This window comes from Paenarthrobacter sp. R1 (assembly GCF_030264015.1).
In the GTDB taxonomy this organism is placed as follows: Bacteria; Actinomycetota; Actinomycetes; order Actinomycetales; family Micrococcaceae; genus Arthrobacter; species Arthrobacter ureafaciens.
This window is the reverse complement of the sequence record NZ_CP127115.1, coordinates 4,625,329-4,739,946: the sequence shown is the minus strand read 5'-3', so window position 1 is coordinate 4,739,946 and position 114,618 is coordinate 4,625,329. Positions and strand designations below refer to the sequence as shown.

Below are 114,618 nucleotides of genomic sequence, written 5' to 3'. Positions count from 1 at the left end.
GGCCGGCGGCGCGTGACTACGTGCTTTCGGGCTCGGCTCCCATGCGTTCCATCGGAGCCCCTGAATTCCTGGAGGTTCCGAACGCCGTCGCCTGACAAAGGTGCGACAAAGAGCAAAAACAGGTGTGGCCCGATCTTTTCAGATCGGGCCACACCAGTTTTTCGTTATCAGACGGGTAGTGCGTCCGGCTTATCCGCGACGGAATCACCAGTCGTGAGGTCGATCTTGAGTGGATTTTCCGGGGTCGCAAGCGTGGCGGAAGGATCCAGCATCGTGATTCCCGGGTAGAAGCGGACGCTTCCGCGGTTGTCGTCATGCTCCAGGCCGTAGTGCCTGAGCGCCGTCACGAATGCACCATTGTCCATCGGCTGGTGTCCGTTTGTGAGACTCCAACTCACGTACAGGCCGTAAAGGGCTGTAAGGTCCAGGCCGTCATCCGTCGAAGTCTTGACAGTGCTGTGCGTTAGGAAATCGTGTATGGAAGTGTCGTTCATTGCAGAGGCCTCCGGCCATAGCTATAGAATCGCCGGTCTGCAAGGGCGAACTGCTCACTATTCCAGTGCCGGGGTTGCATGTCAAAGACCCTGGTGCCGGCGAGGCGTCAAGGGGAGTCCGTGGGGGATCCTTAATCCTGCACTTTACATAATGTAGATTATCGGCGTTTGAGTGGGACGAGTAGAAGTAGATGAGAGGACTCGTCCTACATTGCTTTTTGGTGTTCATGCAGGTCAGACGAATGCAGTGAGGCCCCGAAGCCGATGGGCATGAACGAGTGGCTTCGCGTGATGGCGCGGGCTAGCGGCGTAATCGCTCATTAGATGAGAGATTTTCGCGTACAGTTTGGTCTGTGAGTATCGAACCTGGGCGGATTCCGGTCTTTCTGACCGATGTGAATGTCGGGTTGCTGCGTGCCGAGGATCGTGTTTTCGAGGCGATGTTGGATGGCTGGCGTGCTCAGATGCTGGCGCGTGGCCTGTCGACGTCGTACATCAAGAGCTCGTGCGGAACGATCCAGCGGTTCCAGGAGCACGCGAATGAGTATCCGTGGACGTGGTCGGCGCATCACTTGGACGAGTTCCTGGCTGACCGGCGAAGCTCCGAGAAGGGCTTGGCGCTATCAACCCTGAGGGCCAATTCCGGGGCCATCAGGGCGTTCTGTTCCTATCTGACGGACGGGCGCTATGGCTGGGCGTCATTCTGCGAACGGGTCTTTTCCGACATCCCGGTACAGGTGGTCTTCGAGTGGAACTCACCCCGGCACACGACCGATGATGCTGTGCCGGCACGCCGCCGGGCGTTCACACGGACCGAACTGCAGTCGTTCTTTGACGCCGCGGACGACCTGGTCGACACCGAGTTCGCCAAGGGTTCAAAGCGCTGGCTGCCGGCGCTGAGGGACTCGACGGCGTTCAAGGTCGCCTATGCCTACGGGCTGCGTCGGCGTGAACTGGTGATGCTTGAGTACGTCGATTTCGGCCCCAACCCGCACGTTGAACAGTTCGGCCGCTTCGGAGCGCTCCAGGTGCGCTGGGCAAAGGGCACCAAGGGTTCAGGGCCCCGCCGCCGGACCGTGCTCACCGTCCCGGAGTTCGATTGGGTGGTGGGACTCCTTGAGTACTGGCTCTCCCCTGACGGCCGCAAAAGATTCCCTACCGCGGACAGGTCCGCCAGCCTGTGGCCATCGGAGCGCTCCGGCTCGACTGTTCACCGCAACTTCGACCGTTCATTCCAGCGGGTAAGGAAAATCGCGGGGCTCCCGGAAGAACTGACCCTTCACACGCTGAGGCACTCGTACGTGACGCATCTGATCGAAGCCGGCTACGACCCTCTGTTTATCCAGCAGCAGGTCGGGCACAGCTACTCCTCCACCACGGCCCTCTATACTTCCGTGTCGGCGGACTTCAAACAGAAGATCATCCAGAAAATGATCGCCCAGCGACTACGCAGCGGCGATGGCGAGGGGAACAGCCATGGCTGAACAGCGACGGATCGGCTACCGCTGGAACCTCCGGCAACTGATGGCCCAACGCAACCTCTGGAAGACCACCGAGCTGCTCCCCCTGCTCAAAGCCCGGGGCATCAACCTCTCCAACGCCCAAGTCCACCGCCTGGTCACCGGAACACCCGAACGCATTCCCGCACAGACCTTCGCAGCACTCTGTGACATCCTCGAATGCACGCCGAACGACCTCTTCGAGCCCTACGTGCAGATGCGCGCCGCTAAGACCGCCAACGCCCCGAAGAGGCCAGAAGACCTGGGCATCACTCCCGGGGCGCCGATTGCCCGCCGGATCCGGGTGCTGCCGCCGGACGAAGATGACTAGGCCCCGGAAAGCCGGCGACCCTGCGAAATGGCCGGAAGCCTGCGCCCGCTGCGCAGAACACCACAAAATCGCGGTCCGTTGGCCCGACGGCGGAATCTGCGGCTACTGCTACCAGCAAGCCAAAAGAACCCGCGGAGTCTGCGCCTGCGGCCACGAAGGGGTCTTGCCCGGTCGCGTCGGCACCCTGTCGGCCTGCCGGAAGTGCTCGGGCGTCCGCCTCAACGTCGACTGCATCGCGTGCGGCAAAGAAGACGAGCTCCACTCAGGCAATCGATGCTGGTCATGCATCCTTGCCATGACCGTCAACCGGATCCTCAGCCCGCCGGACAACCAGCCGCCCTCCCCCGAGCTCCGGGCAGTCGCCACCGCGCTGAAGTCCATGAAACGCGCCAACAGCGGTCTCACCTGGATCCAGCAGCCACACGTCACCGAGTTCCTCCAACAACTCGCCACCGAGCCTGTGATCACCCATGCCCGCCTCGACGAACTACCGGCATCGCGCACCCGCGAATACGTCCGCGGACTACTTGTCGAACACAATGCGCTGCCGCGACGCGATGAACTCAGCGCAAGGTTCAGCGACTGGGCCGAGCAGGCCCTCGACCGGATCACCAGTCCGGCCCACCGCGACATCACCCGCCGATACATTCGCTGGCACCACCTGCGCCGCATGAACCAGATGGACGAGGTCACCCGAGGAACGTTCCTGCAGGCCAAACAGGCAGTCACCGTCGCCATCGAACTGCAGAACTGGCTCAGCGAACAGGGCAACGAACTCGCCGAAGTGAACCAGGCGCACTTGGACCGATGGCAGGCAGAAGGCCCCACAACACGTGGTATCGCTTCACGCTTTCTCGACTGGGCAATCAGGACCAACCTCATCGACCCTTCCCTGAAACTGCAGCCTCACCGCCGCGGCACCAGTCCGCGCCTCGACGCGGCCGCTCAAACCGAGATCGTTGCCAACCTCAGCCACACGACTGACATGAACCCGAGAGACCGCGCGGCAGCCATCCTCATCCTGGTCTTCGGCCAGCAGGTCTCCGACATCGTCCAACTAACCTGGGACAACGTCACAGTGACAGAGGAACTCGTCACCATCACCCTCGGAACCGTCGAAATCGCACTTACACCACCGCTCGATGAGCCCTGGCGAGACCTCACGGCCACGCCAACCCATCACCAGACAGCAGCGCACCCCAACAGCAAGTGGGTATTCCGAGGCGGCTCACCCGGCCAGCACATCCAAGCCTCAACCCTCACTCAACGACTCAGCACGGCCTTCAGTAGTCGGGCAGCCAGGCTCGGAACACTTCACGAACTCACCAAACTCGCCCCCGTTGCCATCATCGCCGAAGCACTTGGCTACTCCGCGGCTACAATCGATCGCCACGCCATCGACTCGTCAGCCAACTATGCGCAATACGTCTCTGCTTTGAAATCAGCCATCTCGAGATAGAAAGCAACCGTGACAGCACCCAGGGTTGGTGAAGATAGTGAGGGCGAACTCAGAGGGACTGTCTGATTAACGGTGGATCTGGTCTGGCCTGACCGAAAGGAAGGGCGATGACCGATGTCATCGAGATGATCGATCCTGTGACGGGAGAGATCATCGATGAGCAGCAGCTCGCGGAGCAGCTGCTGAAGCAGGCGAAGGAACAGGGTGTCGACCTCGTCGGCCCCGACGGGGTGCTGAACGGGCTCACCAAGCGGGTGCTGGAGACAGCGCTCGAGGCGGAGATGACCGAGCATCTTGGCTACGAGAAGCACGGCAACACGATCGCCGAGAACGCTCGCAACGGGATCCGATCGAAGACGGTGCTGACCGAGGTCGGTCCCGTCGAGATCGACGTTCCCAGAGACCGTGAGGGGTCGTTCGAACCGAAGATCGTCAAGAAGCGGCAGCGGCGCCTGACCGGCGTCGATGAGATCGTGCTGTCGTTGACCGCGCGGGGGCTGACGACCGGCGAGGTCGCGGCGCACTTCGACGATGTCTACGGGGCGTCGGTGTCGAAGGACACGATCTCGAGGATCACCGACAAGGTCATCGAGGAGATGACCGAATGGCAGAACCGTCCGCTGGATCGCGTCTACCCGGTGGTGTTCATCGATGCTCTGGTGGTGAAGGTCCGAGACGGCCAGGTGCGGAACAAGCCGTTCTATATCGCCGTGGGCGTTACTGTGAACGGGGAGCGCGACATCCTCGGGATCTGGGCCGGCGATGGCGGGGAGGGGGCGAAGTTCTGGCTCGGCGTGTTGACGGAGATCAAGAACCGTGGCGCCGAGGACGTGTGCATCGTCGTCTGTGACGGGCTGAAGGGTCTGCCGGAATCGATCAACACCGCCTGGCCGCTCGCGACGGTGCAGACCTGCATCATCCATCTGATCCGCAACACGTTCCGGTTCGCGTCCCGCCACTACTGGGAAGAGATGGGCAAGGACCTGCGTCCTGTCTACACGGCGCCGACCGAAGCGGCCGCTCGTGAGCGATTCGTGGAGTTCGACGCGAAATGGGGTCAACAGTATCCGGCGATCAGCAAGCTCTGGCAGAACGCCTGGTCCGAGTTCGTGCCGTTCCTGGACTGGGACGTGGAAATCCGCCGGATCATCTGCAGCACGAACGCGATCGAGTCACTCAACGCCCGGTACCGCAGAGCAGTCCGGGCGCGCGGGCACTTCCCGAACGACGCCGCCGCGCTGAAATGCCTCTACCTCGTGACCCGCTCGCTTGACCCGACCGGGCGCGGCAGGGCACGCTGGGCGACGAGATGGAAGCCGGCGCTGAACGCGTTCGCGATCGCATTCGAAGGCCGAATCAACTAATGAACGCCAAACCAGATCCACCGTTTATCGGACACACCCAACTCAGACTCGCCCGCGTAGGATGGGGCCACTACGCTGAACTCGCGCTGAGAGTCTCCTTACCAAGGTGAACAGCAAGGTGACCAGAGAGGTCGACATGGCGGACGAACGAGGCTTTCGAAAGCTGATTCTTCTCTGTATTGCTGGCTTAGTCGCTGGCCTTGTCGTGACATTTATTCTCCGGGCGATTTTTCCAGAAGCAGAGATTTTATACATGACAGCTGGAGCGGCAGTCACCGCCGTGGTTGCGGTGCCGCCCCTGGCCAGATACTTCCAAAAGCGGATGTGAAGAGCGGAAGCTACACGCACAGCCCAAATTCCACAGACTTCGGTGGCGGCATCGGAAGGATCCGCGTCACCCCGCAACTGAAGGCCGCCTATCAAACACAATCGCGCCGACTGGTCCCACATCAACACGTCTCGCTGCCAGTCAGCAAGGGTGGGTAGAAGGGGTCCGAGGGATAAGGCAAACACCCGGCCTGCATTCCCGGGTTTGCAGGAATCCTCGGGTTGAATGGGAGCAGCGTGGTCCCGCACCGCGAGGCTCGGACTTGCCGGATGCACGGCCACCAACGTCCCACGAACCGGCATTCAACCAGAGGTGAACGTCATTTGAAGTACAGGAAGATTGGCAACAGCGGACTCGAAGTCTCCGCCGTGACCCTCGGCTGCATGAGCTACGGCGATGCTGACCGTGGCAACCATGGGTGGACGTTGCCGGAAGAAGAAAGCCGCAGCTTCATCAAAAACTCCCTTGAGCTCGGCATCACGACCTTCGACACGGCCAACATCTATTCGATTGGCAGCAGTGAAGAAATCCTGGGTCGGGCACTGAAAGATTTCGCCAAACGCGAGGAAGTCGTCGTTGCCACCAAGGTCCATGGAACCATGCGTCCCGGCCCGAACGGCGGCGGACTGTCCCGCGGGCACATCATGGAGCAGATCGATGCCAGCCTGAGACGGCTCGGCACCGATTATGTGGACCTCTACCAAATTCACCGGTTCGATCCGGCCGTGCCAATTGAAGAAACCCTGGAGGCCTTGCACGATGTAGTGAAATCGGGCAAAGCGCGCTATATCGGAGCCTCGTCAATGTGGGCGTGGCAGTTTGCCAAGCTCCAGTACACGGCCAAGCTCAACGGGTGGACGCAGTTCATCTCCATGCAGTCCCAGTACAACTTGTTGACCCGCGAAGACGAACGCGAACTGCACCCGTTCTGTGTGGACCAAGGCGTTGGACTGCTTCCGTGGAGCCCACTGGCACGCGGGAAGCTTGCGCGCCCTTGGGATGTTGGCAGCGAACGCGTCAAGTCGGATCCGCTTGCCCAGGTCCTCTACCAGCAGTTTGAGTCGGAGGATCGCAAGATAGCCGACCAGGTAGGTGCCATCGCCGAAGAACGTGGGGCGAGCCGCTCCCAGGTTGCGTTGGCGTGGCTCCTGCATCGTCCGGGGGTCTCCTCCCCCATCATCGGTGCCACCAAGCCGAACCATCTCGAGGATGCTGTTCGCGGAGTCGATCTTGAACTGAGCGATGACGAAATGCGCAGGCTGGAAGAGAATTACGTGCCTCACGCCGTCGAAGGTTTCTAGCGGCCGGCCCGGGGGCCCGAACATCCTGATTCGGGTCCCCGGCGCAACCCCATGGTGCTGCCGTTGTCAGGCCCCTACGTAAGCTGCGAGGTGTTTGCCCGTCAGCGTATCCTTGCCCGACACCAGCTCAGCCGGCGTGCCGGCGAAAACTATGCGTCCGCCGTCGTGCCCTGCCCCGGGGCCCAAGTCGATGATCCAGTCCGCATGAGCCATGACTGCCTGGTGGTGCTCGATGACGATGACCGACTTGCCGGAATCCACCAACCGGTCCAGCATGCCCAGAAGGTTCTGGACGTCGGCCAGGTGCAGGCCTGTGGTGGGCTCGTCCAGGATGTAGATTTCGCCCTTCTCGGCCATCTGGGTGGCCAGCTTCAGCCGCTGGCGTTCGCCGCCGGAGAGCGTTGTCAGAGGCTGGCCCAGCGTGAGGTAACCGAGCCCGACGTCGGCAAGCCGATCGAGGATCTTATGCGCAGCAGGCGTGCGTGCATCGCCTTCGGAGAAAAACTTCTCCGCCTGCTCGACGGACATTGCAAGCACTTCTGCAATATTGCGGCCGCCCAGAGTGAACTCCAGAACCGATGCCAGGAAGCGTTTGCCTTCGCACTCTTCGCACGTGGATTCCACCGTCGCCATGACGCCGAGGTCGGTGTAGATGACGCCCGCACCGTTGCAGGTGGGGCAGGCGCCTTCCGAGTTGGAACTGAACAAAGCTGGTTTCACGCCATTGGCTTTGGCGAAAGCTTTTCGGATCGGTTCCAGCAGCCCTGTGTAGGTTGCGGGGTTGCTGCGCCGCGAACCGCGGATGGCGCCCTGGTCGATAACTATCACGCCGTCACGCTTGGCCACCGAACCATGGATCAGTGAACTCTTGCCGGAGCCTGCAACGCCCGTGAGGACGCACAGGACGCCCAAAGGAATATCGACGTCGACGTTCTGCAGGTTATTCGTCGATGCCCCCCGGACCTCGAGCTGGCCGGTAGCTGACCGGAGATCCGCCTTAATGGACGCGCGGTCGTCGAGATGACGCCCCGTGATGGTGTCACTCCCCCGCAGGCCGGCCAGATCGCCCTCGAAGCACACCATGCCTCCGCCGGTTCCGGCGCCGGGACCGAGGTCCACCACATGGTCAGCGATCGCAATGGTTTCAGGTTTGTGCTCAACCACCAGGACCGTGTTGCCCTTGTCCCGCAACTGGAGCAACAACTGATTCATTCGCTCAATATCGTGCGGATGCAGCCCAATGGTTGGTTCGTCAAAGACGTACGTGACATCGGTCAATGATGAACCGAGGTGCCTGATCATTTTGGTCCGTTGGGCTTCTCCCCCGGATAATGTGCCGGCTGGCCGGTCAAGGGACAGGTAGCCAAGACCGATCCCGGTGAAAGAATCCATCAGATGCTGCAGCCCTTTCAGCAGGGGCGCCACGGACGGCTCTTCAAGACCGCGGATCCACTGGGCCAGGTCGCTGATCTGCATTTTGCAGACATCGGCAATGCTCTTGCCGTGGATCTTGGACGAACGTGCCTCCGCGCTGAGGCGCGTCCCTTCACATTCGGGGCAGGTAGTGAAGGTAATGGCCCGTTCAACGAAGGCGCGGACATGGGGTTGCAGCGCGTCGACGTCCTTGGACAGCATCGACTTCTGGATCTTGGGGATGAGTCCCTCATATGTGAGGTTGATGCCCTCAACCTTCACTTTGGTGGGCTCGCGGTATAGGAGGTCGTGCAGCTCCTTCTTGGTGAACTTGGCGATCGGCTTGTCCATATTGAAGTAGCCGGTTCCGCTGAAGATGCGCCCGTACCAGCCGTCCATGCTGTAACCGGGGACCGTGAGGGCGCCTTCGCTGAGCGACTTTGTTGCGTCATAGAGTGCCGTCAGGTCGAAGTCGCTGACCGAGCCCATGCCTTCGCAGCGGGAGCACATGCCGCCCAAACGGTTGAAGGTAGCCTTCTCGGTTTTGGTCTTGCCCTCCCCGCGGTCCACAGTGATTGCCCCGCTGGCTTTGACTGTAGGGACATTGAACGAGTACGCATTGGGCGATCCGATGTGCGGCTCGCCCAGGCGGCTGAACAGGATTCGAAGCATGGCATTGGCATCGGTGGCCGTCCCCACCGTGGACCTGGGATTGGATCCCATCCGCTCCTGGTCCACGATGATCGCCGTCGTCAGCCCTTCCAAGACATCCACGTCCGGACGCGACAGGGAAGGCATGAACCCTTGCACGAAGGCGCTGTAGGTCTCGTTGATCATGCGCTGCGATTCGGCCGCAATAGTGCCGAACACGAGCGAACTCTTGCCGGACCCCGAAACTCCCGTGAACACCGTCAGGCGTCGCTTTGGGATCTCCAGGCTGATGTCCTTCAAGTTGTTTTCCCTCGCACCTTGCACCCGGATGAGGTCGTGGCTGTCAGCGACGTGCGGCGTTTGCGGTTCCGTGTCCGTGCCCGCGGCTATGCTCATGGTTTCTCCATCTGTAGGCGGCGCTGCCCAACAGTCCCCCGTCGGCGTCACCTGTCCCCGTGCCGGACGGCCCTGGCGGCTACGTCCGATTCTCGTTCGTTGGCGCCGTAGCGGCAACGATAGTTCCAGAGTAATGGGCCGCGGTGGAGCTGCCCATGAAGGAGCAGGCGGAGATGCGCCATTGTCTTCCCGACGATCCTCGCTAAGAATGAAGCATGCCGGTATACATGAGGTCCCTGGAAACCGCAGTTCCGCCAACTATCCTCGTTCAGTCCCAAGCCCGCGACGTTTTCGCAGCTCAACCGGGCCTCACGCGGCTCGGGTCGCGTTTGGTCTCCACCTGTTTCGACTCAGCTGCCATTGACACCCGGTACACCGCCGTAGCGGAACTGAGCCTTGACGCACATCCGGAGAATCCGAAGTTTTTCGATCCCGCCAGCAACCGTGTCCTCAGCCCCAGCACCAAGGTGCGGAACGAGATCTTTGCGACCGAAGCGGCCAAGCTGTTCATCGAGGCCGGGAAGGCAGCCGTCGCCGGTGCGCCAGGGCTCGGGTTGGAGGACATCACCCACGTCATCACAGTTTCCTGCACCGGGTTCTTCAACCCGGGCCCAGACTACAAGGTGGTCCGTGCCCTGGGACTTCAGCCTTCTGTCCAGCGCTACCACCTGGGATTCATGGGATGCTACGCCGCCTTCCCGGCCCTGCGCGCCGCCAGGCAGTTCTGCCTCTCGGACCCGGAAGCGGTGGTCTTGGTCATCTGCGCCGAACTTTGTTCACTGCATGTCAGGACTTCCAACGATCCGGACACGATCATGGGTTCTGCGATCTTCGGAGACGGAGCGGCGGCAACGATCGTCACGGCACGGGAGCCCGAAGGCCCGGAACCGGTCATCCGGCTGGACCACTTTGAAACCGTCCTCACGCCTGTAGGCGAAGAAGCCATGGCCTGGAACATCGGTGATGAAGGATTCGAAATGGTCCTCGGCACTTACGTTCCGCACATCATCGAGGAGCACATCACCGGAGCTCTCGAACCGCTGCTGGCCAAGGAACCCGGCCTCCCGGAGAAGCCCTACCGGGACATCACGCACTGGGCCATCCATCCCGGCGGCCGCAGCATTTTGGACAAGGTGGAGTCCAAGCTTGAATTGACTCCCGAGCAGCTCGTGCCTGCCCGCGAAACCTGGCGCGAATACGGCAATATGAGCAGCGCAACAGTCCTCTTCGTGCTCAAGCACATGCTCAACCGCCGCGCGGCCGAACGGGAAGAACGCATATGCTCCATGGCATTCGGCCCGGGCCTCACCGTGGAGACGGGGCTCTTTACGCTGGTCTCCCCCGACCTGTGAGCCCTTGGGGGCCGCTGCGGGAAAGGGACCCCCACGCCGTCGAGGACATGGACCGCCCTGACTGCGACCTGCAAAGGCTCAACCGAAGCTATGCCCGGTTTCCGGTGGTGAACTACCTGCTCTCGGGCTGGCGCCGGACTTATTTGGAGCGGCTGCGGCCGATCCTGGAAACACGCGGTTCGGCCACGGTGCTTGATGTGGGCTGCGGTGGTGGAGATGTTGCCCGCAGTCTGGCCCGTTGGGCAGCGAAGGACGGCTTTGAATTGCAGGTGACCGGCATAGACCCGGACGAACGGGCATACGGTTTCGCAGTCCAGGCCCCTGCCGTGAAAGGCGTCAGCTACCGGCGTGCCCATACCTCCGAACTGGTGGCCGAAGGGCTGGCATTCGACGTTGTCCTGTCCAACCACGTGCTTCATCACCTGAATCCGGAGCAACTGGCCGGCATGCTCCGTGATTCCGAAGCGCTGTCCTCCGGCATCGTCCTGCACAATGACCTCAAGCGCAGCAACCTCTCCTATGCACTGTTCGCCGCCGGCTTCTGGCCTCTGGGCCTGGGCTCCTTTATCTGCGGCGACGGGCTGATCTCCATCGCCCGGAGCTACACAGCCCCGGAACTGCGGAACGCAGCGCCGGCCCGGTGGACAGTGGAGGGCAACGGGCCCTGGCACCACTTCCTTGTGTATCGACGGGATGAACCACTGTGACGGCCGGGCCTGATGTGGTGGTGGTTGGCGCCGGCCCCGTCGGGTTGTTCACGGGCTTGCTGCTCCTTCAGCGCGGCCGGTCCGTGCGGATCCTTGAACGACGCGTCGGCAGGAGCAACCGTTCCCGGGCCATAGGGATCCATCCGCCGGCCTTGCGGGCACTGGATCGGGCCGGGATTGCGGACTCCCTGGTTGCCGCGGGGGTCCGGATCGATATAGGCCTGGCGTACAGCAGGGGCAAACGGGTTGCCGAGCTGCCCTTCCGCAGTGATCCCGATTTTCCCTTCATCCTGGCAGTTCCGCAGCCCGTAACGGAGCGGACCCTGGAAGAAGCGGTCGCCGCACTGGACCCGGCCGCCGTCGTGCGTGGGGCAAGGGTCGTGGACGCCACGGACGACGGCGGTGGAGTCACCGTTGTTGCGGAGTCGCCGGAAGGCGCCGTGGAAATGCGGGCACGCCTTGTGGTGGCAGCCGATGGTGCCCACTCGTCCTTCCGTGAGCGGCTGCTGCCGTGCCTTCATTCAAAGGGCTATCCGGACAGCTACCTGATGGGCGATTTCGCGGATGATACGGGACACGGCCCCGCAGCAGTCCTGTACCTGGAGCCCGACGGCATCGTCGAATCCTTTCCCTTGCCCGGCGGCGTCCGCCGATGGGTGGTGCGTCTGGGGTCCCAGGCCATCACTCCGACGGCGGATGGCCTGGCAACGCTGGTGGGGGCCAGGACAGGCGTGTTCCCGGATGAAAGTTCCAACAGCATGCTCAGTGCCTTTGACGTGCGGGCGCGCCTGGCTCCCCGCATGGTGCATGGCCGTATTGTCCTTCTGGGCGACGCGGCGCATGAGATCAGCCCGATCGGAGGCCAGGGGATGAACCTGGGATGGCTGGATGCAGCCGCTGTGGTGCCACTCATGGACGCGTCCATGGCTGGACAGGATGTGGGAGGCAGGCTCCGGCTCGTTGAGAAGGATCGGCGTCGTGCCGCGATAAGGGCCTCGCGCCAAGCCGGACTGAACATGGCCTTGGGAAGGCCGCTGCCGCCGGCCGTCATGACTGCCAGAAATGCAGCTTTTGCCCGCGCCTTGCAGCTGGGACCTGTCACCGAACTTGTGGAGCGCCGCTTCACCATGCGGTAGCGACAGGCCGTGCCGGGCGGGCTTGACCTTCGTCGGCCGCGTTCCGTTACTGCTCGGGCTGCGTGTAGTAGCAGTCGTAGGTGTCCTGGCTGGCGATGCGTCCATCGCGCAGTTCGAACACTGCGGTGCTCCGCGCACGGATCCTTTCGCCGGCATCCCAGTGCGGCAGGTCAAGCAGTAGCGTGGCGGACCAGTTCATTTCCAGCACCACGCGGTTTCCCTCGGTGGTGCTGCGCACAACCTCGAAGTGTTGGTCGGAGACAATTGATTTACTGTCGTCGGCCCCGGACAAAGTCTCTTGCAGCGTTCGTGTGGAACCGTTCTTAGATAAGGCGTGAGGCCACTCCGTCAAGGTGAAGTCCTCGGTGAGAAACGGCTCGATGTCGGCGGAGCCACCGCCTGCTTCGACAGTCCGCACGAAGCCCAGTACTACATCCAAAGGGTTGGTATCGCTGCTCATCGTCACGAGCCTATCCCACGTGCCCGTAAGCTCGACCCATGACCCATCTTTCCGATTCCGGTGCAACAGCCCCTGCCACTGATTTCACTCCTGTCCGGATCAGGGACGCCGTCCGCCGCATTCTGGACGCTGAGGCCATGCCACCAATCGTCCAGGCCGGCCACCCCGTTCTCCGGCAGCTGGCCGCTCCCTTCGATGGCCAGCTCGACGCGGCCGAACTTGGAGCTTTCATTGCCAGGATGCGTGAGGTCATGCACGCTGCACCCGGTGTTGGCCTTGCTGCGCCGCAACTCGGTATTCCCCTGAGGGTGGCTGTCCTGGAGGACCAATACACCATCGACCCGGCGTCGTCCGCTGCCCGGGACAGGGAGCCACTCGAGTTCCTTGCTGTACTGAACCCCCGCTATCGGTCCGTGGGGACGGAGACGGCTTCCTTCTATGAAGGGTGTTTGTCCGTCAGCGGGTACCAAGCCGTCGTCTCCAGGCACAGGCAGATCGAATTCACGTACCTGACACCGGAAGGGCAGCAGAACCGACAACTGCTCTCCGGCTGGCAGGCCAGGATCGCCCAGCATGAAACGGACCATCTGGACGGAACGTTGTACCTTGATCGGGCAGAGTTGCGTTCGCTATCCAGTAACGCCGAGCACTCTGCGCGTTGGGCGCAGCCGGGCATCGATGAAGCCAGGCATACCTTGGGGTTCCTGCCGGACCAGGACAACGGAACCCATGCTCCGTCAGCCCAGCGGTCAGGGTCTTAGCGGTCAGAGGCGGCTTGGCGGTCCGGGTCGCTTGCCGGAGAAGGACGGTTCTTCGGGGTAGGAAGGTACCGCGCCCACCACGCGAGGATGTGGTCAAACCGTTGCCTGCGGTGGTGCGGCGTACCGGACCGCGAGAGCTCGTGGTCCTCGCCGGGGAAGACCAGGAGTTCCGTATCAACCCCCTGGGCCTGAAGTTTGCCGAAATACCGCTGGCCCTGCTCCAGCGGGCAGCGGAGGTCGTTTTCGCTGTGGATGACCATGACGGGAGTTCTCACCTTCCCGACCACCGCCATGGGGCTTTGGGCAATCAACTGTTCTTCTGAGGTGCCCAGGTACTCCTGGCTGAAGTACCAACCGATGTCCGCCGAACCGGTGAAGCTCACTGGGTCCAGAAAACCGCGCTCCACGATCGCGCCCTTGAAGCGGTGGTCGTGCGCGATGGTCCATGCCGTGAGGTAACCGCCGTAGGATCCGCCCATGATGCCCAGGCGTTCGGCATCCAAAGCGGGAAATTCCTTCGTTGCTGCGTCCACGAAGGCCAAGACGTCCTGCATGTCCAAGCTGCCCAGGTGCGCGCGGATGGCCCGTCCGTGCGTCTGGCCGTAGCCTGCGGAGCCTCGTGGGTTGCACATCACAACTGCGTAACCCGCGGCCGCATACACCTGGGCCTCGTCGAAGAATGCGCCTGTGTACTGGGCGAAGGGTCCGCCGTGAATGTTCAGCAATACGGGATGGGGTCCCGGCCCGTCAGGGAGGACCACCCAGCCTTGCACGGGATAACCGTCAGCCGAGGTTGCCTCCACTTCCAGGGGCTCGGACAGTCGGGAGTTGTTGCGCAGTTCCGCCGAGAAGTCTGTCAGGTGACGCAACTCGTCCCGTTCCAGGGATGCCACGTCTCCAGCGGTAGACGCATCCGTGAAGGTGAGGGCGATTTCTCCGTTGGCGGCCATTGTTGCGCCAAGCACTACCCTCGCCCCGTGTACGAGGGGTTCGATGGGGCCGTCGGCCGGTACCCTGAGCAGTTCGACGGATCCGAGCGCCGTGTTCAGGACCAGGACGCTCTCTGCGCCTCCCTGCTCCAGCGGACCGGAAACATCCAGATGTTCACTGTCCGTAAGCGCACGTGCCTCTCCCCCGTCGGTCGGCATGACGTACAGGACTGAGTTGCGGGCTACGAAATCCAGGCCGGTTTCGCCCAGGTCCTGCGCGGTGAAGAAGATCCATTGACCGTTCATAGAAGGCTTGATCGCCGTGACAGTCCGTTTGGTGCCGTCTGCCGGCAACACCGGCTGCGGCTCCCCTCCCGCGGCGTTCAGGCGATAAATGGAGCGGACCAGATCGTCGTCGCGCCCTTCGTGCAATGACGCGACGAAATAGATGGACTCGCCGTACGCCGAAAAGCACGGTGAGTCGTGATCGGCGTCCCCGAAGGTGAGCTGCTTGGAATAGGGAACGCCGGTGAACGTTCCCGGCGCCAACTCACGGGCAGCGCGCCCTGTCGGTTGGACTGCAGGCTCACCCCCAAGTTCCGGCACTTCCACCAGGAACAAGTGCTTCCGATGGTTGGCAAGGTAGCCGATGCCGTTGAGCCTGTATTGCTTGGCGCGGATAAGCCGCGCATCCTCACGTCCGGAGGTGACGCCGTCGACCGTTCCGTAGCGTCCCGCCTCCGGGACCCGGGCGGTGTAAACCACCCTGTGTGAATCCGGCGCCCAGGTGAAACTTTCGACGCCGGAGTGAACGTCGGTGATGCGCTGCGGTTCACCGCCGGCCGACTCCACGACGAAGAGCTGTGGTTTGCCGTCCGGTTCGCGCCGAAGGAACGCCAGGACGAGGCCGTCCGGAGAGAAAGCAGGTGCCGTGTCATGGAATCCCCGCGTAATGCGTCGCGGGTGTTTTGTGGTGTCCAGCGGAACCGTCCACAACTGTCCAACGTAGGCGTCGCCGTCGAAATCGGGCCTGCTGACTGACACCACGGCCCTTGACCCGTCCGGGTGGATCGCAGGGGCGGAGACGGAGTTCACCAAGGGCAGCTGTTCGGGTTTCACGTTGGTGAGCCTAGCCGTCCCCGGTCACGGGCGCGGGCCGGACACTCCGTCCCCGTAGGATTGGACCCATGCTTGAGGATGCCATCGCTGTGCTTCGTTGTCCTGTGTGCGGGGCGGGCTTCCAAACCGGCGTTGGGCAGGTGCGGGGTTTGCTCTGCGCCTCCGGCCACGCTTTCGACGCCGCCAAGCAGGGTTACTTCAACCTCCTGACCGGCAAGGGCACTGTGTTCGAAGCCGATACTGCGGACATGGTTTCGGCCCGGCAACGCTTCCTTGACGGCGGGCACTATGCGCCACTTTCCAACGCCGTGGCCGACCTTGCAGCACAGTTCCTCGATAGCCCCGACGCGCTGGTGCTCGATGCCGGGACCGGTACCGGCCATTACCTGCATGCCGTCCTTCAGAAACGGCCAGTGGACGCCATTGGCTTGGACATCTCCAAATTCGCCCTCAGGCGTGCTGCTCGGGTGAATCCGCAGGTTGCCAACATCGTCTGGGACATTTGGCGGCCGCTTCCCGTGGCTGACGGTTCCGTGGACGTCATCCTCGTGGTCTTTGCTCCACGCAATGCTGTCGAATTCGCCCGCGTCCTCCGCCCGGGAGGACGCCTGGTCATTGTCACCCCGCGGCAGGGGCACCTGGCCGAAGCTGCCGGGCGTACGGGCATGCTTTCCATCCAGCAGGACAAAGAGGAACGGCTCGCCGGCTCGCTCGGCGGTCACTTCAGCCTGGAACATTCCGAGGAGCTGGACATACCGCTCACTTTGGACCCAGGTACGTTGGCAGACCTTGCCTTCATGGGGCCCGCGGGACACCACCGCGACCCCGTGGAACTTGCCGAACAAGCACGCGCAGGCGGACCGGTATCCACCACCGCGAGGTTCAGCATCAGCGTCTTCACATTGGGCGACATGCCGTCCTGACGTGGGCCTCCGCCTCGGGCTAGGATGGAATAACAGCGCGATTGATTCCGTCTCCGGAGTCCGGGACCAAGGGGGAACCGATGTTCGAATGGCTCGGCGAGAACTGGTGGGCACTATGGCTCACCGTCTTCCTCGCTTTCGCAGTGGTGGAGATGCTCACCCTCGACCTCTTCTTCATCATGCTGGGCGGCGGCGCGCTTGCCGGCCTGATCGCCGACTTCGCCGGTGCTGATTTCTGGCTGCAGATCGTAATTTTCAGCGTCGTTTCCCTGCTGATGATCGCCTTCGTCCGCCCCGTTGCGCTGAAGCACCTCCGTAAAGGGCCCGCAGAACAACGGACAAACATTGACCGCCTTATTGGACAGTCCGCCGTCGTCATCGAAGCCGTCAACGGAACCAGCGGTTTGGTCAAGATCGGGGGCGACGTGTGGACTGCCCGCAGCACTTCGGGAACGCTCGATGCCGGCGCCACAGTTCAGGTGACCAAGATCGACGGCGCAACGGCGGTAGTGGCCTCCACTGCCGGAGACAGCCCGCACTGACTACGCACTTTTGCCGACGGGCGGCCGTTGCCTGCCCCTCGTCGCCGCACCAAACCACTCAATTGGGGAATGAAGGAGATGTATGGACGGCCTGGGAGGAACAGCGGCAGCAATTGTGCTGATTGTTCTCGTTATTTTTGTCATCATCGTGTTGGTCCGTTCGGTGAGGATCATCCCGCAAGCGCGCGCCGGCGTCGTTGAAAGGCTCGGCAAGTACCAGCGGACGCTCAACCCGGGACTCACCATCCTGATTCCTTTTGTCGACCGGCTCCTGCCGCTGCTCGACCTCCGCGAACAAGTGGTCTCCTTCCCGCCGCAGCCGGTCATCACCGAAGACAACCTCGTGGTCTCCATCGACACCGTGGTCTATTTCCAGGTGACGGACCCTCGGGCTGCCACGTACGAGATCGCCAACTACATCCAGGCCGTGGAACAGCTCACCACCACAACGCTCCGTAACGTGGTGGGTGGGCTGAACCTTGAGGAAGCCCTGACTTCCCGTGACCAGATCAACGGCCAGCTCCGCGGAGTCCTGGACGAAGCCACGGGCCGCTGGGGCATCCGGGTCTCGCGGGTTGAGCTGAAGGCCATCGATCCGCCCCACTCCATCCAGGATTCGATGGAGAAGCAGATGCGGGCCGAACGTGACCGCCGCGCCGCAATCCTCACTGCGGAAGGCACCAAGCAGTCCCAGATCCTGACGGCCGAGGGTCAACGGCAGGCAGCAATCCTTGCGGCCGAAGGTGACGCCAAAGCGGCCATCCTGCGCGCCGACGGTGAAGCCCAAGCCATCCAGAAGGTCTTTGATGCCATTCACAAGGGAAACCCGGACCAGAAACTCCTGGCCTACCAGTACCTGCAGACCCTCCCGAAGCTGGCAGAGGGTACGTCCAACAAACTGTGGATCATTCCCAGCGAAGTGGGCGAGGCCCTCAAAGGCATCGGAGGCGCACTGGGTGGGGCCAACGGAGACTCCCCCGTCCAGGGGCTCTTTGGCGGTTCGGGTGCGTCCAGCCAGCCGGAAACCGCTGAGCAGCGACGGCCTGCCGAGTAGCAGCTGAAGAAAGGGAGCAGCCGGTCAAGCGCCGGCTGCTCCTTTTTTCTGCGCTGTGTTCGTTTCTGCTCTGTTGTTCGTTTCTGCGCTGGCTTCTTTTCGGCCCTGTGTTCGGGCAGCCCCCCAGCGCGGCGTATAATGAGATATTTGTCCGGCTGTTCAGCGCGGATGGAACATAAAAGCTTGGCCAGGCGTTGCAATATGTGATGCAAGGTGTGCAGAAGTAGTCCGCAGGCGAACGATGTGCCGGCCTGCGGCTAGCGCGGGGTTGACGGCCCTGCGAACAGACAGAGGGAGTAATCATGAGCGATCGCAGCTTGCGGGGCATGCGTCTTGGCGCCCAAAGCATGGAAACCGAATCCGGTGTAGAACCGGCACCGCGCCAGCGGGTCGAGTACCGTTGCGAGGACGGCGAGCAGGTCTTCGTGACTTTCTCCGCCGAGGCCGAGATTCCCCCTGTTTGGGTTTCCAAGACCGGCAAGGAAGCGTTGCTGGTGGACGGCGAACGTCCTGTCGATGCGAACGAGAAAGCCGTGCGTACCCACTGGGACATGTTGCTGGAACGCCGCAGCCTTCCTGAGCTGGAGCAGATTCTTGAGGATCGTTTGAACATCCTCCGCGAACGTCGCGGCGAGCGTCGTTCGGCGTAACCGAAGCCCACAGCAAAAAGTCCGGGTCTGGTTCCTTTCGGAACCGGACCCGGACTTTTTTGGTATCAGAAACTTCCGCCTACTTGGTGACGCCGGCTTTCTTTCCGGTGAGTTTCGCCCAGCGGGCAGCGAGGCCCCACTTGGTGACGTTGATCATGGCTTCCACCACGATGTTTCCGCTCATCTTCGAGGCGCCCAATTCACGCTCCACGAACGTAATGGGGCGCTCCTCAATGCGCAGGCCCAGCTTGGCCACACGCCACGCAAGGTCAACCTGGAAGCCATAGCCGACCGACTCGACTTCATCCAGCTTCAGTGCCTCCAAAGTGGTCCGGCGGAAGGCCCGGTAGCCCCCGGTCACGTCCTTGATCTTCACTCCGAGCATTAGTCGGGCGTAGGTGCTGCCGATCCGCGAAATCGCCTGCCGGTACAGCGGCCAGTTGACGACGCTGCCGCCGGGAACCCATCGTGAACCCATGGCGAGGTCGGCGCCGTCCTTGACAGCATCCAACAGCAACGGCAACTGCTCAGGCTTATGGGAACCGTCGGCATCCATTTCCACCAACACGTCATAACCAGCCGCGAGGCCCCACTTGAAACCGGCGATGTAGGCAGCGCCCAAGCCTTCCTTGCCCTTGCGGTGCAGGACATGGACCTGGCTGTCCTCGGCGGCGATGCCGTCCGCGAGTTGCCCCGTTCCGTCCGGGCTGTTGTCGTCCACCACGAGGACGTCGGATTCCGGAACTGCTGCACGCAGGCGGCCCAGTGTCTTCGGGAGCGATTCCAGCTCGTTGTAGGTGGGGATGATCGTCAGGACACGCAAGAAGAGGCCTTTCCTTGATGGAGCGGTCGGTGTGCCGGACCAGCGTTGGTGCTGGCGTTCTGGCGCAACTCTCCATTATAGGGTGACGGTTCTGAAGCTCCCTGCCTTTGTGGCGCCGCGCACATCACGGCACAGGGAACTGAACCAGGTTACGGGCAATCAGGCACGAAGGGACTCGTGGGCAAAGAGTTCCCGGCCTTCCCGCACCGTCTGGAGACACACAGGGTCGGTGCCAGCATCCAGTGCCGGAAGCAAGGGAGTACGCGCCCTCGGATCGGTGCTCCATGACTGCACACGGGTGTCCGCTACCTGAACCATGAGCTCCTCCACCTCCCATACCGCGAAGCTCGCGGGGGCGCCCGGGACCAGTTGCCCCATGAGCGGATTCCGGTGCTTGGTGGCACGCCAGCCCGCGCGGGTATGCCCCAGGAAGGCTGCCCTGGCCGATATCCGCTGTTCCGGGTTGCTGTGTTCCAGGCAGGCGCGGATGCTTGACCACGGGCGGAGCGGGGTTACCGGGCTGTCGCTGCCGAAGGCAATGGGTACCCCGTTGGCATAGAAGGAGGCGAACGGGTTCATTGCCCGGCTGCGTTCACCCAGCCGCTGTTCGTACAGCCCGCCGTGCTTGCCCCATGCGGCATCGAAGCCAGGCTGAACGCTGACGGTAACGGAGTGCTTGGCGAGGCGTTCAATGGCGGCCGCATCTGCGAGTTCCACGTGTTCCAGGCGGTGGCCGGCTGCCCTGACGCGCTGCTCGCCGACCTCTGACGCGGCTGCATCCAAGGCATCCAGCACGGCGGCCAGTCCGGCATCACCAATGACATGGAATCCGCCTTGGATTCCCAACAATGAGCAAGCGGCAAGGTGTTGGGCGGCCTCTTCCACGGAAAGGTAGAGGTTTCCGCTGTTGCCTTCGGCGTCGGAGTAGTCAGCGCTCAAAGCCGCGGTCCGCGAACCAAGGGAGCCGTCCATGTTCAAGTCCCCGGCGAGGCCAAGCACCTCGGTGCCCAGGCTGTCCAGGATCTGCCGCCCCTCTTCAGCTGAGGTGGCCAGCTCACCCCAGTACGGCAGAACAAGGGGATGTACGCCGGAGGCGTTCCATGACGCTGCGAGCCGTAGGTCTTCCGGGCCGCAGATATGGGGTGCGGCCATCTCTGCCAGCGCGACGTAGCCGTTCTTCGCGGCCTCTGCCAGGGTCTTTTCCTGGTAGGTCCGGCGGGTGCCGTCATCGAATGTCCGCGCGTGGATCCTTGCAGCTGCGTGGGCCGTCCGCAGGACGTGTGCAGTGCCTTGGAAACCGTCGAGTCCGCGCAGTCCTGCCGCCTCTGCGAGGGAAGAGGACACCAACGCCGAGTGCACATCGATCCGGGACAAGTAAACCGACCTGCCACCCGATGCCCTGTCCAGTTCCTCAAGGGTGGGCAGGCTTCGGTCACCCCAGGTTGACTCATCCCAGCCATGTCCCAGAACCGGGCCGGTCCCGGGGGCCGCAGCGACCGCATCCAGGAGTTCCGGCGCTGAGCGCACCGAATCGAGCGCGAGCCCCTCGAGCGCAATTCCCGTCTCGGTCAAGTGCACATGCGAGTCCACGAATCCCGGGGCGAGCAGCGCTCCGTGGAGGTCTATGATCTCCATGTTTGCGTCGGCGATGGACGTCGCGGCCTGCTCTGAACCAACCCAGGCAACCGTGTCTCCATCCACCACCATGGCGGTGGCAAAGGGGTCGGCCGCCGTGTAGATGGAACCGTTGCGGTACAGGGTGACCTTGCGGTCGGGTGTGTTGCCGGCGGGCACGCCAAGCTGGTTCATTCGCTAAGCTCCTTGCTGTTCTGGCATTGCAGGGTGTTCTGGCACTGCAGGGTGTGTTCCGTGATGGCAGGCGTTTCGGGTTGCCTCAGGCAACAGTCGAGTACGCCACTACCCCGCGGCGGACCAGGTCTATGGACTCGCGGCAAATGCGTGCGAGCCGGGGGTCGAGCTGCGGAATCTTTGCCAGCTGGTCCAGCAGGTCCACTACCTGCTTTGCCCACCGGACAAAGTCTCCGGCTGCAAGGTCGGTCCCGCTGAGGACCTCCTGGAGGTGGCGCCCCTTGGCCCACTTGTACATCGGCCACATGAGGCCCAGCTCGGGCTCAGCGGTCAATGGCAGCCGGTTCTGTTCCTCCGTGTCTTCGAGCCTGGACCATTCGCGGATGACGATGTCTACTGCTGTTTCCAGCGAAACGGACGGCATCCGGGGCCGCAGGCCGCGGTCTTCACGCTTGGCCTGGTAGACAAGGGTGCTGGCCAGGGACGCGAGCTCGGCGGCATCGAGGTCGTTGATGGCACCCTGCCGGATCGATTGCGAAATGAGCAGGTCCTTCTCGCCGTAAATCCGGCGGAGACGTTGGCCGTCGGCACTGATGGTGACCCGGCCGTCGTCGTGCGTGTCCAGGTAACCGTAGGTCGACAGGACGTCGCACACGCGGTCGAAAGTCTTGGCGATCGTGTTGGTCCTGCCTTGGATCTGCCGTACCAGTCCGTCGGTTTCCTTCCGGAGTTTCCACCAGCGCTCGGACCATCTGGCATGGTCCTCACGGTCGCTGCATCCGTGGCACGGATGCGCCCTCAGGGCACGCCGGATTTCCGCAATCTTGCGTTCCTGGTCCTGTGCGCGCGAACCCAGGCCAAAGTCTTCGTGCCGGCTGTTGCGCCGCTGCCGCGAAGAGTCGCCGTTGACCGCGTTCCGCATGGAGGCGGCCAGGTCGCGGCGCGACTTGGGAACCTTGGCGTTGAACGACTTGGGGATCCGGATGCGCGTCACGGCAGACACCGGCGCGTCGATGTCATGGACGCCGAGCCGGCGCAATTGATTGTCCGCTGTCAGGACCGACGGACGCGGTTCGCGGGCGTTGGGGTCTACTTCCAGGACGACGGCGTAACCCGCCAGCCTGCCACCGGAGACGCTGATGACGTCCCCCGGAATGAGACGCGTCAGGGAATCGGACACCCTGGAACGTCGCGCGCGCTGGTGGTCGCGGGCCGCGTGCTGCTCGGCATCGCTCAGTTCGCGGCGAAGCTTCGAGTATTCGCTGAAGTCGCCCAGATGGCACTCCATGGCCTTCGCGTAGCCGGCCAGGGACTCTTCCCGCCCGCGGACCTGGCGGGCCAGCCCCACCACCGAGCGATCGGCCTGGAACTGCGCGAAGGACGATTCAAGAATTTCGCGCGCCCGGGCCCGGCCGAACTGGGCGATGAGGTTGATGCTCATGTTGTAGGTGGGCCGGAAGCTGGAGTTCAGCGGATAGGTACGCCGCGACGCGAGACCGGCCACCGCTGCGGGATCGGTGCCAGGTTGCCAAAGGACCACCGCGTGGCCCTCTACGTCGATCCCGCGGCGTCCGGCACGGCCTGTGAGTTGGGTGTACTCCCCCGCCGTGATGTTGACGTGCGCTTCGCCATTGAACTTCTCAAGCTTCTCCAACACAACGCAGCGGGCGGGCATGTTAACCCCCAGCGCCAGGGTCTCCGTCGCGAAGACAGCTTTGACAAGGCCGTCCGCGAAGAGCTTTTCCACCACTTCCTTGAAGGTGGGCAGCATGCCGGCGTGATGTGCGGCGAAACCCCGGATGAGGCCATCCCGCCAACCCCAGAAGCCCAGGACATCGAGGTCGTCGGCGGGGATTTCGTGGCTGGCTTCGTCAACGCGCTGGGCAATGATCTGCTGCTCACGTTCAGTGGTCAGCCAGAGCCCGGAAGCAGCACACTGGGCCACGGCGGCGTCACAGCCGGCCCGCGAAAAAATGAAAGTGATGGCGGGCAGGAGACCCTGGCGGTTCAGGCTGTCAATGACCTGGGGCCTGCTGGCCCGGCGGACAGGGCTGCGCTGTGCGGTCTGCCGGTCCTCACGCTGCCGGTCCTGGCGACGGCGGCTCCTCCCGCCGTGCGAGTAGCGGGCGTTCACATTCATCCGGCTCTCGGAACGGGCCATGGCAAGGAGGTCGGGATTGACCTCGAACTCAGGGCCGGTCACGGCGTGGCGGACGGTGGCTTCCACAGCACGCTTGGCCGACTTCCCGGAGACGGCCCTCGATTCCGACGGCGGGGTTTCCTCCGATTCGCCAAGGTCGGGAACTTCCGTATCCGGAAGGGCCGGAGCGATCTCATCGAAGGTGGTGTCCCCCGCGAAAAGGTCCACAATTTCGCGGCCCACCATCACGTGCTGCCACAACGGCACGGGACGGTGCTCGGACACGATGACGTCGGTATCGCCGCGCACCGTGTCCAGCCAGGCCCCGAACTCTTCGGCATTGGAGACCGTGGCGCTCAAGGAAGCCACCTGGACCTCGCTTGGAAGGTGGATGATTACTTCTTCCCACACGGCTCCGCGGAAACGGTCAGCCAAGTAGTGGACTTCGTCCATGACCACGAAACCCAAGTCGCCCAGGGTTTCGGAATCGGCGTACAGCATGTTCCGCAGGACTTCGGTGGTCATGACCACCACGGGAGCATCACCGTTGATGGTGGTATCGCCCGTGAGCAACCCGACGTTGGGTGCTCCATACTTGGCGCTCAGTTCGGTGAACTTCTGGTTGCTCAGTGCCTTGATGGGCGTGGTGTAGAACGCCTTGAGCCCACGCTGGAGCGCCAAGTAGATGGCAAACTCGCCGACGATCGTTTTACCCGCACCGGTGGGAGCCGCAACCAGGACTCCCCGCCCTTCCTGGAGGGAACGGCACGCCTCGCGCTGGAAGTCATCCAGTTCAAAGTCGAGGGTGCGTGCGAAGGAGCCCAGGTAGGTCTTGGCTTCCGCTGTCCGGTTGGCGGCCGCACGGTAGCGGTCCGATGGCGATGGTGGGCCGGAAATCGAGGACATGCCTCAAGCCTAGTAGCCCGGTGTCTACAGATTCTCCAGATCGGTCGCCGGGGTGGCAATATCTGCCGTGGCTTCCGTCTCAGCAGCTCGCTTAATGGCCCGGCGTTCACGCCGGCGGTCGTTCCACAGGCAGACCGCGATGGCCGCAAAGAAGAGAAGAAGCATGGGAGCTGCGAGGTAGAACATGCTCATGGCGTCGGCTCCGGGAGCGGCCATGGCTGCGAACAGGCACACCAGGAAGATCGTGATTCGCCAGCTTTTGACCAGTTGCTTGCCTTTGACGATTCCCGCAAGGTTCAGGCCGACCAGGACCACCGGGACAAGGAAAGCGATTCCGAAGGCGAGCAGCAGCCGCAGGACGAAGGCCAAATAGATTTCGGCGCTGATGAAGTTCGAGGCACCGGACGGAGTGAAATCCGTGAGGACGCGCACCGCATTCGGCAAAACCAGCCATGCCAGCAACACGCCGCCAATGAACAGCGGAACGGCCGCTGCCACGAAGGACAACGCCAGGTTCCTTTCCTTCTTATGCAAGCCGGGCACGATGAATGCCCATAGTTGATAGATCCAGACCGGGCTCGAAACGAGCACGCCGAGGAACACCGACACCTGGACCATGAGGTCAAAGGAGCTTGCCACGCCGTCGAAGTTGAGGGTGGCCGCGCGGCCCTCTTTCTCGTTGAGGTCCTTGATGGGCTTGATCAGGGCCTCGAGGAGGGGCTGGTAGATGATGAAGCCCACCACTGTGCCCAGAATGACGCCAATGGCTGCCTTGAAGAGCCGGTTCTTAAGCTCCTTCAAATGGTCAAGCAGCGCCATCCTGGCTTCGGGATTGGCTTTGCGCCCCTTCGTCTGTACCACTTCTCTTTAGACGCGGTTGGAGGGCGGAACGTCCGTTTCGCCGTTGTTCTTTGCCTTTGCGTCCGGGTGGTCCACAACCCTGCCTTCGACGGCGTCGGAAGAAGCCTGAGTGTCCTTCGTTTCGGATGCACCGTCCTTCTTCATCTCCCGGACCTCGGACTTGAAAATGCGCATCGACTGTCCGATGCTGCGTGCCATGGAGGGCAGCTTGGGCGCGGCAAAAAGCACCAGGGCCAAGACGATGATGATGATGAGATGCCAGCCTTCAAGCCTCATGTGTGGAGGTCCTTTCCTTTTGGATACATCCTACGTCTATCTGAATTCTATGTCGTGCAAGGACTGGGGTTGCCCACGATCGGCTTTGCGCTGGACGCGCTTGAGGCGGCGAATTTCCCGCCGGGCGGCCTTGGCCGTCACGTAATCATGACGCATCTGTTCCGGGGAGGCAAAAACCGCGGACCCCGGTGCAGGCCGTTCCCCGGTCGCTTCCGCTGCCGACACCAAAGTGTTGCTTTCTGTTGTTTTCGGCAGCGTACCGAAGCGCCTTCCGGCCTCCCCCAATTCGCGGACGGTGGCCATGAACTTCCGGAACAAGCGGTACCCCAACGTCAGATGAAGCAGTAGGGACAGCGCTATCAGAGCAATCCACAAAAGGATCCAAAACCACCAAGGCATCTGAGTATTCTAGCCAGCTTCCCGGGATTGCACCGACGAAGGACCGCTGTACTGCCTCAGGGCCGCCAGAAGCCAGGCCTGGGCCTCGTCCCTGAGCTGCAGGGGATCGATGATCCGTGCCGATCCCCCATGCTGGGCCACGAGCATGGGCAACCAGTCCGTGCTGCCGAACCTGACCTCGGCGAGCAAACCGCCGTCGGGCATTGGTGCCGTGCGTTCGGCGTAGTAGTCATCGGCCAGGCCGGCTCCTTGGCGGGTCAGCTGGAGCACCACCACCGCGTCGTCGTCGCCCGGAGTAAAAAGCCTGGCCGGGACGTCGGTCTCCGGTGTGCTTGCCATTGAAACAGGCCGGCCGTTGGGCTCGAGCGATTCAATCCGATCCAGCCGGAAGTTCCTGATCCCGGACTTGCTATGGCAATACGCCTCGAAATACCACGTGTTGTCCATGGAAAAGAGCCTCAGCGGGTCCACATCGCGTTCGCTGACCTCGTCGCGTTGCGGGGACAGATACCTCAAGCGCAGTTGGCTGCCGTCCCGCAAGGCCTGCGAAATGGCGGCAAATGCCTGGGATTGCTGCGGGGCAACGGACGCCCCGGCCACCGAACCGGCCAGCCTCGCTGCGTCCCCGGCTGCGCCGGCAAGCTTGATGGTCACCGATTCCAAGGCGCTCCCGGCGTCACCGTCCGGCAGTCCCGCCAGCGCAGGGAGGTCGCCCAACATGGCCAGGCCGGTCAGCAGCGCTGCTGCTTCTTCCTCGCTGAAACGGACCGGGCGGCTCAAGTCCAGGTGTTCGGTGATGTAGACATGGTCGTTCTCCCATTGGATGTCCAACAAATCGTCGGGGTACCCCTCGGGAAGTCCCGAACAGATGAGGATCTTCAGGTCGTCGATGAGGGCCTTCCGCGTGATCCCGAAGTGGTCCGCCACCTCCTGGATATGCAGTCCCTGATGGTGGACCAGGAAAGGAACGAGCTGCAGCATCCTGGCCAGTTGGTCCTCGGATGTCCGCTTGCGGGCCCGTGTGGCGGGCGCAGCGTCCGGGAAGGACACCGGAACCGGCGGGGCGGCGTTGAAGGCCGCTGCTGCTTCCAGCCGACGCACGACGGCGGTGCGCAGGTCTGCAGGCTCCCTCACCGCCACGTGGGGGCCGTAGGAGGCGAGTTCCTCGGCGAATTGTTCCGGGTCGCGGAAGGGCACCGACAACAGGTCCCGTCCGATGCCTGCGCCCTCGGTGACGGCCGTGGCGCGGTGGCGCAGGGCGAGGACCCGGCCGGGCTTGACGTCGAGCGTGGCCGTCCGCAGGGGAAGTTCGCGCAGGGAATCCAATTCGGCCCGGGCGTCAAAGCCAGCCGGCGGGTCAAAGGAACGGTTGGTGAGGACGGTGACCGCCGTGGTCATCCTGGAGAGCCGGTAAAACCGCTTGGCTCCGCGGCCCAGGTCGAACCCCACGAGGTACCACTGGCCGAACCGGCTGCCGAGTCCCCACGGTTCGACGTCGCGGGTTTCTTCCCTGTTCGTGCTTCCTGCCAGGTAGCCGAAGCGGATGGGGTGCCTGCCATGCATGGCCGCAACGACGTCGTCGAAGGCCTGTCCCGCGGGCTTGATCCGCGGCTGTACGCCGGCAGGGAGTTCTGCTTCGCTAAAGCCTCCTGCCGCATGGAGCTTCCGCACGGCATCTGCGGCCGCCTTGCCCAGTGCCGCCCTCTCCCAGAGCTGGGCCGCGAGGAGGAGGACCGTTCCCTCCGCAGGTGTCAGGTGCACGTCGGGGAGCCTGTTGGAGTCCTTGCCGATCCGGTACCGGGTAGAGGCGGGATCGTCATTGCCGAATCCGGTGTCCATCAGGGTCTCGATCTCGAAGCCGAACTGCTTGAGGTCCACCTTGTCGCGTTCAAACATGCGGCCGAAGGCTGCGTCATTGTCTGCGGCGCCCCGGTACACCTTCTCCCTCAGGACGGCGCGGCTCAACCCCACCTTGGTATTGAGCAGGGCCAGGAGCAGGTTCAGGAGGCGTTCAGTACGGGATGCGGACACGGTTGCTACGTTACTAAAGTCGCGGCTTAAAACCGCAAGGGCGCGTCACCGCCGGTTGAGCCGGAGGTGACGCGCCCTTGCAGGAAGCAGCGCCTAGCGGACTGCTACGAGGTCAACAACAAAGATGAGGGCCTCGTTGGGCTTGATGGCTCCACCGGCGCCGCGGGAGCCGTAAGCCAGCTCGGAGGGAATCTCCAAACGGCGGCGGCCGCCGACCTTCATGCCGAGCAGGCCCTGGTCCCAGCCCTGGATAACCTGGCCCACGCCAACGCGGAAGTCCAGCGGAGCGCCGCGGCCCCAGGAAGCGTCGAATTCTTCGCCCGTCGACCAAGCAACGCCTACGTAGTGGGTTGACACGGTGTCGCCGGCCTTCGCCTCGGCCCCGGTGCCCTCAATGAGGTCGGTGATGCGCAGCTCGGTGGGTACATCGCCTTCCGGGAACTCAATCTCCGGCTTGGTGCGGTCGTAATCGCGCTGTCCAAATGACATGGTTGCTCCTCTGAATGTGTGGGGTGTCAGGTTCAAGCCTAAGCCAGGTGTCCGGCGAAGTGCCCGGCAGGCTCTTCGGTGGCTGTTACTTGACGCCCAGGATGTCGACGACGAACACGAGGTCGCCCTTGGCCTCGCCTTGGCCTTCGGCGCCGTAAGCAAGATCCTGCGGGATGACAAGGAGGACCCGGGAGCCCACGGTCTTGCCGGCGAGGCCCTGCGTCCAGCCCTTAATGACGCCCGTCAACGGGAAGCTGGTGGGCTTGCCGCGATCATAGCTGGAATCGAACTTGGTGCCGTCCTTCAAGGTGACACCCACGTAGTTGACGGTCAGGGTGTCGCTTTCCTTCACCACGGGGCCATTGCCCTTGATCAGGTCCTGCGAGACGAGTTCCTTGGGAGCGGCGACGCCCGCCACGGAGATTTCCGGAATGCCCTGCTCGTTCTCCTTGACCGTGGGCAGGCCTGCGGGCGGGGTCACGGTTTCGCCTTCAGGCTTCTCAAGGGCCTTGGGGGTCTCCTTGGCACCAAGCAGTTTGAACACGACGATCTGGGTGCCCGCTTGTCCGCTGGCGGAGGCGTTGCCGGGAGCTGCGAAAGCAACGTGCGAGCCGACCTTGGCGCCGACAATAGCGTTGTAGATGGCCTCGTTGCCTGCCTTCAGGTCCTCGCCCAGCTCGATCGGCTGGGGGCCGGAAGGGTAAGTATCCTCAATGGTCTTGCCATCGGTACCGTCGACGGCGATATACGCCAGTTCGGCGGTCTGGCCGGCCTTGATCGTTTCCCCGTCGCCTTCGTCCACAACCTTGACGGTGGGTTCGGAGACAGCCAGGGGCTTGGTGAAATCAAGCCCCGGGGCCTTGTCGTCACCGTTGTCGGTTACCTTCAGGGAGGACAGCTTGGAGATGTCTCCCGTGGACTTGCTCGTGGGCTCTGATTCGGTGGCATCCCCGCCTCCGCACGCGGTCAACAGCAGCAGGACAGGAAGGAGTGTGGCTAGGAGTCGTCGCACAAAAAGACACTTTCGTCGGGACAATGGATATTGGAGCAGCGGACGGATATTCGAGCAACGGACATTGCCGTGCCGCATCCAATCAGGTGCCTCTTGGAAAGAGACCAACATCCAGAGTAACCGCCGAAGCTGGGAGTCAGCTCATAGAGTCAAGGAGGGCGTCGACCCTCTCATCCACGCTGCGGAACGGATCCTTGCAGAGAATGGTCTGGTGCGCCCGGTCATTGAGCTTGAGATGGACCCAGTCCACGGTGTAGTCACGGCCCAGTTCCTGCGCCCGACGGACAAAGTCTCCCCGCAGCTTGGCCCGCGTCGACTGCGGCGGAGCGTCCACGGCATCCTTCACCTCGGTCTCCGTGACCAATCGCCGTGCCGCTCCCCTTGACTGGAGGAGGAAGAACAGGCCCCGCTGCCGCGAGATGTCGTGGTAGGTGAGGTCGAGTTGGGCAATCCTCGGCGAATCCAGGCCAATGTCATGGCGCTTCATATAGCCTTCCATGAGTTTCTTCTTGATGGCCCAGTCAACTTCGGTGTCGATGCTGCTGCTGTTCCCGCTCTCGATCGCGTCGAGCGTCCTGGTCCAAAGATCGATGATCAACGGCACGTGTGGATTGTGGGCCCCGTTGGCTGCAACAAACTCTGTGACTTTGGCCAGGTACTCCCTCTGGATGTCCAGTGCTGAGAGCTGCCTGCCGTTGGCCAGGCGGACCAGCGCCCTGCCGCTGAGGTCATGGGAAATTTCGCGGATGCTCCGGATGGGGTTTTCCATGCGCATGTCGCGCATGATGACGCCCGCCTCAATCATGCGGAGGATCAGGTCCACTGTGCCCACTTTGAGCAGGGCGGAAGTCTCCGACATGTTCGAATCGCCCACGATGACGTGCAGACGGCGGTAGAACTCGGCGTCCGCGTGAGGCTCATCACGGGTATTGATGATGGGGCGGGACCTTGTGGTGGCCGAAGAAACGCCTTCCCAAATGTGGTCCGCCCGCTGCGAGAAGGCGAAGGTGGCCCCGTGCGGGGTCTTAAGCACTTTTCCCGCGCCGGCGATCAGTTGCCGCGTCACCAGGAAGGGAATCAGGATCTCGGCCAACCGGGAGAACTCACCGCGCCGCGGTATGAGGTAGTTCTCGTGGCTGCCGTAGGAGTTTCCTGCCGAGTCCGTGTTGTTCTTGAACAGGTACACGGTTCCGTTGAAACCTTCGGCGGCCAGGCGCGCCTGGGCCTCGTCCACGAGGTCGTCCAGGATGAGTTCCCCGGCGCGGTCATGGGCAATCAACTGAGCAAGATCGTCGCACTCGGCTGTGGCGTATTCGGGATGCGAGCCGACGTCCAGGTACAGCCGTGAACCGTTGGTCAGGAAGACGTTGGAAGACCTGCCCCAGCTGACTACTTTGCGGAAGAGGTACCTTGCTACCTCTTCCGGCGCCAAGGGCCTGGAATCGGGGCTCGAATATGAGATCCCGAACTCAGTTTCGATGCCGAATATCCGCTTGTCCATTTCAGGCCTCCTCAACGAGCAACTGGGCAAGATCCTCGGGGAGCAGGCGACGGAAAGCCCGGCGTGTTCCGCGGCTGCTTTCGGATGCGCGCTCCAGGACGGCGGCTTCGACGGCCGTCGGTGGCAGGGCATCCACGTCCTTGTCCGCGGCGAGGGCACGCAGGGCCAGCCGCAGCGCGCCTGGAAAGTCCAGGCCGGCGTCCCAGGTGTCCTTGACGACGTCCGAAATCTGGTCCGCGACACCGCCCATCACCACAAAGCCGTTTTCGTCGGCAATCGAGCCGTCGAAGGTGAGCCTGTACAAGTGGTCCAGCTCCTGCCGGGGGCCAACCTCTGCTACGGCCAGTTCCACCTCGAAGGGTTTCTGTTCGGCAGTGAAGACGGCGCCGAGGCTCTGGGCGTAGACGCTGGCCAGGCCCCGGGCGGTGACGTCCTCGCGGTCGTAGGAATAGCCGCGCACGTCGGCGTAGCGGACCCCTGCCTGCCGCAGGCTCTCAAATTCGTTGTACTTCCCAACGGCAGCGAACGCTATTTTGTCGTATATCTCGCCGATTTTATGCAGCGAAGGAGAGGGATTCTCAGCCACCAAGGCGATCCCGTCCGCGCAGCTGATGACGATGACCGAGCGGCCGCGGGCGATGCCCTTCCGCGCAAAGTCCGCGCGGTCCTTCATCAGCTGCTCAGGTGAGACATAGAACTGCTGCGTCATCTCAGGCCTCCCGTCCGGCGATAGCGCGTGATTCGACAATGGCCGCCGAAATCGCAGCGAGTTCCCGTTCCGGAATCCTCCTGTGACCGGCGCGGTTAACGGCGTACACCACCGGCCACAGCTGCCTGACGGGGTCCGGTCCCCCGGTTGCGGAGTCGTCGTCGGCGGCGTCGTAGAGGGATTCGACGGCGACAGCCACGGCTTCGTCCTCGCTAAGGTTCGGCCGCCACAGCTTTTTCAGGGCACCCCGGGCAAAAACGGAACCCGAGCCGACCGAGTGGTGCTCGTACTCCTCGTACCGGCCACCCGTCAGGTCGTAGGAGAAGAGCCTGCCGGTGGCGGATCCGTGGTCGAATCCGGCAAAGAGCGGTATGACGGCCATCCCCTGCATCGCCATGGGCAGGTTGCCCCGGATCATGGCCCCCAATCGGTTGGCTTTGCCCACCAGGCTGAGGAGCGTGCCTTCGATCTTCTCGTAATGCTCCAGCTCGACTTGGAACAGCCGGGTGATATCGATCGCGAGGCCTGCGGTGCCGGCTATGCCCAGCACGGAGTACTGGTCTGCGGGAAAGACTTTCTCAATGTGCCGGCTCGCGATGACATTGCCCATGGTGGCCCGCCGGTCGCCGGCCATCAGCACGCCGCCGGCATAGGTCATGGCCACAATGGTGGTGGCGTGCGGTGCAGCCGGAGCTGCGCCGGCGGGAAGTGTTTGGTTGAACGGAAGGAGTTCGGGACGCGAGCGTTGGAGATGCTCTGTGAATGAAGACGTTGCCTGGTTGGCCAGGGGGCCGATTGATGGGTCCTGCATTGCTGCACTCCTTCGACTCGCATTCCGATGCCCGGCGGCCTCGCGCCGGCCGGGCAGTACATCCTGTGGTGGTTCGTTACTGGCCGCCCTTTTGGACGAAAGCCCTCACGAATTCCTCGGCGTTGGATTCCAGGACGCCATCGATTTCGTCGAGGAGATCATCCACGCCTTGCGTAGCTTCCGAGGCCTGGGCCTCAGGAGCGGCGGGAGGTGCCTCCGGGACGTCGACTTCAGTCTCAGTTTCCCGCGCCTGGGGTTGCTGCTGCTCCTGACCTGCCATTTCTTTCTCCCTACTGTCCGTCCGCGGGATGCGGACTTCCTACTGCCATATTGCCACGCGATGGGCTGCTCCGCCCGGCTTCGGCCGGGCTGTTTCCGCAGGTGACTGCTGTTGGTTAGTCTCGGGGCGCCGCAGGTTTCCGGCCAAGCAACTCGGCAAGGAACGGGCCTGCTTCCTGGTGCTTCCGGAACAGTGGTTCCGTGAGCGCCTGCGTACCGCGCAATGGCTCCCTGGTGGGTACGCGCTGCAGTTTTCCCAGTCCCGGGACATCGAAAATAACCGAGTCCCAGCTGGCTCCCACGACGTCCTTGCCGAAGGTGGAAACGCATTTACCGCGGAAGTACGCACGGGTATCCACCGGCGGTTCGCTGACCGCCCTGGTGACATCGGCGTCGTCGACTATCCGCAGCATGCGGTTCCTGGAAAGCAGCCGGTAGTAGAGGCCTTTCTCCGGCCGGATATCTGACCACTGCAGGTCCACGAGGCCAAGCCGGGCGTCATCCCACTCCAGACCGTCGCGGCTGCGGTAGCCCTCCAGGAGCGACTTCTTGGCCACCCATTCCACGGACGTTGCCGTCGCCGGGTCCGTGCCCAGCGCCGTCAGCGTGGACTCCCAGCGCTCCAGCACCTCATGGGTGTGGCCGTCACCGCTGATGGCGTCCGCGACGCCGGTTTCCTGGGCGAGCTTCGCCGCCGCCTCGAAGTACATCCACTGCAGGTCCAGGGCTGTCACGTGACGGCCGTCCATGAGCCGTACGGTGGCGGTGAGGCTCGTGTCGTGGCTGACCGCCTGCAGGGCGTGAACCGGCTCATGGACCTCGATCCTGGGCGCCTGGCCGGCCTCGATGAGGCTTAGCACCATGGAAGTGGTGCCGAACTTAAGGAAGTTCGACAGCTGGCTGAGGTTGGCGTCGCCGATGATGACGTGCAGGCGGCGGTACTTGTCCGCCGTGGCGTGCGGTTCGTCCCGGGTGTTGATAATCGGCCTGCGGATGGTCGTCTCAAGGCCTACCTCAGCCTCGAAGAAGTCCGCCCTTTGGCTGATCTGGTAGCCGGGGGTGGAGCTATCCTGCCCCAGGCCCACGCGGCCCGCCCCGCAGACCACTTGCCGCGAGATGAAGAACGGAGTCAGCCCGCGGATGATGTCGCCGAAAGGAACCGATCGCGGCATGAGGTAGTTCTCGTGCGAGCCGTAGGATACGGCCTTGTTGTCTGTGTTGTTCTTGTAGAGGTTAATCGGCGGCAGGTTGGTATCTGCGGCAACCTTGCGCACCGTGGCCAAGGCAACCAGGTCCCCTGCTGCGTCCCAGGTCACGGCATCGCGCGGGTTGGTGACTTCGGGGCTGGAGTACTCGGGGTGGGCGTGGTCTACGTACAGCCTGGCGCCGTTGCCGAGCACCATGTTCATCAGGAGGGAGCCGGATTCGTCCGCGCCGTCAAGTTCCAGTTCCTGGCGCCCGTACGCCAAGGCGACTGCCTCGGCGTCGAGCACCGGCGGCTGGTCGGTGAGCTGGCTCGGATCCGCGGCCGAACGTTCCAAGGTCCAGCCCCGGGTGTCGTGGAGTGGTTCCTCGTCGGTGTAATCCCAGCGCGTCTCCGCTCCCCCGGCAGCACGCTGCCGCGTGACGGTCGCGTACGCCTGGATGATCCGGGCAGACATCATGGTGGCATTGGCGCCGGGCGCAGACGGAGCATGGATCCCATACTCCGTCTCCGAACCCATGACGCGCATTGCCCCGCCTGCAGGCAGTTTCTCCTGGGGCAGGTTGTCGTCTCGTGAGGTCACAGGTATTGGCCCGTATTCGCCGTAGTTTCAATTGACTTGCCGGGTTCCTGGCCGGCCTTGCCCTGGACGATGGTGCGGATGTACGTGATGCGTTCACCCTTCTTGCCCGAGATCCGGGCCCAGTCGTCCGGATTGGTGGTGTTGGGCATGTCCTCGTGCTCGCGGAACTCATCCACTACCGCCTTGAGCAGGTGGTCGATCCGCAGGCCCTTTTGGTGGTTGGTGAGGAGGTCCTTGATGGCGTACTTCTTGGCGCGGTCAACCACGTTTTGCACGACTGCCCCGGAGTTGAAGTCCTTGAAATACAGCATCTCCGTATCACCGTTGGCATAGGTGACCTCGAGGTATTCGTTCGACTTCTCCGTGGAGTACATCGCCTCCACGGTCCGCTGGATCATCGCATCCACCGTGGCCTGGACATCTCCGCCGTATTCGGCGAGGTCCTGGGCATGGAACGGCAGGTCGGTGGTGATGTACTTGCCGAAGATGTCAGCTGCTGCCTCAGCGTCGGGCCGCTGGATTTTTACCTTCACGTCCAGGCGGCCCGGCCGCAGGATGGCGGGGTCGATCATGTCCTCGCGGTTTGAGGCACCGATCACGATGACGTTGTCGAGCCGTTCCACGCCGTCGATCTCGCTGAGCAGCTGCGGGACGATGGTGGTCTCGACGTCGGAAGAGACACCGGTGCCGCGGGTGCGGAACAGCGAATCCATCTCGTCGAAGAACACCACGACGGGGCTGCCGTCCGAAGCTTTCTCGCGGGCCCGGGCGAAGATCAGGCGGATGTGCCGCTCGGTCTCGCCGACGTACTTGTCCAGGAGCTCCGGCCCCTTGATGTTCAGGAAGTAGCTCTTGAGGTCGGTGTTGCCTGCCCGCTCGGCAGCCCGGGCAGCCAGGGAATTGGCCACGGCCTTGGCGATGAGCGTCTTGCCGCAACCCGGAGGACCGTAAAGGAGGATTCCCTTGGGTGCCTTGAGGCCATGCTCCCGGTAGAGGTCGGGATGCAGGAACGGCAGTTCAACGGCGTCGCGGATTTGTTCGATCTGCGGACCGAGGCCGCCGATGTCCTGGTAGGTGATGTCAGGGACTTCCTCCAGCACGAGGTTTTCAACCTCGGCGCGGGGCACCTTTTCCAAGGCGTAGCCCGTCCGCGAATCCAGCGACAGTGCGTCTCCCACCTTCAGGTGGACGTTTTGGAGGGCACCCGAGAGCCGGACAACGCGTTCCTCGTCAGCGCGGCCGACCACCAGGGCACGGTCCTTGCCCAGAAGCTCCTTGAGCGTTACCAGTTCGCCGGCGCGTTCATAGCCGAGCGCCGCAACAACCAGGAGTGCCTCGTTGAGGAGGACTTCCTGCCCGACTGCGAGCTGGTTGACGTTAACCAACGGGCTGATGCCAACCCGCATCTTCCTGCCGGCGTTGAAGATGTCCACTGACTCTTCAGTGGCCGCCTGGCCGGAATTTCCTGCCGTCGGCTGGCGGCGGGGATTGATCTGGACAACGGTGCCGAAGCTGTACGGCGGTTGGCCTTCCTGCTCGAGGGCACCCTTGAGCCGGAGGATCTCAGCCTTGGCTGTTTCCAGCATGTTGACCAGTTTGCTGTTGTTCTGGGTGGCGGCTGCGAGCTGGCGGTCGATGTGGCGGAGTTTGTCCCTCAGGATGTTGATCTGCCGCTCAGCCACAGTCAATTCACTGGAAGGGTCCGGCGGTTGGATGGCGCCCCGCCTTTGGCGGGCAGCCTCTTCCGCTGCGGCATTCGCTTCTTCCGGCGTCGGCCGTCCAATGTCGTTGTTCGACGTATCCACGATTCATCAGCCCCTTCCTGCGCTTAACAAGACCATAGTCCCGAAAAGCTCAGGGGGCTGTGTGACATCCGGAATGCGGACCCTATTGTGACCTTTGTCAGTTTGTGACCGGGGGATCATCCTGGACGTTGGTTCCGGCAATGGCGTCCCTTGCGGCCCGGCGAAGCTTCTTGTCGGAGACCGAACGCTCCCCCACGGCACCCGGTGTCCAGGCGTTGAGGTCCTCTTCGCTGAATTCCGTCTTGGACGGGCGGCGCTTGACCGAAATTCCGGTCACGCCGTCGGCCAGGCGGCGGGTCACCAGAAGGAACCCCGTGTGGGCTACCATGCGGTGGTCCGGTCGGACAGCCAAGCCTTCAAGGTGCCAGCCGCGGACCATGGATTCCCACGCATCCGGTTCAGTGAAACGGCCATCGGCCCTGATGGCTTCGGCAGTGCGCGAAAGCTGGGTGACGGTGGCAACGTAGTTGATCCACACCCCGCCCGGGGCAAGGACCGTGGCGACCGCGTCGAGGCATTCCCAGGGCGCGAGCATGTCCAGCACCACGCGGTCGACGGAACCGGGTGCCTCGGCCTTGACCACTTCCTCCTGGAAATCCCCGAGGGAGATCTGCCAGGCAGGGTGCGGTCCGCCGAAGATGGTCTCCACGTTTCCGCGCGCGATGTCCGCGAATTCCTCGCGCCGTTCGAACGAGTGGAGGTAGCCGCCGTCGCCGATTGCCCGAAGCAGCGAGATGGACAGCGCGCCGGAGCCGACACCGGCTTCCACTACCCGGGCGCCGGGGAAGATATCGGCCATGGTGACGATCTGGCCGGCGTCTTTCGGGTAGACCACTGCAGCGCCGCGGGGCATGGACAGGACGAAGTCCGAAAGCAGCGGACGCAGGGTCTGGTACTGCTGGCCGATGTTGTTGCTGACAACGGAACCATCAACCTTGCCGATGATCTCGTCGTGGTTCAGGAATCCGCGGTGGGTGTGGAAGGCGCCGCCGACTTCCAGGGTAATGGTGTTCATGCGTCCACGCTCATCAGTGAGCTGGACGCGTTCCCCCACCCGGAAAGGTCCCCGACGGCGGGCTGCCCCGGTTGGCTGGGCAGCGCCCGTGGCTGGGCTTGTCTCCGTGGCGGCGGTTTCGCTGCTCATCTGGTTTTCCTCGCTCCTGTGCGGCTGGACTGCAATGGCTTGCTGCCCATGGACGCTAAAAATCTGTTTGTTCTTATTGCGGGCCGGCAGGTAACTCTACCGGCAAGAGTGTCAGGCGCGCCCGCTCCGGCGGGCTTCTTTACCTGTTATAGCCGTCACTACTGCTTCTTGCCGGAGCAGGCCGGTGACATATCCGTTGTGGTCCACCACCGCGTACTCACCGCCGTCGAGCTTGGCCAGGTACTGGATGAGCTCCTGGCCCTTGGACCATTCAGGGACGTACGCACCGGCGGCCAGCGGGTGCGCAACGGCGGTGACCGGCGTCCTCGAATGGACCTGGGGTGGCACCGCGGCTGCGGCCCCGGGATTGAGGACGCCCTGGGGCTTGCCGTCCGGGCCGCAAATGACGACGGCGGGAGTTCCGCCGGGGGCCAAGGCCAAGGCATCGGCGACCGTTGCGGTGTTCGGAATTCCGACGGCGGGATCGGCCAGGCCGGCGGCACTGACGAGGTAGAGGCGGCTGCGGAGTTTACCGTGCTGGATGGAGCTGGAAGCGCCTACCCAGAGGAATCCGCAAACGAGGACCGTGATCAGCGTCAGGTTCAGATCCAGCCGCGAACCGCTGAAGAACGGCAGCGCGATGAACCAGATGAACAGTGCCACGGCAATGGCGCGACCGGACCATCCTGCGGCGATTGCGCCCTTCTCCTGGCTTCCGGTGGCCTTCCAGACGGCGGACTCCACCAGCCTGCCGCCGTCCAGGGGGGTGCCGGGAAGGACGTTGAAGATGCCTATCAGGAAGTTGGCCCACATGAGGATGTTTGCCAGCATCTCGATGACGCCCTCAAAAACCCCGCCAAAGACAAATGGTGCCAAGGCCCCGGCCAGGATGAAGTTCGAGGCCGGGCCCGCCATGGCCACCACCACGGCACGGCCTGGCGATGAGGTGAAGTTCTGGAACTGTGTGTGCCCGCCCCAGAGGTTGAGCACGATCCTGTCGGTGGGCCACTTGAACGCTTTTGCGCTCAGTGCGTGGGCAAGTTCATGGACCAGTACCGAAACGGCCAGAAGCAGGGCATATCCGAACGCCACGAAGTATGCGCCGATGCCCAAGCCCGGAAACTGGATCAGGACGGCAGGTCCGTAGACGATCACCGTGAAAGCCGCGATCAGGAACCAGGAGTAGGCAAGGTAAACGGGGATCCCGGCAATTTTCCCCAGGGGGATGCCGTCCTTCTTGGGGGCAGCGTGGTGATGGGGCGCGGAGGGACTGCTCACTTATAGGCCCCTTCGAGCGTGTTTCCGGTGGGGGTCGGAACGGACTGAAGATGACGGTCGGTCACCAATTGCGCCAGATCGGCTGACGTCCGTCCGCTCAGCGTTTCCCACAGAATCATGCGGGCATCATCAGGCAAGGGGACCTGGTGCGGAACTCCCACGGTGATGACGCCCGAAGCCATGGCCGCGGTGGCGCCGGGAACAGAGTCTTCCAACGCCACGCAGTGCTCGATCCCCAGGGAAGGATCGTCGCGCCGGAGTCGATCGACAGCCGTGAGGTAGGCCTCCGGATGGGGTTTGCCGTTGGTGACGGTGTCTCCCGTCACCAGGAACTCGAAGTAGGGCTTGGCCAGGCTCTCAACCACCACTGACGCCAAGGGTCCTTCAGACATGGTGACGAGCGCGCACCGGACTCCGGCGCCGTGCAGGTCATCCAACAACTCCCGGGCGCCGGGACGCCACGGCACTTGGTTCCGGACCTGGGCGATGACCTCGCTGCTCAGCGTGTCGATGATGTGGCGGGCTTCCATGCGCACGCCTGCCGCCTGCAGGATCCCTGCGGAATGGAGGAGGGATTGGCCCACGAGCTGCATGGCCTGCTGGTGGGACCAGGTTCCGCCATGCGCTTCAACCAGCGCCCGTTCCGCGGAAATCCAGTAGGGCTCCGTATCCACGAGCGTGCCATCCATATCCCAGAGCACGGCTTTCAGGGAGGGCTGGCTGGGTGAAGAATGCATGGGTTCAAGTCTACGTGGAACCTGGGCCCGCCCTTGCCGGGTCATTTTGCTGTCCGCGAATCCGGGACACGCGACCGCGTAAATGCCATGCATCGGCGAGGGTCTTGGACGTAGGGTGAGTGGATGAACAGTGTGGACGGGAACCCGGATGGACACGACGGTGCTGCTGAGGTTGAGCGCTTCCTCAAGGAACCTGCGGAGGGCCAGCGCGTCACTGTAATGATCGCTGCGTTCGAAGGATGGAACGACGCCGGGGAAGCTGCCAGCGATGCTTTGCACTACCTGAACAAACTGTGGGACGGCAAGAAGGTTGGAACCGTAGATGCCGAGGAGTACTACGATTTCCAGTTCACCCGCCCCACCGTTCGCCGCACATCATCGGGTGCGCGGAAGGTGAAATGGCCCTCCACCCGCATCTATAAGGCGGCGGTCCCGGACAGCAACGTGGACGTGGTTTTTGTCCTCGGCACGGAACCGTCCTACCGTTGGCGGGCGTACACCACCGAGCTTTTGGTCCATGCCGAGGCCCTCAAGGTGGATGCAGTAATCCTGGTGGGCGCCCTCCTGGCCGATGTGCCCCACAGCCGGCCCATCCCCGTGAGTACTACTACCGAGGACGACTCACTGCGCGAACGCCTGAATCTGGAGGCATCGCAGTACGAAGGCCCGGTAGGCATCGTTGGAGTCCTGGCGGAGTTTGCCATGCTCGCCGGGCTCCCGACCGTTTCTCTTTGGGCAGCAGTTCCGCATTACGTCGCCCAGCCGCCGTCCCCTAAGGCCCAGCTGGCCATCCTCCACCGGATCGAGGACCTGCTCCAGGTTCCGGTGGACAGCCAGGCGCTGGCCGAGGAATCGGAAGCCTGGGAACGCGGCGTGGACGAGCTCGCAACCGAAGACCCGGAAATCGCGGCCTATGTCCGGCAGCTTGAGGAAGCAAAGGACACAGCAGACCTCCCGGAAGCCTCCGGCGAGTCGATTGCCAGGGAATTTGAGCGCTACCTCAAGCGGCGGGGCAAGGACCGGCCCTGACGCCGTAGCTGCACGAACGAACGGCCCCGGCGTCTGGTGGACGCCGGGGCCGTTCGTTTCAGCAGGGGCCTAGAGTTCGACGCCGAGCAAGGCGTTAACGGCATCGCTCACCAAGGCGCCATCGGCCGAAGATGCGGCGCTGCCGGTTTGGTTGCGGAGCGATTCTGCCGCCCAACGGTCGACGGCGGCGAGGGCGCCGGGGGCGTTGAGGTCCTTCGCCAGCTCGGCGCGCATGGCGGCGATGAGCGGGGCGGCCGATCCGGCAGCCGCCCGGGTTACAGCTTTGCGCCACGTGGCCAGCCGGTCCTTTGCCGCTGCGAACCCGTCATCGGTCCAGGACCAGTCGGAGCGGTAGTGGTGGGCCAGGATGGCCAGCCTGATGGCAGCCGGCTCCTCCCCCGCGGCCCGCAGCTTTGAGACCAGCACCAGGTTGCCCTTGGATTTGCTCATCTTCTCGCCGTCAAGCCCTACCATGCCGGAATGGGCGTAGTGGTGGGCCAAAGGAACTCCGGCCAACGAGTAGGCATGTCCCGCCCCCATCTCGTGGTGGGGGAAGACGAGATCAGAGCCACCGCCCTGAACTGTGAACGGGGCAGGAAGGTACTTCTGTGCGATCACGGTACATTCGATGTGCCACCCCGGGCGCCCGTCACCCAGGCTTGCTCCGGGCCAGCTCGGCTCGCCCTCCCTGGCAACACGCCACAAGAGCGGGTCCAGGGCCTGCCTCTTACCGGGCCGGGCAGGGTCCCCGCCGCGTTCGGCGAAGAGTTCCATCATCTCGGCCTCGCCGAGGCCGGAAACAGCGCCCAGCGTCCAGGCGTCCGTCGCCGAGGAGTGCTTTCCTGCCGCCTCGACGTCATAGTAGACGTCGCCGTCGGGCTCCCCGTCGGTTCCGTGGACGCGGTAGGCGACTCCATCGGCAATGAGTTTCTCGATGGCGGGAACGATGTCCGGGATGGCTTCGACGGCACCGATGTAATGATCCGGAGCCAGGACATTGAGCGCATCCATGTCCGTGTGGAACAGCTCGATCTGGCTGGCTGCCAGTTCACGCCAGTCCACGTTGGTGGCGTTGGCGCGCTCCAAGAGGGGATCGTCGATGTCCGTCACGTTCTGGACGTAGGAAACCTTGGATCCGGCGTCACGCCATGCACGGTTGAGGAGGTCAAAAGCCACGTAGCTCGCGGCATGCCCCATGTGCGTGGCGTCGTACGGCGTAATGCCGCACACATACATGGACTGTTCCGGCTGCGGCGCAATGTCAACGACGCGGCCCAAAGCGGTGTCGAACAGGCGCAGGGGCGGAAGGCTGCCGGGCAGCCCGGGAACAGGGCGGGAGATCCACGATTTCACGACTCAACCTTAGTGCTAGGCGCTGATCACACCGAAACCGAGCAGGACATACAGGGCCAGGCCCAGCAGGATCCGGTACCAGACGAACAGCCGGTAGCTTCGCGTGGAAACGAACTTGAGGAACCATCCGATGATGACATAACCCACCACGAACGCGATGACGGTGGCCAAGGCAGTCTCGGCAAGTCCGTAGGGCCCGGCGATGCCGTCGTGGGAAACGGTCTTGTACAGCTGGTAGAGCCCGCTGCCGAAGACGGCCGGAATGGCCAGCAGGAAGGAATAGCGGGCGGCTGCTTCGCGGGTGTAGCCCATGAGCAGGCCGGCCGTAATGGTGCCGCCGGAGCGGGATACCCCCGGGATCAGGGCCATGGCCTGGGCAAATCCGTACAGGATGCCGTGCTTGTACGTCAGTTGGGTGAGGTCGCGCTCCTGGCGGCCGATCGCGTCGGCCACGGCGAGGATCATGCCAAAGACGATCAGCATGGTTGCCACAATCCACATGCTGCGGAACACCGACTCGATCTGGTCCTGGAAGAGGAGGCCGAGGACAACGATGGGAAGGCTGCCGAGAATGACCAGCCAGCCCATGCGGGCATCGGGATTGTTCCTGGCTACTTTCCCGGTCAGTGAGCCGAACCAGGCTCCGATGATCCTGACGATGTCCCGCCAGAAATACACGATCACCGCTGTCTCCGTGCCCAGCTGCGTGATGGCCGTAAAGGCAGCTCCGGGGTCGGCGGCATTCGGCAGGAACGAGCCGACAATGCGCAGGTGGGCGCTTGAGGAGATCGGGAGGAATTCGGTGAGGCCCTGCACCAGGCCCAGCAAGGCTGCTTCTATCCAGTTCACGTGAATAGACCCTACGTCATGAAGTATGGGAACTCCCCGTAAGCTATCAGCATGCAGCAGCGTTATGTCGGAAACAGTGGGTTCCGGGTGTCGTCATTGTCCCTCGGAACGATGTCCTGGGCACAGGAAACTGATGAGCAGGATGCCTCCGAACTGCTTCATGCTTTTGTGGATGCCGGCGGCACGACGATCGACACGGCTGCTTCCTATGCGCAAGGGCAGGCCGAAGCGTTGCTTGGTTCCATGCTCGGCGTAGTTGTTGCACGCTCCGAGGTGGTGATTTCCACCAAGGCAGGGGTATCCCTGTCCGACTCCAGGCGCAGCATCAATGCCTCCCGGGGGGCCATGCTGGCTGCCCTCGACGCGAGCCTTGCCAGGCTCGGTACCGATTACATCGACATCTGGTTTGCGCACGAGTGGGATCCGAACGTGCCACTCGACGAAACGCTGTCCGCGTTGGAACTGGCGCAACGGACGGGCCGTGCCCGTTACGTAGGAATCTCCAATTACAACGGTTGGCAGACCGCAAAGACCGCAGCGGTGGCCGGCTTCACGCTGGTGGCCAACCAGTCCGAGTACTCCCTCCTGCAGCGCAAACCCGAAGAAGAACTGATTCCCGCAATCGAGGATGCCGGCCTTGGGCTCATGGCCTGGGCGCCGCTGGGCCGCGGCGTCCTCAGCGGAAAGTACCGCGGCCAGATTCCAGCCGATTCCCGGGCTGCGCAAGGGCGCCTCACAGCCTACGTTGAACCTTACCTGGAGCCCCGGGGATCACGGGTGGTGGAAGCCGTTGCCATGGCAGCCCGCGGACTGGGGCGCTCACCCCTGGACGTGTCATTGAGCTGGCTGCTCTCCCGTCCGGGTGTCTCCACGGCAATCGTTGGACCCCGGAACGCCGTCCACCTCAAGGAGCTCCTGGACGCTCAGCTCGCCGTCCTGCCTGCCGAGATATCGCGGGCTTTGGAAGACGTTTCCTAGCGACGGTCCAGGATGTCCAGCAGGTAGCTCCCGTAGCCGCTTTTCGCGAGCTTCGCTGCTTGCTGGCGAAGGCCGTCGTCGTCGAGGTAGCCCATCCTCCACGCCACTTCCTCGGGTGCGCCGATCTTCAGGCCCTGCCTGTTCTCGGTGGTGCGGACGTAGTTCGACGCGTCGTTTAGGTCACTGAAGGTTCCCGTGTCCAGCCATGCCGTGCCGCGGGGGAATTTCTGCACATGTAGTTTTCCCAGCTTCATGTATTGGCGGTTGATATCGGTAATTTCCAATTCACCCCGCGCGGACGGTTTCAACTCTTTAGCCATGGCAACGACGTCGTTGTCGTAAAAGTACAGGCCGGGAACTGCGTAATTGCTCTTAGGCTCGGCTGGTTTCTCCTCGATGGAAATGGCGAGGCCGTCGTCGTCGAACTCCACAACGCCGTAGGCGCTGGGGTCCTTGACCCAATAACCAAAGATTGCTCCGCCGTCGACGTCGCTGTAGTGGCGCAGTTGGGCGCCCATGCCGGGGCCGTTGAAGATGTTGTCGCCGAGGACCAGCGCCACTTTGCCTCCGGCAATGTGATCTTCGCCAAGGACGAAAGCCTGGGCCAGGCCATCAGGTGTGGGCTGCTGCGCGTAGCTGAGCGAGATGCCGAACTGGGAACCGTCGCCCAGCAGCTTCTGGAATTGGTCGGCGTCCGTGGGAGTGGTGATCACCAGAATGTCCCGGATGCCGGCCAACATGAGGGTGCATAAAGGGTAATAAATCATCGGCTTATCAAAGACGGGAACCAATTGTTTGCTGATTCCGAGCGTAATGGGGTGAAGCCGTGAACCTGTTCCACCGGCCAGGATAATTCCTCGCATAATTGTTGTCCTCTCCCCTGCCGTGGCGCGGCGTGCGCGGCTACGCTATCGCCATGCAGAGAATCCTTGTCACCGGCGGGGCCGGGTTCATCGGATGCAACTTTGTTCACTACATCATGGGCCACAGCCGCCTTCATGTCACCGTCCTGGACAAATTGACCTATGCAGGCAACCGCGCGTCGTTGGCGGGTTTACCGCCGGAGAGGTTCGAGTTTGTCAAAGGCGATATCTGCGATGCGGCGCTGGTGGAAAAGCTGACGGGGCAAGTGGATGCCGTAGTGCACTTCGCCGCCGAATCGCACAACGACAATTCACTGGAGGAGCCGCGGCCGTTCGTGGACACGAATCTCGTGGGCACTTTCACCCTTATCGAGGCGGCCCGCAAACACGGAACGCGGTTCCACCACATTTCCACCGACGAGGTCTATGGCGACCTCGCCTTGGATGATCCCGCCCGGTTCACGGAGGGGTCCGTGTACCGGCCCACGAGTCCGTACTCGGCCACCAAGGCGGGATCGGACCTGCTGGTCAGGGCCTGGGTCAGGTCGTTCGGGTTGCGGGCGACCATCAGCAACTGCTCAAACAATTACGGACCGTACCAGCACGTGGAGAAGTTCATTCCGCGCCAAATCACCAACCTCCTGGACGGCATCCGGCCCCGGCTGTACGGGGAAGGCCGGAATGTGCGGGACTGGATCCATGTGGAGGACCATTCCTCGGCAGTGGCGGCCATCCTCGAACGGGGCAGGATCGGTGAGACGTACCTGATCGGAGCGGACGGTGAGCTGTCCAACCGTTCCGTCGTGGAGAAGCTGCTGGTTCAGGTGGGCCAGTCCCCCGATGCCTATGACCTGGTAACGGACCGCCCCGGCCATGACCTCCGTTATGCCATCGACTCGGGCAAGCTGCGGAGGGAATTGGGATGGACACCGCGCTACGGTGACTTCGACGCCGGGCTGGCTGCCACCGTGCGCTGGTACCGGGACAACGAGGCATGGTGGCGGCCAAAAAAGGCCGAAACGGAACACAAGTACGCAGGACAGGGCCACTGAGGCCATGGCAGCAGCAGCGTCAGTGACCTCCCGGACCACACCGATCCCGGGCCTGCTGGTCTTCGGGCTGCCCGTGCACGGCGATCAGCGGGGGTGGTTCAAGGAGAACTGGAACCGGAGCAGCATGGGCGCCCTCGGCCTCCCGGATTTCGGTCCCGTCCAGAACAACATTTCTTTCAACGCCCGCCGCGGAACCACCCGGGGAATCCATGCCGAGCCGTGGGACAAGTTCATCTCCCTGGCATCCGGAAAGATATTCGGGGCATGGGTGGACCTGCGGGAGGGGCCTTCCTTCGGGGCAGTGTTCCACTGCGAGATGACGCCCGGGGACGCGGTGTTCGTGCCCAGGGGCGTCGGAAATGCGTTCCAGACCCTCGAGGACAACACTGCGTACACCTACCTTGTCAACGACCATTGGAGCGCCGGCGCGCAGGATGAATACACCTTCCTGAATCTGGCGGACCCCCACGCCGCTGTACCTTGGCCCCTGCCATTGAACCAAGCCACCCTGTCCGAGCAGGACAAAAATCATCCCCGCCTTGAATCCGTGGTCCCGGTGAAACCCCGCCGAATCCTGGTTCCAGGGGCCAACGGGCAGTTGGGCAGGGCACTCCGGGAGGCTTTCGCCGACGTCGATTACGTCGACTTCGCCACCCGGGATGAATTCGACGTAACTGACGAAGACGCCTACCGGAGCATTCCCTGGCGCAAGTACTCCACCATCATCAACGCCACGGCCTTCACTGGCGTCGACGTGGCGGAGACGGCGCCGGGACGGACCGCTGCGTGGAGGGTCAACGCAGGCGCCGTGTCCCGCCTGGCGAGAACCGCCGTCGAACATTCCCTGACTTTGGTCCACGTCTCCAGCGACTACGTTTTTGACGGCTCGGCGGAGATCCATACAGAGGATGAGCCGCCGAGTCCGCTCGGCGTGTACGGGCAAAGCAAGGCCGCCGGTGACACAGCCGTGGCAGCCATTCCAAGGCACTACATTGTGCGAAGCAGCTGGGTGGTTGGCGACGGGCCGAATTTCGTGCGGACGATGGCACAACTGGCTGAACGGGGCGTGCGGCCCTCCGTGGTGGACGACCAGTGGGGACGGCTGACATTCGCGGCCGATATTGCTGCCGGCATCAAGCATCTGCTGGCGTCGGGCGCCCCCTACGGCACGTACAACCTCAGCGGTGGAGGGGAACCGAAATCGTGGGCCGGGATTGCCCGTGAGGTGTACCGGCTGTGCGGTTCGGACCCGGACATGGTGGTGCCTGTGAGCACTGAGCAGTATTCCAAACCCGGTACGGCACCCCGCCCGCGCAACAGCACCTTGGCTCTGTCAAAGATCGAGGCTTCCGGATTTGTTCCGGCGCCCGTGGAATCACGGCTTGCCGGCTATCTCATGGATCACGCAACGGATCGCACAACTTCCTTCAAGGACTCCGGCCGAATTGGACAAAGAAGCGAAACATGAAGGCTCGCTACACGACGTTGGCGTTGCTGGCCATCATGCTTGCGCTGTGGTCATTCACCGCAACCGGAAGCTCAAACTGCTTGAACAACAAAGAACGGGTTGCGGGCTGCACCTATGAGGCGCAACCGCAGAGTTCAGGCTCAACCACATCACCCTCCGGCTCAACAGGAACCCCCTTGGAGCTTCCCCGGATCCCTTGGGAGGGCGGACCTGATTTCTGGAAGAAGTTCGCGGTGGCAGAAGCTGCGGGTTGGAGCGACCCCGCGTTCTTTCCGATCATGCTGTGGTACGGCTCCCCCGGAAATGACGAACAGTTGGCGTTCGACAAGGCTTTGGGCATCAACACTTATGTCCATGGCAATCCCGACTCCCCCAGTGCCGGGATCCAATCCCACGGCATGTATACCTTGTTTGCCCCCAAGGACGCGCCTGCGGGTTGGGCCAATCAAGTGGGTACGCTCTTGGACGACGAAGTAGACGGGCGGTATGGCACGGCCGAAGGCCTGGCCCACATGGAAAAGTTGGCTGCGCAATACGATCCCGCTGTGACCGGACGCTTTACCTATGCGAATTGGACATCAGGCATCGTTAGCTATGACGTGGCCATGACCGTGTCAGTGAATTACTACAACACAGCAACCGTAAACTCCGTGGATCAGTACTTCTACGCTGTACCGCAATGTGATTGGCCAGCAAGCCAACTCCGCTGGCGTACACCGTCCGGTCACAACCCAATTGACCAAACCAATTGCCGGACGGCTTCAAGCTACGGAAAAATCATGTCCCTGCAGCAGGAGATCAATCAGGCGCGGAACATCCAAGGGCCGCTGTGGGCACTTCCTGCCGTTATTAGCACGGGCGGGTCCACCGGTGGATACAAACAGATCGGTCCAGAGCAAGTTAGGGCGCAAGTCTGGTCATCAATTATTCACGAGGCCAGGGGTATCGTGTGGTTTTCGCAGTCGCCGGACCAGCAGGACGTCAACGACTGCATCAGCGGTGACGCCTTCCAGGACGCACGGGTTCACGCCACGCCGTGCCTGAAGGACCAAGTAGCCGCAGCGGGTGAGGTTAACGCTGAAGTCCGGATGCTGGCGCCTGTGCTCAATACACAGTCATATGTCTGGGATTTTGGACCGGGTACGGACACCATGCTGAAGGTAAAAGATCAAAGCGCCTATATCTTCGCCATGACTGATGATGGCGGAGTCGGCGAGAGAACCTTCACGCTTCCTTCCGGTCTGGCAGGAAGCGTTGTGGAAGTGCTGAACGAGAACCGTACCCTTCCTGTAAAGAACGGAACCTTCTCTGACCGCTTTGACAACGAATTCACCCATCACATTTACCGGATCGGACTCTGAGCCCGGGTGCGCCGGCACTTTCCCTGAAACTCTGGTGCGGCGCGTTGAACCGGCCTAGAGTGTCCCTACGGCAACCTCCACCCGTGGGGCCGGGAGACAAATCAAGTAACCAAATGGTTAGGCAGCACCCGCTGCCCCGCTGATCCAAGGCAGTGCAGCAGCTACGGATCGGCGGGAAATCGTTCTGTCTTGAGTTGGACGCCTCGGTGGAAGACTCTGAGTCTGGAGAAAGCCGGTCATGCTGCAGCCAAAGCCCTTTCCTTCCTGGGGTCTATTCCATGTCCTGGAGGCCCGCCACGCCAAGCCAAGCGACCACGGGATACGGTACGGGACTCGGGCGGGCCGGTTTGGGAGTTCCCGCGACAGGACGGTTGGAGCTGAACCTGCTGTCAGTCCCCAACTGGATCTGGGTGGTGTACCCGTACGGCTCCTGCAATTCGAGGATGCGCTGCGGACCATCCTGGATAGGTGCGCGTCTGCCGGGACCAAGCCGTTGGCAGTCTGCTCTGCGAATCTTGACCACATCCGGCACTTCGGTTCGGGAAGTCGTTGGTCGCAAACCTTGGAGGTGCCCACGATCGACTGGTTGACCCTCATCGACGGGGCCCCCTTGGCCAACGAGGCAGAACGGATCACAGGTGCGCCGTGGCCCCGGCTCGCTGGCAGCGACCTCATCGGACCCCTGCTGGACGAGGCAGAAGAGCGGGGATTGCGGGTGGGCTTACTGGGCGGTTCAGATGATGCCCAACAAATGATCCAAGAGCGTTTTTCGGCAGAGCGGCCCGGATTGACCGTTGTTGGTTGGTGGGCGCCGGAGCGGCCGGTTCTCGGTGCACCCCCGAAGTCGGTCGAACTTGCCGCAGAGATCGCTGCCTGCTCCCCGGATATCCTCATCGTGTGTCTGGGGAAACCCCGCCAGGAACTGTGGATCAGGGAATACGGCCATCTCACAGGCGCCAAGGTCTTGCTTGCATTCGGAGCAGTCGTAGATTTCCTTGCCGGCCGTATCCGGCGGGCTCCCGCATGGGTTTCGGATCACAGCCTTGAATGGGCATGGCGACTCATGTTGGAGCCCCGCCGGCTTGCGCGGCGGTACCTGGTAGACGGGCCTGAGGCTTACTTGCGGCTTCGGAGCGACAGCAGACCTATGACCGCGCCTGCCGTGTTCCCGACATCGGATGCTCACAAGCCCACGGACGGGAACCGGGCGCCTGCAGCCCGGCATACTCCGAGTAGATTCGCTTCAGCAACGGAAGATGCGGATGTCGCCGTCATTGTCGTGACGTACAACAGTGCAGGCGATGTTGGTCCTCTGGTTGCGAGCCTGCGGGAAGAGACCACTGTGCAAACCATCAAAGTGGTAGTGGCTGATAATTCACCTGACCGCCGGACCATGGCTGCCCTCGCCGAGTTCGACGACGTCATCGCCCGCAGCACGGGCGGCAACTTTGGATATGCGGGCGGCATCAATGCCGCGATGCGCGCCGCCGGGCCGGCCGACGCGTTCCTCATCCTCAATCCTGACCTGCGCGTCGCGCCGGGGGCTATTGCGGCCATGCGGCGTCGGATGGCTTCATCCGGGGCCGGCGTCGTGGTACCCGTCCTCGTGGACTATGACGGGAGCATCTACCCGTCGCTGCGTCGGGAGCCAGGGGTGCTTCGAGCGCTGGGCGACGCAGCATTGGGAAGCAGGATGGTTGCCCGTCCGGGGTGGTTCAGCGAGATCGATTTCGATGACGAGAGCTATCAGTTTGCGCATCGTGTGGATTGGGCGACGGGGGCGGCCTTATTGATCGATTCGATGGTGGCAGATCGGGTGGGTGCTTGGGATGAGCAGTTCTTCCTGTATTCGGAGGAAACGGATTACTGCCACCGTGTCCGCGATGCGGGGTATTCGGTTTGGTTCGAGCCCGCCGCAATGATGTGGCATGAACGGGGTGGTTCAGGAACGTCACCGCAGTTAACGGCATTGATGTCCGTTAATCGTGTGAGGTATGCGGAGAAATATTTCGGTACTTTGCGCTTGGCCGCGTTCCGGGCCGCTGTCCTTGCAGCCGAAGTGGCGCGGCTTAATAAGCCGGGGCATCGCGAAGCTGCGCGTGCGCTTCTTACGCCACGGTGGCGGGCGTCCCTGCCGCACGCTACGTCATCGAAGGTGTGCGGCGTGGAAGCTCCACCTTCAGGCACGGTGATCATTCCCGCACATAATGAAGCAGCTGTGATTGCACGGACCCTGGAATCGTTGAGCGAGGTAATGGCCTGGGGCACCGTGGACGTGATAGTGGCATGCAACGGCTGTACTGACGGGACAGAGGCCATAGCCGAAAGATTTGCCGGCGTGCGTGTGCTGCGGGTGGAAGCAGCGTCCAAAGCGGCCGCGCTCAACGCCGCTGACAGCGTGGCCCATCAGTGGCCGAGACTCTATCTCGACGCCGATATCGAGGCTGGCGCTGCGGCGGTTGCGGATGTCTTGAGAACGCTGCGGAAGGGGCCGTTCCTGGCGGCACGCCCTGCATTCCGCTACGACACCAGGGGGGCTTCCCCATGGGTGAGGTCCTACTACCGGGCACGGATGCGGATTCCGGGAAGTTCGCAGGCATTGTGGGGTGCGGGGGCGTATGCCTTGAACGAATCCGGCCATGAGCGTCTTGGGACGTTCCCTTCCTTGACGGGTGATGACTACTACGTTGATGGATTGTTTGCCGATGAAAAGACGGTATTGAGTACGGAACCGGTGGTGGTGAGGACTCCGAGGACAGCTTCCGCGTTGTTGGCCGTTCTTTGTCGAACGTATCGGGGCAATGCTGAGCAGAACCCGTCGGGTGGGAGTCCTTCGTCACTGCGGACGCTGCGTCAATTATTTGGCTCGGTCCGCAGTCCCCTGGCCGCTGCTGATGCTGTTATTTATGCCATCTTTGCGGCTGTTGGGCGCCACCGTGCCTTTCGCTCCCGTACCAAGCCGGTTGCGTGGGAGCGGGACAACAGCAGCCGCTGAGTTGCTAACCTTCGGGCGCGATTCTGTAAAGGGCGCCCGCGGTTCCGAGAAGCACGAACATCAGGCCGGCCGCCATAGGGAAAGACAGCGCATCGAAGAAGCCATAGGCGATGCCTGCCGCGACTATTGAGGCGAGCATTGCCTGGCTCGTCTGGCGCAGAGAATCGTCCCCCGCCATACGCCGCGCGCGTGAGGCACAGTATGCTCCTGCTGCGATGAGTCCGAGGAAGGCGGCCAGTCCGGCTATGCCGAGCTCAACGAGTAGGCCAAGGTACTGGTTGTCAACGATGACGTAGGCGGGAAGGAAGGTGCCGAACCCGCGGCCCATGAAAAGGTGCTGACTGATCATCCCGAAAGCAGTGGAGTAGCCGTTTGTGCGGGAGCTGATGCTGGGGTCGTTGGTTCCTACCGTGAAGAGGCCAAAGAGTGTCCCAAGCATTCCGGGTGATGCCACGTAAATGATCGCCACCAGTAGGGCAACCAGCATGATCGCCGACCGGCGGATTGCCTTGGGCCATACGAAGAGCAGGACGATGAACGCCGCAGTCATGCAAATCAGGGCTGCACGCGAAACGGACAGCATGGCGGCAACTGCGATGAGGCCAACGGGCATCCACCACAGGTTCCTGCGTTTCCCGGACTCCGTCAGGGCCAGCGTGATCGCCAGCGGTAGCGAGGTGGACAGAACCACACCGTACTCGAGCGGATGGACGGCCATGCCGGCCGCACGGATGAATCCGCCTCGGGAATCAATGTTGGCCAGTTCCGAACTCAGGCTCAGCCCCGGGATACGTATCCAGTCAATGAGGGATGAGCCGGTCGCTGATTGCAGGAGCCCCAGTGCGGCTGTCAGTCCGCCGACGACAGCGACGCAACGGATGACGGAACGTACGTTTTCACGGGTCCGTAATCCGTCGACAGCCACCAGCAGCACGCCGGCCCAGCCCGCCAGCCTGAGCAAGCCCGCATCGGCAGGGCTGGCTTCAGTGTCGGGGAGTCCACGCAGCATGGCGAAGGCATAGCTGGCCAGGGCAACGAGAAGGAAGACCGTCAGAGCCACCCTGAGGGGGTGACGTCGGGTTGTTGTGGGTGTGACGCGTGTGAACTGGTGGAGTACCCACCAGCCGAACCCGGCGAGCGCGAACAGATTGCTGGGCCGACCGATGGATCCCAACGAGGAGATCACCAGATTCGATGGCAGAGCACACGTGAGGAGAATGTAGATGGTGAGGAAGGCGGTCGCGTCGGAGGCTCCGGGGCTCGATCCCCGAAGACCCTCCCGGCGGAGCAGCGCGTTAACCCGGAACATGGGCTGGCCTCCTGCGACGGACAGTTCTGGCGCGGGAGTTTTTTGCCAGCATGCCGTCGGTAACTACTGCTGCGATCGTTGAAAGAGCAATGGACAACCCGATCCAGGTAACCGCGCCTTTGAGTCGGTTGATCTGAGTGCCTCCGCCGAAGACAACTTCGGGGCTTGCCGGGGAGGTCAGCGTGGTGATGAGGTCTTGGGTGACGCCGACTTCTTCCTGGAGTTCGCGTGTTGCAGAGTTGATGGAGTCGACTACTTCATTGAGGACAGCCTGCACCTTCAGGGCGCTCGAATCCACAACTTGTACTGAGAGTACCGGCCAGCGGAAGCTCTTGGCCCATTGGCCTCCGCTGTTGAGCAGGTTCACGGAGTATCCCTGGCGAATTCCTGCGCCGTAGAGGGTGCCACTCGACAAGCTGAGGTCAACGGACCGGGAGTTGTAGTTGACACGCCGCTCGACCATGGCAGCGAAATCCACCAAGGATGAGTAGTCGTCTCCGGGAATCCAGTAAGCAGGTTTCCTGTCGGGCGCAATGAAGCTGACTTCGGCCTTGGTCCAGTAGACGGGTTCTGCTGACCTGATGGCGCCCAGGGAAGCCAGGCCAATGACCAGACCGAAAGCGACGATGTACCAACGTCGGCAGAGTATGTGAAACAGGCTGGTCACCACCATGGTTATCCTGGCCTCTGCGTGGTGTGCAGCGTTGTGGCAGCGGTGGCCTGATCGTCACTCTCCAGGTCCGGAGCCGGGCGGTCTCCCACGGTAACAAGGGCTGGAAGCGTCTCCTCACCTGCGGTGTCGGGAGTGGTTTGTTCTCCATCGGCCATCCCTGTTTTCCGGCGTTTGGATGGTTTGCCCATGCGCTTTGGCGAGTCAGCGGGGTCGGTTGCTTCCCGCTTCTCCAGCCTTTTGGTCCTCCGCCTCAACAGCAGGCTGTCGAGTAGTACGGTGGTGATGAGAGTGAGGGCTGCGCCCCCGGCGCCTGCGACGAGGAGCATCTGTGTCCGAGCCTTGGCTTCGGGTATGGCAGTGCGGTCCTCGAGGAGCTTCATAACCGAGATGCGGGACGCATCCGGTACGCCGAGTACGTCCTGAAGTTCGTTCAGTGCGACAGGCACCTGATCGACCACCGTCCCCAGGATCTTCATCGTTTGGTCGGAAGCATCAGATGAGGCGGTGATCACCAGTATTGCTCCGCTCGTGCCACGGTCGGGTGCTGCGGTGTAAGTGTCCGTGCCGGTTTCCAAGCGGATCTTTTCTTTGAACTCTTCTGAGGACATCTTGCGTGTCAGAATGTCCAGGGCTTCATTCATGCCACCGAGGCCCAGGTAGGGGTTGCCACGTTCGCCAACACTCTGCACGGAAGGTAGCAGCACCAAGCTGGCTTGTGCCTTGTAGGTGTTGGGCGTGCTCGACTGCAGGACGAAGCATCCCGCGGCTGTCAGGGCCAGCCCCACCAAGAGGATGTACCACCGGCGAAAAATGCTGGATATAACGTTCCTGACTTGCATGTCCCGCTCCCCGCTACTTGGATTTGCCGATGGGGCGTTGCCTCGGCCCTTGGACCATGGACAGCGTCTTTGTCGCGCTTGCCATGAGGGTTTTTACGCGGTCTATGCCTTCAGTGCCCAGCACCGCGATAGTGGCTGTTTTTGCGGTGGCCCGGAGGCCCTCGCGCAGTGCACGCGCCGGTGAACCGTACAGACGATCCCGGAGGATATCCCTGCGGTCCGGCGCGGGTATGTCTGCCAGGAGACCAGGGAATGCAGTCCGGAAAGGTGCCGGTGACACTCTGCGGCCACGGATCCTGTTGCTGACGTTGTGCTCATGGATTACCTGCAGCCAGGCCGGGTCGCCGCGTAGGGTCCGCACGTCCAGGGATCGGCCCAGTTGGTTATGCCAGGCAGCCCAGCATGTGAGTGCTGCCGGCCACGGGGCGCTGACCGAACAAAAGGCATTCCTCGTGTCGCGTCGCAGGTAAACCGCATCCCGGCTCTTCACGACACCTGTTGCCAGGTATATGGCAGTTGCGGAGCTGACGGTGGCTGCGTCCTGCACGCGCTGCACAAAATCACATGACAGGGCATCGTCATTGTCCAGATTGGTTGTTAGCAGGAGGGGGCGGTGGCTGCTGACCGTTTCCTTGATGTCGGAGAGGAGTTCTTCAGGAGAGACTTCCGTTCGGAAGATAGGCCTGAAGGTGTTCTTCGCATTCAACTCTTCGATCCGTCGGAGCAGCCACTCGGGACTCTCGGGGTCAAAGTAGATGATCCAGTCGAAGTCCCTGTTGGTCTGACGCTGCACTGAGGGAAGGCAATACCGTTCAAAGAGGTTGATTCTTTCTTTGAGCCAGCCATCCTGGGCACGGACGAGGCTTTCGAAACCCTTTGAAGGGAGATTGAAGCGAGTGAGGATTACATGCGTCGTCATCACGGATTGACCGCTCGCAGCGTGGCTACTCATGGTGTCCTTCCCTGTCATATGCGGGTAGTTTGTCCTCGGTGGAAGCGCTCAGAAGTTTTCGCAGTGCACCAGCCCGCGAACTCCATGAGTTCTCCAGCGCAAGATGCCGCATCTCCTCGACTTCTTCAGGGCTTGGCCGCGTGCCCAGGCGCTCCTTCACCAGGGCCACGAATTGCGCGGGGTTGCCTGCAATTGCCAAGGAACTGCATTTCACAGCATGGGATGAGGGCAGATCAGTGGTCACTACGGGCAATCCGGCCGAGAGGTACTCGAGGGTCTTCAAGGGAAAACTGGAGCGATTGAAATCCGTGTCTGAGTAAGGGGTGAGGCCAACGGATGCGGTCAGCAGCAGCTTGCGCACCTCTTCCCGAGGGACGGCACCGCGCCAGTCCACGTTGTCGTGCTTGATCAATGCGTCCAAGCGGTGACCGACAACCGGGCTGGACTCAGATCTGGGACCTACGATCATCAGTGGGATTCCCGCGTTGGCCACAGATTCCAAAATGTCCAGGTCCAAGCGTTCATTGAGCTGACCTACGAGCACTGCAACCGGGTTTGGATCGGTTTGGCCCCGAACACCGTCCGGCCTCTGGCAACCATTCGGGAGAACTTGCACGGGGCGTCCGGCGAACCCCGATATTTTTGCCGCCAATCCCTCGGATACAGCTGTGACGACGTCGGCTTCCCGCAGATTGCGTTCAAGCGCGGCCCGAAGCAATGCCGGCGTGAAACCTATGAGTTCCGCGGCAGCCAGCCAGTCGTCTGTTATATGCAACACTTTGGGCGTCCGCGTCCCCGTGGGGAAGCTGACTATCGGTGAAGAATTAACCACAGCCTGAATGGCCCGTGGCGATCGTAGCAGGGCAGCCTGCATACACTTCTGCCCGATCCAGCCGGTGAGCGAGTGGCCCAACCTGCTGCTGAACAGCGGAGGCGCCGGAAGGCGGAGGCGTTCTATGACAGGGGCGACCTTCTCCGTGCTGCCGGCCAGGCTGGCGCAGGCTGCTGATCTCACGTCCGGAAAACGGAAAATGGGCGCAGGCTGGTCAACCCACAGGACGGGCGAGGCTTCAGCCAGCGCCTCTGCCAGCAGCCGGTCCGTTCCCGGGATGCCGTCCCATCGGCCGCCGGAGATGTACATGATGGCCCCGGTCATGGCCTGGACACCGCTGGAACGTGTATGTGCGCAGCAGCGACGGGCCGGGCATTGAAGTCGTCCGTGGCGGCCCGGCCCGTCAGTCGTTGCCAGCGCCTGCCGGCGACGTAGGAGCAGTACCGTGCAAAAGCGACCGCCTCCGCACGTGCGGCCTCGGCTGCCCCGGGGCGGGAGACGGTGAACTGCCCGTACAACTCCACTTGGCGTTCGGCGGCGCCGCTCAAGGAGAACCTGTCCTCAACCACATTCCGCCCAAGCGACCCCAACGCCCGTCGGAGGTCCGGGTCGTCGAACAGGCGGGCCAGGATAGCCGTAAGGGCCGGAATGCCTTCCCCGGTGGTGCCCGGACCGGAGCCATACCAGCCTTGCCAGAGGAACGTCGGCAACGTCTCCGGGGTGAGGAGCTCCCAGAAGCCCTGCTCCCCCTGCACTACCAGTGGCTTTCCAAACGCCAGCCCCCGCAGCGCCGAACCCCCCATGCCCAACACCACATCGGCGGCGGCGTAGGCGGGTCGGGGATCGGCCAGTTCACCGGTGAGGATCACAAGCCTGCGGCCCGCGTCGTCGTTGATGCGGCGGGCATGGTGGTGCACTATCTCGGCAGCCGGCCCCGAGCCCGCAATAATGAGCCGCACGGGCCACTCCCGGGAAAGAGCCCGTACAGACTCCATCGCTGCCAGTATTCCTTCCAGCTTCAGCTCCTGAGCCAAGCGCGTAACGCACACGACGGCCAAAGCGTCATCGCCCAATCCCCAGTGGCTGCGGAAAGTGCCGCCGCCGACAGTTGCCGCACTGACTGTTGCCACACTGTTGACGGAGGTGTCAACCGGCGGTTCCATGAGCGCCACACGGCGGCGTCCGGCGGCGGTCTCCACCTGGCGGATCTGTTCCGTGCCGACCACCAAGGGCATTGTGTACGGAATGAACGGCGCCACAGCCATGGACATGACCGTGGACACGGCCGTCGTGCCCGGGACGAGCCTGGCGGCGGCCAGGCATTCCAAAACGGGCGGCCATTCGTAACCGTGGAGCACCTCGATCCTGCGCTCGCGGACGGTCTTTGCCAGGGCGCGGACAACACGGGGAGAAGGACGCTTGCCCGGCAGGGGCGCCTCCACGTAGTCCAGGCCGAGTTCCGTCGCGTGCCGCACCAAAGCCCCCGGCTGGCCAAACAGCACCACGTCGTGTCCCAAAGCCTGAACGGCGGCACCAAGTTCGATCGCGTTAAGCTGGCTGCCACCCAGCCCAAGGTCGTGGGGGTAGATCAGGATCCTCATGCCATTGCCTCCTCACGTCCCCTGCCCCAACGGCGCACGTCCCGCAGCTCGGCGCGCTTGAGGGCCAGGGTGGCGGCGATCGCAACCAAGCCGATTCCGGATCCGGCGAGGACCGCCACAACCGGCGAGCGCAGTTCCTGCGCAGCAAGGAAGGACCCCGCTCCGGTCACGACGGCGGCCCCCACCGGAAGTGCCAGGCGTCCGGCCATGTCCTTGGTCCGGACCCCTGCCCGCCGCAGGGTGCGCAGGTACATCGGGGTGGTCACCGCCACGGCAACCGCGAAGGGTGCAGCGGCAAGCCCGGGCATTCCGCCCCATGCAGCGCCCGCGATGAGGGCTGGAATCAGGGCCACCAGAGCTGCCGCCTGCACGTTGAAGATGGACATCGAAAGGCCAAGGACCACCAAGTAGTCATAGAGCAGTTCATGGATGATCCGCAGCGCAGCCAGCGGAGCCAACCACACCAGGGCCAGGCCCGCCGGTGCCCAGGCATCCCCGTACACGAAGGTCACCAGGGCCACGGAGCATCCCATCATGACCGCGCAGACCGGAAGGAGCACGGCCGAAAGGACGCCCAGCAGGGACAGCAACGCGGCACGCATGTCCTCCGGTCTGTCCTGCAGCCTGGCGAACGTGGCCGGAGCGACACTGCGCAGGGGCTGCGACAGGAGGGCCGCCGGCCAGCCCGCCATGTTGAACGCCATGACGTACAGGCCCAGGGTCACCGAACCGAGCATGTTGCCGGCCGCGAACTGGTCCACGTAGCCCACCCCGAAAGCCACCAGGCTGGCACCTGCCAGGGGCAGCCCGAACAGGAGGAGTTCCTTGGCTGATTTCGCGGAAAACCCGAAACGGAAAGGCAACGGGGAGAAGGCCACGAACAAGATCCCCGACACGACGCTTGCCGCCACGCGCCCCACGGCAAGGCTCATTGCGCCCATGCCGGCGATCACCAAGGCAAGGGATACCCCTGCCCCCAGCCACACGTTGACCTGGTCCACGGCCATGCGTTGGCCTTGCCGGAAATACCGTTGCAGCAAGGCAGCAGGGGTTGCCACCAGACCGTTGAGGACGATGCAGGCGGCCATGACACGCACAACGTCAGTCGCGGCGGGGTTCCCCATTGCTGAGGCAAAGTACGGCGCAGCGAAGTAAGTAGCGGCAAAAAGGATGACACTGCATCCCGTGGAAATGGTGGTGACCGTTGCAGCGATGGCCTTTGGATCCCCGGGCCAGCGGACTATGGCAAGGCTGACGCCCAGTTCGTTGAAGCTCAACACGGCAATAAGTGCCACGAAGGCCACCGCGTACGTGCCGAACTCAGCAGGACCCAGCAAACGGGCAAGGGCGATGCCAATGCCGATGGTTCCCAAGCGGGTCACGAACGCGTTGATGACACCAAGCCCGAACGCCTTTGATGGCGTGGGCCGGCCCCGCGTCGCGGACTGCTTGGAAAGGGTCACAAGATCCCCTCCAGCGCCGGAAAGTTGCCTCTCCGGATCACCCGTGCCGGCACGCCGGCCCAGGTCTCCTCGTCGGGAACATCGCTGAGGACGGCGGCGCCCATGCCGATGGTCGCCCCCGCACCGACGGACCGGCGCTCGCGGACACTGGCGTTCATCCCGATGTACGCTCCGCGTCCTATGCGGACGTTCCCGCCAAGTGACACGCCGGCGGCGAAGGTGGCGAAGTCGCCCACGACGTCGTCGTGCGTGAAAGTCACTCCGGGCATTGCCACGACATGGTTTCCCAGGGTCACCGACGCCGTCATGGTGACGTGGGCCAGGATGATGCTTCCGTGCCCGATTTTGCAGCCTTCAGGAACGTGGACCGAGGTATCGATCGCCGTGGCGTACCGGTCTTCGGACAATCCGAGGGCGCGCAGGCGCATCACCACGCTTTCGCGGCCGGTTCCGGAGCCTATGCAGACGAGGAGTTTGGCATGCGGGAACTTCAAAGCGTCACGGATCGGTCCCAGCACATGGGCGCCGTCCACCACGCGCCCGAGTTTGTCCTCGTCGTCGTCGAGGATGCCGATGATGTCGAACGGGCCACTGCTGCGCACCATGGCCAGCACTTCGCGGGCCAGGCCGCTCGCGGCGATGAGGAGGAGCTCGCTCATCGTCCCCGCCCCGCTGCCCTGAGGATTGAATCGATAACCCGCAACTGGTCGCCCAGGGTCAGCTGGTGGTAGAGCGGGAGGATCAGCGTGTGGTCGGTCAGCCATTCCGTGGCCTCCAAGGTGGCGCTGCCGGTGTCCCGGGCGGAGTAGGCGGGCTGCCGGTGGGCGGCCATGATGCCGCGGCGGGCAGAGATCCCGTCACTTGCCAGGCGCGCCATCAGGCCATCGCGGCCCAGCGGGAAGGCTTCGCCGACCTCCAGCCAGCATGACTGGTAGTTACCGGTGCCGTAACCGGGGTCGCCCACCAGCCTCAGTCCCTCAACGTCGGCAAACGCGTCGGCGTAGTTCGCCGCAAGATGACGACGGCGGGCTACCGCAGCGTGCAGGCGCCCCAGCTGGACCAGCCCGACGGCGGCCTGGAGGTCGGTCATGCGGTAGTTGTAACCGATCTCGAGGTACTCCTCCGCTGGTGCGAGGAGGCTCGCGTGCCGTTCAGCCGCGGAGACGCTCATGGCATGTTCGCGCAGCCGCCGCGCCCGCCCGGCGAGTTCTTCGTTCGGGGTGGAGAGCATGCCACCTTCCCCCGTGGTCAGGATCTTGCGCGGATGGAACGACCACGCAGCCAGCTCCGCTCCGGCCCCCACCGGCCTCCCGCGGTACCGGGAGCCGATGGCGCAGGCCGCGTCCTCGATCACCGTGATACCCAGCGGGTCGCACAACGCCCGGATGGGGTCCAGGTCCACGGGAACGCCGCCTTGGTCCACGGCGATGACCGCCCGGGTGTCCGGGGTCAGGGCGGCGGCGATCGTCCCGGCCGTCACGCAACCGGTCACGCGGTCGACGTCGGCGAACACCGGACGCGCGCCCACGTACGTCGGCGCGTTGGCCGTGGCGATGAAGGAGAAGGAGGGAACCACCACGTCCTGGCCCGGTCCCACCCCGTCTACGGCGAGCGCAAGATGCAGCGCCGAAGTGCAGTTTGAGACGGCAACCGCGCACGCAACATGCTGTTCCCCGGCGAACGCTTCTTCGAACTCCCGCACCTTGGGACCCTGTGCCACCCATCCGGAGGCGATGACTTCCGCGACGGCCCGGGCTTCTTCTTCGCCGAGCCACGGTTTCATCACATCGATGCGTGCCACCGCCGCCTCAACACCGGAAGTGGTCATGGGGCCACCGCCTGTGCGGCGTCGGGGCGGGCAACGTGCCGGCTTGCGGCGATCTCTTCCCGCAGGGGCCGCCACCATTGGACCAGGGACCGCAGCCCGTCCTCCAACCCGACCCCGGCCTCGAAACCAAGGTCCCGCCGCGCCGTCGTGACATCTGCCAACCGGCGGACCACGCCGTTGACCGCCCGTTCGGGGCCGTGCTCTACATGAAGGGGCGACTCCATGACCCGCAGCAACGTCCGGGCCAGTTCGGCCAGGCTCGTCTCCGTCCCGCTGGCCACGTTGTAGACCCCTTCGGTGACCTCACTCGCCGCTGCCAGGACGTTGGCCCGCGCTACGTCGGCCGTGTGGATGAAATCCATGGTCTGTTGCCCGCTGCCGAAGATGAGCGGCGGCATACCGTCCATAATCCGTTCCATCCACCGGACCAGCACCTCGGTGTACAGGCCGTGGACGTCCATCCTGGGCCCGTAGACGTTGAAGTAGCGCAACAACACGTAATCCAGGCCGGACATCGCCCGGAAGCTGCGTGCCATCCCTTCGTTGAAGGACTTCGCCGCTCCGTAAAAGGTGTCGTTGTTGTGGTGGTGGTGCCTTTCGGGGGTGGGGAATTCCTCGGCCATCCCGTACACGGAAGCGCTTGAGGCGGCGATGAGCTTTCCCACGTTGTGCTCGGCAGCGGCTTCGAAGACGTTGAAGCTGCCGTCCACCAGGACTTCGAGCGCAAGCCGGGGTTCCTCTGCGCACTGGGTGATGCGGATGGCGGCCTGATGGAAGACCACGTCCTTATCCTTGGTCAGATCATGCACCAAATCCCGGTCACGCAAGTCCCCCTCGACCAGCCTGACCCGGCCCGAGGCGAGTGCGTCGTCAAGGTTTGCCCGGCGCCCGCGAACCAGGTTGTCGAGGACGTCCACGTGCGCCGCACCGGCGTCGAGCAACTGGTCCACCAAGGTGGAGCCGATGGTCCCGGCTCCCCCGGTCACCAGCGCCGTAGCGCCGAGCAGGGCATTCATTGGGAAACCTGCAAGGAAGCGTCGTTACCTGCCACGACGGCGGACTGACCGTCGGTGCCGAGGCTGCGGGTTACCGCTTCGAGCACGGACAGCACCCTGAGCCCCGATTCGCCGCTGGTGCGTGGTGTTGTCCGGTTGCGGATGGACGCGGCAAGTTCAGCGACCACTTGGGTGAGCGGTTCACGTTCCTGCAGCGCCGGGGACCAGGTGTCTCCCAGCCGGTAGGAGATGGCGCTCGCCTTCTTGTCCGCGGTGGAGCGGGGCTGGTGTTCCAGGCTGACCCCGCGATCGTAAACGCTGATCCGCTGCTGCGGGTTCAAGTCGTCCCATACCAGTGTCCGCTTGGAGCCGCCGATGATCATCTGGCGGATCTTGGTGGGGCTGAGCCAGTTCACGTGGATGTGCACCATCGCATCGTTGGGTAGGCCGAAGGTCAGGTGTCCCACGCAGTCCCTGCCGGTTCCGAGGGGGTCTGCGCCGTGGGCCGATATTTCCGTGGGGTGCAGTCCGCCGGGCAGGACAAAGTCCAGGATGGAGAGATCATGCGGGGCCAGGTCCCAAAATACGTTCACATCAGGTTGCACCAGGCCCAAATTGATCCGTACGGAGTCCACGTAGAGGATGTCCCCCAAGGCCCCGCTGGAGATGAGCTCCTGGATCTTCAGGACCGCCGGGGTGAAGCAATACGTGTGGTCCGCCATGAGCACCAGCCCGCGGGACCTGGCTTCTTCCACCATTTCCAGGCCCTTGCTGCGGCTGTCAGCGAGCGGCTTCTCCACCAGGACATGCTTTCCCGCACCCAGCGCCGTCATCACTACGCCGTGATGGGTGTGCGCCGGTGTCGCCACGGCAACGGCGTCGAGGTTGTAAGTGTCCAGCAGTTCGTCCAAGGATTCGACGACGGCCACGCCGCCTACCGTCTCGGCCAGCCGCAGGCCCCGGTCGACGTCCAGGTCGCAGATCGCCACGAGTTCCCAGTCCGGGCTGGCTTTGAGGTTCCGGGCCAGATTGGGTCCCCAGTAGCCCGCTCCGACGACGGCGATCCGCAGCTTGGGCAGCAGGGCGCGGCCGTTCAGGTGGCCTGAGGGAATGGTTCTCATGCTCATTTTCCACTCGGATTCTGTGATGGTGACTCGGATAGGGAGGTGTCAGTAGGCCCCGGACGGTTGCATCATCGCCCGGAAGGTCCGCCACATGATGATCAGGTCGCCCGCGATGGACCAGTTCTCCACGTAGTAGAGGTCCAGACGGACCGCCTCTTCCCAGGGGAGGTCGGACCGGCCGTTGATTTGCCATAAGCCTGTGATGCCGGGCTTGATCAGCAGCCTGCGATGGGTGTGTTGTTCGTAGCCGTCCACTTCGCGGAGCAGGGGCGGGCGCGGGCCTACGAGGCTCATGGAACCGGTGAGGACGTTCCAGAACTGCGGCAATTCATCCAGGGAGTACTTGCGCATCCACCGCCCGCACTTGGTGATGCGGGGGTCGTTCCGGAGTTTGAACAGCACCCCGGCCCCTTCGTCCTGCGCGGTGAGCTCAGCCAGCCGTTCCTCGGCATTGACCACCATGGAACGGAACTTGAGCATCTTGAAGGTTGTGCCGCGCTTGCCGATCCGCTCCTGCCGGAACAGCACGGGGCCGGCGCTGTCCGCTTTCACGATCATCGCCAGGACCAGAAGCAACGGTGCCAGCGCCAGGAGCGCCATCGTGGCGATGCAAATATCCATGAGCCGCTTCAGGGTGTGCTTGCCCCCCGAATAGTGCGGGATATCCACGTGCATCAGCGGTAGGCCTTCCACCGGGCGCCAGTGGATCCTTGGGCCGGCCACGTTGGTCAGGGTGGCCGCGAGGACCAGTTCGGCGGCATCTTCTTCGAGCCGCCAGCCGAGTTCCCGGATGAACTGGTTCCCGCCCGGCACCGGTCCTGCCACGATGACCGCATTTGCCCCGGTCTGGTGGACGGTGTGCGCGACGCCATAGATGGAGGAAAGGACCGGCACCCGCACTGCGTCCACTACCAGCGATGCCCCGCGACGCGCTCCCGGAAGGCACGCGCCAACTATGTCATAGGGCGCACAGGACCTTCGGTTGATCTGCTTGATGACATACCGCACGTCCTCCGGTTCGCCGACGACGACGGCGCGGGACAGGCAAAGGCCCCTCGCCTTTTGGCGTCCCAGCCAGCGCCGGAACGCCCACCGGCTCAACGACAGCATGGTGACGCCCAGGGGCAGGGAAACGAGAACGAACGTGCTCGCGGATTCGATTCTGAGCACCAGTGCCGCCACGGCCAGGAAACCGAAGACCCTGAGGCTCGCGGAGATGACGCGTTTGTACTCTTCGGCGCCGATCCCCAGCACCTTGGGGTCCCGGGTGCGGTAGGCCTCAAGGGCCCCTATCCACGCCAAGGCAATCACCAGGGCCAGGACAGTTTGACGGGTGCTTCCCTGGCCTGCAGCGGTGAGAGCGAGTCGGTCGGTGTTGATGAGGTAACCGGCAAAGACCGCTGCGGATACCAGCGTGCTGTCGGCGAAACGAAGGGTGTTGACCAGCATCCGGGTCCACGAACCACGGTCACGGGGTGGAGCTTCGCCTATGGTCATCCGGTGGGTGACTGGCGGGACGAGGTCAGGGGTGACATCCGTCCTCGGCGCCGCCAGCCCCGCCTTTTCGGTCCGCTGTGCAGCAACGGACCCGCCAATCCAGGGAGACGCCGGCGGATTGACGTGGTCGGCAACAGACTGTTCGGCGAAAGCTCTTCCACCGTGGTGGGCATCCACGGTGCGGCGTAGTGCTCCCTTGCTTTGACGCAAGACTGGAACTCGTACCATGGAAGCCTTCTTCGCAAACTCTGCCAATTGCCTACCACCCAGTGAAGCCACGCGGTGTCGGGGGCGCACCAGTAGTCAGTACTCAACTTTGCTCAGTTTTCCCTCAGGGCCTACTCGCGGGTACACCCCTGCGGTACTCAGTACGGTGCGGTGGGACACTTGGTATTCGAAGCCGGTTTGCGCCCGTTTTCAGGCTCCCGCCGGTACAAAGCGGCTGATGGACAGCACAAAAACGGCCACCCTTTGGGGGTGGCCGTTGTGGAAACTGAGTTACTCTTCCAGACTCTCCAGGTCTTCATCGAGGACTTCGTCGTCGTCCTCTTCATCATCGTCGAAGACCTGGAGGGGAGTAACCTCGGAATAGGCCTCGTACAGCGCATCCTCGTACACTTCGAAGGCGTCGGCGACGGCGAAGAATGCGGCCTCGACGGTGGGATCACCTTCCCCGCGACGGGCGGAAGCCGCCGCCAGATGTTCCTCAAGGGCGGCGGTCAATGACTGCAATGCGACACGCGGATCGATGGTCATGACTTCACGTTAGCCGGAAAAGGACCAAAATGGAGAGGGATGAAGGAACAATTTAGGGGCGTCTCCGTAGAGCGCCAACGTGACTATGCACGTCAGTACGAATACCTCGTACTGACGATAGGTCCTGAGGATTCCTTGCCCGAGGCCCGCCGCCGGCTCGCGGAACACTCTGAGTACGGCAAGTGGGAATTGGAACGAAGCCGCCTCTACATGGGCGGAAGCAGGCGCTTCTGGCTGCGCCGCAAGGTTTACTCCGTTCAACGGACGGTGTAGCTGCCCGGCTCAGGCCTCCAAGGGGCCCAGCCACGCGCTGGCCACCGTGTTATGCGCCGACTCGTCATTGGACGGGTGGAAGATCCCGGCCAGGACGTCGCGGTAAAGCCGTTCAAGTTCGGAGCCGCGGAAGTAGCTTGAACCACCCGAGACCCTGATGGCCAGGTCCACCACGTAGCGGGCGTTTTCCGTGGCCCGGGACTTCAGGCCAACAAGCTTGGGAAACCATTGCGGACCGTGGTCCACCATCCGGTCCACGTCCCGCGTGATGGCGGACAACTGGGGCAGCATCCCGTCCATCGCCATGGCAGCGTCGGCAATCTTCCACCGGATATCCGGGTCCTGGGCGAAGCTGCGTCCACCGTACTTCGCCGAGACACGGCGCTTCACGTTATCAACGGCCAGGGCGAAGGCGCGCTCGGCCAGTCCGGTGTAGACGGCAGCCAGCAGCGTTTCGAAGCACGCAAAGATGGCGAAGATCAGCAGGTCTTTATTCGGCCCGACGGGAAGCTTGCGGAAGATCCTCTCTGCCGGGATCACCGCGTCGGTGAGCAACGTCGTGTTGGACGCGCTGGCACGCATGCCCAGGGTGTTCCAGTCGTCCAAGGTTTCATGCCCGGGCTCGTCGCGGCGGAGGAAACCGAAGACCAGCTCGCCCTCCCCGTTGCGTGCGTCCGCATCTTTGCCGAACGTCCCCAGCCGGGTCCAGCCGCGTGACAGGCTGGTGAAAATCTTCCGCCCGGTGAAGCTGTAGCTGCCATCAGGCAACGGCCTCGCCACGGTACCGGAGTCGAACAGCATGGAGTCGTTGCCGGCCTCCGAAATCCCGAAGGCAAAGATCTCGCCCTGCCCGGCGTCCTTCAGGACGAAGTCCAGCGAATCGTCGCCGCGTGCGGACATGGCATGCGCGACGCCGGTCCACACCAGGTGCATGTTCACCGCCAGCGCCGTGGCCGGGGCCGCCGTTGCGAGCCGGCGCTGAAGCTCCGCCACCGCTTCGAGGCCCAGTCCCCTGCCGCCGTCGGCCTCGGGAACAAAGACTTTCAGGTAGCCGGCGTCGGCGAGGTCCTGGAGGTCTTCGTGGAAGAAACGGTTCTCCTGGTCGTAGCCGGCCGCGCGGCTCCTCAGCCGCTCCAGCAGTTCCTCAGGAAGGATGTCTTCCGGTGCCATGCCTGTCTCCCCTGTCTGCGCGTGCTTCACGGTGCCTAGTAGTTGGTGAGGAGCCGGTTGAGGACCCGTGCACCGAACTTGAGGGAGTCCGCGGGAACGCGTTCATCCACCCCATGGAACATGCCCGTGAAGTCCAGCTCGTCGGGGAGCATCAGGGGCGCAAAGCCGTACCCCGTGATCCCGATCTTGCTGAGCGACTTGTTATCCGTCCCGCCCGAGAGGGTGTAGGGCAGGACCTTCGCTCCGGGATCTTCGGAGTGGAGGGCATCGATCATCGAATCCACCAGGTTGCCCGCGAACGGAACCTCAAGGGAGATGTCCTTGTTGTCGTAGCTGATCTCGATCCCGTCGCCGGCGAGCTCCCTGATGATGTCGAAAACCTTTTCCTGCTGGCCCGGCAGTGTCCGGCAATCAATGAAGGCCTCAGCGGACTCGGGGATGACGTTGTGCTTGTAGCCGGACCGCAGCAGTGTGGGGTTTGACGTGTTCTGCAGCGTCGCGCCGACAAAACGCGCAACGGTTCCAAGTTCCTTGAGGAGGATGTCGGGGTTGTCCGGGTCGAACTCGACGCCGGTCAGTTCGGTAACACCGTCCAGGAACTGCCTGGTGGTGGGCGTCAACTCGATGGGCCACTGGTACTCGCCAATCCGGGTGACGGCGGCCGCCAGCCGGGTGACAGCGTTGTCGGTGTTGATCTGCGAGCCGTGGCCTGCCCGGCCATGGGCCACAAGGCGCAACCAGGACAGTCCCTTTTCCGCGGTCTGCAGGAGATAGGTGCGCTGCCCGCCAATGGTGGCGGAGAACCCGCCGACTTCGGAAATGGCTTCGGTGGCGCCGTCGAAGAGTTCGCGACGATGTTCGACGGCGTAGCGCGCGCCGTAGGTGCCGCCGGCCTCCTCGTCGGCGAAGAAGGCGAAGATGATGTCACGCTTCGGTTTGCGGCCGGTTCGGGCGAAATCACGCAGGACCGAAAGGATCATGGCATCCATATCCTTCATGTCCACCGCGCCGCGGCCCCAGATGAGGCCGTCCTTCAGCTCGCCGCTGAATGGATCCACGGTCCACTGCTCTTTCATGGCCGGCACCACGTCCAGGTGACCGTGGACGACCAACGCGTCAGCTGAGGGATCTTCGCCGGCCATGCGGGTCACTACGTTGGCGCGGCCCGGAGCGGACTCGAAGATTTCAACATCCAGTCCGACGTCGCTGATGAGCGCTGCCGTGTATTCGGCGGCGGCCCGCTCACCCGGACCACTGCCATCTCCGAAGTTGGACGAATCGATGCGAATGAGCTCCTGGCAAATCCGGACAACTTCGTCTTCGGGGCGGATGACAGACATGGATATTCTCCTTGCGTGGCTGGGCTTGCAGGTGAGGCGGACAGGCAGTGCGGGTTCCGCTGCTGCTGCGTCCCCTACCTCAGCCTACTCACCGGAGCCGTGAACCGGGACCGGAAAAGTCCGTCCGGGTAGCAAAGGAACGCCCGGCGGTTTTAGCCTTCTCCCGGATTTTTTAGTTCCTTGAAACCGTGTTAGAGTTTTTCTCGCTGCTTCGGAGCAGAGAGAAGCGTCAAACGCGGAAACTCCCTCTGAAATACCACCTGCGCGGGTGGCGGAATGGCAGACGCGCTAGCTTGAGGTGCTAGTCCTCGAAAGGGGGTGGGGGTTCAAGTCCCCCTCCGCGCACCAAGGCAAGGCCCGGAATCCACGGATTCCGGGCCTTCTTTGTTCCTGATCCCCTGCGGCAGCCATGGTGGCCGGTGGCGGCGGCAAGCACCCGTGGTGATTGCCGCCGTCGTATGTTCCTGCGTCAGTTGAGGGCAGCCACGGAACCGGTAAAGTGCCGGCGCCCGCTGCGCGGATTCCACGCCACATAGTCCGAACGCTGCCACGCCCCTGTTTCGGTCTGCACAGTGGAGATGTCCAGCGCCACGCGGCCGGGCAGGAAGACGGGTGCCTCGAAGGCCACCTCCCACACAAACGCCTCTGCTTTCACGGAACCCACGTCTGCCAACGCACGCGATGCCAGATACATGCCATGGGCAATCGAACCGCGAAGGCCCAGGGCTTTGGCTGACAGTGCGCTGAGGTGAATCGGGTTGAAATCGCCGGAAACGGCTGCGTAATTGCGGCCGGTGTCCACGCCGAGCTGCCACAGCGCGGTGGGGAACGGCGGAGAGAAATCCGGCTTGGCAGCGCCGTTGGGACTGCCCGGCTTGTCGATTCCCGGCAGGAAGACTCCCTTGGACAGGTAGGTGGAAACGCCCCGCCACAGCAAGGAGCCCGACCCGCTGGAGCGGACTTCGGCAACGACGTCCACCTGCGTCCCCGCCCGGTGACCGGACAGGTTTTCCGTCCAGGCGCGGATGTCCAGTGCGTCCTGGAAATGGATGGGGCTCAACTGCTCGATCCGGTTCCGCACATGGATCATGCCCAGCAGCGGAAGGGGAAAATCTTCCCGGTTCATCACGCTCATGGCCACCGGGAACGCCAGGGCATGGACAAACCCGGCGGGGAGGACGTCGCTGGCCGTCTCCCCTATCAGGTGCTGGTACGCCGTGAGGTTCGCGACGTCGGGCACGACTGCCCGCACTTCGTGGCTGACTTCAGGGAGCTTCCCTTCGGGCATTGATCCCAGGACGCGCCGGCGGGCTGCTGTCGCAGCGGCGTTGACATACAACTTGGACAGCGACGGAAGATCGCCAAGGATGATGGGCTGCGTCTGGATCATGCGCCCACCAGCTGCTGCCCGCAGACGCGCAGTACTTCCCCGGAGACACCGCCGGCTGAATCGCTGGCGAGGAATGCTATGGCTTCGGCAACATCCTGCGGTTTGCCGCCCTGCTTCAGGGAGTTCAGCCGGCGGGCGGCTTCGCGTACTGCCATCGGCATCCGTGCAGTCATCTCGGTTTCGATGAATCCGGGAGCCACGGCATTGATGGTGCCACCGAAAGGTTCCATCAAGGGCGCTGTGGCCCTGACCATACCGATGACGCCGCCCTTGGAGGCGCCGTAGTTGGTCTGGCCCCTGTTGCCGGCGATGCCGCTGGTCGAAGAAACGGAGATGATGCGGGGTGAGTCCTTGAAGTGGTCGGAGGCAAGCAGTGCCTCGTTGATCTTCAACTGTGCGGCGATGTTCACGTTGATGACCGATTGCCAACGCCCCGGGTCCATGTTCGCCAGCAGCCGGTCGCGGGTGATGCCCGCGTTGTGCACCACGATGTCCAGCTTCCCGTGGCGTTCGACGGCGTGCTCGATGATGCGTTGGCCGGCATCGCTTCGGCTGATGTCCAGCTGCAGGGCAGTGCCGTGGATTCCGTTGGCCACAGCCGCCAAGTGGTCGCCCGCGGCGGGGATGTCCACAGCGACTACCGTGGCGCCGTCACGGTGCAGCGTTGCAGCGATGGCCGCCCCGATCCCCCGTGCCGCGCCTGTAACCACCGCGACCTTGCCCGCCAGCGGCTTATCCATGCTGCTTGGCAGCTTTCCGGCCGGCGAAGAAACCGTGAGGAACTGCCCGTCGACGTAGGCGGAACGTCCGGAGAGAAAGAACCGTACGGCGCCCAACGCTGACGGGCTGGTGGTAGCCAGCTCTTCGCCCAGCAGAATGCCGTTGGCCGTGGCGCCGTTCCGCAGTTCCTTTGCCAGGGAGCGTAGGAAGCCATCGATTCCCTGGCGGGCGGCGGAAGAGGCCGGCGTGGGCGCCGTCCGCGGAGTCCGGGAGACAGTGATGACGCGGCCGTTCGGAGCCAGGTCCCGCAACGACGTTCCGACGCTCAGCACCGGCTTGCCCAGGTCCTCGGGGTGTTGCACTGCATCAAGGACGACGATGATGGCTCCCAGCTTTTCCTTGGGAAGCGCGTTTCGCCGCACATCCAGCCCCCACCCCAGGAGCGTGGTGGCGAGGTCGTCGGCGCCTACACTGTCGCCGTTGACCAGCACGGGTCCGGTGATGAGCGGATCTCCAGGGTGGTACCGGCGCAGGATGGCCGGCTGGGGCAGGCCGAGCCGCTTGGCGACATCCCGGCCGATGCCGCTGTTGACGAGCTGAGTGTATTTGTCCGTCACGGTTCCCCCTACGCTGCTTCCAGAATAGCGACGACACCCTGGCCGCCGGCCGCGCAGACGGAAATCAGTCCGCGGGCCGGCCTGCCGTCAACCTTGCCGGTCCCGTGCAGTTGCTTGGCCAAGGAGGCCACGATCCGGCCGCCCGTCGCGGCGAACGGGTGACCTGCAGCCAATGACGAACCGTTGACGTTGAGTTTCGCCCGGTCCACCTTGCCAAGCGCGCCCTCGAGGCCGAGGCGCGTCTTGCAGAAGTCCTCATCCTCCCAAGCTGCGAGTGTGCTGAGGACCGTGCCGGCGAAGGCCTCGTGAATTTCGAAGAAGTCGATGTCTTCGAAGGTCAGGCCATGGCGGGCCAGGAGCCGCGGGACGGCGAACACCGGCGCCATGAGCAGGCCGTCCTTGCCGTGGACGAAGTCGACGGCGGCAGCCTCGCCGTCGAGCACGGTGGCGAGCTTGGGGAGACCATGGTTGTCCGCCCATTCTTCGCTGGCCAGCAGCACGGTGGAGGCACCGTCGGTCAGCGGCGTGGAGTTGCCGGCGGTCATGGTGGCTTCGGAGCCGAGGTTTTTCCCGAAGACGGGCTTCAGGGACGCGAGCTTGTCGAGGCTGGTGTCAGGGCGCAGGTTGGAATCGCGGCTGAGTCCCCGGTACGGGGTGATGAGGTCGTCGAAGAAGCCGCGTTCGTAGGCCGCTGCCAGGTTGCGGTGGCTGTTGAAGGCCAGTTCGTCCTGCGCTTCACGGGAGATCTTCCACTGGGCGGTGGTCAGGGCCTGGTGCTCCCCCATGGAAAGGCCCGTCCGCGGCTCCCCCGTGGAAGGAGCGTCGGGCGCGAGGTCCTTGGGGCGGATCTTTCCGAGGAGGCGCAGTTTCTGGACCGGGGTCTTGGCGCGACTGAGGTCCAGGAGGATTTCCCGGAGTCCTTCGCTGACGGCGATCGGTGCGTCAGACGCGGAATCGACGCCCCCGGCGATCGCTGAGTCCAGCTGTCCCAGCTTGATCTTGTTGGCCAGGCCCAGGACGGTTTCGAGGCCGGTGGCGCAGGCCTGCTGCAAGTCATAGGCCGGTGTTTCCGGCGACAAGGCGGAGCCCAGCACCGCCTCACGGGTGAGGTTGAAGTCCCGCGAGTGCTTGAGTACGGCTCCTGCGGCGACTTCGCCGATCCGTTCCTCCTGGAGGCCGAACCGTGCAATCAGGCCATCCAGGGCGGAGGTGAGCATGTCCTGGTTGGAGGACTTCACATAGGCCCCGCCGCTGCGGGCGAAGGGTATCCGGTTTCCGCCCACGATCACGGCGGGCCGGACCGCCTGTACGTCACGTGCGGCATCGGCAGGGCGGTCGGTTGCAGCCATGGTTGTCTCCTTCGGCAAGGGGCTAGTTACTGATACCCAGCGTACCTGATACGCTGGGTATCGTGAACATCTCCCCAGCAGATTCCCGTGTCGGCCCGTCGGAAGATCCTGCCGGCGCCATCGACGGCAGGGCTGCCCGCTGGCAAACGCACCGCGAAGAGCGTCGGCGGGACCTCATCAAAGCCGCCCGCAAGGCCGTCCATGCCTTGGGCAGCGATGCCTCCATGGAGGACATCGCCGGAGCTGCGGGAACGTCCAAATCCGTGTTCTACCGGTATTTCGGGGACAAGGCGGGGCTGCAGCAGGCCATGGGCGAGGTGGTCCTCGGCCAGATGCAGCGGCGCATGAAGGAAGCCGCCCAGTCTGCCCAGACTCCACGCGAGGGTCTCTTTGCCATGGTTTCCGCATACCTGCAGATGGCTGAATCAAGCCCCAACGTCTATGCCTTCATTACCCGGCTGACTCCAGGGGAAGCGTCGGCCCAGGACGCGATCGCAGCGTCCGGGGCTTTGGGCAACTTCTTCGAGCAAGTCACTGAGATGATCGCGACTCCGATGCGCCAGTACTTGGGCGAGGACAAGGAAGCGCTGATCGAGTACTGGCCCACCGCGGCTATTGGCCTGGTCCGGAACGCCGGCGAAATGTGGCTGGGAAGCCCGGCCAGCGACACGAAGCCCAACCAGGCCGCCATGGCCGCCAACATCACCGATTGGCTTTGCCTGGGCATCGCTCCGATGCTCGCCACCACCACCTGACACCAGCAATGACGCATTAGTTGTCCGGACTCACAGAAGGAAGAACCATGACAGAAGTAGTGGACCGCGCATCATCACCTGCATCGCCCGGTAGTACAACCGCCGCGGCGGATGGCGCCAAGGTCGCCGTCGAACCCCGGGTAGACGTTGCAGCCCTGGGAGAGCAGCTTCTGGGACGATGGGCGGACATCCGCCTGCATGCACGGGACCTGGCCGGCCGTGAAGTGGTGCAGAAGGTCGAGGGACTGACGCATACCGAGCATCGGAGCCGTGTCTTTGGGCAATTGAAGTACCTCGTGGACAACAACGCCGTACATCGTGCGTTCCCTTCCCGCCTGGGTGGGTCGGATGACCACGGGGGCAACATCGCCGGCTTCGAGGAACTCGTCACAGCCGACCCCTCGCTCCAAATCAAGGCGGGCGTGCAGTGGGGCCTGTTCGGTTCCGCCGTGATGCACCTCGGAACCAGGGAGCACCACGACAAGTGGCTCCCCGGAATCATGAACCTCGAAATTCCCGGATGCTTCGCCATGACCGAAACCGGGCATGGGTCCGACGTCGCCAGCATTGCCACGACGGCCACTTACGACGAAGAGACCCAGGAATTCGTTATCGACACGCCCTTCCGGGCGGCGTGGAAGGACTACATCGGCAACGCCGCCAACGACGGCCTGGCCGCCGTCGTTTTCGCCCAGCTCATCACCCGGAAGGTCAACCACGGCGTGCACGCCTTCTACGTGGACTTGCGCGATCCGGCAACGGGCGACTTCCTTCCGGGCATTGGTGGCGAGGACGACGGCATCAAGGGCGGGTTGAACGGTATCGACAACGGACGCCTCCACTTCACCAACGTCCGGATCCCCCGCACCAACCTGCTGAACCGTTACGGTGATGTCGCTGTCGATGGAACCTACTCCTCCACCATCGAGAGCCCCGGCCGCCGGTTCTTTACGATGCTCGGCACCCTCGTCCAGGGACGCGTATCGCTGGACGGTGCTGCCGTTGCGGCCAGCAAGGTGGCCCTGCAATCGGCCATCCACTACGCCGCCGAACGTCGCCAGTTCAACGCGACATCACCCACCGAGGAAGAGGTGCTGCTGGACTATCAGCGTCACCAGCGCCGGTTGTTCACGCGTCTGGCCACCACCTATGCGGCCAGTTTCGCGCACGAACAACTGCTGCAGAAGTTCGACGACGTCTTTTCCGGAGCGCACGACACCGACGCCGACCGGCAGGACCTGGAAACCCTGGCCGCGGCCCTGAAGCCGTTGAGCACCTGGCACGCCCTGGACACACTTCAGGAATGCCGTGAGGCCTGTGGCGGAGCCGGCTTCCTGATCGAAAACCGTTTCGCTTCCTTGCGGGCAGACCTGGATGTCTACGTCACCTTTGAGGGCGACAACACCGTCTTGCTGCAACTGGTGGCCAAGCGCCTCCTGGCCGATTACGCCAAGGAGTTCCGTGGCGCCAACTTTGGCGTCCTGGCCCGGTACGTCGTGGACCAGGCTGCGGGCGTGGCCTTGCACCGGACAGGCCTGCGGCAGGTCGCGCAATTTGTGGCGGACTCGGGTTCGGTCCAGAAGTCGGCCTTGGCACTGCGCGATGAAGAAGGGCAGCGCACCCTGCTGACGGACCGGGTCCAGTCCATGGTGGCCGAAGTCGGCGCTGCCCTCAAGGGCGCCGGAAAGCTCCCGCAGCACCAGGCGGCGGCACTGTTCAACCAGCACCAGAATGAGCTGATTGAAGCCGCCCAGGCCCACGCTGAGCTCCTGCAATGGGAGGCCTTTACGGAGGCATTGGCCAAAGTCGATGATGCGGGAACCAAGGAAGTGCTGACCCGGCTTCGCGACTTGTTCGGGTTGTCCCTGATCGAGAAGCACCTCTCCTGGTACCTCATGAACGGGCGGCTCTCGATGCAGCGGGGGCGCACGGTTGGCACTTACATCAACCGGCTGTTGGTCAAGATCCGGCCGCACGCACTGGACCTCGTGGACGCCTTTGGCTACGGCGCGGAGCACCTTCGGGCAGCCATTGCCACCGGAGCCGAAGCGACCCGCCAGGATGAAGCGCGGACGTACTTCCGCCAGCAGCGCGCCAGCGGCAGTGCCCCGGCGGACGAGAAGACGCTGCTTGCGATCAAGGGAGGCAAGTCCCGCTAGGCGTCCGTTACAAACGCCTTAAGCGCTCGACGGCGCCGTTCCCGATTTTCGGGGGCGGCGCCGTCGTGCGTTTGTTCCGTGGACTCCGGAGCTTAGGAAAGGACCGAGCGGTAGACCTCAAGGGTGGTTTCGGTGATCGATTCCCAGGAGAAGTGCTCCTCCGCCCGGCGCCGTCCGGCAGCGCCCATTTCCCGGGCCCGGGCAGGGTCGGAGACAACCTGGTTGAGCGCGGCGGCGAAGTCCGCTACGAACTTCTCCGGATCGAGCGGCGTTCCCGTGCCGTCGGTGACCTGCTCGAGTTCGACCAGGAGGCCGGTCTCCCCGTGCTGGACAACCTCGGGAATGCCACCGGTGGCACTGGCAACCACTGCCGCCCCGCACGCCATGGCTTCCAGGTTGACGATTCCCAGCGGCTCGTAGATGGACGGGCAGGCGAAGGCAGTGGCGTGGCTCAGGACCTGGATCAGCTCATGGCGGGGCAGCATTCGCTCGATCAGGATGACGCCGTCGCGCTTGGACTGGAGTTCCTCGATCAGTTGGGCTGTTTCGGCGGCCAGTTCAGGAGTGTCCGCAGCACCCAGGCAAAGGACCAGCTGGACATCCTCGGGCAGGCTGGAAGCTGCACGCAGGAGGTAGGGCACGCCCTTCTGGCGCGTGTTGCGGCCCACGAAAACGACGCTTGGCTTGCCGGGATCGATCCCCAACGCCCGGACTGCGTCCTCTTTTTCGTCCCGCTCCCACAGGGAGACGTCGATTCCGTTGTGGACCACCCGCACCTTGCCGGGATCCACGTTGGGGTAGCTGCGCAGGATGTCCTGCCGCATGCCTTCGGACACGGCGATGATCGCCGCCGCTGCCTCGTAGGCGGTCTTCTCCACCCAGGAGGACAGGGCGTAGCCGCCACCAAGCTGCTCGGCCTTCCAAGGGCGCAGCGGCTCAAGGCTGTGCGCGCTCAGCACATGCGGGATTCCGTGCAAGAGCGAAGCCAGGTGGCCTGCCATGTTGGCGTACCACGTGTGCGAATGGACCAGGTCCGCTCCAGCGATGTCCGGCACTATCCGCAGGTCCACGCCGAGTGTCTGGACAGCGGGGTTCGCATCGCCCAGATCCTCCGGGGTTGAGTAGGAGTCAACGGTAGCCCCGTGGTAATCGGCATCACGCGGCGCACCAAAGGCACGGACGCGGAGATCAACTTGCTTTGCAAGCACCCGGCTCAGTTCGGCTACGTGGACTCCGGCACCACCATAAATTTCCGGAGGGAATTCTTTAGTCACAATGTCTATACGCACGCTAACCAACGTAGTCGTTCCGGCGTATGTGTTCTAGTGTGAAAGGGTCCGGAAAATCGGACTTTTGGGGGCTACGAAGTCGTACGGGGAGCTGTGACCATGGCGTTGAAGAAAGTATTGGCTATCGTGCTGGCGGGCGGCGAAGGCAACCGCCTGATGCCGTTGACGGCGGATCGGGCCAAGCCAGCCGTGCCGTTTGCCGGGGGGTACCGGCTGATTGACTTTGCATTATCCAATCTGGTCAATTCCGGATATTTGAAAATCGTTGTGTTAACCCAGTACAAATCGCACAGCCTTGACCGCCATATTTCGGAGACCTGGCGCATGTCCACGCAGTTGGGCCGCTACGTCGCCTCGGTGCCGGCTCAGCAACGCGTCGGCAAGAGCTGGTTCCTGGGCAGTGCCAACGCCATTTACCAATCCCTGAACCTCATCCATGACGATGCGCCGGACATCGTGGTGGTGGTCGGTGCGGACCACGTGTACCGCATGGACTTCTCGCAGATGGTGGAACAGCACATCGCGAGCGGCGCGAAGGCCACCGTGGCTGCCGTCCGCCAGCCGCTGAACATGGCCAACCAGTTCGGCGTGATCGAAGTCGACCAGGACGATCCCCAAAAGATCGCCGCCTTCGTGGAGAAGCCCGCCAGCACTCCCGGCCTGGCCGCTGATCCAACCCAGTTCCTGGCGTCGATGGGCAACTACGTCTTCGACGCCGATGCACTGGTGGAGGCGCTCCACGTGGATGCGGAGCGCCTGGACACCAAGCACGACATGGGCGGGGACATCATTCCCTACTTCGTGGACAAGGGCCAAGCCGGAGTCTACGACTTCACGCTCAATGACATCCCCGGAGCCACCGACCGGGACCGTACCTATTGGCGCGACGTGGGCACCATCGATTCGTTCTACGACGCCCACATGGACCTCATCTCCCCTGTCCCCATCTTCAATCTGTACAACTCCGAGTGGCCGATCTACACGCGGCAGAGCATTTCCCCGCCGGCCAAGTTTGTTCGCGGCGGAAACAGCACCGTCGGGACCGCCCTCGATTCAATCGTGGCCAGCGGCGTCGTGATCTCCGGCGGCATCGTGGAGGGGTCCGTATTGTCCAACGACGTCTTCGTCGAGGCCGGCAGCCGCATCCAGGATTCGGTGCTGATGGACAAGGTCCGGGTTGGTGAAGGAGCCGTCATCAAGCGGGCCATCCTGGACAAGAACGTCAAGGTGCCTGCCGGCGCAGCCATCGGCCTCGACCCGGCACTTGACCGGGCCCGCGGCTACAAAGTCACGGAGTCCGGCATTACCGTGCTGGCCAAGGGGCAAATTGTTCCCGAACCTGACGAAGCGGAACTGGCATTGTCCTCCGAGTACCGCCGGAGCCTTCCGGAAGCACTCAAGGCCGCCACCCAGGACGATCCCGTCATCCGCGATTCGGCGGAGAAGGTCGTGGCAAGCGTTCAGGCTCGCGTGATCGACCCCGCATCACAAGGCGCATCCAGCTAGTCACCCGCACCGGCATGACGGAACCGGAGGCAGGCCCAAGGGTCCCAAGGCTGTAAAATCAGGTCAATGAGCTCCACCGATCTGACGCCTGAGGAGATCCAGGCCTGCCTCAAGGTTTTAAGCACCATCCACGCCTATGACGAGGAACACCCCGATTACGTAGCCGTGCGTCGTGCCACCGGCAAGATGTTCAAGGCAGTCAAGCGCCACCGCCGTGTCACCAAGAGGGACCAGATCGCCGAAGCCGACAAGGCAGTGATTGCCCTGACGGCCACGGCAGCGCCGGACCGGATCGACGACGAGACCCGGGGCAACAAGCTGGCCCCCTCCGCTACGGGCGAGATCGCAGGCCACCTCATCCGTTCGCGTCCCTGCTACATCTGCAAGCAGCACTACACGCAGGTAGACGCCTTCTACCACCAGCTCTGCCCTGATTGCGCTGCCTTCAGCCACAGCAAGCGGGACGCCAGGACCGACCTCACGGGACGCCGCGCACTGCTCACCGGCGGGCGCGCGAAGATCGGCATGTACATCGCCTTGCGGCTGCTTCGCGATGGAGCCCACACCACCATCACCACGCGTTTTCCCAAGGACGCCGCCCGTCGCTTTGCCGCCATGGAAGACAGCGCCGAGTGGCTGCACCGGCTGAAGATCGTGGGCATCGACCTCCGGGACCCGGCCCAGGTCATGGCCCTGACCGACTCGCTGAACGGGGCCGGTCCCCTGGACATCATCATCAACAACGCGGCCCAGACCGTGCGCCGCTCGGGCAACGCCTACAAGCCTCTGGTTGATGCCGAGGATGAGCCGCTGCCTGTCGCACTCGAGGCGGCGAACGGCGGGCCGGAACTCGTCACGTTCGGGCACGCGCATGACAAGCATCCCCTTGCTTTGGCGAGCAGCGTCACGGAGCACCCGGTCCTGGCGGGCGACGCCATTACGTCTTTGGCACTTTCCACCGGCTCGGCTTCCCTGCAGCGGATCGAGTCGGGGACGGCCATCGACGCCGGAGGCCTGGTTCCGGACCTCGCCACCATCAATAGCTGGACCCAGGTGGTGGACGAGGTGGACCCCCTGGAGATGCTCGAAGTCCAGTTGTGCAACGTCACGGCGCCCTTCCTCCTGGTCAGCCGGCTGCGCGGCGCCATGAAGCGCTCTACCGCCCGCCGGAAGTACATCGTGAACGTTTCGGCCATGGAGGGCCAGTTCTCCCGTGCTTACAAGGGTCCGGGCCATCCGCATACCAACATGGCCAAGGCTGCCTTGAACATGATGACCCGCACCAGCGCCCAGGAAATGCTGGACTCCGACGGCATCCTGATGACCGCCGTCGACACCGGCTGGATCACGGACGAACGGCCTCATTACACCAAGGTCAGGCTCATGGAGGAAGGCTTCCACGCTCCCCTGGACCTCGTCGACGGCGCAGCCCGCGTCTACGATCCCATCGTCATGGGCGAGCAGGGAGAGGACCAGTACGGCGTCTTCCTCAAGGACTACAAGCCCTCCCCCTGGTGATACCACCTACGCCAGGCGGGTGATCTCCACCGAAACGGACAATGTGGATCCGCCGCCTCCGGAGAGGATGCCTTTGAGCGGCGGGACGTCCCGGTAGTCGCGGCCCTTGGCGACGGTCACATGGTAGTCGCCGGCCGGCTTGTGGTTCGTGGGGTCCCAGCTGCGCCATTCGCCGTCCCACCATTCCAGCCAGGCGTGGGACTGCCCGGCGACGGTCTCGCCGATGGCCGCCGAGGATCTGGGGTGGATATAGCCGGAGACGTAGCGGGCAGGTATGCCGCAACTCCGCAACGCACCTATGGCCAGGTGGGCGAGGTCCTGGCACACGCCCTGGCGCTGTTCCCAGGCCTGTTCAGCATTGGTGGTGACTCCGGTGGTGCCCTTCATATAGGTCATCTCACCCGCCATCCACGCGAACACAGCCATGGCTGCCTCGTGCGGATTAAGGCCCTCCACGACGCCGGGAATGATCCCCAGCACTTCCGTGCCCGGTCCCGTCAGCCTGGATTGGGGCAGCCAGTCGCTGAACTCGTCCTGGATCCTTGCCGAACGGATCTCGTCCCAGCCAACAATATGGTCGTCGCTGGGCAGGCGTTCGCTCCGGTGCACTTCCACGGTAGCCGTGGCAAGGACTTCGAGGCTTTCGTGCGGGACCTGCATATCGAAGGCCGTGACACGCGTACCCCAATAATCCCGGTAGGTGCTGACCGAAGCGTGGGCAGGAGAAACCTTCAGGGACGATTCCAGGACCACCTGCTGGCTATCCGTCAGCGGCGTCATCCGGGCCTCGTTGTAGCTCAGCGTCACGCGGCGGTTGTACTTGTAGGCCGTCTTGTGGACGATGCTCAGCCGGGTCATGAAACTTCTCCCACCCAGGCGTGTTCGTCAGCCTGATTGAAGTACTTACGGGAAATGGCGTCCGAAGCCTGGGTGACTGCCTTTTGCACACGCTCCATGTGCTCCGGAAGTTCGGACATGAGGTCATCGGTGCGGTGGAATTCCAGGAAGGTACGGGCCTGGCCGACGATCCGGCGCGCATCATTGATGAACCCCACGCGTTGCGCCGAGGGGTCCAGCTTGGCGAGGCACTCGTCGGCATCGCGGAGCGCATAGACGATGGAGCGCGGGAAGAGGCGGTCCAGCAGCAGGAACTCGGCAGCATGCTGGTCTCCGAAGGCGGCCCGCCGGGTGCGGATGAAGGACTCGTACGCTCCGGCGCAACGCAGCATGTTCACCCAGGACATCCCCGCGGACTGGACATCACGCGTCGACAGCATGCGGGCGGTCATGTCCGCGCGTTCCAAGGACCGCCCCAGGACCATGAAGAGCCAGCTTTCATCGTGGCTCACTGTGGTGTCCGCCAGGCCCCGGACCATGGCCGTACGTTCCAGGACCCAGTTGCAGAAGCGGTAGGTGCCCACCACGTCCTTGCGGTGCTGGTTGAGCCCGTAGTAGGTGGTGTTGAGGCTTTCCCAGAGGGACTGGGAGACAGTTTCCCTGGCCCTCCGGGCGTTCTCCCGCGCCGCCCCGAGCGACCCGGCGATCGAGGAAGCGCTCTGCTTGTCGTAGGCCAGGGCGTGCAGCAGCTCGGGAAGCCCGAAGTCGTCATTCTGCGGCTTGGCGCCCATGACGGCCAGGAGGTCCCGCGCAACGCTGCGCTGTTCCTCCAAGGGAAGGTGGTTAAGCCGCTCGAGGTGGACATCCAGGATCCTTGCGGTCCCGTCGGCCCGCTCGACGTAGCGGCCGATCCAGAAAAGTGATTCGGCAATACGGCTCAGCATGGGGCTGTGCCTCCTTCGCATGGTGCATTTCGAAGTTCTGGGGAATGGTCGGAGATGGCCGGGATCACTGCTGTTGTTCCGTTTGGCGGTCCCGCCAATTGCTTTCAACCGGCCATACGGATACCTGTTCGCGCACAGTTACCGACTGGCGGGGGATTACTTCCGCCGGCAATTGTGGCGAGTCGGCAAGGACCCAGGTGTCCTTGGAGCCTCCGCCCTGGCTGGAATTGACGATCAGCGATCCTTCCTTAAGGGCCACCCGGGTCAGTCCGCCGGGCAGGACCCAGACGTCGTCGCCGTCATTGACGGCAAACGGGCGCAGGTCCACATGGCGGGGCCCGAACTTGTCCCCGGACAACGTCGGCACAGTGGACAGTTGCAGGACCGGCTGGGCGATCCACCCGCGGGGGTCCTCGATCACGCGCTTGCGCAGGGCATCAAGTTCCTCCTTGGACGCATCGGGACCGATCACCAGGCCCTTGCCTCCGGAACCGTCAACGGGTTTGACCACCAGTTCGTCCAAGCGGTCCAGGACGTATTCCCTTGCTTCCTTTTCCTCGAGCCGGAACGTGTCAACGTTGGCAATCACGGGCTCTTCGTGGAGGTAGTAACGGATCAGGTCAGGGACGTAACTGTACACGAGCTTGTCGTCGGCGACGCCGTTGCCGACGGCGTTTGCTATGGTCACGCCCCCTGCGCGCGCTGCGTTCACCAGACCGGGGCAACCAAGCATCGAATCGGAGCGGAACTGCAGCGGGTCCAGGAAGTCGTCGTCGATGCGCTTGTAGATGACGTCAACGCGCTGCTCACCAGCCGTGGTCCGCATGTAAACGCGGTTTCCACGGCAGATCAGGTCCCGGCCCTCCACGAGTTCGACGCCCATGAGCCCGGCCAGGAGGGTGTGCTCAAAGTAGGCGCTGTTGAAGACGCCGGGGGTCAGTACAACAACGGTCGGGTCATCGACTCCGGCGGGGGCGGTCTTGCGGAGCGCGGACAACAGCCTGCGCGGATACTCCTCCACCGGCCGGATGTGCTGCTGCCCGAACGCTTCGGGCAAGCCCTTGGCCATGGCCTGGCGGTTCTCCAGGACGTAGCTGACGCCCGACGGCACGCGCACATTGTCCTCAAGGACGCGGAAGGTGCCGGCGGCGTCACGGACGACGTCGATGCCCGAGACGTGCACGCGGACCCCGCCTGCGGGCTCGAAACCGTGGACGGCCCGGTGGAAGTGGGCGCTGGTGGTCACGAGCTGGCGCGGAATGACGCCGTCGGCGACCACCGACATGCGTCCGTAGACATCGTTCAGGAAAGCTTCCAGCGCCTTGACCCGCTGGGCGACTCCGCGTTCCAGCACATCCCACTCGTCAGCCGGGATCACGCGCGGAACGATGTCGAGCGGGAATGGCCGTTCCTCCCCCGCGTAGTCGAACGTGACGCCGCGGTCCAGGAAGCTGCGGGCCATCGAGTCGGCGCGGGCGGTGACGTCGGCCAAGGAAAGTTCCCGGAGGGCGCCGGCTACCTGACCGTAGGATTTCCGGGCAACGTGCCCGCTGGTAAACATCTCGTCGTAGGCACCGCTGCGCGCAGCGGCCTCCGAATAATCCTGGAAGAGGTCAGACATGGGAATTAGACAATCACCTTTTTGGGTCGAGCGCATTTCGGGCCCTTCGTGTCGCGGGTTTCCGGGCCTTCCGGCGGGCCGGGCGGCCGCACGGATCATGATTAGATAGCTGTGTGTCGAATCACAACCTCTCACGCGACGAAGCCGCTGCCCGTTCAGCCCTGATTACCACCCACAGCTACGACGTCACCTTGGACGTCCGCGAGGCGGCCGATCCCGCCGTCGAAGGTTATCCAAGCACCAGCACCATCACCTTCACCGCCGCGCCCGGGTCCGCGACTTTCCTGGACTTCATCAGCGGTGGAGTGCAGTCGGTGGTCCTCAATGGCCGCTCCCTGGACGTCAACGCCGTTGTTGACCGGGACAGGATCCTTCTTGAGGACCTGGCCGAGCGGAATGAGGTCACGGTCACCGGGATGGCGTTATATAGCCGCTCCGGCGAGGGCATGCACCGGTTCTTTGACCCCGCTGACGGCCAGTGCTACCTCTACACCCAATACGAGCCTGCTGACAGCAGGCGCGTCTTCGCTAACTTCGAGCAGCCCGACCTCAAGGCCTCCTTCACCTTCCATGTGATCGCTCCCTCCAGCTGGGAGGTTGCCTCCAACGGCGCCGCATCGGCCGGCACTCCGCTCGAGGACGACGGCGTGACCCTGTGGGACTTTGCTGCAACCAAACCTATGTCCACGTACATCACTACAGTGCTTGCCGGACCGTACTTCAAGGCAACGGACCGTTGGGAAGCAACGCTCGACGACGGCACCCGGCTTGAGGTGCCGCTGGCACTGTATTGCCGCGCGTCCATGCGGGACTCCTTCGACACGGACGAGCTGTTCAAGCTCACCAAGAGCGGCCTGGAGTTCTTCAACCGGCTCTTCGACTACCCCTATCCGTGGGGTAAGTACGACCAAGCCTTCGTCCCCGAATACAACCTTGGTGCCATGGAGAACCCCGGGCTGGTGACATTCACCGAAAAGTACGTCTACACCTCCCGGGCAACGGACGCGCAGTACCAGGCGCGGGCGAACACCCTCATGCACGAAATGGCCCACATGTGGTTTGGCGACCTGGTGACCATGACGTGGTGGGATGATCTCTGGCTGAAGGAATCCTTTGCCGACTTCATGGGCACGTTCGGCGTTGACAGGGCAACCGACTGGGATAGCGCGTGGATCAACTTTGCCAGCAAGCGGAAGGCGTGGGCCTACGTCCAGGACCAGCTGCCCACAACGCATCCCATCGTTGCGGACATTCCGGACCTGGAAGCGGCGAAGCAGAATTTTGACGGCATCACCTACGCCAAGGGAGCTTCAGTCCTGAAACAGCTCGTGGCTTACGTGGGATTCGATGCCTTTGTGGAAGGTTCCCGCGCATACTTCCGCAAGCACGAATACGGGAACACCTCGCTCCAGGATTTGCTGGAAGCGTTGAGCACGGCGTCCGGGCGTGACCTCACGGTGTGGGCCCGGCAGTGGTTGCAGACCTCCGGTATTTCCACCATCGCCGCAGAGATCGTGGAAGACGACGGCGTCCTCGGGGCGGTGACGCTGCAGCAGGATGCGGTCGACCCCTTGACCGGCGACCAGGCGTTGCGGCCCCACCGCATGCGCCTGGGACTCTATGAGGCGGATGAGGCGGGCACGCTGGTGCGCACCGAAAGCTTCGAGATTGACGTCTCCGGTCCCCGCACGTTGGTTCCCGAATTGGCGGGCAAACGTCGGCCTGCGTTGTTGCTGGTCAACGACGACGATCTCAGCTACGCCAAAGTACGTCTTGATGCGGTATCGGAGCAGACGGTCAGGAGGGCCCTTAACAGGATTCAGGATCCGATGGCGCGCGCACTCTGCTGGACGGCCCTCTGGGATTCCGCCCGTGACGGTGTAACACCTGCTGCTTCCTACATCGCTGCCGTGGAGCAATTCGCACCCGGGGAAAACGGCATCGGCGTGCTTCTGAACGTCCTTGGCAACGCGACCCTCGCCGTGGACCGCTATGTGCCCGCCGTAAGCAGGAGCCACATCCGGGAGCAGTTCCTGGGCGTGGCTGCGCGTCAGCTGATGGTGGCGGCCCCGGGCTCGGACCAACAATTGGCCTGGGCCAGGACGTTGGCCGAGGTTTCCCGCGGCGGCGCGAGCCAACTGACGTTGGTGCGGGCCCTCCTTGAGGGCAGCACCGTGGTGGAGGGTTTGTCCGTGGACGCCGAACTCCGTTGGAGCCTGTGGCAGGCCCTCGCGGCCCACGGAGAGGCAACGGAACAGCAACTCGACGCCGAGCTCGCCAAGGACAACACCGCCTCCGGACACGCGGGCAGGGCGCTGGCGCTGGCGGCCCGACCGATTGCCGGCGTCAAAGCATCAGCCTGGGAAGCCGTGGTGCATGGTACCGACTTGTCGAACGAAATCCTCGGGGCCACCATCAGCGGGTTCACCCTCGGCCCGCGCGAGCTTCTTGAGCCTTACATCGAACCGTACTTCGAGAACCTCGAACGAGTGTGGCAGGAGCGCAGCATCGAGATCGCCGGCCGTATTGTCCGCGGTCTCTACCCCGGTGCGCAGGACCTGGCCCCAGGCACCAGGCCGGCCGGGCACCCCGTGCTCACCAGGACCGACCATTGGCTGCACGAGCACAAACAGGCGCCCCGTGCCCTCCGTCGCATCATCACTGAGCAAAGGAGCCACCTGCTGCGGGCCCTGACGGCACAGGCAACCGGCCATGTGCACACCGCTTAGGGCACTCGGTTCATCCAGGCACTGGTTCCGAATTTCGCGTCTACGCGTTTGCCTGCCTCGTTGAGTTCATGGGCGGACAACTGCGACTCCGTGGCGCCGTAGCGTTCCGTGAACACTTCCTGCATGGCATCGATGATCGCTGCGCGGGCGAGGCCGGTTTGGCGGCGCAAGGGGTCCACGCGCTTCTTGGCGCTGCGGGTCCCCTTGTCCGAGAGCTTTTCCTTGCCGATCCGGAGGACTTCCACCATCTTGTCGGCGTCAATGTCATAGCTCATGGTGACGTGGTGGAGCATGCCCCCGTTGGCGAGCCGCTTTTGCGCTGCCCCGCCAATCTTGCCCTGTTCGGTGGCGATGTCGTTGAGCGGAACGTAGAACGCGGTGATTCCGAGTTTTTCCAGGGCAGCCATGACCCACGAGTCCAGAAAGGCGTAGGAGTCGGCGAAGCTGATGCCATCCACCAGGGTCTGGGGAAGGTAAAGGGAGTAGGTGATGCAGTTGCCCGCTTCCATGAACATCGCTCCGCCGCCGCTGATGCGACGGACCACGGTAATGCCGTGCTTCGCTACGCCTTCCGGGTCAACTTCATTGCGCAGCGACTGGAAACTGCCGATCACCACTGACGGTTCTTCCCAGTCCCAGAAGCGCAGGGTGGGATTGCGGCGTCCGGCGGCGACCTCTTCGGTGAGGACCTCGTCAAGGGCGACGTTGACGTGGGTGGGCAGCACAGTTGGCGGTATGACCTCCCACTCATGGTCGGACCACGCGGTGGCCTTGGACAGTGCCCGGCGGACGGCGACGGCGACGGCGTCGGCGGAAAAACCGAACAACACCGTTCCGTCAGGAAGGCCGGCGGTGATGGCTGCTGCGATCTCCCCGGCAGGCGTCGTTTCAGGCAATCCGGTCAGGGCTGCATTGATGTCCTCAAGGGCCTCATCCGGTTCAAGGAAGAAGTCGCCGCTCAGGGATACATCGGCGAACCTGCCTTCCCTGAGCGCCAGGTCCACCACCACCAGCTTCCCGCCGGGAACTTTGTATTCGCCGTGGAGGCGATTGCCGTCGTCGTGGTTTTCCTGGTCCGGAAGAGAAGTCATGGAGTCCATCTTGCCGGAAAAGGCAAAGGCCCGCATTGCCGTGTAACGGCAATGCGGGCCTTTGAAAAGACTTGGGGTGAAGTGGGTTACTTCTTGCCGCCGAAGCCCTTGAAGCGAGCGTTGAAGCGCTCGACACGGCCAGCGGAGTCCATGATGCGCTGCTTGCCCGTGTAGAACGGGTGGGACTCCGAGGAGATTTCGACGTCGATGACCGGGTAGGTGTTGCCGTCTTCCCACTCGATGGTCTTCGAGGAAGAAACGGTGGACTTGGTCAGGAACTTGACGCCGGAAGCCAGGTCGTTGAAAACAACAGCTTCGTACTTCGGGTGGATATCAGACTTCATAATTGGACCTTTGTTCGCGCAGCTGGATTTTGCCAGTTGCCAGGTATGAATGGAGGCGGTCCGAAGAAGGAACTAATTCAACGTCCGGACCAACAAGCAATCATACCCGAAAGTCGGGACCGCCACGAACGGGCATCAGTTCCGGGGCCGCAGCTCCCAGAAGGCGACCGCCGAGGCGGCAGCCACGTTGAGGGAATCGACTCCCGCCCGCATGGGTATCTTGACGGCAATGTCGACGGCGGCGAGTGTCTCCGGGCTCATGCCGGCACCTTCGGTGCCGAGCACCAAGGCGAGCTTGGGGATGTTGCGGGCCGCCACCTCGTCCAGGTCCAGCGCATCATCGGTCAGTTCCATCGCTGCCACCGTAAAGCCCTGCTCCTTCAGCAGTTCCAGGTCCCCCGGCCAACTTTCCAGGCGGGACCACGGAACCTGGAACACGGTACCCATGCTGACCCGCACGCTCCTGCGGTACAGCGGGTCGCCGCATCGTGGCGAGACAAGGACGGCGTCGACCCCAAGGGCCGCCGCCGAACGGAAGATGGCACCCACGTTCGTGTGGTCGACGATGTCCTCGAGGACAGCCACCCGCTGTGCGCTTGCGAGCAATTCCGCCAGCGGCACCGGAACCGGGCGGTGCATGGCCGCCATCGCTCCGCGGTGCAGATGGAAACCGGTGATTTCCTCCAGGAGGGCTGCCGTGCCGATGAAGACGGGGACGTCGGGATGGGCCTCGAAAACGTCACGCAGGTCCTCAAGCCATTTTTCGGCGAGGAAAAACGATCTCGGCTGGTGTCCCGCTGCCAGCGCGCGGCGCAGTACCCGCGAAGACTCGGCGATGTACATTCCCTCCGCCGGTTCGCGAAGTTTGCGGAGATGGACGTCGGTGAGCGTGGTGTAGTCCGAAACGCGGGGATCGTCGGCTGATTCAAGGTAGTGGAAGGTCACTGGAGAGTCATTTCGAAGGATTCGCGCATCATTTCACGAGGTTGGCGATCATGAAGCCCAAAGCAACGATGCCCAGGGTAAAGATCACACTGCGCAGGACCTTGGGAGAGAGCTTGCGTCCCACCTTGGAACCGATCAGCCCGCCGATTGTCGAACTGACGGCAATGAGCAGCACAACGAGCCAGTTGATGCGATCGAAAGCGAAAATCAAGTAGGAGATGGCCGCCACCATGTTGACGGTGAGGGTCAGGATGTTCTTCATCGCGTTGGCGTTCTGCATGGTGCCGGAGAGGAAAACTCCGAGGATGCCCACCAGAAGGATTCCCTGTGCCGCAACGAAGTAACCGCCGTACACGCCTGCGAGGTAGACCAGTGCCACCAGGAGGAACCCGTGGCTCTTGTCCTTCAAGGCATGTTCAGGATTCTGTTCCCGGTTCTTGATCCACGCTTGGAGCTTGGGCTGGAACATGACCATCAGCAGCGCCACTACCAGCAAGACCGGTGCGACGTACCCGAACACCTTCTCCGGCAGGTGAAGCAGCAGCCACGCGCCCGTAATGCCGCCGAGTAGTGAGGCGGGCATGAGCTTCAACAGCTGCCGCCCCCTGCCGGCCAATTCGCGCCGGTAACCCCAGGCGCCTGCGGCAGTGCCCGCCACAAGCCCCATGGCATTGCTCATCGAAGCCACCACCGGAGCGACGCCCAAGGCGATCAGCACCGGGAAGGTCACCAGGGTTCCGGAGCCTACGACGGCGTTGATGGTGCCGGCCCACAGACCAGCGAAAAAGACCAGAATGCTGCTAAGAAGTTCCATAGTTGGTATACGCGTCCGGTCTAGCGGCGGGCGGTGGCGGTGTAGCGGCCGGACTTCTCCGTCACGTCAAGATCGAGCCCGAAGGTCTTGCTGAGGTACTCGTCCGTGAGGACTTCCTTGATAGGTCCGGCAGCCACGATTCCGCCCTCGCGCAGGAGCATGGCGTGGGTAAAGCCCGGCGGCACTTCCTCGAGGTGGTGGGTGACGAGCACCATCGCGGGGGCGGCGTCGTCCTGCGCCAGCTCACTGAGTTTGTGGACGAGTTCTTCGCGTCCGCCGAGGTCCAGGCCCGCGGCCGGTTCGTCAAGAAGGAGGAGCTCGGGGTCCGTCATCAAGGCCCGGGCGATCTGGACACGCTTGCGTTCGCCCTCCGAGAGTGTGGCGAAGGGCCTGTTCAGGAGCGGCCCCATCCCCCAGTCGTTCAGCAGCGCAAAGGCGCGGCGTTCGTCGTCGCGCTCGTAGCCTTCGCGCCAACGGCCGGTCACGCCGTAGGCCGCAGTCACCACCACGTTCAGGACGTTCTCCTGCTCCGGGATCTGGTTGGCCAGTGCTGCCGACGACAGGCCTATGCGGGGGCGAAGCTCAAAGACGTCGACGCGGCCCAGTACCTCGTCGAGGATGCCGGCCTTCCCGCTGCTCGGATGCAGACGTGCTGCGGCAATCTGAAGAAGCGTCGTCTTCCCGGCGCCGTTGGGGCCCAGGATGACCCAGCGTTCGCCCTCATTGACCTGCCAGTCGACCTTGTCCAGCAGTGCCTTTTTGCCTCGGACAACGCTAACGGAAGCCAAATCCAGAACATCACTCATAGGAGTAGACACTAGGACAAAAATGAAGATGACTGATAACCGGCGTGAACGCCGCATTGTGAAGCAAAACGAATTCGGGTGGGTGCGGCTCCGTCGATAGGATTGACGGCATGACTTCGAACTTGGCTGCGGTCAGCTATGGCGTGAATGTGAATCCCGAATCCCTGGATGAGGTGCGTAAGGCGCTGGCCGCTTTCGGTGCCACGGTGTGGTCGGAATCCAGTACGTCGTCAACAACACAGTCCGGCGATGCCCGCTACGAGGTGCACACCATCAGTTTCTCTGCCGAGGCCGGCACTGCCGAAACCCTCGGGACGCTTCGCCGCCTGGTGTCCGACGCGGCGCCGGCCGGAATCGATGTGGCGGTCGTTCCTGCGGCCCTGCGCGAGGCCGGGAGGAAGCTGCTGATCATGGACGTCGACTCGACCCTTATCCAGCAGGAAGTCATCGAGTTGCTGGCCGCCCACGCCGGAAAGCGCGACGAAGTGGCCGCAGTCACCGAGGCGGCCATGCGTGGCGAGTTGGATTTCGCCCAGAGCCTTCACGCCCGCGTAGCCGTGCTGGCAGGCTTGCCCGCCGCCGTCGTCGATTCCGTGCGTGACGAGGTGCGCCTCAGTTTGGGTGCGGCGGAACTGGTGGCCGCGTTCAAGGCAGCCGGCCACGTTGTCGCCGTTGTTTCCGGGGGCTTCAACCAGATCCTCGGACCTATCGCCGGGGATCTCGCCTTGGATCACTGGATTGCCAACGAACTGGAGATCGTCGACGGCGCTTTGACAGGAAAAATTCTTGGCGCAGTGATCGACAGGGCAGCGAAGGAAAAATACCTGCGCGAGTGGTCTGCAGCTGCGGGCATCCCCCTTGAACACACCATTGCCGTGGGCGATGGCGCCAATGACCTTGACATGCTGGGTGCCGCGGGTATCGGCGTTGCCTTCAACGCAAAGCCGGCTGTTCGGGCAGTGGCGGATGCTGCCGTCAACATGCCTTACCTCGACGCAGTACGGCACATCGCCAACGTCTAGCTCTTCTTTGGGGCCCGTCGACGTCACGAAAACCGTTTAGGACATACCTATAGGGCGTGACCATCGCAAGAGCGTGGCAGCTTCACTGCCTCCCATGCCTGCGGTGGTTGCGCCACAGCGCGTGGCATGGCACCTGATCCAGCCTGGTGACGTTCCCGTGTTGTTCCGTCTGCCGGCGTGTTCCAGTTCGTGTGGCAGGCAAAAAATGTGACCGGTCAGCTCGGCGGCTGACCGGTCACATTTTTTTGTGCCGTAGGCGCGCGGAATTGAAAATCCTGGTGCCACTATTCGTGACGCGGAATTATCAAGTCTTATCCAAGTCTTTACCGAAATGCCGATCAACGCCATCAGTTTCCTTCATTGCAATTAGTGCGTGATATGTTCCTATTTCCAACAGGAAATCCGCTGTCCTTTCCGGCTGCGGAAGATCAGTGCTAGGGCATGGTGTGAGCGGTTCGCGTAACGCATGGAAGTGGTGGAAACGCCGTGAGGAAGTAAAGCCGCCGAAAGGTCATCACGACCTTCCCGACGACCGTTTAGTGCCCTTGCATGAAATCTTTCCTGGGGAGAACACCGGTTACCAACCAGAACAGGAAAATGTAGATATGAGCTCGCTCGATGACGCCGTAAAGCAGTTGTTGTCCATTGAAGGTGCCACTGCGGCGGCCGTGGTGGACCACACCAGCGGAATGGCTTTGGCGCAGGGCGGAAGCCCCGGTTTTGACCTGGGGGTTGCCGCCGCCGGTAACTCCAACGTCGTCAGTGCGAAGATCCGCACGATGGCGGACCTCGGCCTGGACGGCGACATCGAGGACGTCCTCATTACGCTGGAATCGCAGTACCACCTGATCAACGTTTTGAACTCCACCGCCGCGAAAGGGCTCTTCGTATACCTGGTGCTTGACCGGACGTACGCAAACTTGGCGCTGGCGCGGCATAAGCTCAAGAACATCGCGAAGGTGATTTCAATCTGATTCCACCACAACACGTCTGATTCGACAGCAACAAGAAGGGGTGGACCGGCCGGAAGGCGGGTCCACCCCTCTTTGTGGAAAATTGAATGCTGCTGCCGGGCAGCGGAAGAACCTCGCTACCCGGCGGCCTTCTGTCATCCCGGCAGGAGCGTGTCTGTCACGCCTTTTGAACGACGGGCCGGGCTGTTCCCTGACGCGAACTTGTCACCCAGCATGTGGTGCACCAGGACATCCTCATTGGTGTTCGCATTGGCTTCGATGGATACCAGCTCACCGTCGCGCATCACGCCAATCCGGTGGCACCATCCGACGAGCTCGGACAAGTCGGAGGAATGGAGGATGATGGCCACTCCCGTTTCACATAGCTCACGGAGCATCCTGTAGACAATCTCTTTGGCGCCAATGTCTATGCCCCGGCTGGGGTGGCTAAGGATCAGGATGTCGCACTCTGCGGCCATCCACCGGGCCAGGCGCACTTTCTGGTGGTCCCCGCCTGACAGCGTGCTCATTGTCCCCTGGATGTTGCCGGTTTTGATGCGCATCTGCTGAACGACATCGATCACGCCGCGCAGCTGGCTGACCTCATCCTCCACCGAGGATGCTCCAGCCTGACGGTTCCGGCCCTGCTGGAGTTCCTCGGCGATGCTGGGGTCCTCGTGGAAGTTATGGTCCGAATCCGGGAGGAACCCGATCTTCCTGTGCCGGGCGTCGGTTTCGGACTGAAGATCCACCTGCTCGCCATTGACATGGATTTCCCCGCACGTCATGGCGCGGACGCCTGCCAGGGCTTCAACGAGGGCGTAAGTTCCCGAGCGATGGGTACCCACCAGGCCAAAGATTTCGCCCTTGGCCACGGTGAACGTCACGTCCCGAATGTCTTCCGCCACGCTGAGGTTGACTACCCGCAGAACCTCCTGATCTTCAAGGAGGCCGTTGGGGCGGTCGGAGCTCTCGGGTTCTTTCTGCAGCAGGAGGAGGGCGAGCTCTTCCACGGTGCACTGGGACGCATCAAGGATCCGGTGCACGACGCCTTCGCGGAGAACAGCAATGCGGTGGGCAATCGAGCGCACTTCATCCAACCGGTGGGTGATGTAGATGATGGCGCGTCCTTGGCCTGTCAGCATCCGCAGTACCTTGTGCAGCACTGCTACATCGTGGTCCGGCAAGGAAGCCGCGACCTCGTCCATGATGACCAACTGTGCCTCTTCCGCCACCATACGGAGGACTTCCACCAGGGCCTGCTCGGCGCGGACCAGGACTCCTACTTTCGCGTCAGGGTCCAGGTCCACCCCCACCTCCGCGATGAGCTTTGCTGCCTGGGCCCGGAGCTCGGGATGGGGCTTGGCGGCCTGGAACGTCCTGCGGAAGATAGCCTTGGCGACGGTCTGTTCAGGATCAAGCCGAAAATTTTGGGGAATGAGGCCTACGCCGCAGGCCTGGGCTGCTTCCAAGGAGTCCGGGTTGAAGTTTTCGCCGGCGAGGCTCATGCGCCCGCCGTTGGGTAGATGGGAGCCGGTCAGGACGTCCATCAAGGTGGTTTTACCCGCCCCGTTGGTGCCTATCAATCCCAGAATCTCTCCACGGTGCAGCGAAAAGCCTACACCGCGAAGGATGCGCCGCTGGTCGTGTGACGCACGGATATCGTCCACGTGCAAGAGAAGGTCCACAAAAGCTCCTGGTTTCGCGAAATCGGCGCTGGCGGCCGGAGAAATTCTTTTGGTGCGCATCGGTCCGGGCGGTGGGGCGCATTCACGAACGGAGCACATTGCCGAGTCAATCAGAAGAGACTTTGTAATGCAAAAAATGGTTCTTGAAACAGAAACTCACAAAACGTGATGGGAAAAGATGGAACTTTTATTGAATTGGTAAGTGACTCCAATCCCACGCAGCGGAAAGTGTGGTCAACAACAAAAGAGGGGGCCCGGGACATTTTGTCCCGGACCCCCTCTTGAAAAGGCTTTACTGCTCTGACTTCCCGAAGTAGTCAGCGCCGCCTACGTATTCGGTGTGTCCCGATTCGACGTCCGCGGTGACCATCTTGGCTACTTCGGCGGCAAACTCTTCCACCGAGTACAGCTTCCCGGCCTCGGCGCGCCTGGCCTCGATGGCGCCGGGATTTGAACGGTCCAGGAGCGTCGCGGTCACCGTGCCCTCGATCATGTCCCCGGACACCACCACCAGCTTGATGCCTTTGTTGGCGAGGTCAGGCAGCAGGGCGCGCAGGGCGTCCTCCCCGGCCCGCTTGCTCTTGGCAACTGGCTCGTACTCGGGCATGGTTGGCACGGTCTCAACGAAATGCGCCTGGTGACTGGTGACGAAAACCACCCGGGAGCCCTCCGGCATGAGCGGAACTGCAGCATTGAGCATGTTGATCTGTGCATCACGGTTCAGCTTCAGGGCGTACCCCTCCTCCATCCCGGATTCCATGCCGCCGGAGGCGTTCAACACCAGGATGTCGAGGGAGCCGAATTCCTCCATGGCCGTACTGGCGAGGGCGTGAACGCCTTCTTCCGTGGTGAGGTCTGCGCCCACTGCTGCAGCGCGACCGCCCGCAGCCTGGATATCAGCCACCACCTTATTGGCGCGGGGCGCCTTCTGGCGGTAGTTGACGACGACGGCGGCACCTTCGGCCGCGAGGATCTTGGCAACCTCTGCGCCGATGCCGCGGGAGGATCCCGTCACAATGGCTGTCTTGTTATCAAGCGTTCCCATGCGTGCTCCTTCTGTTCACTTCTTCCACATCTTTGGGCCCTGCTTCCATCCTGCCGGTGGCAAAGCGGAATGCGTGTTGTGGAGCCCCCACAAATTGTTTGTCCCGGTGCGTCGGCGCTAGTGGCCCATGCCAAGGCCGCCGTCAACGGGAATAACGGCGCCGGAGATGTAAGCCGCCTCATCGCTCGCAACCCAGCGCACAACGTTGGCCACCTCCGAAGCCTCCGCGAAACGTCCCGCAGGAACGTTGGCAAGGTAGGACTTCTGGGTCTCTTCCGGAAGCTCAGCCGTCATATCCGTGTTGATGAACCCCGGTGCTACGACGTTTGCCGTAATGCCTCGGCTGCCCAGCTCCCGCGTCAGCGAACGCGCCATGCCCACCATTCCGGCCTTGGAAGCGGAGTAGTTGATCTGGCCCGGAGCGCCGTAGAGGCCGGAGACCGAGGAGATCAGGATCACCCGGCCCTTGCGCAAACGGATCATTCCCTTGGAAGCCCGCTTGATGACCCTGAAGGCGCCTGTCAGGTTGGTGTCCAGAACCGACGTGAAGTCGTCCTCGCTCATGCGCAGGAGAAGAGTGTCCTTGGTGATTCCGGCGTTGGCCACCAGAACCTCCACCGGGCCGTGGGCCTCTTCCACGATCTTGAAGGCTGCATCAATGGAAGCCTCATCCGTCACATCGGCTTTGACCCCCAGGATGCCTTCAGGCAACTCCGTTTCGCTCCTGTAGGTAACGGCTACCTTGTCTCCATTTGCGAGGAAAGACTCGGCAATGGCCAGTCCGATTCCGCGGTTACCGCCGGTAATAAGGACGCTGCGGCCGCTGGGTACTGCTTCAGGCATGAATGGGCTCCGAATTCTGCGGACTCTACCGCGATGACGAGGGATTTCCTGCCTCGATCTTAGCCGCCGCCTCCCGCAACGCGCTGGTAACCGCTTCTGCCAGCGCGGTTTGGGTGACTCATCGGATCGGTGAGAGAATTAACGGGAGCCTTTGGAGCGTGATTATTCAGCTGTGACACGAGAGAACAGTCCCCTGCAGCAGGTGCCCGGGGATCCGGACGCCTACTCGAGCGACCCCGAGGTCCATAGCATCACTGATGCAGCAGCTGCACACTCCGAGGACATGCGCGAACGCATGATCAAGTATTCAATAGCCATGGGCATTCGCATGGTCTGCATCGTCCTCATTTTCGTAGTGGATGGCTGGTTCAAGATCCTCGCCGTGGCTGGAGCTGTCTTCCTGCCCTGGATCGCGGTGGTTATTGCCAACGGCAGCGACAAAGCCGAAGTCCACAGTGATTCATTGCTGGACTACGTCGCCGTGCCGGAGATTGAAGGCACCAGCCAGTCCGGCAGCGATGAGGAACCCGAAGCGGATGACTCCGTCACCCTCCTCCAGGGCGAACTGGCGGATGACGAAACTCCCGCGGGCGACGATGCATCAGAGGAAGCCGGGAACGCCGGCGACGAACGGGCAGCTTCATGAACATCTTCAACCTCGGCGGCTTGGGCGGCGAGGAATCCCCGCGCGCCGCGGCGCCTGAACAATGCTCGCGCAAGGGATGCCGGGCAGCGGCCGATTGGCAGCTCCTGTGGAACAACCCCAGAATCCATACACCTGAACGCCGCAAGGTATGGCTCGCATGCAACGAGCACCGGGCCTGGCTTGAGGATTACCTGCAAACGCGGGGTCTGTGGAAGGAAACCGTGCCTTTCGGATCCGCGGCAGCGTCAGTGGGCGGGACAGCCTGAATGTACCGTTTCCTGTTTTCCAGCAAGTGGCTGGGTTACTTTGTCCTGGCCGTCATCTTCGCGACGGCGTGCGTCTTCCTTGGCCGCTGGCAGATGGATCGGCGCGCCGAGACACTGGCTGAGATTGACCGCGTCGTCAGCAACTACTCAGCTACCCCGGTGCCATTCGCCGATGTAAAGGACCAGTTCCGCCACTTGGATCCGGACCGTGAATGGACCCAGGTGGAGTTGCGCGGCAGCTATGACGTCGACGGGCAGCGGGTAGTCCGCAACAGGCCGCTCAATGGCCAACCCGGCTACGACGTCGTTGTTCCATTCCGCCTGACCACCGGCGAAACAGTGATCATCGATCGCGGCTGGCTACCGATTGGCAACAACACTCCGGGAAGGCCCGACGTCGTTCCATCGCCTCCTGCAGGTGAGGTCACGGTCGTCGCCCGCCTCAAGCCGTCCGAGCCGAAACTGGACCGCGGCGCGGTGGAAGGCCAACTCGCTTCCATCGACCTTCCGGGATTTGCCGAGGAACTGCCGTACACCATCGAAACGGGTGCCTACGGGCAGCTGGCAAGTGAGACTCCCCCTGTGCAGCCGATGCCTACGCCGTTTCCCAAGCCGGCCACTGAAGAGGGAACCCACCTTTCATACTCACTCCAGTGGTTCGCTTTCGGAGTGTTGATGTTCATCGGCTTCGGCTACGCTGCCCGCCAACAGGCACGTAACGCGGCAATCGATGCTGAGGACGATGAAGACGACGACGTCATCGCCGCTGCAGGTCCCCGGAAGCGGCCGGCACCGGCCCCCCGGCGAAACAAGAAGCCCACGTCGGAAGAAGAGGAAGACGCGATTCTGGATGCCCAAGGTTACTGAAAAGATCCCGGAGCCGGTCCTGTCGGTCAAGGCGGCGCTCACGGCGCTTGGCGTTGCGGATACCGTACGGATCTTCGACGAGGAAGTTCCGACGGCGGCAGCCGCAGCTTCCGTTCTGGGCTGTGAGGTCGCTGCCATCACCAACAGCCTCATATTTGAGGTAGACGGCGAACCTCTTCTGATCCTGGCGAGCGGCGCAGCGAAAGTCGACACGGCACACGTCGCCCGCCGGCTGGAAACGGGACAGATCCGCCGCGCCAAACCCGAATTCGTCCTGGCGCACACCGGCCAGGAAGTGGGCGGCGTGGCACCAGTGGGCCACCCCGCAAAGATCCGCACCATCCTGGACAACTCATTGAGGGTTCACTACGAACTGTGGGCAGGCGCAGGAGACCATCACTCGATGTTCTCCATTACCTACGAGGACCTGCGGCGAATCACCGACGCCGAAGAACTCGACGTCCGTTAGCCCGGCTGCGCCCGCGGCGCGGGCTTACGCCAGCGTGATCAGATCGAGGTAGTCCTCGTTCCAAAGGTCCTCTACGCCGTCGGGAAGCAGCACAACGCGTTCCGGATTGAGCGCTGCAACGGCTCCTTCGTCGTGGCTGACCATGACGACGGCTCCGGTGTAATTCTTCAGGGCGCCCAGGATTTCCGCGCGGCTGGCGGGGTCGAGGTTGTTGGTGGGCTCATCCAGCAGCAGCACGTTCGCGCTGGAAGCGACGATCGTAGCCAAGGCCAAGCGGGTTTTCTCACCGCCGGAGAGCACTCCGGCAGGCTTGTCGACGTCGTCACCGGAGAAGAGGAAGGAACCCAGGATCCCCCGGACCTCCGCATCCTTCATATCGGGCGCGGAGGAACGCATGTTCTCGAGCACCGTGCGGTCGTGGTCCAGGGTTTCGTGTTCCTGCGCGTAGTAGCCGACCTTGAGCCCGTGGCCCGGGATGATCTCTCCCGTATCCGGTTTGTCCACTCCCGCGAGCATGCGCAGCAGCGTCGTTTTGCCTGCACCGTTGAGGCCCAGGATGACCACCTTGGAGCCCCGGTCGATGGCCAGGTCAACGTCCGTGAAGATTTCCAAAGACCCGTAGGACTTGCTCAGCCCCTCGGCGGTCAGCGGAGTCTTGCCGCAGGGCGAGGGCTCAGGGAAGCGCAGGGCTGCTACGCGGTCCTGCTCGCGCACCGCCTCAAGTCCGCTCAACAGACGCTCGGCACGCTTGGCCATGTTCTGGGCCGCCACGGCTTTGGTGGCCTTCGCGCGTATTTTGTTGGCTTGGTCCAAAAGGACCTGGGCCTTCTTTTCGGCGTTGGCACGCTCGCGCCGGCGGGCGCGTTCGTCAGTTTCGCGCTGCTGGAGATACCGCTTCCAGCCCATGTTGTAGTAGTCGATCTGGGCACGGTTGGCGTCGAGGTGGTAGACCTTGTTTACGGTCGCTTCGAGCAGCTCAACGTCGTGGCTGATGACGATCAAGCCGCCTTGGTGGTTCTTAAGGAAGTCACGCAGCCAGCTGATCGAGTCGGCGTCGAGGTGGTTGGTCGGTTCGTCCAGCAGCAGAGTCTCGGCGGACGAGTAGAGGATGCGGGCGAGTTCCACGCGGCGCCGCTGGCCACCGGAGAGGGTCTTCAGCGGCTGGTTCAGGATGCGCTCAGGCAGTGCAAGGTTTGAGGAGATGGCAGCAGCTTCAGCCTCGGCTGCGTATCCGCCCCCCGCAAGGAACTCAGCTTCAAGCCGGTCGTAACGGTTCATGGCCTTGCGCTGGACGGCGGCGTCCTCGCTGGACATCTCGGCCTGGGCCTTCTTGAGCTTGCCGACGACGGCGTCCAGGCCACGGGCCGACAGGATGCGGTCCCGCGCCAGCTGTTCCATGTCCGGGGTGCGCGGGTCCTGTGGGAGGTAGCCGATTTGCCCGCTCCGGGTGACTTTGCCGCCGGCAGGCAGGCCTTCCCCGGCGAGTACACGGGTGAGAGTAGTCTTGCCGGCACCGTTGCGGCCGACAAGTCCGATTTTGTCCCCTTTGTCCACCCTGAAGTTGACCTGGTCCATCAGCAGGCGTGCGCCGGCACGAAGTTCTAGGTCCTGGACGTTAATCAATTCGGGTGATGCCTTTCAACGGGGAACGCCTGCGGCACCGGACAATCCGGTGGAAGCGGCGGGAACTGCTGTGAGAACAGCCTTATCAAGTCTACCGGCAGGCTGGAGGCCAACAAACACGACGGATATTTCCCGGAACACTGCCCCACTCTCCAAAGAACCGCGGCCGGTCTTTGTGGAGAGGCTCCAAAATGGCCTGCCGCCGCGCTCCGTACCCTCGAAAGAGTGGGCAGTGCCCGCTTAAAACGCACCAACTTTTCCGCAGAGGATCCCCAATGACCCAGACCCATTCCACCAAGGGCCCCGGCGCAGCGGCCCGTCGCCGTTGGAACGCCACCGACCTCGGACTCGTGGCCGTTTTCGCGGCCCTCGTGGCCACCTCCGCCATCGTTCCCGGCATCCCGGTCGGCGCCCTCGGGGTGCCGATCACGCTTGTCACGTTGACGGTGATGCTCAGCGGACTGGTGCTGGGCGCAGGGAGGGGGTTCGCCGCCGTCGGGCTTTATGTCCTGCTGGGACTAGCCGGCCTACCCATCTTCAGCGGCGGACGCAGCGGACTTGGCATCCTGGCAACACCGTCTGCCGGCTATATCATCGCTTTTCCCTTGGCCGCGGCAGCCACCGGGTACTTGACGTCGTTGATCATCCGCAAGACCGTTCGGTTCCGTGCGGCGCTACTCTTTGCAGCCACCATGGCCAGCAGCGTCCTGATCATCCACGCACTGGGGATCGTGGGCATGATGGTTAACGGCAAGCTTGACCTTCCCAAGGCCTTCCTCGCGGACCTTCCGTTCTACCCGGGAGATATCCTGAAGAATGTCCTCGCGGTAATTATCGCAGTGGCACTTCATAAGGCATTTCCTGACGTCCTGGTGCGCCGGGTTAAAAGGGCAGGCTCCACTTCTTCATGAACTCCATCAACTTCAGCAACGTCTCAGTCGCCGTCGCAGTAGATGGCAGCGACGCGCCCAAGACGCTGCTGCAGGATGTAAGCCTCGATCTGCGCGAACGACGGATCGGCGTCATCGGGGCCAACGGCTCCGGGAAGTCCACGCTGCTGCGCCTGGTCAATGGGCTCGTGGAGCCGAGCCAAGGATCAGTTGTGGTCCACGGCCACAACACCGTCCACGACGTCCGCAAGGTCAGGGCAAACGTCGGTTTCGTCTTTACCGATCCCCTCTCCCAACTGGTGATGCCAACAGGCCGCGAGGACGTCGAGTTGTCGCTGAGGCGCAGCATCAAAAACAGGCAGGAGCGGGCTTCCCGCGCAGAGTCCGTTCTGGAACGGTTTGGAATCCTGCACCTGGCGGACCAGAGTATCTACGAACTTTCGGGCGGGGAACGGCAACTGCTCGCGCTGGCAGCCGTGCTGGCGGTCGACCCCGCGGTTCTGGTCCTCGACGAGCCTTCCACCCTGCTGGACCTCAGGAACCGCGAATTGCTGCGCCGCACCATGTCCGGCCTGGAGCAACAAGTCATCATGTCCACGCACGATCTGGACCTCGCCGCCGACATGGACCGCGTGTTGGTGGTCGAAGCCGGGAGGATTGTGTTCGACGGCGGTCCGTCCGCTGCGGTGGCACATTACCGTGCGCTGTGCGCGGCGAGCCTGGACGGTCCGGGCCGATGAGGGGGCACGGCTTCCTGCTGGCGAACTATGTCCGTGGAGATTCGCTTGTCCACCGCACTCCCCTCTGGGCCAAGTTCCTTGTGGTGGCTGCATGCGGCGCTGCTTCTTTCCTGATCGTCGACTGGCTGGTATCCCTGCTGGTCCTGGCACTTTTGTGCGGGATCTTCCTGCTCACGGGGGCCGGCTTCCGGAGGCTCCTGCGGGCTGTATGGCTTGTAGCGCCGATCCTCCTTGTCATCGGGGCATTCCAGTGGTGGCAATTGGGCGGCCCTACGGCTGCACGCATCGTGCTGAACGTTCTGGTGTGCGTGGTGGCGGCGTCCATCCTGACGGCCACTACCCCGGTCCAGGACCTGTTGGACGGAGTGGTCCGGTTGGCCCGGCCCTTCCGGCGCTGGGGCGCGGATCCGGAACGTTTTGCCCTCACCATCGCCATCATGCTCCGGAGTATCCCGTTCATAGCCGGTGCCTTCAGCGATGTGCGGGATGCGGCGCGTGCACGCGGATTGGAACGAAACCCGAAGGCCCTCATCCTGCCGGTGTTCATTAGCACTGTTGCCTATGCGCGGCAGACGGGCGACGCCTTGGCCGCACGGGGCCTCGGCGAAGCCGACGATTACCCGGAACCGCCTCCGGGCCGGGGCTAGAACCGACGGTACTTCACCAAGGCCGCGGTACCCATGCCCCCGGCGATGCTGATCATCGCAATACCCGTGACTTCCCGCTGCCGAAGTTCGTAGTCCCGCCGCGCCTGCGCCAGCAGCCGGGTTACCAGGACCGCGCCCGAGGCGCCGTAGGCATGCCCCAAGGCCAGTGCTCCCCCATCGAGGTTGGCACGTGCAGCGTCAATGCCCAGATGGTCGAGGCAAGCCAGCGTCTGCGAGGCGAAAGCCTCATTGAATTCGACCAGGTCCAGCTGCTCCGGATTCATGCCGTGGCGTGCCAACAACTGCTCCGCCGCGAAAGCTGCCCCGATGCCGAGCAACTGTGGCTCGACCCCTGAAGTGCCGCTGTCCAGGACAAGCAGCCCGTCCTTCACACCCATGAGGCGGGCCCGTCGCAGGGAGGTGACGACGACGGCGGCCGCTGCGTCAGCGTCGAAGCAGGAGTTCGCGGCCGTGACGGAACCTTCCGGTACAAAAGCTGCCGGGAAGCGCGCCATCAGCGCAGGACGAAGGTTGGGCTTGGGGCCGTCGTCCGCGGTTACTGGCCGGCCGTCGACGTCCAAGGGCACTGTTTCGGCAAGGAAGGTGCCTGCAGATGCCGAAGCGACTGCCCGCTGGTGGCTTCGGAGGGCAAAGTCGTCCTGCCGGTCGCGGCTGATCGCGAAGTGCCGGGCGACGATCTCGGCCGCCACGCCCATGTCCGGGTCACCGAAGGTAGGCGGCACGAAGGCGGCCCGCGAGTAGAAGTCCAGTCCGCCGTCGTCATTCCTGTGGGCTCGGGCCGGAGCGGTACTGACGCTCTCCACGCCGCCCGCCAGGTACAGTGGATCGCCGCCGGCGGCCACAAGCCGCGAAGCCAGGGCAATGGCGTCCAAACCGGAACCACACTGCCGGTCCACCGTGATGCCGGGGACGGAGACAGGCAGGCCTGCCTGGAGGGCGGCAAACCGGGCCACATTGCCGCCACCGCCCACCGCGTTGCCCATCATGACGTCGTCCACGTCCGCAGGCTCAGCACCCGTTTGTTCCATCAAGGCTGACAACACGGGCGCCAGCAGATCGGCGGCACGGAGTCTCTTCAAGGCGCCGTTCGCCCTGCATACCGGTGTACGGAGCGCGGCGATGATCACCGGCTGGCGGGAGGGGTCGATGTCCGCTAAGCGGTCGTTCTGCCCCGACGCCCCGGACTGGTCAGTGAAGGGGCTGGATGCGGGCATCATGGTTTTTTATCCAGTCCAACAGGAGCGAACGACTGATCTTTCCCCGATCAGTGATGGGCAGTTCGGAAAGGACGTAGTACTGCAGCGGCCATTTGTCCCTGGCCAGCAGACCGTCAAGTCCGGTACGCAATTGCGTCGCAGTGACGGCGCCATAGGCGGGTACGACGGCGGCAATCACCTTTTGGCCGCGGACGTCATCCGGTGCTCCTGCCGCAACGGCCACCTCAATCCCCGGAACCGACGCCAAGGCAAGTTCGACCTCGTGCGGATAAACGTTCTTCCCGGCCGTGATGATCATGTCCGAACGCCGCCCAAGAATGTGGAGCACGCCGCCTTCAAGGTAGCCCTGGTCCCCAACGGTGTACCACCCGTCCAAGCACCGGAGGGCCTGACCGTCGTCACCCCAGAGGTACCCGTTGCTGACCATTCCGCTGCGGACGCTGATGTTGCCGTGTGCGCCGTCCGGCACGGGCACTCCGTCATCATCCAGGATGCTCAGTTCCACCCCCGGGAACGGGCGCCCGATGCCCGTTCCTCCAACGTCCAGAGGTTGACCCGCTGCCAAGCGGGTTCCGGAAACAAAGCTGAGCTCGGACGCTCCGTAGTACTCGTAGAGCGCTGCGTTTGGTGCCCACCTGCGGGCCGCTTCAAGGGTGCGTGCATCCAGCTTGGAACCTGCGCAGATGATGCTGCGGACGCCGGAGGCATCCACGTCGCCGGCCAGGCCGCGTTCGCTCAGCAAACGCAGCATGGTCGGCGTCACGATCAACCGCGTGATGCCGTCGTGGCTGATCGCGGCGTGGGCATCGCCGACGTCAAAGGATTCAAGGGTGTAGAAGGCCGAGCCGGCGTAGAGACACTCTGACAAGGCATAAAGGTTGAGGCTGGAAGAAAGTGGACCTGCGGCGAGGGTGCGGTCGTCTTGCGTGAGACCGAAGAATTCGATGGAGGCGTCGAAGGAAACGCGCCACGAATGCCTCGAACGGGTGAACGCCTTTGGCACCGAGGTGGTTCCGGACGTGAGTCCGACAAGGAACGTCGATGAAGGATCGCCGTCACACAGCACTCCGCAGGAATCCCGGCCCGATCCCGTGATGCGCGAGGCGACTTCGTCGATCATCGCCGGCGGCCACGACGGATCCAGGACCGCGCACCGGCGCTCCCCCGCCAAAGCCGCAGCGTAACGGGCCACGAACTCCGTGGAATTTCGCTCGGCGAGGACCGTGGTGTCGGACGTGGTGGCGAGCAACCCGGTTGCTGCGTCGCGCAACTCCGACCAGGAGAGCCTGCTGCGCCCGACCACCACGGCAGTGTGGTGGGGGCGGTCATCGGCCCACAGTTGAAGGTTGTTCAGGAAAGGCATCCCCGCAATTTTACGGCAGTGTGCGCCATCGGACACCAATAGTGACGTCTATTCTGACTGTATGAGTTTCAATGACGGCGCACAGCTTGATCCATCGCAGGTAGAAGACAGACGCGGCAGCGGGCTGGGCCGTGGGACCAAGATCGGAGGCGGAATCGGTGGCGGGATCGTAGTACTGCTACTGGCGCTCCTTGGCTTCAATCCCAACATCCTTGGGGACCTGGGTGGCGGCAGCCAGCCGCCGGCCATAGAAAGCGGCAGCGGCGGCGGTGTCAACGAATGCCGGACAGGCGCCGACGCCGACAAGCGCCTGGATTGCCGCATCACGGGAACCGTGAACAGCCTCAACGCTTTCTGGCCTACATACCTCGCCGACTACAACGTCCGGTACTCGCAGCCGGGAACCGTCATCTTCGACCAGGCCACCAACACCGGCTGTGGAGCGGCCACGACTGCCGTTGGCCCCTTCTACTGCCCGGCGGACGTTAAGGCCTACTTCGATCCGGGCTTCTTTGACGAACTGGTCACCCGATTCGGTTCCTCCGGCGGGCCACTGGCCCAGGAGTATGTGGTGGCTCATGAGTTTGGACACCACGTGCAGAACATCCTCGGCAACCTGGACCGCGCCCAGCAGGATCCGCAGGGACCGCAGTCCGGAGCCGTTCGCGTGGAACTCCAAGCCGACTGCTACGCAGGGCTCTGGGTCCGCCACGCCTCCTCGCAGGCGGACCCAGCCACGGGCCAGCCCTTCCTGGATCCCATCACGCAGGAAGACCTGCAGGATGCCCTGTCGGCTGCATCCGCCGTCGGCGATGACCGCATCCAGCAAGCGGCCACGGGCAGGGTCTCACCCGAATCCTGGACCCATGGTTCCAGCGAACAGCGGCAGAAGTGGTTCTACCAGGGCTACTCCACCGGCGACATCAACAAGTGCGACACGTTCGGCGTTGCAGTGCCATAGCGGTTGCCACCACGCAAAATGGCTCCGGGCACAATGCCCGGAGCCATTCTTTGTGTCCGCATTCAGCGGAAAGTTTGATCAGATGTTGAAGCCGAGGGCCCGCATCTGGTCTTTGCCGTCGTCGGTGATCCGCTCGGGACCCCATGGCGGCATCCATACCCAGTTCAGGCGCCAGTCATCGACGATGCCGTCCAAGGACTTGCCCACCTGCTCTTCCAACACGTCGGTCAGCGGGCAGGCCGCCGTCGTCAGTGTCATGTCGATCAGGAGCGCGCCGTCTTCATCGGAGTACTTGAGCCCGTAGAGCAGGCCCAGGTCAACGACGTTGACACCGAGTTCGGGGTCGATGACGTCCTTGAGCGCTTCCTCGACGTCCTCGAGGCTGGTGCGCGCAGCGTTGATTTCGGTCATAAGGTGATCCTAACTAGGCCTGAGCGGCAGGAGCAACAGCGACGCCCGAACCTGCGGCGTAGCGATCGTAACCCTCTTCTTCGAGTCGGTCGGCGAGCTCCGGGCCGCCTTCTTCGACAACCCGGCCGTCAACGAATACGTGGACGAAGTCCGGCTTGATGTAGCGCAGGATGCGGGTGTAGTGGGTGATGAGCAGGGTGCCCATGTTGCCCTGTGCATGGGCGCGGTTCACACCTTCGGAGACAACCTTGAGTGCGTCGACGTCAAGGCCGGAGTCAGTCTCATCCAGGACAGCGAACTTCGGCTTGAAGAGCTCGAGCTGAAGGATCTCGACGCGCTTCTTCTCGCCACCGGAGAAGCCTTCGTTGACGTTGCGCTGGGCGAAGTCGGCGTCGATGCGGAGTTCCTGCATGGCAGCCTTGACATCCTTGGTCCAGGTGCGGAGGGCAGGGGCCTCGCCATCGATGGCGGTCTTGGCGGTGCGCAGGAAGTTCGTCATGGTGACGCCCGGAACCTCAACCGGGTACTGCATCGCCAGGAAGACGCCCGCACGGGCACGCTCGTCGACGCTCATTTCCAGGACGTCTTCGCCGTCGAGGGTGATGCTGCCGCTGGTGACCGTGTAACGCGGGTGGCCTGCGATGGTGGAGGCAAGGGTGGACTTGCCCGAGCCGTTCGGCCCCATGATGGCGTGGGTTTCGCCGGTCCTGATGGTCAGGCTGACGCCCTTCAGGATCTCCTTGGTGCCCTGCTCCGTCTCGATGCTGACGTGCAGGTCCTTGATCTCAAGAGTAGACATGCTCTTCTTTCTTTCCGTTCGTAGGTCTGGAGGTACTCGGCGCGCTCAGTAGTTGTTGACCGGGGCGCCGTTCACAACGTTGGTCACGTCCACGTAGACGTCGTCGCCATCGATGGTGACGGCGAAAACGGGGACGGGGTCGTAGGCAGGCAACTGAAGGGGTTGGCCGCTGCGCAGGTCGAACTGGGAACCGTGGCCCCAACATTCGATGGCGCAGCCCTCGACCTCGCCCTCGGACAATGAGATGTCAGCGTGCGAGCAGGTGTCGCCGACGGCGTGGATTTCGCCCATCGAGTCCTTGACGATGGCTACCGGGTAGTCGTCGATCAGGACACGCAACGCCTGCTTGACCTTGATGTCGTTGGCGTTGCAAACCAGTTCGCCCTTGATGTGATCACTCATGTTTGTTCTGTTGCCTGTCGTGTCGGGAGACGCTAGTTGTCTGACGCAGTGAGTTAGTTGTCTGTCGCAGCGAGTTCGCGCTCAACCGCAGCGGTCAGGCGTTCCTCGATGGCCGGGACCTTGATCTTCTGGATGATTTCGTTGAGGAAGCCGCGGACCACGAGCCTGCGGGCAACATCTTCCGGAATACCGCGCGCCATGAGGTAGAACAGGTGCTCATCATCAAAACGGCCGGTGGCGCTGGCATGGCCCGCACCCTCGATGAGGCCGGTTTCGATCTCGAGGTTCGGCACGGAGTCAGCGCGGCAGCCATCGGTCAGGACCAGGTTCTGGTTCTTCTCGTAGCTGTCAGTGCCCTCGGCGTTCTTCTGGATCAGAACGTCGCCAACCCACACGGTGTGCGCACCTTTGCCCTGGAGAGCGCCCTTGTACAGGACGTTCGACACACAGTTGGGCTGCGCGTGGTCAACAAAGGTGCGGTGCTCCAGGTGCTGTCCTGCATCGGCAAAGTAAAGGCCGAAGAGTTCGGCCTCGCCACCGGGGGCGGCAAAGCGTGCCGTCGGCGTAACCCGGACTAGGTCGCCGCCAAGGCTGACCACGATGTGCTTGAACTTGGCATCGCGGCCGATTTTCGCTTGCTGCGACGACGCGTGAACGGAGTCGTCGTTCCATTCCTGCAGGGAAACGACCGTGAGGTCGGCGCCGTCTTCGACGATGATCTCCACGTTCTCGGACACGACTGCGGAGCCTTCATGGCCCAGGACAAGCACGGCCTTGGAGAACTTCTGCGCAACGACAACCACGTGCTGGGCAGCTGCCTCGGTGCCGGCGCCCGCGAGGGTCACCGTGATCTCCGACTCAAGCGACGTCTCCGAAGGAACCGTGATGACCGTGGCTTCCTTGAAGTTTGCCCAGGCGTTGGCGGAAACCCGGTCTTCCGGAATGCCGGCCAGGCCGATGCGCTGGTCATCGCGGCCCACGGTCTCCACCGTGACACCGGCAGGGGCGGACACAGTGGTGGTGGGAGCTGCGCCGGTCAAGGCCTCAGTGTGGAGGCCGCGCAGGCGGCGAAGCGGCGTGAAGCGCCAGTCTTCTTCCAAGCCGGTCAATGCCTTGAAATCGTTCAGTTCATAAGAGGTCAAACGACCGGCCCGGGAGCTGTCCGGAACGCCGACGCCGCCGCCATGCGAATGGCTCTTGGCCGAAGCGCCCGCGAGCGGACCTGCGGAAGGCTGTTCCGCCGTCGAACCTGACGCGTTGATGGGCGAAAGATTCTCGCCCTCCTCCGTGAAGCCGTCGATAAAGGGCTGGGCTGAAGGCGCGCCGATACGGGCCTTTTCGGTAGTGATATCAGTCATTGTTAACCGACGGATCCTTCCATCTGAAGTTCAATCAAGCGGTTCAGCTCAAGGGCGTATTCCATGGGCAGCTCGCGGGCGATCGGCTCAATGAAGCCGCGCACGATCATGGCCATGGCCTCGTCCTCCGGCATGCCGCGGGACATCAGATAGAACAGCTGCTCTTCGCTGACGCGTGAAACGGTGGCTTCGTGGCCCAGTACGACGTCGTCCTCGCGGATGTCGATGTACGGGTAGGTGTCCGAACGGGAGATCGTGTCCACCAGGAGGGCATCACAGCGGACCGTGTTGGCTGAGTGCTTTGCGCCCTCGCGGACCTGGACCAGGCCGCGGTAGGCAGCACGGCCGCCACCGCGGGCCACCGACTTGGAGATGATGGAGCTCTTGGTGTTCGGCGCGATGTGGACCATCTTGGAGCCGGTGTCCTGGTGCTGCCCCTCACCGGCGAAGGCGATGGACAGGGTTTCGCCCTTGGCGTGCTCGCCAACCAGGTAAACCGCCGGGTACTTCATGGTCACCTTGGAACCGATGTTGCCATCGACCCACTCCATGGTGGCGCCTTCTTCGCAGATGGCGCGCTTGGTGACGAGGTTGTACACGTTGTTGGACCAGTTCTGGATGGTCGTGTAGCGGACGCGGGCGCCCTTCTTCACGATGATCTCCACAACGGCCGAGTGCAGTGAATCCGAGGTGTAGATCGGAGCCGTGCAACCCTCGATGTAGTGCACGTAGGAGTCTTCGTCCGCGATGATCAGCGTACGTTCGAACTGGCCCATGTTCTCCGTGTTGATGCGGAAGTAGGCCTGCAGCGGGATCTCTACGTGGACACCCTTGGGCACGTAAACGAAGGAACCGCCGGACCAGACCGCGGTGTTCAACGAAGCGAACTTGTTGTCACCCACCGGAATGACCGTGCCGAAGTACTCCTGGAAGATTTCCGGGTGCTCCTTCAGTGCGGTATCCGTGTCCAGGAAGATGACGCCCTGGGCTTCCAGGTCCTCACGGATCTGGTGGTAGACAACCTCGGACTCGTACTGGGCGGCCACACCGGAAACGAGGCGGCTGCGCTCAGCTTCGGGGATGCCGAGCTTCTCGTAGGTGTTCCGGATGTCCTCCGGGAGGTCTTCCCACGTTGCAGCCTGCTTCTCCGTAGACCGGACGAAGTACTTGATGTTGTCGAAGTCGATGCCGGAGAGGTCTGCACCCCAGGTAGGCATGGGCTTGCGATCGAAGTACTTCAGGCCCTTGAGGCGCAGGTCGAGCATCCATTCGGGCTCGCTCTTCTTCTCGGAGATGTCACGGACAACCTCCTCGCTCAGGCCACGGCGGGCATTGGCGCCGACGTCGTTCTTGTCGGCCCAGCCGTATTCGTAGTTGCCGATACCGTGCAACTCGGGATTCTTTTCCAGAATCTCCGAGATCACAGTGCCGTCAGCTACTGCCTTCTCTGCTGTTCCTTCAGCTAATTGACCCGTCATCACGGCCTTTCTTGCTGGTTGTTTGATTCCTGGGACGGGCTTCCCGCCGGCACTGCAGTGCCGGGGAGCACTGTGGCCGAGGGGCGCCCGGTAGGTATATGGGTGGTGCAGACGTGACCGCCTTGCGCCAAAGTGGACAGCCGGCGCACGTCGACGCCCACCAAACGGGAAAACACTTTGGTCTCCGTATCGCAGAACACCGGGAATTCGGCAGCCAGTTGCTGGATTGGGCAATGGCCCTGGCACAACTGGACGCTGGAGAATTCGGCGGGCAACGGAGCTTTGGCTTCAATCGAGTGTGCCGACGCTACGTAGCCGTCGCGGCTGAGTGCCTGGGACAGTGCCATGGCGCGCGAGGTGATGTCGTCCCCGGCAGCTTCCACCTCGGGTGCGTAGCGGCTCTCCAGCTCAGCGAAACGTTCTTCCGCATACTCACGGACGGCGTCTGCTCCGGCAATGGCCTCAAGCTTCCGCAGGGCCGAGCTTGCGATGTTCAGGTAATCGTCCCCGAGCTTTGACTGGCCCTGGGAACTGAGGACATAGCGGCGTGCCGGGCGACCGGCGCCGGAGCCTGCCTTCGCTACCCGCTTCACCTCTATGACGCCGTTGCGCTCAAGGTGGTCGAGGTGCCTCCTGACAGCCGCCGGCGTGAAACCGAGTAGATCGCCCAGTTCGGCGGCGCTGACCGGACCGTTTTCGAGCACGGCGCTGAGCACGCGGTCGCGCGTGCGATCTTCAGCGTCCGGCAGCGCGGGAGCCGCCATGGGGGCTCCGGCTGGTGCCGCATGCCGCTTTGATGGCATGGAAACGGGGGTGCTCACGGAATACACAACATAATCATGTCGTAATTTGTTTCCGGTCTCTAGTAAGGCGAGACTGACCTCACCTTCCCAACCGCATGTGACCGTACTACTTCGCGTAGAATACTTTGGTGCGATCCACCGACTCCCCTGTCCTCAGCATAGACGGACTCGTCAAGGATGTGGGCCCCCTGGCCTCCCTCGACGGCAAGATGCTCCGTGTAGTGAGTGACCTTTCCCTTGTGGCCGGTCGCGGCGAAATCACCGCGCTCCTGGGTGCCAACGGGGCCGGTAAGACCACCACCCTGGAATGCGCACAAGGACTGCAAAAACGCACCGGGGGCACCATCTCCCTCCTTGGCCAGGATCCTGATACCGCAGGTGCGGAACTGAGGTCCCGCGTCGGCGTGATGCTCCAGGACGGCGGCCTCCCGCCGTCGGCCCGTCCCCTGCCGCTGCTGCGGCATATTGCCGGCATGTACCAAAAGCCCATGGAGCTGGGCCGCCTTGTTGACCGTTTGGGCATCGACCAGTTCAGCCGGACGTCCGTGCGCCGCCTCTCCGGTGGGCAGAAGCAGCGGCTGGCCCTGGCGGCAGCCCTGGTGGGCAACCCCGAGATCCTCTTCCTCGACGAGCCGAGCGCCGGACTGGATCCGCAGTCGCGCCAGATCGTCTTCGAGCTCATTGCCGAGCTCCGCGACGCCGGCATGGGAATTGTCCTGACGACCCATTTGATGGATGACGCGGAACGGTTGGCCGATTACGTCTACATCATCGACGGCGGCCACAACGTCGCCGAAGGCACTGTCGCGGAGTTGCTGGCCCAGGAGCATTCAGCGGATATCGCTGACAGGACCCTGTACTTCGACATTCCGCCAGGGCTCGAACTGGGAGCTGCCCTCAGTGCCGGACTGCAGGTGACGCAAACCCGTGCGGGAAGTTTTACCGTCAGCGGGGCACTAACACCGGCGGACCTGGCTTCGCTGGCAGCCTGGTGGGCGGAAAAGGACATCTTGCCTGCATCGCTTCGCCTTGAGGCACGGAGCCTCGAGGACGTATTCCTGGATATCTCCGGAAGGGATCTTCGATGAGCCCGCTCCTCGGCACCAATGCCGGTCCCGCATCCCTGACGCGACGCATCCTGCAGCAGGGACGCTACGAGACCATCACCATGCTCCGCAACGGCGAGCAACTCATCCTGGCCATCATCCTGCCGCTCCTTGCATTGCTTGGATTGGTTGTCACGCCGCTGCTGGACGGTTTGGGCGGTGCGCGTGTGGACATCGCCACCCCCGGCATCCTTGCCCTCTGCGCCATGTCCACGGCGTTCACCGGACAAGGAATCGCCACCGGCTTCGACCGCCGCTACGGGGTACTTCGGTTCCTTTCCACCACTCCCCTGGGCCGCGGCGGGCTCATCGCCGGCAAGATCCTCGCGGTGTTGGTGGTGTTGTTCCTCCAGGTGGTGGTGGTCGGCGTCATCGCAGCGTTCCTGGGGTGGCAACCCCACCCGTCCGGTTGGCTTCCCGGGCTCGCGATCCTGGTTTTGGGCGCCGCGGCTTTCACGGCCCTGGGCCTCCTGGTAGCGGGCACCGTCCGTCCCGAGGCAACGCTGGCCATCACCAACTTGTTGTGGATCCTGCTGGGCGCACTGGGCGGCATTGTGGTTCCCGCCGAACGCTTGCCGGGCCTCGCCCAGGCCATCGTGCATTTCCTGCCCTCCGGGGCGTTGGGAGAAGCACTCCGGGACGCTTTCCAGTACGGATTGGTACCCGTCCCCGCCGTCGTAGTCCTCTTGCTGTGGACGGTTCTTGCCGGAGCCGCAGCCATCCGCTGGTTCAAGTGGAACTGACCCCAGAAGAATCGAGAATCCTGTGAGCACGGCATCGCGCCTACCAAAGACCGTACAGCGGCTTACGTCCAAGCTGCCCACGGAGGTGAACCGCACCGTACGCCGCCTGGCGGTCCTCTCCTTGATCGGCCAGACAGTCCTTGTGGTCACCGGCGGAGCCGTGCGCCTGACCGCATCCGGGCTGGGCTGCCCTACCTGGCCGCGTTGCACCGATGACTCCCTGGTCAACACCCCTGAGATGGGCATTCATGGCTTCATTGAGTTCGGCAACAGGCTCCTGACGTTCGCCCTTGCCGCGGTAGCCGCGTTGATGCTCGTCTACTTGTGGAACCTCCGCAAGGAACGCCGGGACCTCTTCCTGCTTGCCTTGGGCCTGCTCGCAAGCATCCCTGCGCAAGCAATCATCGGTGGCATCACGGTCCTTTCCGGCCTCAACCCGTGGGTGGTCGGGTTGCATTTCCTCGTCTCCATGGCGCTGGTTGTCGTTGCCACGCTCCTGGTCAACAGGGCATTTGGCCGGACCGGGCAGTTCATGAACAGGACGCTTGCACCGCTCCCGTCCATCCTCCGTCCCGCGATGATGGCCGTCCTGGTCTTCTCCACCATCGCGGTCATGCTCGGCGTGGTGGTGACGGGTGCCGGCCCCCACGCCGGCGACGCCGACGCTCCCCGGAACAACCTCGACTGGGACCTGTTCTCCCACATCCATGCCATCCCGGCCTACGTCATCACGGCTGGCTCGCTGTTCGCCGTCTACCTGGTGTTGCGGCACAAAATCAGCGGCCCCTTCCGTACGGCTGCCTTCCTCATGCTCGCGGTCACAGCTCTCCAGGCCGTCATTGGCTTCACGCAGTACTACAACGGCATCCCCGCGCTGCTGGTGGGTGCCCACATGCTGGGTGCGGCACTGCTCATGAGTGCCTCGACCAACGCTGCAGACCTCGCCAAGGCCAGCCCCGTTAAGTAGCCGGAGGCGCCCTGTAACTCGGGCGTTCCTCTTTCATGTCCCGTCGGGTTTCGGGGGTTCCTCTGTCACGTCCCGTCGGGGTTCGGGCGTTCCTCTGTCATGTCCCGTCGGGCTTTGGGTGTTCCTCTGTCACGTACCGTCGGGGTTTTGGGCGTTCCTCTGTCACGTACCGTCGGGGTTTCCGAGGATGCTCTCCCATGACGTAGACGGGACTTGGGCAACTGCATCCGGGGGGGCTTCCGGCAGGACTTCAAATTCGAGGTGGAATTCTTGGCACATATGCTCAGCATGCGGGACGGCTTGGGGTCTGATCTCGGGCGGTCATCACGAAAACTCACGCCGGAGTGCCGGCGTCGGGCTTTTTACGTTGCCGGCGTCTGGGCGACATGACCGGACGGCCTCAGTCGCAGAGGATGTGGCTAAGTGCCTTGGGATGTGCCAGAGGAAACGGCTACCCGGGTTGGGATGTGGGAGAGGAAACGGCTACCCGGGTTGGGATGTGGGAGAGGAAACGGCCACCCGGGCTGGGATGTGAAAGAGGAAACGGCCACCCGGGCTGGGATGTGAAAGAGGAACGTTGGGCGGGCAACAACAAAGCCCGACGTCGACGCTCAGGGGCGAGCGTCGACGTCGGGGTGTGGCGGGTTGGGCCGCTTTAGGCGACTAGCCGCCGATGAGGGGTGAACCGACGAACGGGTCGACGGCCAAGGCGATGAAGAGCAGTGTCAGGTAGCTGATGGAGCCGTGGAAAACCTTCATTGCGCCCTTGTTGGAGACGTCCCCGCCCTGTGCCCGTTTGTAGAGGGCGTGGCTTTCGTAGAGGAACCAGGCGCCGGTGGCAACGGCCGCGATGGTGTAAACCCACCCTGCTCCACCCACCGGAATCATCAGCAGCGAGCAGGCCACCATGGCCCAGGCGTAAAGGACAACCTGCACCGAGACGACCTTGGCGCCCGCAATCGCCCCGAGCATGGGGACCTTGGCGTTCCGGTAGTCCTCGCCGTAGCGCATGGACAGCGGCCAATAGTGCGGCGGAGTCCACAGGAAAATCACCATGAACAGTACAATGGCCGGCCACTCAACGGTGTTGGTGACTGCGGACCATGCGATGAGGACAGGGAAACAACCTGCCGCGCCTCCCCAGACGATGTTCTGGGCGGTGCGGCGCTTGAGGATCATCGTGTAGATGACCACGTAGAAAACGATCGCGCCGAGGCCCAGCCAAGCGGAGAGCGGGTTGGCGCCGAACCACAGGATGGCGATGGCGGCCGCACCGAGGAGCCATGCGAAGACAATCGCTTCACGCGGGCTGACCTCACCGGTGACCAACGGCCGCTTCTCCGTGCGGTGCATGAGTTTGTCGATATCGCGGTCGATGTAGCAGTTGAACACGCCTGCGCTGCCGGCAGCGAAGGCACCACCCACGAGGGTTGCCAGCATGAGCCCGATGGACGGGAATCCCCGCTGGGCAAAGATCATGGTGGGCAACGTGCTCACCAAAAGGAGTTCTATGACGCGCGGTTTGGTGAGAGCCAGATACGCCTTGAGCTTGCGGGAAAATCCAATGCTCCCCCGGGCCGGGGTCGCGTT

Annotated in this window: 105 protein-coding genes and 1 tRNA gene (2 of these 106 cut by a window edge); 41 read left to right on the top strand and 65 right to left on the bottom strand. The window is 63.2% G+C overall.

Translation table 11 applies throughout. The features are described 5' to 3' along the window. A protein-coding gene (locus tag QN084_RS22440; RefSeq protein ID WP_021470536.1) for a hypothetical protein crosses the window boundary here: on the top strand, positions 1 to 95 show its final stretch. It extends 229 nt beyond the left edge of the window; 95 of the gene's 324 nt are visible here — the last part of the coding sequence; the start codon falls outside the window, past its left edge; it ends in the stop codon at positions 93 to 95. Positions 96 to 167: 72 nt separating this feature from the next. Here the strand turns inward: QN084_RS22440 and QN084_RS22435 are convergent, their stop codons facing one another. Further along, positions 168 to 365, bottom strand: a complete 198-nt coding sequence (locus QN084_RS22435; RefSeq protein WP_031215957.1) for a hypothetical protein — start codon at positions 363 to 365, stop codon at positions 168 to 170. Between the two features lie 482 nt (positions 366 to 847). On the opposite strand from QN084_RS22435, the gene QN084_RS22430 reads away from it, so the two are divergent. From QN084_RS22430 to QN084_RS22405, 6 genes are all read left to right on the top strand, one after another. After that, complete coding sequence (locus QN084_RS22430; RefSeq protein WP_069695976.1) at positions 848 to 1,978, top strand: tyrosine-type recombinase/integrase; 1,131 nt, start codon at positions 848 to 850, stop codon at positions 1,976 to 1,978. Next, positions 1,971 to 2,324, top strand: coding sequence for a helix-turn-helix domain-containing protein (locus tag QN084_RS22425; RefSeq protein WP_014923526.1), 354 nt, complete (start codon positions 1,971 to 1,973; stop codon positions 2,322 to 2,324). Before QN084_RS22430 ends, QN084_RS22425 begins: the two co-directional genes overlap by 8 nt. Further along, a complete protein-coding gene (locus tag QN084_RS22420) occupies positions 2,317 to 3,783 on the top strand; it encodes a site-specific integrase (RefSeq protein ID WP_069695977.1) in 1,467 nt (488 codons plus the stop codon). Before QN084_RS22425 ends, QN084_RS22420 begins: the two co-directional genes overlap by 8 nt. Positions 3,784 to 3,908: 125 nt before the next feature. Then, positions 3,909 to 5,147, top strand: a complete 1,239-nt coding sequence (locus QN084_RS22415) for an IS256 family transposase (RefSeq protein WP_168529793.1) — start codon at positions 3,909 to 3,911, stop codon at positions 5,145 to 5,147. Between the two features lie 106 nt (positions 5,148 to 5,253). Further along, on the top strand, positions 5,254 to 5,475 hold the full coding sequence (locus QN084_RS22410; RefSeq protein WP_069696870.1) for a hypothetical protein: 222 nt from the start codon (positions 5,254 to 5,256) through the stop codon (positions 5,473 to 5,475). A 323-nt stretch (positions 5,476 to 5,798) separates the two neighbouring features. After that, positions 5,799 to 6,776, top strand: coding sequence for an aldo/keto reductase (locus QN084_RS22405; RefSeq protein ID WP_069694434.1), 978 nt, complete (start codon positions 5,799 to 5,801; stop codon positions 6,774 to 6,776). A 66-nt stretch (positions 6,777 to 6,842) separates the two neighbouring features. Here QN084_RS22405 and QN084_RS22400 read toward each other — a convergent pair whose 3' ends face one another. Further along, positions 6,843 to 9,236, bottom strand: a complete 2,394-nt coding sequence (locus QN084_RS22400) for an ATP-binding cassette domain-containing protein (protein ID WP_021470514.1) — start codon at positions 9,234 to 9,236, stop codon at positions 6,843 to 6,845. 215 nt (positions 9,237 to 9,451) lie between these two features. Between QN084_RS22400 and QN084_RS22395 the strand changes: the two genes are divergently transcribed. The 3 genes from QN084_RS22395 to QN084_RS22385 are packed head-to-tail and all read left to right on the top strand — an operon-like array spanning position 9,452 to position 12,431. Further along, positions 9,452 to 10,588 carry a type III polyketide synthase gene (locus QN084_RS22395; protein WP_069694433.1) on the top strand — a complete coding sequence of 379 codons (1,137 nt, stop codon included), beginning with the start codon at positions 9,452 to 9,454 and terminating at the stop codon, positions 10,586 to 10,588. Beyond that, the gene (locus QN084_RS22390; protein ID WP_069694432.1) at positions 10,585 to 11,295 is read left to right on the top strand and encodes a class I SAM-dependent methyltransferase; all 711 of its coding nucleotides are present in this window, start codon (positions 10,585 to 10,587) and stop codon (positions 11,293 to 11,295) included. The genes QN084_RS22395 and QN084_RS22390 overlap by 4 nt, the downstream gene beginning before the upstream one ends. Then, positions 11,292 to 12,431: an FAD-dependent oxidoreductase gene (locus tag QN084_RS22385; RefSeq protein WP_069694431.1), complete on the top strand. Its 1,140-nt coding sequence runs from the start codon at positions 11,292 to 11,294 to the stop codon at positions 12,429 to 12,431. Before QN084_RS22390 ends, QN084_RS22385 begins: the two co-directional genes overlap by 4 nt. Before the next feature lie 46 nt (positions 12,432 to 12,477). Here the strand turns inward: QN084_RS22385 and QN084_RS22380 are convergent, their stop codons facing one another. Beyond that, the gene (locus tag QN084_RS22380) at positions 12,478 to 12,891 is read right to left on the bottom strand and encodes a nuclear transport factor 2 family protein (RefSeq protein ID WP_062096893.1); all 414 of its coding nucleotides are present in this window, start codon (positions 12,889 to 12,891) and stop codon (positions 12,478 to 12,480) included. 38 nt (positions 12,892 to 12,929) lie between these two features. On the opposite strand from QN084_RS22380, the gene QN084_RS22375 reads away from it, so the two are divergent. Further along, entirely contained in the window at positions 12,930 to 13,652 is a 723-nt protein-coding gene (locus QN084_RS22375) for a peptide deformylase (protein ID WP_069694430.1), read from the top strand. On the opposite strand, the gene QN084_RS22370 is transcribed toward QN084_RS22375, so the two are convergent. Beyond that, on the bottom strand, positions 13,649 to 15,700 hold the full coding sequence (locus QN084_RS22370; protein WP_069694429.1) for a S9 family peptidase: 2,052 nt from the start codon (positions 15,698 to 15,700) through the stop codon (positions 13,649 to 13,651). The two genes, QN084_RS22375 and QN084_RS22370, sit on opposite strands and share 4 nt — an antisense overlap. A gap of 68 nt (positions 15,701 to 15,768) precedes the next feature. On the opposite strand from QN084_RS22370, the gene QN084_RS22365 reads away from it, so the two are divergent. The 4 genes from QN084_RS22365 to QN084_RS22350 all read left to right on the top strand — a co-directional run bounded on the left by QN084_RS22365 (position 15,769) and on the right by QN084_RS22350 (position 18,869). After that, positions 15,769 to 16,623, top strand: coding sequence for a methyltransferase domain-containing protein (locus QN084_RS22365; protein ID WP_069694428.1), 855 nt, complete (start codon positions 15,769 to 15,771; stop codon positions 16,621 to 16,623). Between the two features lie 80 nt (positions 16,624 to 16,703). Next, on the top strand, positions 16,704 to 17,165 hold the full coding sequence (locus QN084_RS22360; RefSeq protein WP_031215946.1) for an NfeD family protein: 462 nt from the start codon (positions 16,704 to 16,706) through the stop codon (positions 17,163 to 17,165). Between the two features lie 82 nt (positions 17,166 to 17,247). Then, positions 17,248 to 18,219 (top strand): SPFH domain-containing protein, encoded by a 972-nt coding sequence (locus tag QN084_RS22355; RefSeq protein WP_021470505.1) that lies wholly within the window; start codon positions 17,248 to 17,250, stop codon positions 18,217 to 18,219. 302 nt (positions 18,220 to 18,521) lie between these two features. Beyond that, positions 18,522 to 18,869 carry an RNA polymerase-binding protein RbpA gene (locus QN084_RS22350; RefSeq protein WP_021470504.1) on the top strand — a complete coding sequence of 116 codons (348 nt, stop codon included), beginning with the start codon at positions 18,522 to 18,524 and terminating at the stop codon, positions 18,867 to 18,869. Positions 18,870 to 18,948: 79 nt separating this feature from the next. Here QN084_RS22350 and QN084_RS22345 read toward each other — a convergent pair whose 3' ends face one another. The 18 genes from QN084_RS22345 to QN084_RS22260 all read right to left on the bottom strand — a co-directional run bounded on the left by QN084_RS22345 (position 18,949) and on the right by QN084_RS22260 (position 39,666). After that, a complete protein-coding gene (locus tag QN084_RS22345) occupies positions 18,949 to 19,692 on the bottom strand; it encodes a polyprenol monophosphomannose synthase (protein ID WP_021470503.1) in 744 nt (247 codons plus the stop codon). A gap of 159 nt (positions 19,693 to 19,851) precedes the next feature. Then, positions 19,852 to 21,501 (bottom strand): amidohydrolase, encoded by a 1,650-nt coding sequence (locus QN084_RS22340; protein WP_069694427.1) that lies wholly within the window; start codon positions 21,499 to 21,501, stop codon positions 19,852 to 19,854. Between the two features lie 85 nt (positions 21,502 to 21,586). Continuing rightward, positions 21,587 to 24,547, bottom strand: a complete 2,961-nt coding sequence (locus QN084_RS22335; RefSeq protein WP_062096887.1) for a DEAD/DEAH box helicase — start codon at positions 24,545 to 24,547, stop codon at positions 21,587 to 21,589. 24 nt (positions 24,548 to 24,571) lie between these two features. Then, positions 24,572 to 25,408, bottom strand: a complete 837-nt coding sequence (gene tatC, locus QN084_RS22330) for a twin-arginine translocase subunit TatC (protein WP_083261858.1) — start codon at positions 25,406 to 25,408, stop codon at positions 24,572 to 24,574. A 6-nt stretch (positions 25,409 to 25,414) separates the two neighbouring features. Continuing rightward, positions 25,415 to 25,684: a Sec-independent protein translocase subunit TatA gene (gene tatA / locus QN084_RS22325; protein WP_021470499.1), complete on the bottom strand. Its 270-nt coding sequence runs from the start codon at positions 25,682 to 25,684 to the stop codon at positions 25,415 to 25,417. Between the two features lie 36 nt (positions 25,685 to 25,720). Then, positions 25,721 to 26,083 carry a hypothetical protein gene (locus tag QN084_RS22320; protein WP_021470498.1) on the bottom strand — a complete coding sequence of 121 codons (363 nt, stop codon included), beginning with the start codon at positions 26,081 to 26,083 and terminating at the stop codon, positions 25,721 to 25,723. 9 nt (positions 26,084 to 26,092) lie between these two features. Further along, on the bottom strand, positions 26,093 to 28,114 hold the full coding sequence (locus tag QN084_RS22315) for a helix-turn-helix transcriptional regulator (RefSeq protein ID WP_021470497.1): 2,022 nt from the start codon (positions 28,112 to 28,114) through the stop codon (positions 26,093 to 26,095). 93 nt (positions 28,115 to 28,207) lie between these two features. Then, the gene (locus tag QN084_RS22310) at positions 28,208 to 28,603 is read right to left on the bottom strand and encodes an FKBP-type peptidyl-prolyl cis-trans isomerase (RefSeq protein ID WP_021470496.1); all 396 of its coding nucleotides are present in this window, start codon (positions 28,601 to 28,603) and stop codon (positions 28,208 to 28,210) included. Between the two features lie 85 nt (positions 28,604 to 28,688). Beyond that, the gene (locus QN084_RS22305) at positions 28,689 to 29,615 is read right to left on the bottom strand and encodes an FKBP-type peptidyl-prolyl cis-trans isomerase (RefSeq protein ID WP_069694426.1); all 927 of its coding nucleotides are present in this window, start codon (positions 29,613 to 29,615) and stop codon (positions 28,689 to 28,691) included. Between the two features lie 136 nt (positions 29,616 to 29,751). After that, complete coding sequence (pafA, locus tag QN084_RS22300; RefSeq protein WP_021470494.1) at positions 29,752 to 31,116, bottom strand: Pup--protein ligase; 1,365 nt, start codon at positions 31,114 to 31,116, stop codon at positions 29,752 to 29,754. Between the two features lies 1 nt (position 31,117). Beyond that, positions 31,118 to 31,825, bottom strand: coding sequence for a proteasome subunit alpha (gene prcA, locus QN084_RS22295; protein WP_021470493.1), 708 nt, complete (start codon positions 31,823 to 31,825; stop codon positions 31,118 to 31,120). A gap of 1 nt (position 31,826) precedes the next feature. Continuing rightward, positions 31,827 to 32,636 (bottom strand): proteasome subunit beta, encoded by an 810-nt coding sequence (gene prcB, locus QN084_RS22290; protein ID WP_021470492.1) that lies wholly within the window; start codon positions 32,634 to 32,636, stop codon positions 31,827 to 31,829. A 76-nt stretch (positions 32,637 to 32,712) separates the two neighbouring features. After that, positions 32,713 to 32,916: a ubiquitin-like protein Pup gene (locus QN084_RS22285; RefSeq protein ID WP_062096884.1), complete on the bottom strand. Its 204-nt coding sequence runs from the start codon at positions 32,914 to 32,916 to the stop codon at positions 32,713 to 32,715. Between the two features lie 115 nt (positions 32,917 to 33,031). Further along, entirely contained in the window at positions 33,032 to 34,648 is a 1,617-nt protein-coding gene (gene dop / locus QN084_RS22280; protein WP_069694425.1) for a depupylase/deamidase Dop, read from the bottom strand. Between the two features lie 50 nt (positions 34,649 to 34,698). Beyond that, on the bottom strand, positions 34,699 to 36,507 hold the full coding sequence (gene arc, locus QN084_RS22275) for a proteasome ATPase (RefSeq protein ID WP_021470489.1): 1,809 nt from the start codon (positions 36,505 to 36,507) through the stop codon (positions 34,699 to 34,701). A gap of 97 nt (positions 36,508 to 36,604) precedes the next feature. After that, positions 36,605 to 37,651: a tRNA (adenine-N1)-methyltransferase gene (locus QN084_RS22270; RefSeq protein WP_069694424.1), complete on the bottom strand. Its 1,047-nt coding sequence runs from the start codon at positions 37,649 to 37,651 to the stop codon at positions 36,605 to 36,607. A 111-nt stretch (positions 37,652 to 37,762) separates the two neighbouring features. After that, entirely contained in the window at positions 37,763 to 38,929 is a 1,167-nt protein-coding gene (locus QN084_RS22265; RefSeq protein WP_021470487.1) for a site-2 protease family protein, read from the bottom strand. Continuing rightward, positions 38,926 to 39,666, bottom strand: a complete 741-nt coding sequence (locus QN084_RS22260; RefSeq protein ID WP_043427827.1) for an HAD family hydrolase — start codon at positions 39,664 to 39,666, stop codon at positions 38,926 to 38,928. The genes QN084_RS22265 and QN084_RS22260 overlap by 4 nt, the downstream gene beginning before the upstream one ends. 123 nt (positions 39,667 to 39,789) lie before the next feature. On the opposite strand from QN084_RS22260, the gene QN084_RS22255 reads away from it, so the two are divergent. Then, positions 39,790 to 40,695 carry a PAC2 family protein gene (locus QN084_RS22255; RefSeq protein WP_021470485.1) on the top strand — a complete coding sequence of 302 codons (906 nt, stop codon included), beginning with the start codon at positions 39,790 to 39,792 and terminating at the stop codon, positions 40,693 to 40,695. Between the two features lie 69 nt (positions 40,696 to 40,764). Here the strand turns inward: QN084_RS22255 and mshC are convergent, their stop codons facing one another. Further along, positions 40,765 to 42,048: a cysteine--1-D-myo-inosityl 2-amino-2-deoxy-alpha-D-glucopyranoside ligase gene (mshC, locus tag QN084_RS22250; RefSeq protein ID WP_069694423.1), complete on the bottom strand. Its 1,284-nt coding sequence runs from the start codon at positions 42,046 to 42,048 to the stop codon at positions 40,765 to 40,767. Positions 42,049 to 42,063: 15 nt separating this feature from the next. Then, on the bottom strand, positions 42,064 to 42,897 hold the full coding sequence (locus QN084_RS22245) for an undecaprenyl-diphosphate phosphatase (RefSeq protein ID WP_069694422.1): 834 nt from the start codon (positions 42,895 to 42,897) through the stop codon (positions 42,064 to 42,066). 51 nt (positions 42,898 to 42,948) lie between these two features. On the opposite strand from QN084_RS22245, the gene QN084_RS22240 reads away from it, so the two are divergent. Then, the gene (locus tag QN084_RS22240) at positions 42,949 to 43,875 is read left to right on the top strand and encodes an aldo/keto reductase (protein WP_069694421.1); all 927 of its coding nucleotides are present in this window, start codon (positions 42,949 to 42,951) and stop codon (positions 43,873 to 43,875) included. Here the strand turns inward: QN084_RS22240 and rfbA are convergent. Then, on the bottom strand, positions 43,872 to 44,738 hold the full coding sequence (rfbA, locus tag QN084_RS22235; RefSeq protein WP_031215941.1) for a glucose-1-phosphate thymidylyltransferase RfbA: 867 nt from the start codon (positions 44,736 to 44,738) through the stop codon (positions 43,872 to 43,874). The genes QN084_RS22240 and rfbA overlap by 4 nt on opposite strands. 53 nt (positions 44,739 to 44,791) lie before the next feature. Here rfbA and rfbB point away from each other — a divergent pair, with 53 nt between their 5' ends. The 4 genes from rfbB (at position 44,792) to QN084_RS22215 (ending at position 51,614) form a co-directional block, all read left to right on the top strand. After that, a complete protein-coding gene (rfbB, locus tag QN084_RS22230) occupies positions 44,792 to 45,790 on the top strand; it encodes a dTDP-glucose 4,6-dehydratase (protein WP_031215940.1) in 999 nt (332 codons plus the stop codon). Positions 45,791 to 45,794: 4 nt separating this feature from the next. Beyond that, on the top strand, positions 45,795 to 47,258 hold the full coding sequence (locus QN084_RS22225) for a sugar nucleotide-binding protein (RefSeq protein WP_069694420.1): 1,464 nt from the start codon (positions 45,795 to 45,797) through the stop codon (positions 47,256 to 47,258). 176 nt (positions 47,259 to 47,434) lie between these two features. Beyond that, positions 47,435 to 48,619, top strand: a complete 1,185-nt coding sequence (locus QN084_RS22220) for a hypothetical protein (RefSeq protein ID WP_228145573.1) — start codon at positions 47,435 to 47,437, stop codon at positions 48,617 to 48,619. A 238-nt stretch (positions 48,620 to 48,857) separates the two neighbouring features. Then, positions 48,858 to 51,614: a WecB/TagA/CpsF family glycosyltransferase gene (locus QN084_RS22215; RefSeq protein WP_083261859.1), complete on the top strand. Its 2,757-nt coding sequence runs from the start codon at positions 48,858 to 48,860 to the stop codon at positions 51,612 to 51,614. 4 nt (positions 51,615 to 51,618) lie between these two features. Here the strand turns inward: QN084_RS22215 and QN084_RS22210 are convergent, their stop codons facing one another. From QN084_RS22210 to QN084_RS22150, 13 genes are all read right to left on the bottom strand, one after another. Continuing rightward, positions 51,619 to 52,923 (bottom strand): O-antigen ligase family protein, encoded by a 1,305-nt coding sequence (locus QN084_RS22210; RefSeq protein ID WP_021470476.1) that lies wholly within the window; start codon positions 52,921 to 52,923, stop codon positions 51,619 to 51,621. Continuing rightward, on the bottom strand, positions 52,910 to 53,596 hold the full coding sequence (locus QN084_RS22205) for a hypothetical protein (protein ID WP_264398632.1): 687 nt from the start codon (positions 53,594 to 53,596) through the stop codon (positions 52,910 to 52,912). Before QN084_RS22205 ends, QN084_RS22210 begins: the two co-directional genes overlap by 14 nt. Positions 53,597 to 53,598: 2 nt before the next feature. Then, positions 53,599 to 54,435, bottom strand: coding sequence for a hypothetical protein (locus QN084_RS22200; RefSeq protein ID WP_069694419.1), 837 nt, complete (start codon positions 54,433 to 54,435; stop codon positions 53,599 to 53,601). Between the two features lie 13 nt (positions 54,436 to 54,448). Beyond that, positions 54,449 to 55,387, bottom strand: a complete 939-nt coding sequence (locus QN084_RS22195) for a glycosyltransferase (protein WP_242703096.1) — start codon at positions 55,385 to 55,387, stop codon at positions 54,449 to 54,451. Beyond that, the gene (locus tag QN084_RS22190; RefSeq protein ID WP_069694417.1) at positions 55,380 to 56,543 is read right to left on the bottom strand and encodes a glycosyltransferase; all 1,164 of its coding nucleotides are present in this window, start codon (positions 56,541 to 56,543) and stop codon (positions 55,380 to 55,382) included. Before QN084_RS22190 ends, QN084_RS22195 begins: the two co-directional genes overlap by 8 nt. Beyond that, a complete protein-coding gene (locus tag QN084_RS22185) occupies positions 56,540 to 57,820 on the bottom strand; it encodes a glycosyltransferase family 4 protein (RefSeq protein WP_069694416.1) in 1,281 nt (426 codons plus the stop codon). Before QN084_RS22185 ends, QN084_RS22190 begins: the two co-directional genes overlap by 4 nt. Further along, a complete protein-coding gene (locus QN084_RS22180) occupies positions 57,817 to 59,283 on the bottom strand; it encodes an oligosaccharide flippase family protein (protein ID WP_021470470.1) in 1,467 nt (488 codons plus the stop codon). Before QN084_RS22180 ends, QN084_RS22185 begins: the two co-directional genes overlap by 4 nt. Next, positions 59,280 to 59,942, bottom strand: coding sequence for an acetyltransferase (locus QN084_RS22175; protein ID WP_021470469.1), 663 nt, complete (start codon positions 59,940 to 59,942; stop codon positions 59,280 to 59,282). The genes QN084_RS22180 and QN084_RS22175 overlap by 4 nt, the downstream gene beginning before the upstream one ends. After that, entirely contained in the window at positions 59,939 to 61,111 is a 1,173-nt protein-coding gene (locus tag QN084_RS22170; protein WP_069694415.1) for a DegT/DnrJ/EryC1/StrS family aminotransferase, read from the bottom strand. Before QN084_RS22170 ends, QN084_RS22175 begins: the two co-directional genes overlap by 4 nt. Further along, complete coding sequence (locus QN084_RS22165) at positions 61,108 to 62,127, bottom strand: NAD-dependent epimerase/dehydratase family protein (RefSeq protein ID WP_069694414.1); 1,020 nt, start codon at positions 62,125 to 62,127, stop codon at positions 61,108 to 61,110. Before QN084_RS22165 ends, QN084_RS22170 begins: the two co-directional genes overlap by 4 nt. Then, positions 62,124 to 63,233, bottom strand: a complete 1,110-nt coding sequence (locus QN084_RS22160; protein WP_069694413.1) for a Gfo/Idh/MocA family protein — start codon at positions 63,231 to 63,233, stop codon at positions 62,124 to 62,126. Before QN084_RS22160 ends, QN084_RS22165 begins: the two co-directional genes overlap by 4 nt. Positions 63,234 to 63,275: 42 nt before the next feature. Beyond that, positions 63,276 to 64,955: a sugar transferase gene (locus QN084_RS22155; protein ID WP_069694412.1), complete on the bottom strand. Its 1,680-nt coding sequence runs from the start codon at positions 64,953 to 64,955 to the stop codon at positions 63,276 to 63,278. 270 nt (positions 64,956 to 65,225) lie between these two features. Continuing rightward, entirely contained in the window at positions 65,226 to 65,483 is a 258-nt protein-coding gene (locus tag QN084_RS22150; RefSeq protein ID WP_021470464.1) for a hypothetical protein, read from the bottom strand. Between the two features lie 39 nt (positions 65,484 to 65,522). Between QN084_RS22150 and QN084_RS22145 the strand changes: the two genes are divergently transcribed. After that, entirely contained in the window at positions 65,523 to 65,756 is a 234-nt protein-coding gene (locus tag QN084_RS22145; RefSeq protein WP_021470463.1) for a DUF5703 family protein, read from the top strand. 9 nt (positions 65,757 to 65,765) lie between these two features. Here QN084_RS22145 and QN084_RS22140 read toward each other — a convergent pair whose 3' ends face one another. Together QN084_RS22140 and QN084_RS22135 are read right to left on the bottom strand one after the other, a co-directional pair. Further along, the gene (locus QN084_RS22140; RefSeq protein ID WP_021470462.1) at positions 65,766 to 66,926 is read right to left on the bottom strand and encodes an acyl-CoA dehydrogenase family protein; all 1,161 of its coding nucleotides are present in this window, start codon (positions 66,924 to 66,926) and stop codon (positions 65,766 to 65,768) included. A gap of 35 nt (positions 66,927 to 66,961) precedes the next feature. Beyond that, complete coding sequence (locus QN084_RS22135; RefSeq protein ID WP_069694411.1) at positions 66,962 to 68,266, bottom strand: M20/M25/M40 family metallo-hydrolase; 1,305 nt, start codon at positions 68,264 to 68,266, stop codon at positions 66,962 to 66,964. Between the two features lie 262 nt (positions 68,267 to 68,528). On the opposite strand from QN084_RS22135, the gene QN084_RS22130 reads away from it, so the two are divergent. After that, positions 68,529 to 68,614: transfer RNA gene (locus QN084_RS22130), tRNA-Leu, on the top strand. Positions 68,615 to 68,735: 121 nt separating this feature from the next. Here the strand turns inward: QN084_RS22130 and QN084_RS22125 are convergent. From QN084_RS22125 to QN084_RS22115, 3 genes are read right to left on the bottom strand one after another with little or no spacing between them, the layout of a single operon-like run. Further along, entirely contained in the window at positions 68,736 to 69,656 is a 921-nt protein-coding gene (locus QN084_RS22125; protein WP_021470460.1) for a MaoC/PaaZ C-terminal domain-containing protein, read from the bottom strand. Beyond that, complete coding sequence (locus QN084_RS22120) at positions 69,653 to 70,993, bottom strand: 3-oxoacyl-ACP reductase (RefSeq protein ID WP_021470459.1); 1,341 nt, start codon at positions 70,991 to 70,993, stop codon at positions 69,653 to 69,655. The genes QN084_RS22125 and QN084_RS22120 overlap by 4 nt, the downstream gene beginning before the upstream one ends. 8 nt (positions 70,994 to 71,001) lie before the next feature. Continuing rightward, the gene (locus QN084_RS22115; RefSeq protein ID WP_021470458.1) at positions 71,002 to 72,342 is read right to left on the bottom strand and encodes an acetyl-CoA C-acetyltransferase; all 1,341 of its coding nucleotides are present in this window, start codon (positions 72,340 to 72,342) and stop codon (positions 71,002 to 71,004) included. Positions 72,343 to 72,404: 62 nt separating this feature from the next. On the opposite strand from QN084_RS22115, the gene QN084_RS22110 reads away from it, so the two are divergent. Continuing rightward, a complete protein-coding gene (locus QN084_RS22110; RefSeq protein WP_062096866.1) occupies positions 72,405 to 73,097 on the top strand; it encodes a TetR/AcrR family transcriptional regulator in 693 nt (230 codons plus the stop codon). Positions 73,098 to 73,144: 47 nt separating this feature from the next. Next, positions 73,145 to 75,256 carry an acyl-CoA dehydrogenase family protein gene (locus QN084_RS22105; protein ID WP_069694410.1) on the top strand — a complete coding sequence of 704 codons (2,112 nt, stop codon included), beginning with the start codon at positions 73,145 to 73,147 and terminating at the stop codon, positions 75,254 to 75,256. Between the two features lie 92 nt (positions 75,257 to 75,348). On the opposite strand, the gene glgA is transcribed toward QN084_RS22105, so the two are convergent. Next, the gene (gene glgA / locus QN084_RS22100; RefSeq protein WP_069694409.1) at positions 75,349 to 76,545 is read right to left on the bottom strand and encodes a glycogen synthase; all 1,197 of its coding nucleotides are present in this window, start codon (positions 76,543 to 76,545) and stop codon (positions 75,349 to 75,351) included. A 93-nt stretch (positions 76,546 to 76,638) separates the two neighbouring features. Between glgA and glgC the strand changes: the two genes are divergently transcribed. Both glgC and QN084_RS22090 read left to right on the top strand, forming a co-directional pair. Beyond that, positions 76,639 to 78,051, top strand: coding sequence for a glucose-1-phosphate adenylyltransferase (gene glgC, locus QN084_RS22095; RefSeq protein WP_170828541.1), 1,413 nt, complete (start codon positions 76,639 to 76,641; stop codon positions 78,049 to 78,051). A 66-nt stretch (positions 78,052 to 78,117) separates the two neighbouring features. Then, positions 78,118 to 79,569 carry an SDR family NAD(P)-dependent oxidoreductase gene (locus QN084_RS22090; protein WP_069694408.1) on the top strand — a complete coding sequence of 484 codons (1,452 nt, stop codon included), beginning with the start codon at positions 78,118 to 78,120 and terminating at the stop codon, positions 79,567 to 79,569. Positions 79,570 to 79,575: 6 nt separating this feature from the next. Here QN084_RS22090 and QN084_RS22085 read toward each other — a convergent pair whose 3' ends face one another. From QN084_RS22085 to QN084_RS22075, 3 genes are all read right to left on the bottom strand, one after another. Beyond that, positions 79,576 to 80,427 (bottom strand): transglutaminase family protein, encoded by an 852-nt coding sequence (locus QN084_RS22085; RefSeq protein ID WP_069694407.1) that lies wholly within the window; start codon positions 80,425 to 80,427, stop codon positions 79,576 to 79,578. After that, positions 80,424 to 81,350 carry an alpha-E domain-containing protein gene (locus tag QN084_RS22080; protein WP_021470451.1) on the bottom strand — a complete coding sequence of 309 codons (927 nt, stop codon included), beginning with the start codon at positions 81,348 to 81,350 and terminating at the stop codon, positions 80,424 to 80,426. The genes QN084_RS22085 and QN084_RS22080 overlap by 4 nt, the downstream gene beginning before the upstream one ends. A 64-nt stretch (positions 81,351 to 81,414) precedes the next feature. Then, the gene (locus QN084_RS22075) at positions 81,415 to 82,971 is read right to left on the bottom strand and encodes a circularly permuted type 2 ATP-grasp protein (protein ID WP_021470450.1); all 1,557 of its coding nucleotides are present in this window, start codon (positions 82,969 to 82,971) and stop codon (positions 81,415 to 81,417) included. Positions 82,972 to 83,084: 113 nt separating this feature from the next. Between QN084_RS22075 and pepN the strand changes: the two genes are divergently transcribed. Continuing rightward, positions 83,085 to 85,700, top strand: coding sequence for an aminopeptidase N (gene pepN / locus QN084_RS22070; RefSeq protein WP_069694405.1), 2,616 nt, complete (start codon positions 83,085 to 83,087; stop codon positions 85,698 to 85,700). Here pepN and lplAB read toward each other — a convergent pair. From lplAB to QN084_RS22045, 5 genes are all read right to left on the bottom strand, one after another. Then, a complete protein-coding gene (gene lplAB, locus QN084_RS22065) occupies positions 85,697 to 86,791 on the bottom strand; it encodes a lipoate-protein ligase LplAB (protein WP_031215929.1) in 1,095 nt (364 codons plus the stop codon). The genes pepN and lplAB overlap by 4 nt on opposite strands. A gap of 86 nt (positions 86,792 to 86,877) precedes the next feature. Further along, positions 86,878 to 87,135: a type B 50S ribosomal protein L31 gene (locus tag QN084_RS22060; protein WP_009358283.1), complete on the bottom strand. Its 258-nt coding sequence runs from the start codon at positions 87,133 to 87,135 to the stop codon at positions 86,878 to 86,880. Between the two features lie 135 nt (positions 87,136 to 87,270). Next, positions 87,271 to 88,080: a TrmH family RNA methyltransferase gene (locus QN084_RS22055; protein WP_021470447.1), complete on the bottom strand. Its 810-nt coding sequence runs from the start codon at positions 88,078 to 88,080 to the stop codon at positions 87,271 to 87,273. Positions 88,081 to 88,108: 28 nt separating this feature from the next. Then, positions 88,109 to 88,894 carry a sulfite exporter TauE/SafE family protein gene (locus tag QN084_RS22050; protein ID WP_021470446.1) on the bottom strand — a complete coding sequence of 262 codons (786 nt, stop codon included), beginning with the start codon at positions 88,892 to 88,894 and terminating at the stop codon, positions 88,109 to 88,111. A 20-nt stretch (positions 88,895 to 88,914) separates the two neighbouring features. Beyond that, positions 88,915 to 89,700: an ABC transporter ATP-binding protein gene (locus QN084_RS22045; protein ID WP_031215928.1), complete on the bottom strand. Its 786-nt coding sequence runs from the start codon at positions 89,698 to 89,700 to the stop codon at positions 88,915 to 88,917. Between the two features lie 110 nt (positions 89,701 to 89,810). Here QN084_RS22045 and serB point away from each other — a divergent pair, with 110 nt between their 5' ends. Beyond that, positions 89,811 to 90,722, top strand: a complete 912-nt coding sequence (gene serB / locus QN084_RS22040; protein ID WP_021470444.1) for a phosphoserine phosphatase SerB — start codon at positions 89,811 to 89,813, stop codon at positions 90,720 to 90,722. A 605-nt stretch (positions 90,723 to 91,327) separates the two neighbouring features. Beyond that, on the top strand, positions 91,328 to 91,696 hold the full coding sequence (locus QN084_RS22035) for a hypothetical protein (RefSeq protein ID WP_021470443.1): 369 nt from the start codon (positions 91,328 to 91,330) through the stop codon (positions 91,694 to 91,696). Positions 91,697 to 91,830: 134 nt separating this feature from the next. Here QN084_RS22035 and QN084_RS22030 read toward each other — a convergent pair whose 3' ends face one another. The 3 genes from QN084_RS22030 to QN084_RS22020 all read right to left on the bottom strand — a co-directional run bounded on the left by QN084_RS22030 (position 91,831) and on the right by QN084_RS22020 (position 95,251). After that, complete coding sequence (locus QN084_RS22030; RefSeq protein ID WP_021470442.1) at positions 91,831 to 93,363, bottom strand: ATP-binding cassette domain-containing protein; 1,533 nt, start codon at positions 93,361 to 93,363, stop codon at positions 91,831 to 91,833. Positions 93,364 to 93,655: 292 nt separating this feature from the next. Next, positions 93,656 to 94,408 carry an SDR family oxidoreductase gene (locus QN084_RS22025; protein ID WP_062096858.1) on the bottom strand — a complete coding sequence of 251 codons (753 nt, stop codon included), beginning with the start codon at positions 94,406 to 94,408 and terminating at the stop codon, positions 93,656 to 93,658. A gap of 117 nt (positions 94,409 to 94,525) precedes the next feature. Continuing rightward, the gene (locus QN084_RS22020; RefSeq protein ID WP_021470440.1) at positions 94,526 to 95,251 is read right to left on the bottom strand and encodes a beta-ketoacyl-ACP reductase; all 726 of its coding nucleotides are present in this window, start codon (positions 95,249 to 95,251) and stop codon (positions 94,526 to 94,528) included. Between the two features lie 151 nt (positions 95,252 to 95,402). Between QN084_RS22020 and QN084_RS22015 the strand changes: the two genes are divergently transcribed. Genes QN084_RS22015 through QN084_RS22000 form a run of 4 tightly spaced genes read left to right on the top strand, consistent with a single transcriptional unit; the run spans position 95,403 to position 97,499 of the window. Further along, positions 95,403 to 95,897, top strand: a complete 495-nt coding sequence (locus tag QN084_RS22015) for a DUF3099 domain-containing protein (protein ID WP_062096857.1) — start codon at positions 95,403 to 95,405, stop codon at positions 95,895 to 95,897. Next, positions 95,894 to 96,163, top strand: coding sequence for a hypothetical protein (locus tag QN084_RS22010; RefSeq protein WP_021470438.1), 270 nt, complete (start codon positions 95,894 to 95,896; stop codon positions 96,161 to 96,163). Before QN084_RS22015 ends, QN084_RS22010 begins: the two co-directional genes overlap by 4 nt. Continuing rightward, on the top strand, positions 96,164 to 97,030 hold the full coding sequence (locus QN084_RS22005; RefSeq protein WP_021470437.1) for an SURF1 family cytochrome oxidase biogenesis protein: 867 nt from the start codon (positions 96,164 to 96,166) through the stop codon (positions 97,028 to 97,030). Further along, positions 97,014 to 97,499 (top strand): YbaK/EbsC family protein, encoded by a 486-nt coding sequence (locus QN084_RS22000; protein WP_021470436.1) that lies wholly within the window; start codon positions 97,014 to 97,016, stop codon positions 97,497 to 97,499. The genes QN084_RS22005 and QN084_RS22000 overlap by 17 nt, the downstream gene beginning before the upstream one ends. Positions 97,500 to 97,523: 24 nt before the next feature. Here QN084_RS22000 and QN084_RS21995 read toward each other — a convergent pair whose 3' ends face one another. Continuing rightward, positions 97,524 to 99,122, bottom strand: a complete 1,599-nt coding sequence (locus QN084_RS21995; protein WP_069694404.1) for an ABC-F family ATP-binding cassette domain-containing protein — start codon at positions 99,120 to 99,122, stop codon at positions 97,524 to 97,526. 275 nt (positions 99,123 to 99,397) lie between these two features. Here QN084_RS21995 and QN084_RS21990 point away from each other — a divergent pair, with 275 nt between their 5' ends. Genes QN084_RS21990 through QN084_RS21980 form a run of 3 tightly spaced genes read left to right on the top strand, consistent with a single transcriptional unit; the run spans position 99,398 to position 101,399 of the window. After that, a complete protein-coding gene (locus QN084_RS21990) occupies positions 99,398 to 100,033 on the top strand; it encodes a biotin transporter BioY (RefSeq protein WP_021470434.1) in 636 nt (211 codons plus the stop codon). Continuing rightward, entirely contained in the window at positions 100,030 to 100,752 is a 723-nt protein-coding gene (locus QN084_RS21985; RefSeq protein ID WP_021470433.1) for an energy-coupling factor ABC transporter ATP-binding protein, read from the top strand. Before QN084_RS21990 ends, QN084_RS21985 begins: the two co-directional genes overlap by 4 nt. Further along, positions 100,749 to 101,399, top strand: a complete 651-nt coding sequence (locus tag QN084_RS21980) for an energy-coupling factor transporter transmembrane component T family protein (RefSeq protein WP_021470432.1) — start codon at positions 100,749 to 100,751, stop codon at positions 101,397 to 101,399. The genes QN084_RS21985 and QN084_RS21980 overlap by 4 nt, the downstream gene beginning before the upstream one ends. On the opposite strand, the gene QN084_RS21975 is transcribed toward QN084_RS21980, so the two are convergent. Next, positions 101,396 to 102,637 carry a thiolase family protein gene (locus QN084_RS21975; protein ID WP_374978462.1) on the bottom strand — a complete coding sequence of 414 codons (1,242 nt, stop codon included), beginning with the start codon at positions 102,635 to 102,637 and terminating at the stop codon, positions 101,396 to 101,398. The genes QN084_RS21980 and QN084_RS21975 overlap by 4 nt on opposite strands. After that, a complete protein-coding gene (locus QN084_RS21970) occupies positions 102,609 to 104,000 on the bottom strand; it encodes a class I adenylate-forming enzyme family protein (RefSeq protein WP_168529570.1) in 1,392 nt (463 codons plus the stop codon). Before QN084_RS21970 ends, QN084_RS21975 begins: the two co-directional genes overlap by 29 nt. A 61-nt stretch (positions 104,001 to 104,061) precedes the next feature. On the opposite strand from QN084_RS21970, the gene ypfJ reads away from it, so the two are divergent. Then, positions 104,062 to 104,961: a KPN_02809 family neutral zinc metallopeptidase gene (gene ypfJ / locus QN084_RS21965; protein WP_021470429.1), complete on the top strand. Its 900-nt coding sequence runs from the start codon at positions 104,062 to 104,064 to the stop codon at positions 104,959 to 104,961. A 78-nt stretch (positions 104,962 to 105,039) separates the two neighbouring features. Here ypfJ and QN084_RS21960 read toward each other — a convergent pair whose 3' ends face one another. From QN084_RS21960 to QN084_RS21935, 6 genes are read right to left on the bottom strand one after another with little or no spacing between them, the layout of a single operon-like run. Then, positions 105,040 to 105,372, bottom strand: a complete 333-nt coding sequence (locus tag QN084_RS21960) for a metal-sulfur cluster assembly factor (RefSeq protein ID WP_021470428.1) — start codon at positions 105,370 to 105,372, stop codon at positions 105,040 to 105,042. Positions 105,373 to 105,385: 13 nt separating this feature from the next. Next, the gene (gene sufC / locus QN084_RS21955; protein WP_021470427.1) at positions 105,386 to 106,171 is read right to left on the bottom strand and encodes a Fe-S cluster assembly ATPase SufC; all 786 of its coding nucleotides are present in this window, start codon (positions 106,169 to 106,171) and stop codon (positions 105,386 to 105,388) included. Between the two features lie 45 nt (positions 106,172 to 106,216). Beyond that, positions 106,217 to 106,573 carry a non-heme iron oxygenase ferredoxin subunit gene (locus QN084_RS21950; RefSeq protein ID WP_021470426.1) on the bottom strand — a complete coding sequence of 119 codons (357 nt, stop codon included), beginning with the start codon at positions 106,571 to 106,573 and terminating at the stop codon, positions 106,217 to 106,219. Positions 106,574 to 106,626: 53 nt separating this feature from the next. After that, complete coding sequence (gene sufD / locus QN084_RS21945) at positions 106,627 to 107,931, bottom strand: Fe-S cluster assembly protein SufD (RefSeq protein WP_021470425.1); 1,305 nt, start codon at positions 107,929 to 107,931, stop codon at positions 106,627 to 106,629. 2 nt (positions 107,932 to 107,933) lie between these two features. Next, complete coding sequence (gene sufB / locus QN084_RS21940) at positions 107,934 to 109,409, bottom strand: Fe-S cluster assembly protein SufB (protein WP_021470424.1); 1,476 nt, start codon at positions 109,407 to 109,409, stop codon at positions 107,934 to 107,936. Further along, complete coding sequence (locus QN084_RS21935; RefSeq protein WP_031215925.1) at positions 109,409 to 110,212, bottom strand: helix-turn-helix transcriptional regulator; 804 nt, start codon at positions 110,210 to 110,212, stop codon at positions 109,409 to 109,411. Before QN084_RS21935 ends, sufB begins: the two co-directional genes overlap by 1 nt. 128 nt (positions 110,213 to 110,340) lie before the next feature. Between QN084_RS21935 and QN084_RS21930 the strand changes: the two genes are divergently transcribed. Genes QN084_RS21930 through QN084_RS21920 form a run of 3 tightly spaced genes read left to right on the top strand, consistent with a single transcriptional unit; the run spans position 110,341 to position 113,028 of the window. After that, positions 110,341 to 111,300 carry an ABC transporter ATP-binding protein gene (locus QN084_RS21930; RefSeq protein ID WP_062096852.1) on the top strand — a complete coding sequence of 320 codons (960 nt, stop codon included), beginning with the start codon at positions 110,341 to 110,343 and terminating at the stop codon, positions 111,298 to 111,300. Then, positions 111,297 to 112,061, top strand: a complete 765-nt coding sequence (locus tag QN084_RS21925) for an ABC transporter permease (RefSeq protein ID WP_021470421.1) — start codon at positions 111,297 to 111,299, stop codon at positions 112,059 to 112,061. The genes QN084_RS21930 and QN084_RS21925 overlap by 4 nt, the downstream gene beginning before the upstream one ends. A 22-nt stretch (positions 112,062 to 112,083) precedes the next feature. Beyond that, the gene (locus tag QN084_RS21920) at positions 112,084 to 113,028 is read left to right on the top strand and encodes a COX15/CtaA family protein (RefSeq protein ID WP_021470420.1); all 945 of its coding nucleotides are present in this window, start codon (positions 112,084 to 112,086) and stop codon (positions 113,026 to 113,028) included. A gap of 663 nt (positions 113,029 to 113,691) precedes the next feature. On the opposite strand, the gene QN084_RS21915 is transcribed toward QN084_RS21920, so the two are convergent. After that, positions 113,692 to 114,618, bottom strand: partial view of a heme o synthase gene (locus QN084_RS21915; protein ID WP_069694402.1) — the 3' portion only. Its footprint extends 36 nt past the window's final position; the window shows 927 of its 963 coding nt (coding positions 37-963); the start codon falls outside the window, past its right edge — the gene reads right to left on this strand; the stop codon is at positions 113,692 to 113,694.

Bases quoted from the DNA above. Each gene is read 5' to 3' on its own strand.
- QN084_RS22435 (WP_031215957.1), bottom strand. From the start codon at position 365: ATGGACAATGGTGCATTCGTGACGGCGCTCAGGCACTACGGCCTGGAG.
- QN084_RS22425 (WP_014923526.1), top strand. From the start codon at position 1,971: ATGGCTGAACAGCGACGGATCGGCTACCGCTGGAACCTCCGGCAACTG.
- QN084_RS22420 (WP_069695977.1), top strand. From the start codon at position 2,317: ATGACTAGGCCCCGGAAAGCCGGCGACCCTGCGAAATGGCCGGAAGCC.
- QN084_RS22415 (WP_168529793.1), top strand. From the start codon at position 3,909: ATGATCGATCCTGTGACGGGAGAGATCATCGATGAGCAGCAGCTCGCG.
- QN084_RS22400 (WP_021470514.1), bottom strand. From the start codon at position 9,236: ATGAGCATAGCCGCGGGCACGGACACGGAACCGCAAACGCCGCACGTC.
- QN084_RS22395 (WP_069694433.1), top strand. From the start codon at position 9,452: ATGCCGGTATACATGAGGTCCCTGGAAACCGCAGTTCCGCCAACTATC.
- QN084_RS22380 (WP_062096893.1), bottom strand. From the start codon at position 12,891: ATGAGCAGCGATACCAACCCTTTGGATGTAGTACTGGGCTTCGTGCGG.
- QN084_RS22375 (WP_069694430.1), top strand. From the start codon at position 12,930: ATGACCCATCTTTCCGATTCCGGTGCAACAGCCCCTGCCACTGATTTC.
- QN084_RS22365 (WP_069694428.1), top strand. From the start codon at position 15,769: ATGCTTGAGGATGCCATCGCTGTGCTTCGTTGTCCTGTGTGCGGGGCG.
- QN084_RS22360 (WP_031215946.1), top strand. From the start codon at position 16,704: ATGTTCGAATGGCTCGGCGAGAACTGGTGGGCACTATGGCTCACCGTC.
- QN084_RS22355 (WP_021470505.1), top strand. From the start codon at position 17,248: ATGGACGGCCTGGGAGGAACAGCGGCAGCAATTGTGCTGATTGTTCTC.
- QN084_RS22350 (WP_021470504.1), top strand. From the start codon at position 18,522: ATGAGCGATCGCAGCTTGCGGGGCATGCGTCTTGGCGCCCAAAGCATG.
- QN084_RS22340 (WP_069694427.1), bottom strand. From the start codon at position 21,501: ATGAACCAGCTTGGCGTGCCCGCCGGCAACACACCCGACCGCAAGGTC.
- QN084_RS22335 (WP_062096887.1), bottom strand. From the start codon at position 24,547: ATGTCCTCGATTTCCGGCCCACCATCGCCATCGGACCGCTACCGTGCG.
- tatA (WP_021470499.1), bottom strand. From the start codon at position 25,684: ATGAGGCTTGAAGGCTGGCATCTCATCATCATCATCGTCTTGGCCCTG.
- QN084_RS22320 (WP_021470498.1), bottom strand. From the start codon at position 26,083: ATGCCTTGGTGGTTTTGGATCCTTTTGTGGATTGCTCTGATAGCGCTG.
- QN084_RS22310 (WP_021470496.1), bottom strand. From the start codon at position 28,603: ATGTCATTTGGACAGCGCGATTACGACCGCACCAAGCCGGAGATTGAG.
- pafA (WP_021470494.1), bottom strand. From the start codon at position 31,116: ATGGACAAGCGGATATTCGGCATCGAAACTGAGTTCGGGATCTCATAT.
- prcA (WP_021470493.1), bottom strand. From the start codon at position 31,825: ATGACGCAGCAGTTCTATGTCTCACCTGAGCAGCTGATGAAGGACCGC.
- prcB (WP_021470492.1), bottom strand. From the start codon at position 32,636: ATGCAGGACCCATCAATCGGCCCCCTGGCCAACCAGGCAACGTCTTCA.
- QN084_RS22285 (WP_062096884.1), bottom strand. From the start codon at position 32,916: ATGGCAGGTCAGGAGCAGCAGCAACCCCAGGCGCGGGAAACTGAGACT.
- dop (WP_069694425.1), bottom strand. From the start codon at position 34,648: ATGCGCGTCATGGGTTCGGAGACGGAGTATGGGATCCATGCTCCGTCT.
- QN084_RS22270 (WP_069694424.1), bottom strand. From the start codon at position 37,651: ATGAGCAGCGAAACCGCCGCCACGGAGACAAGCCCAGCCACGGGCGCT.
- QN084_RS22260 (WP_043427827.1), bottom strand. From the start codon at position 39,666: ATGCATTCTTCACCCAGCCAGCCCTCCCTGAAAGCCGTGCTCTGGGAT.
- QN084_RS22255 (WP_021470485.1), top strand. From the start codon at position 39,790: ATGAACAGTGTGGACGGGAACCCGGATGGACACGACGGTGCTGCTGAG.
- QN084_RS22240 (WP_069694421.1), top strand. From the start codon at position 42,949: ATGCAGCAGCGTTATGTCGGAAACAGTGGGTTCCGGGTGTCGTCATTG.
- rfbA (WP_031215941.1), bottom strand. From the start codon at position 44,738: ATGCGAGGAATTATCCTGGCCGGTGGAACAGGTTCACGGCTTCACCCC.
- rfbB (WP_031215940.1), top strand. From the start codon at position 44,792: ATGCAGAGAATCCTTGTCACCGGCGGGGCCGGGTTCATCGGATGCAAC.
- QN084_RS22225 (WP_069694420.1), top strand. From the start codon at position 45,795: ATGGCAGCAGCAGCGTCAGTGACCTCCCGGACCACACCGATCCCGGGC.
- QN084_RS22215 (WP_083261859.1), top strand. From the start codon at position 48,858: ATGCTGCAGCCAAAGCCCTTTCCTTCCTGGGGTCTATTCCATGTCCTG.
- QN084_RS22210 (WP_021470476.1), bottom strand. From the start codon at position 52,923: ATGTTCCGGGTTAACGCGCTGCTCCGCCGGGAGGGTCTTCGGGGATCG.
- QN084_RS22205 (WP_264398632.1), bottom strand. From the start codon at position 53,596: ATGGTGGTGACCAGCCTGTTTCACATACTCTGCCGACGTTGGTACATC.
- QN084_RS22200 (WP_069694419.1), bottom strand. From the start codon at position 54,435: ATGCAAGTCAGGAACGTTATATCCAGCATTTTTCGCCGGTGGTACATC.
- QN084_RS22195 (WP_242703096.1), bottom strand. From the start codon at position 55,387: ATGAGTAGCCACGCTGCGAGCGGTCAATCCGTGATGACGACGCATGTA.
- QN084_RS22190 (WP_069694417.1), bottom strand. From the start codon at position 56,543: ATGACCGGGGCCATCATGTACATCTCCGGCGGCCGATGGGACGGCATC.
- QN084_RS22185 (WP_069694416.1), bottom strand. From the start codon at position 57,820: ATGAGGATCCTGATCTACCCCCACGACCTTGGGCTGGGTGGCAGCCAG.
- QN084_RS22175 (WP_021470469.1), bottom strand. From the start codon at position 59,942: ATGAGCGAGCTCCTCCTCATCGCCGCGAGCGGCCTGGCCCGCGAAGTG.
- QN084_RS22170 (WP_069694415.1), bottom strand. From the start codon at position 61,111: ATGACCACTTCCGGTGTTGAGGCGGCGGTGGCACGCATCGATGTGATG.
- QN084_RS22165 (WP_069694414.1), bottom strand. From the start codon at position 62,127: ATGAATGCCCTGCTCGGCGCTACGGCGCTGGTGACCGGGGGAGCCGGG.
- QN084_RS22160 (WP_069694413.1), bottom strand. From the start codon at position 63,233: ATGAGCATGAGAACCATTCCCTCAGGCCACCTGAACGGCCGCGCCCTG.
- QN084_RS22155 (WP_069694412.1), bottom strand. From the start codon at position 64,955: ATGGTACGAGTTCCAGTCTTGCGTCAAAGCAAGGGAGCACTACGCCGC.
- QN084_RS22150 (WP_021470464.1), bottom strand. From the start codon at position 65,483: ATGACCATCGATCCGCGTGTCGCATTGCAGTCATTGACCGCCGCCCTT.
- QN084_RS22145 (WP_021470463.1), top strand. From the start codon at position 65,523: ATGAAGGAACAATTTAGGGGCGTCTCCGTAGAGCGCCAACGTGACTAT.
- QN084_RS22140 (WP_021470462.1), bottom strand. From the start codon at position 66,926: ATGGCACCGGAAGACATCCTTCCTGAGGAACTGCTGGAGCGGCTGAGG.
- QN084_RS22135 (WP_069694411.1), bottom strand. From the start codon at position 68,266: ATGTCTGTCATCCGCCCCGAAGACGAAGTTGTCCGGATTTGCCAGGAG.
- QN084_RS22125 (WP_021470460.1), bottom strand. From the start codon at position 69,656: ATGATCCAGACGCAGCCCATCATCCTTGGCGATCTTCCGTCGCTGTCC.
- QN084_RS22115 (WP_021470458.1), bottom strand. From the start codon at position 72,342: ATGGCTGCAACCGACCGCCCTGCCGATGCCGCACGTGACGTACAGGCG.
- QN084_RS22105 (WP_069694410.1), top strand. From the start codon at position 73,145: ATGACAGAAGTAGTGGACCGCGCATCATCACCTGCATCGCCCGGTAGT.
- QN084_RS22090 (WP_069694408.1), top strand. From the start codon at position 78,118: ATGAGCTCCACCGATCTGACGCCTGAGGAGATCCAGGCCTGCCTCAAG.
- QN084_RS22085 (WP_069694407.1), bottom strand. From the start codon at position 80,427: ATGACCCGGCTGAGCATCGTCCACAAGACGGCCTACAAGTACAACCGC.
- QN084_RS22080 (WP_021470451.1), bottom strand. From the start codon at position 81,350: ATGCTGAGCCGTATTGCCGAATCACTTTTCTGGATCGGCCGCTACGTC.
- QN084_RS22075 (WP_021470450.1), bottom strand. From the start codon at position 82,971: ATGTCTGACCTCTTCCAGGATTATTCGGAGGCCGCTGCGCGCAGCGGT.
- lplAB (WP_031215929.1), bottom strand. From the start codon at position 86,791: ATGACTTCTCTTCCGGACCAGGAAAACCACGACGACGGCAATCGCCTC.
- QN084_RS22060 (WP_009358283.1), bottom strand. From the start codon at position 87,135: ATGAAGTCTGATATCCACCCGAAGTACGAAGCTGTTGTTTTCAACGAC.
- QN084_RS22050 (WP_021470446.1), bottom strand. From the start codon at position 88,894: ATGGAACTTCTTAGCAGCATTCTGGTCTTTTTCGCTGGTCTGTGGGCC.
- QN084_RS22045 (WP_031215928.1), bottom strand. From the start codon at position 89,700: ATGAGTGATGTTCTGGATTTGGCTTCCGTTAGCGTTGTCCGAGGCAAA.
- serB (WP_021470444.1), top strand. From the start codon at position 89,811: ATGACTTCGAACTTGGCTGCGGTCAGCTATGGCGTGAATGTGAATCCC.
- QN084_RS22035 (WP_021470443.1), top strand. From the start codon at position 91,328: ATGAGCTCGCTCGATGACGCCGTAAAGCAGTTGTTGTCCATTGAAGGT.
- QN084_RS22025 (WP_062096858.1), bottom strand. From the start codon at position 94,408: ATGGGAACGCTTGATAACAAGACAGCCATTGTGACGGGATCCTCCCGC.
- QN084_RS22020 (WP_021470440.1), bottom strand. From the start codon at position 95,251: ATGCCTGAAGCAGTACCCAGCGGCCGCAGCGTCCTTATTACCGGCGGT.
- QN084_RS22010 (WP_021470438.1), top strand. From the start codon at position 95,894: ATGAACATCTTCAACCTCGGCGGCTTGGGCGGCGAGGAATCCCCGCGC.
- QN084_RS22005 (WP_021470437.1), top strand. From the start codon at position 96,164: ATGTACCGTTTCCTGTTTTCCAGCAAGTGGCTGGGTTACTTTGTCCTG.
- QN084_RS22000 (WP_021470436.1), top strand. From the start codon at position 97,014: ATGCCCAAGGTTACTGAAAAGATCCCGGAGCCGGTCCTGTCGGTCAAG.
- QN084_RS21990 (WP_021470434.1), top strand. From the start codon at position 99,398: ATGACCCAGACCCATTCCACCAAGGGCCCCGGCGCAGCGGCCCGTCGC.
- QN084_RS21985 (WP_021470433.1), top strand. From the start codon at position 100,030: ATGAACTCCATCAACTTCAGCAACGTCTCAGTCGCCGTCGCAGTAGAT.
- QN084_RS21980 (WP_021470432.1), top strand. From the start codon at position 100,749: ATGAGGGGGCACGGCTTCCTGCTGGCGAACTATGTCCGTGGAGATTCG.
- QN084_RS21975 (WP_374978462.1), bottom strand. From the start codon at position 102,637: ATGATGCCCGCATCCAGCCCCTTCACTGACCAGTCCGGGGCGTCGGGG.
- QN084_RS21970 (WP_168529570.1), bottom strand. From the start codon at position 104,000: ATGCCTTTCCTGAACAACCTTCAACTGTGGGCCGATGACCGCCCCCAC.
- ypfJ (WP_021470429.1), top strand. From the start codon at position 104,062: ATGAGTTTCAATGACGGCGCACAGCTTGATCCATCGCAGGTAGAAGAC.
- QN084_RS21960 (WP_021470428.1), bottom strand. From the start codon at position 105,372: ATGACCGAAATCAACGCTGCGCGCACCAGCCTCGAGGACGTCGAGGAA.
- sufC (WP_021470427.1), bottom strand. From the start codon at position 106,171: ATGTCTACTCTTGAGATCAAGGACCTGCACGTCAGCATCGAGACGGAG.
- QN084_RS21950 (WP_021470426.1), bottom strand. From the start codon at position 106,573: ATGAGTGATCACATCAAGGGCGAACTGGTTTGCAACGCCAACGACATC.
- sufD (WP_021470425.1), bottom strand. From the start codon at position 107,931: ATGACTGATATCACTACCGAAAAGGCCCGTATCGGCGCGCCTTCAGCC.
- sufB (WP_021470424.1), bottom strand. From the start codon at position 109,409: ATGACGGGTCAATTAGCTGAAGGAACAGCAGAGAAGGCAGTAGCTGAC.
- QN084_RS21935 (WP_031215925.1), bottom strand. From the start codon at position 110,212: ATGCCATCAAAGCGGCATGCGGCACCAGCCGGAGCCCCCATGGCGGCT.
- QN084_RS21925 (WP_021470421.1), top strand. From the start codon at position 111,297: ATGAGCCCGCTCCTCGGCACCAATGCCGGTCCCGCATCCCTGACGCGA.